The 112,213-nt window shown below is 52.9% G+C and carries 109 protein-coding genes and 9 pseudogenes (2 of these 118 cut by a window edge); 72 read left to right on the plus strand and 46 right to left on the minus strand.

The genetic code is table 11. The features are described from left to right. The 6 genes in view from HFK74_RS23195 to HFK74_RS23220 are tightly spaced (at most 59 nt apart) and all read left to right on the plus strand, a layout consistent with a single transcriptional unit that may run on beyond the window. Positions 1–961, plus strand: the final stretch of a protein-coding gene (locus HFK74_RS23195) for a phage tail tape measure protein (protein WP_180205511.1). Its footprint begins 2,708 nt before the window's first position; the window shows 961 of its 3,669 coding nt (coding positions 2,709–3,669); its start codon lies off the left edge, out of view; it ends in the stop codon at positions 959–961. Between the two features lie 9 nt (positions 962–970). Further along, positions 971–1,816 carry a phage tail protein gene (locus HFK74_RS23200; RefSeq protein WP_180205512.1) on the plus strand — a complete coding sequence of 282 codons (846 nt, stop codon included), beginning with the start codon at positions 971–973 and terminating at the stop codon, positions 1,814–1,816. Then, a complete protein-coding gene (locus HFK74_RS23205; RefSeq protein WP_180205513.1) occupies positions 1,791–1,997 on the plus strand; it encodes a tail protein X in 207 nt (68 codons plus the stop codon). The genes HFK74_RS23200 and HFK74_RS23205 overlap by 26 nt, the downstream gene beginning before the upstream one ends. 59 nt (positions 1,998–2,056) lie before the next feature. After that, positions 2,057–3,100, plus strand: coding sequence for a phage late control D family protein (locus tag HFK74_RS23210; protein WP_180205514.1), 1,044 nt, complete (start codon positions 2,057–2,059; stop codon positions 3,098–3,100). Between the two features lie 53 nt (positions 3,101–3,153). Beyond that, entirely contained in the window at positions 3,154–3,804 is a 651-nt protein-coding gene (locus tag HFK74_RS23215; protein WP_180205515.1) for a glycoside hydrolase family 19 protein, read from the plus strand. Further along, complete coding sequence (locus HFK74_RS23220; protein WP_180205516.1) at positions 3,795–4,328, plus strand: lysis system i-spanin subunit Rz; 534 nt, start codon at positions 3,795–3,797, stop codon at positions 4,326–4,328. Before HFK74_RS23215 ends, HFK74_RS23220 begins: the two co-directional genes overlap by 10 nt. A 1-nt stretch (position 4,329) precedes the next feature. Here HFK74_RS23220 and HFK74_RS23225 read toward each other — a convergent pair whose 3' ends face one another. Next, on the minus strand, positions 4,330–4,707 hold the full coding sequence (locus HFK74_RS23225; RefSeq protein ID WP_180205517.1) for a hypothetical protein: 378 nt from the start codon (positions 4,705–4,707) through the stop codon (positions 4,330–4,332). Between the two features lie 174 nt (positions 4,708–4,881). On the opposite strand from HFK74_RS23225, the gene HFK74_RS23230 reads away from it, so the two are divergent. Continuing rightward, the gene (locus HFK74_RS23230) at positions 4,882–5,832 is read left to right on the plus strand and encodes an HNH endonuclease (RefSeq protein ID WP_180205518.1); all 951 of its coding nucleotides are present in this window, start codon (positions 4,882–4,884) and stop codon (positions 5,830–5,832) included. 194 nt (positions 5,833–6,026) lie between these two features. Here HFK74_RS23230 and HFK74_RS23235 read toward each other — a convergent pair whose 3' ends face one another. Both HFK74_RS23235 and HFK74_RS23240 read right to left on the minus strand, forming a co-directional pair. Beyond that, positions 6,027–6,551 (minus strand): hypothetical protein, encoded by a 525-nt coding sequence (locus tag HFK74_RS23235; protein ID WP_180205519.1) that lies wholly within the window; start codon positions 6,549–6,551, stop codon positions 6,027–6,029. An 88-nt stretch (positions 6,552–6,639) separates the two neighbouring features. Then, a complete protein-coding gene (locus HFK74_RS23240; RefSeq protein ID WP_180205520.1) occupies positions 6,640–6,849 on the minus strand; it encodes a hypothetical protein in 210 nt (69 codons plus the stop codon). A 458-nt stretch (positions 6,850–7,307) separates the two neighbouring features. Here HFK74_RS23240 and HFK74_RS23245 point away from each other — a divergent pair, with 458 nt between their 5' ends. From HFK74_RS23245 to HFK74_RS23270, 6 genes and pseudogenes are all read left to right on the plus strand, one after another. Next, positions 7,308–7,733, plus strand: a complete 426-nt coding sequence (locus HFK74_RS23245; protein ID WP_180205521.1) for a LexA family transcriptional regulator — start codon at positions 7,308–7,310, stop codon at positions 7,731–7,733. Further along, a pseudogene (locus HFK74_RS23250) lies at positions 7,726–8,046 on the plus strand (DNA polymerase V subunit UmuC); the annotation flags it as partial. The gene HFK74_RS23245 and the pseudogene HFK74_RS23250, both read left to right, overlap by 8 nt. An 80-nt stretch (positions 8,047–8,126) precedes the next feature. Continuing rightward, positions 8,127–9,419: a site-specific integrase gene (locus HFK74_RS23255; RefSeq protein ID WP_180205523.1), complete on the plus strand. Its 1,293-nt coding sequence runs from the start codon at positions 8,127–8,129 to the stop codon at positions 9,417–9,419. 28 nt (positions 9,420–9,447) lie between these two features. Next, positions 9,448–11,145 carry a site-specific integrase gene (locus HFK74_RS23260; RefSeq protein WP_180205647.1) on the plus strand — a complete coding sequence of 566 codons (1,698 nt, stop codon included), beginning with the start codon at positions 9,448–9,450 and terminating at the stop codon, positions 11,143–11,145. Then, entirely contained in the window at positions 11,142–13,163 is a 2,022-nt protein-coding gene (locus HFK74_RS33220; RefSeq protein ID WP_257230397.1) for a hypothetical protein, read from the plus strand. Before HFK74_RS23260 ends, HFK74_RS33220 begins: the two co-directional genes overlap by 4 nt. Then, on the plus strand, positions 13,153–13,599 hold the full coding sequence (locus tag HFK74_RS23270) for a hypothetical protein (RefSeq protein ID WP_180205524.1): 447 nt from the start codon (positions 13,153–13,155) through the stop codon (positions 13,597–13,599). Before HFK74_RS33220 ends, HFK74_RS23270 begins: the two co-directional genes overlap by 11 nt. A 322-nt stretch (positions 13,600–13,921) precedes the next feature. On the opposite strand, the gene HFK74_RS23275 is transcribed toward HFK74_RS23270, so the two are convergent. Further along, positions 13,922–14,392, minus strand: a complete 471-nt coding sequence (locus HFK74_RS23275) for a resolvase (RefSeq protein WP_180205525.1) — start codon at positions 14,390–14,392, stop codon at positions 13,922–13,924. Positions 14,393–14,760: 368 nt separating this feature from the next. Between HFK74_RS23275 and HFK74_RS23280 the strand changes: the two genes are divergently transcribed. The 4 genes from HFK74_RS23280 to HFK74_RS23295 all read left to right on the plus strand — a co-directional run bounded on the left by HFK74_RS23280 (position 14,761) and on the right by HFK74_RS23295 (position 16,851). Then, on the plus strand, positions 14,761–15,228 hold the full coding sequence (locus HFK74_RS23280) for a hypothetical protein (protein ID WP_180205526.1): 468 nt from the start codon (positions 14,761–14,763) through the stop codon (positions 15,226–15,228). A gap of 17 nt (positions 15,229–15,245) precedes the next feature. Further along, complete coding sequence (locus HFK74_RS23285; protein ID WP_180205527.1) at positions 15,246–15,974, plus strand: metallophosphoesterase; 729 nt, start codon at positions 15,246–15,248, stop codon at positions 15,972–15,974. Positions 15,975–16,041: 67 nt separating this feature from the next. Continuing rightward, entirely contained in the window at positions 16,042–16,446 is a 405-nt protein-coding gene (locus HFK74_RS23290; RefSeq protein WP_180205528.1) for a hypothetical protein, read from the plus strand. A 48-nt stretch (positions 16,447–16,494) separates the two neighbouring features. Beyond that, entirely contained in the window at positions 16,495–16,851 is a 357-nt protein-coding gene (locus HFK74_RS23295) for a hypothetical protein (RefSeq protein ID WP_180205529.1), read from the plus strand. A gap of 362 nt (positions 16,852–17,213) precedes the next feature. Here HFK74_RS23295 and HFK74_RS23300 read toward each other — a convergent pair whose 3' ends face one another. After that, positions 17,214–17,513 carry a hypothetical protein gene (locus HFK74_RS23300; protein WP_180205530.1) on the minus strand — a complete coding sequence of 100 codons (300 nt, stop codon included), beginning with the start codon at positions 17,511–17,513 and terminating at the stop codon, positions 17,214–17,216. Between the two features lie 400 nt (positions 17,514–17,913). Between HFK74_RS23300 and HFK74_RS23305 the strand changes: the two genes are divergently transcribed. Continuing rightward, positions 17,914–18,279, plus strand: a complete 366-nt coding sequence (locus HFK74_RS23305) for a histone-like nucleoid-structuring protein, MvaT/MvaU family (protein ID WP_180205531.1) — start codon at positions 17,914–17,916, stop codon at positions 18,277–18,279. Between the two features lie 102 nt (positions 18,280–18,381). On the opposite strand, the gene HFK74_RS33225 is transcribed toward HFK74_RS23305, so the two are convergent. Both HFK74_RS33225 and HFK74_RS33450 read right to left on the minus strand, forming a co-directional pair. Then, the gene (locus HFK74_RS33225) at positions 18,382–19,224 is read right to left on the minus strand and encodes a methyl-accepting chemotaxis protein (RefSeq protein ID WP_306669919.1); all 843 of its coding nucleotides are present in this window, start codon (positions 19,222–19,224) and stop codon (positions 18,382–18,384) included. A 15-nt stretch (positions 19,225–19,239) separates the two neighbouring features. Further along, positions 19,240–20,520: pseudogene (locus tag HFK74_RS33450) on the minus strand (HAMP domain-containing protein); the annotation flags it as partial. A gap of 318 nt (positions 20,521–20,838) precedes the next feature. On the opposite strand from HFK74_RS33450, the gene HFK74_RS23315 reads away from it, so the two are divergent. After that, positions 20,839–21,852 carry an FAD-dependent oxidoreductase gene (locus HFK74_RS23315; protein ID WP_180205533.1) on the plus strand — a complete coding sequence of 338 codons (1,014 nt, stop codon included), beginning with the start codon at positions 20,839–20,841 and terminating at the stop codon, positions 21,850–21,852. A 150-nt stretch (positions 21,853–22,002) separates the two neighbouring features. Continuing rightward, the gene (locus HFK74_RS23320; RefSeq protein WP_180205534.1) at positions 22,003–22,812 is read left to right on the plus strand and encodes a citryl-CoA lyase; all 810 of its coding nucleotides are present in this window, start codon (positions 22,003–22,005) and stop codon (positions 22,810–22,812) included. A gap of 56 nt (positions 22,813–22,868) precedes the next feature. Here HFK74_RS23320 and HFK74_RS23325 read toward each other — a convergent pair whose 3' ends face one another. The 3 genes from HFK74_RS23325 to HFK74_RS23335 form a co-directional block, all read right to left on the minus strand. Continuing rightward, positions 22,869–23,474, minus strand: a complete 606-nt coding sequence (locus tag HFK74_RS23325; protein WP_150783452.1) for a TetR/AcrR family transcriptional regulator — start codon at positions 23,472–23,474, stop codon at positions 22,869–22,871. A gap of 19 nt (positions 23,475–23,493) precedes the next feature. After that, positions 23,494–23,907, minus strand: coding sequence for a thioesterase family protein (locus tag HFK74_RS23330; protein ID WP_180205535.1), 414 nt, complete (start codon positions 23,905–23,907; stop codon positions 23,494–23,496). Positions 23,908–24,079: 172 nt separating this feature from the next. Further along, positions 24,080–24,472, minus strand: a complete 393-nt coding sequence (locus tag HFK74_RS23335; protein WP_180205536.1) for a RidA family protein — start codon at positions 24,470–24,472, stop codon at positions 24,080–24,082. A 340-nt stretch (positions 24,473–24,812) separates the two neighbouring features. Here HFK74_RS23335 and HFK74_RS23340 point away from each other — a divergent pair, with 340 nt between their 5' ends. The 10 genes from HFK74_RS23340 (at position 24,813) to HFK74_RS23385 (ending at position 33,701) form a co-directional block, all read left to right on the plus strand. Further along, the gene (locus tag HFK74_RS23340) at positions 24,813–25,628 is read left to right on the plus strand and encodes a polysaccharide deacetylase (protein WP_180205537.1); all 816 of its coding nucleotides are present in this window, start codon (positions 24,813–24,815) and stop codon (positions 25,626–25,628) included. Positions 25,629–25,643: 15 nt separating this feature from the next. Beyond that, positions 25,644–26,132: a MaoC/PaaZ C-terminal domain-containing protein gene (locus tag HFK74_RS23345; protein ID WP_180205538.1), complete on the plus strand. Its 489-nt coding sequence runs from the start codon at positions 25,644–25,646 to the stop codon at positions 26,130–26,132. A gap of 82 nt (positions 26,133–26,214) precedes the next feature. Continuing rightward, complete coding sequence (locus tag HFK74_RS23350; RefSeq protein WP_257230398.1) at positions 26,215–27,672, plus strand: class I adenylate-forming enzyme family protein; 1,458 nt, start codon at positions 26,215–26,217, stop codon at positions 27,670–27,672. Continuing rightward, positions 27,665–28,555: a nitrilase-related carbon-nitrogen hydrolase gene (locus tag HFK74_RS23355; RefSeq protein ID WP_180205540.1), complete on the plus strand. Its 891-nt coding sequence runs from the start codon at positions 27,665–27,667 to the stop codon at positions 28,553–28,555. Before HFK74_RS23350 ends, HFK74_RS23355 begins: the two co-directional genes overlap by 8 nt. A gap of 104 nt (positions 28,556–28,659) precedes the next feature. Beyond that, positions 28,660–29,463: an amino acid ABC transporter ATP-binding protein gene (locus HFK74_RS23360; protein ID WP_180205541.1), complete on the plus strand. Its 804-nt coding sequence runs from the start codon at positions 28,660–28,662 to the stop codon at positions 29,461–29,463. 5 nt (positions 29,464–29,468) lie between these two features. Beyond that, positions 29,469–30,110, plus strand: a complete 642-nt coding sequence (locus tag HFK74_RS23365) for an amino acid ABC transporter permease (RefSeq protein ID WP_150783570.1) — start codon at positions 29,469–29,471, stop codon at positions 30,108–30,110. Continuing rightward, entirely contained in the window at positions 30,107–30,763 is a 657-nt protein-coding gene (locus HFK74_RS23370; protein WP_180205542.1) for an amino acid ABC transporter permease, read from the plus strand. The genes HFK74_RS23365 and HFK74_RS23370 overlap by 4 nt, the downstream gene beginning before the upstream one ends. A gap of 586 nt (positions 30,764–31,349) precedes the next feature. Further along, on the plus strand, positions 31,350–32,192 hold the full coding sequence (locus tag HFK74_RS23375) for an FAD-binding oxidoreductase (protein WP_180205543.1): 843 nt from the start codon (positions 31,350–31,352) through the stop codon (positions 32,190–32,192). 17 nt (positions 32,193–32,209) lie between these two features. Continuing rightward, positions 32,210–32,821, plus strand: a complete 612-nt coding sequence (locus HFK74_RS23380) for a TetR/AcrR family transcriptional regulator (protein ID WP_180205544.1) — start codon at positions 32,210–32,212, stop codon at positions 32,819–32,821. An 88-nt stretch (positions 32,822–32,909) separates the two neighbouring features. Then, on the plus strand, positions 32,910–33,701 hold the full coding sequence (locus HFK74_RS23385; RefSeq protein ID WP_180205545.1) for an SDR family NAD(P)-dependent oxidoreductase: 792 nt from the start codon (positions 32,910–32,912) through the stop codon (positions 33,699–33,701). Between the two features lie 168 nt (positions 33,702–33,869). On the opposite strand, the gene HFK74_RS23390 is transcribed toward HFK74_RS23385, so the two are convergent. Together HFK74_RS23390 and HFK74_RS23395 are read right to left on the minus strand one after the other, a co-directional pair. Next, entirely contained in the window at positions 33,870–35,858 is a 1,989-nt protein-coding gene (locus HFK74_RS23390) for an ABC-F family ATP-binding cassette domain-containing protein (RefSeq protein ID WP_257230399.1), read from the minus strand. Between the two features lie 320 nt (positions 35,859–36,178). Further along, positions 36,179–37,291, minus strand: a complete 1,113-nt coding sequence (locus HFK74_RS23395) for a nitronate monooxygenase family protein (RefSeq protein WP_150783438.1) — start codon at positions 37,289–37,291, stop codon at positions 36,179–36,181. Between the two features lie 298 nt (positions 37,292–37,589). On the opposite strand from HFK74_RS23395, the gene HFK74_RS23400 reads away from it, so the two are divergent. The 7 genes from HFK74_RS23400 to HFK74_RS23430 all read left to right on the plus strand — a co-directional run bounded on the left by HFK74_RS23400 (position 37,590) and on the right by HFK74_RS23430 (position 44,675). Then, the gene (locus tag HFK74_RS23400; protein WP_180205546.1) at positions 37,590–38,381 is read left to right on the plus strand and encodes an electron transfer flavoprotein subunit beta/FixA family protein; all 792 of its coding nucleotides are present in this window, start codon (positions 37,590–37,592) and stop codon (positions 38,379–38,381) included. Continuing rightward, positions 38,381–39,346 carry an electron transfer flavoprotein subunit alpha/FixB family protein gene (locus tag HFK74_RS23405; protein ID WP_180205547.1) on the plus strand — a complete coding sequence of 322 codons (966 nt, stop codon included), beginning with the start codon at positions 38,381–38,383 and terminating at the stop codon, positions 39,344–39,346. Before HFK74_RS23400 ends, HFK74_RS23405 begins: the two co-directional genes overlap by 1 nt. Before the next feature lie 10 nt (positions 39,347–39,356). Continuing rightward, entirely contained in the window at positions 39,357–40,859 is a 1,503-nt protein-coding gene (locus HFK74_RS23410; protein WP_180205548.1) for an FAD-dependent oxidoreductase, read from the plus strand. Positions 40,860–40,884: 25 nt separating this feature from the next. Further along, on the plus strand, positions 40,885–42,045 hold the full coding sequence (locus HFK74_RS23415) for an FAD-binding oxidoreductase (protein WP_150783434.1): 1,161 nt from the start codon (positions 40,885–40,887) through the stop codon (positions 42,043–42,045). 142 nt (positions 42,046–42,187) lie between these two features. Next, positions 42,188–42,934, plus strand: a complete 747-nt coding sequence (locus tag HFK74_RS23420) for an electron transfer flavoprotein subunit beta/FixA family protein (protein WP_150783433.1) — start codon at positions 42,188–42,190, stop codon at positions 42,932–42,934. A gap of 14 nt (positions 42,935–42,948) precedes the next feature. Next, the gene (locus tag HFK74_RS23425; RefSeq protein WP_180205549.1) at positions 42,949–43,878 is read left to right on the plus strand and encodes an electron transfer flavoprotein subunit alpha/FixB family protein; all 930 of its coding nucleotides are present in this window, start codon (positions 42,949–42,951) and stop codon (positions 43,876–43,878) included. A gap of 14 nt (positions 43,879–43,892) precedes the next feature. Next, positions 43,893–44,675, plus strand: coding sequence for an aspartate/glutamate racemase family protein (locus HFK74_RS23430; protein WP_150783431.1), 783 nt, complete (start codon positions 43,893–43,895; stop codon positions 44,673–44,675). 596 nt (positions 44,676–45,271) lie between these two features. On the opposite strand, the gene HFK74_RS23435 is transcribed toward HFK74_RS23430, so the two are convergent. Continuing rightward, positions 45,272–46,093, minus strand: a complete 822-nt coding sequence (locus HFK74_RS23435; protein WP_180205550.1) for an ABC transporter substrate-binding protein — start codon at positions 46,091–46,093, stop codon at positions 45,272–45,274. 647 nt (positions 46,094–46,740) lie between these two features. On the opposite strand from HFK74_RS23435, the gene HFK74_RS23440 reads away from it, so the two are divergent. After that, positions 46,741–47,523 carry a GntR family transcriptional regulator gene (locus HFK74_RS23440; RefSeq protein WP_180205551.1) on the plus strand — a complete coding sequence of 261 codons (783 nt, stop codon included), beginning with the start codon at positions 46,741–46,743 and terminating at the stop codon, positions 47,521–47,523. A 40-nt stretch (positions 47,524–47,563) separates the two neighbouring features. On the opposite strand, the gene HFK74_RS23445 is transcribed toward HFK74_RS23440, so the two are convergent. Continuing rightward, entirely contained in the window at positions 47,564–48,874 is a 1,311-nt protein-coding gene (locus HFK74_RS23445; RefSeq protein WP_180205552.1) for an MFS transporter, read from the minus strand. A 73-nt stretch (positions 48,875–48,947) separates the two neighbouring features. Next, entirely contained in the window at positions 48,948–49,943 is a 996-nt protein-coding gene (locus HFK74_RS23450; RefSeq protein ID WP_180205553.1) for an alcohol dehydrogenase catalytic domain-containing protein, read from the minus strand. Between the two features lie 253 nt (positions 49,944–50,196). On the opposite strand from HFK74_RS23450, the gene HFK74_RS23455 reads away from it, so the two are divergent. The 9 genes from HFK74_RS23455 to gpmI all read left to right on the plus strand — a co-directional run bounded on the left by HFK74_RS23455 (position 50,197) and on the right by gpmI (position 62,768). Continuing rightward, entirely contained in the window at positions 50,197–50,979 is a 783-nt protein-coding gene (locus HFK74_RS23455) for a class I fructose-bisphosphate aldolase (RefSeq protein WP_180205554.1), read from the plus strand. A 52-nt stretch (positions 50,980–51,031) separates the two neighbouring features. Then, positions 51,032–52,408, plus strand: a complete 1,377-nt coding sequence (locus HFK74_RS23460; protein WP_180205555.1) for an FGGY family carbohydrate kinase — start codon at positions 51,032–51,034, stop codon at positions 52,406–52,408. 88 nt (positions 52,409–52,496) lie between these two features. Further along, a complete protein-coding gene (dhaL, locus tag HFK74_RS23465) occupies positions 52,497–54,203 on the plus strand; it encodes a dihydroxyacetone kinase subunit DhaL (RefSeq protein WP_180205556.1) in 1,707 nt (568 codons plus the stop codon). A gap of 155 nt (positions 54,204–54,358) precedes the next feature. Next, entirely contained in the window at positions 54,359–55,807 is a 1,449-nt protein-coding gene (gene pyk / locus HFK74_RS23470) for a pyruvate kinase (RefSeq protein WP_180205557.1), read from the plus strand. A gap of 184 nt (positions 55,808–55,991) precedes the next feature. Continuing rightward, positions 55,992–57,296 carry a phosphopyruvate hydratase gene (gene eno, locus HFK74_RS23475; RefSeq protein WP_180205558.1) on the plus strand — a complete coding sequence of 435 codons (1,305 nt, stop codon included), beginning with the start codon at positions 55,992–55,994 and terminating at the stop codon, positions 57,294–57,296. 12 nt (positions 57,297–57,308) lie between these two features. Beyond that, complete coding sequence (gene tpiA / locus HFK74_RS23480; RefSeq protein ID WP_180205559.1) at positions 57,309–58,067, plus strand: triose-phosphate isomerase; 759 nt, start codon at positions 57,309–57,311, stop codon at positions 58,065–58,067. 80 nt (positions 58,068–58,147) lie between these two features. Next, positions 58,148–59,770 carry an NADP-dependent glyceraldehyde-3-phosphate dehydrogenase gene (locus HFK74_RS23485; protein ID WP_180205560.1) on the plus strand — a complete coding sequence of 541 codons (1,623 nt, stop codon included), beginning with the start codon at positions 58,148–58,150 and terminating at the stop codon, positions 59,768–59,770. A 107-nt stretch (positions 59,771–59,877) separates the two neighbouring features. Then, positions 59,878–61,143, plus strand: coding sequence for an MFS transporter (locus HFK74_RS23490; RefSeq protein WP_180205561.1), 1,266 nt, complete (start codon positions 59,878–59,880; stop codon positions 61,141–61,143). A gap of 92 nt (positions 61,144–61,235) precedes the next feature. After that, a complete protein-coding gene (gene gpmI / locus HFK74_RS23495; protein ID WP_180205562.1) occupies positions 61,236–62,768 on the plus strand; it encodes a 2,3-bisphosphoglycerate-independent phosphoglycerate mutase in 1,533 nt (510 codons plus the stop codon). A gap of 163 nt (positions 62,769–62,931) precedes the next feature. On the opposite strand, the pseudogene HFK74_RS33235 reads toward gpmI, so the two are convergent. Beyond that, a pseudogene (locus HFK74_RS33235) lies at positions 62,932–63,123 on the minus strand (hypothetical protein); the annotation flags it as partial. A gap of 747 nt (positions 63,124–63,870) precedes the next feature. Here HFK74_RS33235 and HFK74_RS23500 point away from each other — a divergent pair. Next, a complete protein-coding gene (locus HFK74_RS23500; protein ID WP_180205563.1) occupies positions 63,871–64,107 on the plus strand; it encodes a hypothetical protein in 237 nt (78 codons plus the stop codon). Positions 64,108–65,003: 896 nt separating this feature from the next. Here HFK74_RS23500 and HFK74_RS23505 read toward each other — a convergent pair. The 3 genes from HFK74_RS23505 to HFK74_RS23515 form a co-directional block, all read right to left on the minus strand. Continuing rightward, positions 65,004–65,807: a DUF2092 domain-containing protein gene (locus HFK74_RS23505; RefSeq protein WP_180205564.1), complete on the minus strand. Its 804-nt coding sequence runs from the start codon at positions 65,805–65,807 to the stop codon at positions 65,004–65,006. 1,712 nt (positions 65,808–67,519) lie between these two features. Continuing rightward, entirely contained in the window at positions 67,520–68,137 is a 618-nt protein-coding gene (locus HFK74_RS23510) for a 3'-5' exonuclease (protein ID WP_180205565.1), read from the minus strand. Positions 68,138–68,276: 139 nt separating this feature from the next. Further along, positions 68,277–68,588, minus strand: a complete 312-nt coding sequence (locus HFK74_RS23515) for a hypothetical protein (protein WP_180205566.1) — start codon at positions 68,586–68,588, stop codon at positions 68,277–68,279. Positions 68,589–68,765: 177 nt separating this feature from the next. Here HFK74_RS23515 and HFK74_RS33240 point away from each other — a divergent pair. Together HFK74_RS33240 and HFK74_RS23520 are read left to right on the plus strand one after the other, a co-directional pair. Continuing rightward, a pseudogene (locus tag HFK74_RS33240) lies at positions 68,766–68,999 on the plus strand (hypothetical protein); the annotation flags it as partial. 465 nt (positions 69,000–69,464) lie between these two features. After that, positions 69,465–69,695, plus strand: coding sequence for an AbrB/MazE/SpoVT family DNA-binding domain-containing protein (locus HFK74_RS23520; protein ID WP_180205567.1), 231 nt, complete (start codon positions 69,465–69,467; stop codon positions 69,693–69,695). A gap of 162 nt (positions 69,696–69,857) precedes the next feature. Here the strand turns inward: HFK74_RS23520 and HFK74_RS23525 are convergent, their stop codons facing one another. The 4 genes from HFK74_RS23525 to HFK74_RS23540 form a co-directional block, all read right to left on the minus strand. Next, positions 69,858–70,202 (minus strand): SH3 domain-containing protein, encoded by a 345-nt coding sequence (locus tag HFK74_RS23525; RefSeq protein ID WP_368738177.1) that lies wholly within the window; start codon positions 70,200–70,202, stop codon positions 69,858–69,860. A gap of 651 nt (positions 70,203–70,853) precedes the next feature. After that, a complete protein-coding gene (locus HFK74_RS23530) occupies positions 70,854–71,183 on the minus strand; it encodes an antibiotic biosynthesis monooxygenase (RefSeq protein WP_180205568.1) in 330 nt (109 codons plus the stop codon). Between the two features lie 236 nt (positions 71,184–71,419). Beyond that, positions 71,420–72,109, minus strand: a complete 690-nt coding sequence (locus HFK74_RS23535; protein ID WP_257230401.1) for a LysE family translocator — start codon at positions 72,107–72,109, stop codon at positions 71,420–71,422. Positions 72,110–72,156: 47 nt separating this feature from the next. Continuing rightward, positions 72,157–72,774 carry an XRE family transcriptional regulator gene (locus HFK74_RS23540; RefSeq protein ID WP_180205569.1) on the minus strand — a complete coding sequence of 206 codons (618 nt, stop codon included), beginning with the start codon at positions 72,772–72,774 and terminating at the stop codon, positions 72,157–72,159. 46 nt (positions 72,775–72,820) lie between these two features. Between HFK74_RS23540 and HFK74_RS23545 the strand changes: the two genes are divergently transcribed. The 3 genes from HFK74_RS23545 (at position 72,821) to HFK74_RS23555 (ending at position 75,624) form a co-directional block, all read left to right on the plus strand. After that, a complete protein-coding gene (locus HFK74_RS23545; RefSeq protein WP_180205570.1) occupies positions 72,821–73,516 on the plus strand; it encodes a B3/4 domain-containing protein in 696 nt (231 codons plus the stop codon). A 22-nt stretch (positions 73,517–73,538) separates the two neighbouring features. Then, on the plus strand, positions 73,539–74,432 hold the full coding sequence (locus tag HFK74_RS23550) for a dihydrodipicolinate synthase family protein (protein ID WP_180205571.1): 894 nt from the start codon (positions 73,539–73,541) through the stop codon (positions 74,430–74,432). Positions 74,433–74,634: 202 nt separating this feature from the next. Then, a complete protein-coding gene (locus HFK74_RS23555; protein ID WP_180205572.1) occupies positions 74,635–75,624 on the plus strand; it encodes a nitronate monooxygenase in 990 nt (329 codons plus the stop codon). Positions 75,625–76,518: 894 nt separating this feature from the next. Here HFK74_RS23555 and HFK74_RS23560 read toward each other — a convergent pair. Next, entirely contained in the window at positions 76,519–77,436 is a 918-nt protein-coding gene (locus tag HFK74_RS23560; RefSeq protein WP_180205573.1) for a LysR family transcriptional regulator, read from the minus strand. 84 nt (positions 77,437–77,520) lie between these two features. On the opposite strand from HFK74_RS23560, the gene HFK74_RS23565 reads away from it, so the two are divergent. After that, on the plus strand, positions 77,521–78,030 hold the full coding sequence (locus tag HFK74_RS23565) for an SRPBCC domain-containing protein (protein ID WP_180205574.1): 510 nt from the start codon (positions 77,521–77,523) through the stop codon (positions 78,028–78,030). Positions 78,031–78,094: 64 nt separating this feature from the next. Here the strand turns inward: HFK74_RS23565 and HFK74_RS23570 are convergent, their stop codons facing one another. The 3 genes and pseudogenes from HFK74_RS23570 to HFK74_RS33245 form a co-directional block, all read right to left on the minus strand. After that, positions 78,095–78,385 (minus strand): DUF1330 domain-containing protein, encoded by a 291-nt coding sequence (locus tag HFK74_RS23570; RefSeq protein ID WP_180205575.1) that lies wholly within the window; start codon positions 78,383–78,385, stop codon positions 78,095–78,097. After that, positions 78,382–79,041: an NAD(P)H-dependent oxidoreductase gene (locus tag HFK74_RS23575; protein ID WP_180205576.1), complete on the minus strand. Its 660-nt coding sequence runs from the start codon at positions 79,039–79,041 to the stop codon at positions 78,382–78,384. The genes HFK74_RS23570 and HFK74_RS23575 overlap by 4 nt, the downstream gene beginning before the upstream one ends. Positions 79,042–79,644: 603 nt before the next feature. Further along, positions 79,645–79,779: pseudogene (locus HFK74_RS33245) on the minus strand (arginine deiminase family protein); the annotation flags it as partial. Between the two features lie 193 nt (positions 79,780–79,972). Between HFK74_RS33245 and HFK74_RS23580 the strand changes: the two are divergent. Genes HFK74_RS23580 through HFK74_RS23590 form a run of 3 tightly spaced genes read left to right on the plus strand, consistent with a single transcriptional unit; the run spans position 79,973 to position 83,054 of the window. Further along, the gene (locus HFK74_RS23580; protein WP_180205577.1) at positions 79,973–80,794 is read left to right on the plus strand and encodes an ABC transporter substrate-binding protein; all 822 of its coding nucleotides are present in this window, start codon (positions 79,973–79,975) and stop codon (positions 80,792–80,794) included. After that, on the plus strand, positions 80,791–81,636 hold the full coding sequence (locus HFK74_RS23585) for an amino acid ABC transporter permease (RefSeq protein ID WP_180205578.1): 846 nt from the start codon (positions 80,791–80,793) through the stop codon (positions 81,634–81,636). Before HFK74_RS23580 ends, HFK74_RS23585 begins: the two co-directional genes overlap by 4 nt. Before the next feature lie 35 nt (positions 81,637–81,671). After that, a complete protein-coding gene (locus HFK74_RS23590) occupies positions 81,672–83,054 on the plus strand; it encodes an LLM class flavin-dependent oxidoreductase (protein ID WP_180205579.1) in 1,383 nt (460 codons plus the stop codon). 94 nt (positions 83,055–83,148) lie between these two features. Here HFK74_RS23590 and HFK74_RS23595 read toward each other — a convergent pair. The 3 genes and pseudogenes from HFK74_RS23595 to HFK74_RS23605 form a co-directional block, all read right to left on the minus strand. Further along, positions 83,149–83,964, minus strand: a pseudogene (locus HFK74_RS23595) (SDR family oxidoreductase). 559 nt (positions 83,965–84,523) lie between these two features. After that, positions 84,524–85,717, minus strand: a complete 1,194-nt coding sequence (locus tag HFK74_RS23600) for a sensor histidine kinase KdpD (RefSeq protein ID WP_257230402.1) — start codon at positions 85,715–85,717, stop codon at positions 84,524–84,526. A gap of 174 nt (positions 85,718–85,891) precedes the next feature. Further along, complete coding sequence (locus HFK74_RS23605; RefSeq protein WP_368738175.1) at positions 85,892–86,335, minus strand: hypothetical protein; 444 nt, start codon at positions 86,333–86,335, stop codon at positions 85,892–85,894. Between the two features lie 392 nt (positions 86,336–86,727). Here HFK74_RS23605 and HFK74_RS23610 point away from each other — a divergent pair, with 392 nt between their 5' ends. Further along, on the plus strand, positions 86,728–86,898 hold the full coding sequence (locus HFK74_RS23610) for a hypothetical protein (RefSeq protein ID WP_180205580.1): 171 nt from the start codon (positions 86,728–86,730) through the stop codon (positions 86,896–86,898). A gap of 533 nt (positions 86,899–87,431) precedes the next feature. Here HFK74_RS23610 and HFK74_RS33250 read toward each other — a convergent pair. The 3 genes from HFK74_RS33250 to HFK74_RS23620 all read right to left on the minus strand — a co-directional run bounded on the left by HFK74_RS33250 (position 87,432) and on the right by HFK74_RS23620 (position 88,438). Continuing rightward, a complete protein-coding gene (locus tag HFK74_RS33250) occupies positions 87,432–87,611 on the minus strand; it encodes a hypothetical protein (protein ID WP_257230403.1) in 180 nt (59 codons plus the stop codon). Next, positions 87,608–87,847, minus strand: coding sequence for a response regulator (locus HFK74_RS33255; RefSeq protein ID WP_257230404.1), 240 nt, complete (start codon positions 87,845–87,847; stop codon positions 87,608–87,610). The genes HFK74_RS33250 and HFK74_RS33255 overlap by 4 nt, the downstream gene beginning before the upstream one ends. 342 nt (positions 87,848–88,189) lie before the next feature. After that, positions 88,190–88,438, minus strand: a complete 249-nt coding sequence (locus HFK74_RS23620) for a hypothetical protein (protein WP_180205652.1) — start codon at positions 88,436–88,438, stop codon at positions 88,190–88,192. Positions 88,439–89,515: 1,077 nt separating this feature from the next. On the opposite strand from HFK74_RS23620, the pseudogene HFK74_RS33260 reads away from it, so the two are divergent. Next, a pseudogene (locus HFK74_RS33260) lies at positions 89,516–89,683 on the plus strand (histone-like nucleoid-structuring protein, MvaT/MvaU family); the annotation flags it as partial. Positions 89,684–89,746: 63 nt separating this feature from the next. Here the strand turns inward: HFK74_RS33260 and HFK74_RS23625 are convergent. Then, positions 89,747–90,625 (minus strand): LysR substrate-binding domain-containing protein, encoded by an 879-nt coding sequence (locus tag HFK74_RS23625; protein ID WP_180205581.1) that lies wholly within the window; start codon positions 90,623–90,625, stop codon positions 89,747–89,749. Between the two features lie 189 nt (positions 90,626–90,814). Between HFK74_RS23625 and HFK74_RS23630 the strand changes: the two genes are divergently transcribed. The 8 genes from HFK74_RS23630 (at position 90,815) to HFK74_RS23665 (ending at position 96,749) form a co-directional block, all read left to right on the plus strand. Then, entirely contained in the window at positions 90,815–91,240 is a 426-nt protein-coding gene (locus tag HFK74_RS23630; RefSeq protein ID WP_046054868.1) for a VOC family protein, read from the plus strand. A gap of 113 nt (positions 91,241–91,353) precedes the next feature. Then, positions 91,354–92,613, plus strand: a complete 1,260-nt coding sequence (locus HFK74_RS23635) for a cation:dicarboxylase symporter family transporter (RefSeq protein ID WP_180205582.1) — start codon at positions 91,354–91,356, stop codon at positions 92,611–92,613. Positions 92,614–92,723: 110 nt separating this feature from the next. After that, on the plus strand, positions 92,724–93,305 hold the full coding sequence (locus HFK74_RS23640) for a TetR/AcrR family transcriptional regulator (RefSeq protein WP_180205583.1): 582 nt from the start codon (positions 92,724–92,726) through the stop codon (positions 93,303–93,305). 57 nt (positions 93,306–93,362) lie between these two features. Continuing rightward, a complete protein-coding gene (locus HFK74_RS23645) occupies positions 93,363–94,469 on the plus strand; it encodes an alkene reductase (protein WP_180205584.1) in 1,107 nt (368 codons plus the stop codon). 79 nt (positions 94,470–94,548) lie between these two features. Continuing rightward, positions 94,549–95,292 carry an SDR family oxidoreductase gene (locus HFK74_RS23650; RefSeq protein ID WP_180205585.1) on the plus strand — a complete coding sequence of 248 codons (744 nt, stop codon included), beginning with the start codon at positions 94,549–94,551 and terminating at the stop codon, positions 95,290–95,292. 72 nt (positions 95,293–95,364) lie between these two features. Next, complete coding sequence (locus HFK74_RS23655) at positions 95,365–95,745, plus strand: nuclear transport factor 2 family protein (protein ID WP_180205653.1); 381 nt, start codon at positions 95,365–95,367, stop codon at positions 95,743–95,745. Positions 95,746–95,804: 59 nt separating this feature from the next. Next, positions 95,805–96,191 (plus strand): nuclear transport factor 2 family protein, encoded by a 387-nt coding sequence (locus tag HFK74_RS23660; protein ID WP_180205586.1) that lies wholly within the window; start codon positions 95,805–95,807, stop codon positions 96,189–96,191. 117 nt (positions 96,192–96,308) lie between these two features. Next, positions 96,309–96,749 carry an SRPBCC family protein gene (locus HFK74_RS23665; protein ID WP_180205587.1) on the plus strand — a complete coding sequence of 147 codons (441 nt, stop codon included), beginning with the start codon at positions 96,309–96,311 and terminating at the stop codon, positions 96,747–96,749. 166 nt (positions 96,750–96,915) lie between these two features. Here the strand turns inward: HFK74_RS23665 and ycaC are convergent, their stop codons facing one another. Beyond that, entirely contained in the window at positions 96,916–97,548 is a 633-nt protein-coding gene (ycaC, locus tag HFK74_RS23670; protein ID WP_180205588.1) for an isochorismate family cysteine hydrolase YcaC, read from the minus strand. A 241-nt stretch (positions 97,549–97,789) separates the two neighbouring features. Between ycaC and HFK74_RS23675 the strand changes: the two genes are divergently transcribed. Then, positions 97,790–98,902, plus strand: a complete 1,113-nt coding sequence (locus tag HFK74_RS23675) for an aromatic ring-hydroxylating dioxygenase subunit alpha (RefSeq protein WP_180205589.1) — start codon at positions 97,790–97,792, stop codon at positions 98,900–98,902. 51 nt (positions 98,903–98,953) lie between these two features. Here HFK74_RS23675 and HFK74_RS33265 read toward each other — a convergent pair whose 3' ends face one another. The 4 genes from HFK74_RS33265 to HFK74_RS23690 form a co-directional block, all read right to left on the minus strand. After that, positions 98,954–99,283 carry a hypothetical protein gene (locus HFK74_RS33265; protein WP_257230405.1) on the minus strand — a complete coding sequence of 110 codons (330 nt, stop codon included), beginning with the start codon at positions 99,281–99,283 and terminating at the stop codon, positions 98,954–98,956. 41 nt (positions 99,284–99,324) lie between these two features. Continuing rightward, positions 99,325–101,496 carry an ATP-binding protein gene (locus tag HFK74_RS23680; protein WP_180205590.1) on the minus strand — a complete coding sequence of 724 codons (2,172 nt, stop codon included), beginning with the start codon at positions 101,494–101,496 and terminating at the stop codon, positions 99,325–99,327. Between the two features lie 340 nt (positions 101,497–101,836). Beyond that, positions 101,837–102,454, minus strand: coding sequence for a 3'-5' exonuclease (locus HFK74_RS23685; protein ID WP_180205591.1), 618 nt, complete (start codon positions 102,452–102,454; stop codon positions 101,837–101,839). A gap of 139 nt (positions 102,455–102,593) precedes the next feature. Then, on the minus strand, positions 102,594–102,905 hold the full coding sequence (locus tag HFK74_RS23690) for a hypothetical protein (RefSeq protein ID WP_180205592.1): 312 nt from the start codon (positions 102,903–102,905) through the stop codon (positions 102,594–102,596). 177 nt (positions 102,906–103,082) lie between these two features. Here HFK74_RS23690 and HFK74_RS33270 point away from each other — a divergent pair. Then, positions 103,083–103,313 (plus strand): annotated as a pseudogene (locus HFK74_RS33270) (hypothetical protein); the annotation flags it as partial. Between the two features lie 53 nt (positions 103,314–103,366). Here the strand turns inward: HFK74_RS33270 and HFK74_RS23695 are convergent. Beyond that, positions 103,367–103,609 (minus strand): type II toxin-antitoxin system PrlF family antitoxin, encoded by a 243-nt coding sequence (locus HFK74_RS23695; RefSeq protein WP_180205593.1) that lies wholly within the window; start codon positions 103,607–103,609, stop codon positions 103,367–103,369. A gap of 180 nt (positions 103,610–103,789) precedes the next feature. On the opposite strand from HFK74_RS23695, the gene HFK74_RS23700 reads away from it, so the two are divergent. After that, entirely contained in the window at positions 103,790–104,020 is a 231-nt protein-coding gene (locus HFK74_RS23700; RefSeq protein ID WP_180205594.1) for an AbrB/MazE/SpoVT family DNA-binding domain-containing protein, read from the plus strand. 134 nt (positions 104,021–104,154) lie between these two features. Here the strand turns inward: HFK74_RS23700 and HFK74_RS23705 are convergent, their stop codons facing one another. From HFK74_RS23705 to HFK74_RS23715, 3 genes are all read right to left on the minus strand, one after another. Further along, positions 104,155–104,382 carry an AbrB/MazE/SpoVT family DNA-binding domain-containing protein gene (locus tag HFK74_RS23705; protein ID WP_218953795.1) on the minus strand — a complete coding sequence of 76 codons (228 nt, stop codon included), beginning with the start codon at positions 104,380–104,382 and terminating at the stop codon, positions 104,155–104,157. Positions 104,383–105,078: 696 nt separating this feature from the next. Continuing rightward, positions 105,079–105,795, minus strand: coding sequence for a hypothetical protein (locus HFK74_RS23710; RefSeq protein WP_180205596.1), 717 nt, complete (start codon positions 105,793–105,795; stop codon positions 105,079–105,081). Further along, positions 105,792–107,210, minus strand: a complete 1,419-nt coding sequence (locus HFK74_RS23715) for a DUF3696 domain-containing protein (RefSeq protein ID WP_180205597.1) — start codon at positions 107,208–107,210, stop codon at positions 105,792–105,794. Before HFK74_RS23715 ends, HFK74_RS23710 begins: the two co-directional genes overlap by 4 nt. A gap of 234 nt (positions 107,211–107,444) precedes the next feature. Here HFK74_RS23715 and HFK74_RS33275 point away from each other — a divergent pair. Next, positions 107,445–107,700: pseudogene (locus HFK74_RS33275) on the plus strand (hypothetical protein); the annotation flags it as partial. A gap of 250 nt (positions 107,701–107,950) precedes the next feature. Here the strand turns inward: HFK74_RS33275 and HFK74_RS33280 are convergent. Together HFK74_RS33280 and HFK74_RS23720 are read right to left on the minus strand one after the other, a co-directional pair. Then, complete coding sequence (locus tag HFK74_RS33280) at positions 107,951–108,289, minus strand: hypothetical protein (RefSeq protein ID WP_257230406.1); 339 nt, start codon at positions 108,287–108,289, stop codon at positions 107,951–107,953. A 77-nt stretch (positions 108,290–108,366) separates the two neighbouring features. Then, complete coding sequence (locus HFK74_RS23720) at positions 108,367–108,984, minus strand: 3'-5' exonuclease (RefSeq protein WP_180205598.1); 618 nt, start codon at positions 108,982–108,984, stop codon at positions 108,367–108,369. A gap of 413 nt (positions 108,985–109,397) precedes the next feature. Here HFK74_RS23720 and HFK74_RS23725 point away from each other — a divergent pair, with 413 nt between their 5' ends. After that, positions 109,398–110,381 (plus strand): DUF4113 domain-containing protein, encoded by a 984-nt coding sequence (locus HFK74_RS23725; protein ID WP_257230407.1) that lies wholly within the window; start codon positions 109,398–109,400, stop codon positions 110,379–110,381. Positions 110,382–110,431: 50 nt separating this feature from the next. Here the strand turns inward: HFK74_RS23725 and HFK74_RS23730 are convergent, their stop codons facing one another. After that, positions 110,432–112,213 carry the final stretch of a CheR family methyltransferase gene (locus HFK74_RS23730; RefSeq protein WP_180205599.1) on the minus strand. 2,367 nt of this gene lie beyond the right edge of the window, so only the last 1,782 of its 4,149 coding nucleotides appear in the window; its start codon lies beyond the right edge, outside the window; its stop codon occupies positions 110,432–110,434.

Raw genomic sequence — 112,213 nt, forward strand, 5'->3', positions numbered from 1 at the left:
GGTGCCTGCAGCTATCGACCGGGCACCGCTGCCGGTGGCCGCTCCGGTACCGGCCGCGCCGCCAGTTCCGGCCCTGGGCGATGCCGTGCGTGATTTGGCCAAGGCCACCGTGCCGGCGCCTGCAGGTGAAGTGGTCAAGTCGACCGTCCTGCCGGCACCGCGCGAGCCGCTGGCCAAGGCGCCGTTGGTGGTACCTGCAGCGATCGACCGGGCACCGTTGCCGGCGGCCACTCCGGTACCGGCCGCGCCGCCAGTTCCGGCCCTGGGCGATGCCGTGCGTGATTTGGCCAAGGCCACCGGGCCGGCGCCTGCAGGTGAAGTGGTCAAGTCGACCGTCCTGCCGGCACCGCGCGAGCCGCTGGCCAAGGCGCCGTTGGTGGTGCCTGCAGCGATCGACCGGGCACCGCTGGCGGTGGCCACTCCGGTACCGGCCGCGCCGCCAGTTCCGGCCCTGGGCGATGCCGTGCGTGATTTGGCCAGGGCCACTGCGCCGGCGCCTGCAGGTGAAGTGGTCAAGTCGAGCGTCCTGCCGGCACCGCGTGAGCCGCTGGCCAAGGCGCCGTTGGTGGTGCCTGCAGTGATCGACCCCCGGGCACTGTTGCCGGTGGTCGAGCGGGCGCCGCAGCGGCCAGAAGTGCGGGTGCCGCTGGCTAACCCGGTAGCCCCGGGCGGCCTGGGCGATGTGGTGCGTGATATGGCCAAGGCCGTGCCGCCGGCACCTCCATTGCCGGAGCTGGCCAAGCCGGTCAAAGCCGAGCCGGTGAAGGTGTCGGCGCCGAAGGTGGATCAGTCGTTTACCTTCGCGCCGAATATCCCGATCACCGTGCATGGCGATGTGAAGGACCCCGAGCAGTTGGTGCGCGAACTGGAGCCGCCGCTGCGACGGCTGTGGGAAGCGTTCCAGCGCGATGTCGCGGCGCGCATGTCCTCAACTCAACTGTTCGATCAACCACACATCTAAGGGGGAGCGATGGCCTATATGGAGCAGCTGCAATCGGCCCTTACGGGCCTGGTGGCGGCTGGGGAGGCTGGGCGTAAGGGTGCTGACGGCATGCTAGGACCGCTCAACGGCGCGATTGGCAGCATCACCGGCGCCGCTTCGGAGCTGGAAAACATCCCCTTTGTGCCGCCGGAGGTCGGCGCCAAGCTGGGGCGGATTGTGCGCAGTATCAGTGTCGCGCAGTCCCGCGTGGGGCAAGTGGCGTCGACCTATGGCCGAGGTGTGGCGGCCGCTGGCCAGGTGCAGGAACGGCTGGGTACGTTCAAGCAGATGGCGAGCAAGGTCACGTCAGAGGCCAGCCGGGTGGCGGGCATGGTCAGCCCTTCGCTGTCCAATATTCTGCCCACGGATAACCGGGCGGGCTCGGCAACGCCGGCTGTTGAGGCGGTCGCGCCTTATCCGCATCTGCTGATCATCCAGCCGCACCACCCCAACGCCCAGCCGTATTACTTCAACCTTGATACGGCAGCCTTCGACGAGCTGCGCCGGCAAACGTCGTTTCGTTGGGCTGGCCAGGAGCGGCTGCGCCGTAGCGTGGCGCAACAAGCCGTTGGCCTGGGGGAAGAAAAGATCACCCTCAAGGGCGCGATCTTTCCCGGGCACAAGGGCGGGATCAAGCAGTTAAGCACGCTGCGCAGCATCGGCCGCAACCTGCAGCCGCTGAATCTGGTCACGGGTTACGGCGAGGTCCTGGGCAACTGGTGTCTGGTCAATATCGAGGAAGAGCAGAGCCATTTGCTGGCTGGCGGCATTCCGCGCAAACAAGGCTTTTCACTGGAGTTTGTGAGCTATGGCAACGACCTGCAGAACGTCTGACGGGGATCTGCTGGACGTGATCTGTCAGCACCATTACGGGCACCTCAACGGCACCGTCGAGGCCGTGCTCGATGCCAACCCGGATCTGGCCCGGGAGGCGCAGCCCTACCGCGCCGGCCTGCTGATCCGTTTGCCGGAGCTGTCGGCCCCGGCGGTCGAGTTGCTGCAACTGTTCGGCTAATCGCGTTACGCGTAACGAAGCCCCGCCAAGTGCGGGGTTTCTTGTTTCTGGAGCAAGGCATGAAACCGACTTATCGAATCGTGGCGGATGGCACGGACATTACCGCGCTGATCAATGACCGCCTGTTGATGTTGCGCATATCGGACAAGCCCGGCATGGAGTCGGACGAGTTCGAATTGCGCATTGATGACCGCGACCAAGCCGTTGCGCTGCCCGCGCGCGGGGGGAGGGTTGAGGTCCTGCTGGGTTATGAAGGGCAATCACTCACACGCATGGGGGCTTATACGGTCGATGAGGTGCAGTTGTCCGGGCCGCCCGACACCCTGGTGATACGCGGCAAGGCCAGCGACATGCGCGGCAGCGGCAAGACCATTCGCAGCGGCAGCTGGGAGAACGTGCCGCTGTCGCAAATCGTCGCTGATATCGCCAAGCGCAATGGCTGGGAGGTGGTGTGTCCGGTCACCACCAAGGTCGAGCGGATAGATCAGCGCAACGAGTCGGATTTTAACTTTGTCACGCGCCTGGCCAGGCAGTACGACAGCACCGCGAAGGTCGCCGAGGGCAAGTTGTTGGTCATGCCTCGGCAGGCTGGGCAGAGCGTGACCGGCAAAACCCTGGGGGTGGTCACCGTCAGCAAAACGGATGTCACCCGCTATGAGTTCCGGCTGAGCGATCGCAGCACGCAAAAGGCGGTGAAGACCCAGCATCAGGACAAGCAAACCGGCGAACTGCAGGTGGTCGAGGTGGCCAACGCCGATTCGCCAGACAGCTTGCCCCCCGTCCACACCGACCGCCATATCTACCCCAACAAGACCGCCGCCCAGCAGGCGGCCAAGGCCCGGTTGGCGGCGTTCAATCGCAGCACGGCAGCGGTGCGCCTGGAAATGCCCGGCCGTACCGATCTGTTCGCCGAATGCTCGATCAGCGCTCAGGGCTTTAAGCCCGGGCTTGACGGCGAGTACCTGGTGGACGGCGTGGAACAGGTGTTCACGGCGGCCGGTTGGAGCACCACGGTGGAATGCAACGGCGGCAAGAAGGGCAAGGCGAAGGCCGCCGGCAAGAAGCAGAAAGAAGACAAGCCGCTCAGGGTCGAGCAGCTGTAACCCCATCCCCAGGTCGCGATCGAGCGGCCTTTTTTTTGTCTGGAGTTTCACCCATGCCAATCACCGAGGCGCAGTTGCTGCGCATCCTCCCCAATGCCCGCCCAGTCGCGGGCATTTTTGTGCCGGCCCTGAATCGCGCCATGGCGCGCTTCGACATCACCACCCCGGCGCGCCAGGCGGCTTTTCTGGCGCAGGTCGGGCACGAGTCGGGGCAGCTCCGATCGCTCAGCGAAAGCCTGTACTACAAGGACGCCGAGCGGGTCGCGCAGTTGTTCAAGTACGGCTTTGATCTGAACCATAACGGCCGCGTCGATCCGGCCGAGGTCGAGTTTGCCAAGGGCTATTTGCGCAACTCGGAAAAGCTGGCCAACCGGGTCTATGGCGGCCGTTACGGTAACGGTCCTGAGGCGACCGGCGACGGCTACAAGTACCGCGCGCGCGGCCTGATCGGTATTACCTTTCGCGACAACTACCGCTTGTGCGGCAAGGCTCTTGGCGTGCCCCTGGTCGAGCAACCCGAGCTGCTGGAGCAGCCCGAATATGCCGCGCTATCGGCGGCCTGGTTCTGGTGGGATCGCGGCTTAAACGACAAGGCCGACCTCGGGCTGTTCGATGGCATCAGCAGTGTGATCAACGGCGGCGGTAATGGCCGGGCAGAGCGTCGCGAGCTGTGGGCCACGGCCAAGGCGGTGCTATGCGTCTGATCGATCTGATACCGCCGGCGCTGCGCCCCTGGGCGGTGGCCCTGGTGCTGCTGGCGATCGCCGGCGCAGCCGCTGGCGGCGCCTGGGTGGCGCAAGACTGGCGTTATGGCAAGGATCTGGCCGAGCAGGCCGGCAAGGTCGATCAGGCGGCGCTCAAGCGCGCCGAGGATGCGCTGGTCAAGCTGGCGATCGAGCAGGACACGCGCGCCGCCCTGGAGCGCCGCCTGCAGACCAACGATGAAACCCACTACAAGGAACTGTCTGATGCAAAGAAAGCTCAGCAACTTCTGTTTGATCGCCTTGCCACTGCTGATGTGCGGTTGTCAGTCCTACTCGCCACCGCCCCCCTCGGCGGCGCTGGGGTGCCAGCCACTGCCAGCGCCGGCGGCGTGGTTCATGGAGCCGAAAGAGCCAAACTTGACCCCGCGCATGCTCAACGAATTATCGGTATCACCGATGCCGGTGATCGAGGGTTAATCGCGCTTGCGGCGTGCCAAGCTTATGTCAGAGCCGTAGCGCGCTGATCTACTCGGTGCGTGAGTACTTACTCAGGTCGTGATGTTCGCCTTTAGTCTGAGAGAACGTTTCACCGAGGTTCGATATTCGGCTTATTGACGGACTAATGAGTTTTGAACTGATATTGAAGAAGGGGTATTGACCATGAATATCGGGGTGGAGGAATGCAGCGACTTCTACGTCCGAGCTTGATACATACCTCCCGGCCCAGCGTTGAATTAAATGCTTCAAGTCAGCTGGTTTCTTTTGTTTTCCCTTTATTTTTGTTTGTGCATCAAGCCATTCGTAGGCAAAACGTATGCAGTCGCGGTGTTCGTGTAGCCGGCTCTCGCCCGGCGAATATGGTGTTGCTGCTTTTGCGGCATCAATTTGCTGATCAGTAAGCATTGTGGTGCTCTCCCTGCTTTGTGTGTAGTCAAAAGGCTATCATGCCACACCCCAATCGAGGTCGATATGACTCCGCTAACACGGTCGAAACTACATTGCCCTCTGCTGAGGTGCTAGCTCAAGCCTTCTTTAGGAGCTAGCATCACTCAAGAAACACTTTTTTTGGAGGGGCAGATGAGTGTTAAAGGAGGGCAGCTTGGTGATTTTCACCTTGTCCAGTCAGGGATCGCTGGCGCAGGTCATAAGCGCTATATCGGAGAGCGTTTCAGCTGCCGTTTTTGCGGTCGTAGCAGTGAAACTGTAACTTTTAAGAAGAAGGCTCATGCCATCCCTGAGTTTCTGGGCAACCACCAACTCATACTCAACTCGGAGTGTGACAGTTGTAATGAGCACTTTGGCAACACCATTGAACCGCATTTAGAGAAGTACACATTACCTTTCAGAGCACTGGCTGGAGTCACTAATAAGGCCAGGAAGACACCAAGGCACAGTGATAAAAAAATCGGCGCGCTTCAAATGGACCGCCACACAAATAATTTGACTGTTACCCTGAGTGATGACGACGTGGTCAAGTTTGGAGATAGGAATCTCATCTCATGGGGAATGGAGAGAAAACCGTTCGTGCCTTATTTGGCGCATAAGGCGCTTTGTAAAATAGCGTGCTCGGTTATCGACGAAAGCTTTCTTCAATTTTTTGAGCCTACGCTCGATTGGTTAAACCCTCTCAACACTCATGATATAGGTATCACTCCAACGTTAGTAGTCGAAACTCTCACACCAGGAGCGAAATATAACTCGTGCGTATACAGGCTTTATTTACGGAATACCAATACATTCCCGCACTGCCTATTCTGGATTGCTTTTGGGAGCTACGCCTTAATGACGGTAGTACCGACCCGGCTAGACTTAAAGGAGGGTATAGACCTCCTATCTGAGGTACCTTATGTCCCCGACAGTCGGTCGGAAGAGGAAATTGTAAAGTTCGGGCACCAAGTTCACGTTGAACATGATTTCTCCTCCAGGGAATTCATGAGTTTGCCGCATGAAGTTTACATGAAGTTCTCGTCAATAGAAGAAGCCACTCCGCTACACACGAACGTAAAGTCCAATATTGACATCACGTAAATGACGTTCGGTAGACCAAGGCTCAGGTCGTATTTTTCGTGCCGATTTTTGTACCACTGATCATGTAAAGCAGGATAAAACCGGGTGTTCCAAAATAAGGAAGTGCCCGGTTTAATTGACTCAGAGTGCTTTGCCTCGTCCCTTTAGAACCGGTGTAATTCTGTTTCAGCGAATCTTGCCTAAGCATGCCCAGGTCATAATAGAAACTCCATGTTGAGGTAGTCCAACTGGTCTCGCGTAGCTTCGATTTTGGCAACAATGAGTTCAAGTGACTCCGGGGTGAACTGGACGAGCTCGTGTTCCAAGCCCCGTTTGGTGACCTTGATCTTTACTTGGGTGTATCCATCCTCGTTGGTATACATCCAGTTGGCGTGAACAACCTTGTTTCGAAGCGTGCTGCACTCGCGCAAATCAGATAGTAGTTTGGGAAACCAGATGGGTTGCTCATCCCCAGTACGAAGGAATTCGGTAGTGAATCGCTCGAACAAATCGAGCTTGGTTGCGTACATCATGCTAGCGACAACCAACAGGCCTTTTTGATCTGTTCGATCAGAGATGAAGCGGCAAAGGATATCGTCGATATCCGCCTCAAGTGTATTAAACCAGAGGACGACCTCCCCGATGAGGGGCAGCAACTGTTGAACGTAGTCATAGGCGTTTTCAGTTTCGCCCAGGCTATCAATAATGAACTGGCCAACTGGTGCTGTCTTCGTTCTCACGGAATCTCGATCCTCTGGTTTCGCACAGGCGCATACACTAACCCGTCGAAGGTGCTTCTACGAGCAGGAAAAATTGGACCGATAGCCGTCACTCCGGGGCCATCATCACCGCGAGCGTCATCTTGATGAATTCCTCATTGCGATCGATTGCGACCAGGGCGCCGCGCACATTGTCCGCGACATCGGCAGCGCCGCGCTGCTCAACCCAAAGCGTGAGCTCCATGATGGCAGCCTCGAGGGCGAGCTGGTTTTCGCTGAGTTTTGATAGTAGGGAAGGGAGCAGGTCTGAATTTGGCATCGCGAATCCTCCTTGGAGTCTTCAGCGTAGCAGGGGAACTGTGGGCTGGGCTACGGTCGGCAGAACACCGGGGGCGGGGGGTAAATCAGTTCCTAAACTCAAGGGCGAGCCCGCATTCTACGCGGCCTGTAGAGCATCTGTTTCGCCTTAGTTTCGGAACTAAAAAAGGCTACAGGCCGCAGCCGGTATGCGTTTCACCATCGGATTGCAAATCCGCCTACGCCGGTTCGATTCCGACCTCGGCCTCCACTATTGAAAACCCCGCAGATTAACGTCTGCGGGGTTTTTTATTGCGTTCAGGAAAGTGAACGCTTCCGCAATTTTTGGAAGGTGTTCCGCAACCGCAACTTCGATTGCTGGTAACTCACCCATCTATCAGATTTTTCCTACAAAAAAATTGACCGCAAGGCCTTCTGGACGTTAACTGTATATTCGTACAGTGTTGGAAGTCGTGCGTCATGAGCTTTTCAATTTTAGGACCTATTGCCCAAGGCGGTCGCAAACTGCCGCTCTGCCTATTCCAGGTGCCGGCAGGTTTTCCATCGCCCGCAGCGGATCACATCGAGGCGCACATCTCGCTGGATGAAGTGCTGAACATCCGAGCACCGCACGTCTACCTGGTATCGATCACCGGGGAGAGCATGCAAGGGGCGGGAATTTTCGAGGGGGATCTGGCGGTAGTGGATCGCTCGCTTGAACCCGCCCATGGCCATATCGTCGTTGCCTTGCTGAATAACGATCCGGTCTGCAAGCGCCTGTGTATTCGGGGTAAGGACGTGATCCTGCTGTCGGAGAATCCCAAATACCCCCCGCGCTATGTTCTGGAAAGTGACGAGCTGTCGATCTGGGGTGTGATCACAGGCAGTGTGCGCAGCCATGTCTAAGCCAGCGCCGGTCTACGGTCTGATCGATTGCAACAGCTTCTATGCCAGTTGCGAGCGGGTATTTCGCCCGGACCTGGCCAAGGTCCCGATCGTCGTCCTCTCGAACAACGATGGTTGCGTCATCGCGCGTAGCTACGACGCCAAGCCTTTCGTGAAAATGGGCGAGCCGTATTTCCAGATTAAAAACAAGCTTCGACAGCAGGGCATCGTCGCCTTCTCCTCAAACTATGCCCTGTATGGCGATATGAGCGAGCGGGTGATGACGCTGATCGAGTCGATGGTGCCAGCGGTCGAGGTGTACAGCATCGATAAGAATAAGGTGCATACTATGGACGCCCAAGGCTAGATTATATGCCTATGGACATTGACGCTTATTTTTACCAGAGATCGCACATGGCTACCGTCGAACACATTCACTTCAATCCCCATGACCTTGCTGTCCGTGATCGCTTAATTACCTACTCGCTGAACAGTTCCCGTCCAATAGTCGAAGGTTTACCTCAAATATTCTGGGGAGACGGCTTGCCTTGGAGAGAGGCCAACCTTTGGGGAATGGAGCGCGTTACTAATGGCGAGGCGTTGCTGAAGACCGTCTCTAGCAATGTGAACGGGTTACTGAATTACGCGAATTTTTTGGAGAGCCATAAGCTTCAGTGGTTTGAGTTCCCGTCGCGAAAAGCCGACCGGTGCCTTGTCCTGTATAGGGGGGCGTTGATCAAGTCACGCGATGCCGGTCATATCAGACCTTCCACGGCCTCTGAGTACATGCGTAACTGCATTAAGTTTTATAGGTGGGTTAGAGATCGGGGTCTTCTGTCCTCTCTACTACCGCTGTGGCAAGACAAGCGAATCCTTGTCAAATATTTCGACCAGATTGGCTTCGAGCGAACCCTCAGCGTCAATACTACTGATCTGAGTATTCCTAATCGGAAACGTATTGGAGCTACCTTAGAGGGTGGGCTGCTTCCTGTGTCTGCATCTGATCGAGACGCCATTCTCGATTTCACAAAACGTAACGCTTCACCTGAACTTTATCTGATGCTAGCCCTTGGTTTTTTTACTGGTATGCGGCTCGGAACTATCTGCGGCTTAAAGATCAATACGCTGGAACGAGCGGTACCTGATCCGTCCGCTGATGGCCTGCTTAGGATATCGGTGGGGCCTGGGGCGTCCCCGCCCGTGCATACGAAGTTTGGCGTCACCGGGCAGGTGTGGATTCCTGAGGCGTTGTGCTCCGAAGTCTTGGAGTACGCGAAGAATCCTCGTCGACTGAGTCGCGAGATTTCTGCTGTCAGCGACAATCGAGACTTGGTTTTTTTAACTCGTTTCGGAAACGCCTTTGGACGGCGTAATAGCAATCAGTCTTCCGCGATAAATGTTGAGATGTCATCGCTTAGAAATGCAGGAGTCAAGGCGGGCGTTAAGGCGTTCCAAAAATTCCATTTCCACCAGTCTCGCTGCACCTTTGGGACAGAACTGGCCCGACTTGCGCTAGCAAACTGCGATGATGTAGCTGTAGTAATCGCGACTGTCAGCAATGCCTTGCTGCACGGCCCGAACTCGGAGGCCACTACCTTTAGGTACATCAAGTTCGTGCAGGCGGCTCCGGTTAAGCAGGCCATCGCTAATAGCTTCATGACTGCATTCACAGGGATAGGACAAGGCGAGGAGCCATTAAGTGAATGATCCGGCTTCTTTAGACCTAACGTTCCCAATGCTTGAGTACGGTAAGCAGCAAACACCTTGGGATTTGGCGCCGCTCCTGTATCGCGGGGGCGCAGCAACGAACGTGAAGGTGGTTCGCAATAAGATCGCGGCAGGTGCACTAGGCGGCCCTCTGAGTGAGCGTGTTGAGCTTGTGAAAGGGCTTCACAACTGTTTCACAGGCGACCTCGTTGGTGGTGGGAGCCGTTTTTCCGCGAATAACAAAATCGGTGCATTGCGGAAATTATTTGAATGGGCCGATCAATTTGAAGGGCCTCTGAATATCGAAACAGCCCCGCGAGTTTACTTGGCATGGACTGAGCACCTTCTACAGCTTCACCGCGTGGAGGGGCGCTTTAGCGCAGAGTCGTTGTACGACACCGCAAGTCTAACAGCGACCATGCTCGACCGAGTTCTAGATCGAAGCTCCACACTTCTTTATAGTACACGAATTCGCAAGCCCAGAGGCAAAGGAAGGACGAGTACTGGGAGTGCAGATAAGCAAAGCTTGGAAAGCAGTTTTTCATTCGGCCACTTTCTCACCGATGTGTGTAATTCCCTAGGCTACGACGCCACGATAGGGGAACTTCCCGTCAAAGTTGCATTGAGGAGCGGCGAACAGCTGGAGTTATGGTGCAGGTCGAGTGATCCCGAAAAAGAAAATCCGCTTAGCAAACTACCGCGAAAGCAGCATCAGATCGACGCCATTAATCAAAACCGTGAATTCCGAAATTCCGACATTTCAATCAGTACGCGGTACACGGTTGTGAACCTTCGAATCGAAGCCGAGTTACTGATGTTCATCGCGCAAACTGGCTTGAACCTATCGCAGGCGCATCTGATGCGGATGGATCAATACCACTACACGAGTCACCTTGATGGATATCAAGTCCGAGCCTATAAAAATCGCCGTCAGGGTGAGGTTCTATTTGAAATTTTTTCTAACTACAAGGACTGGTTTGAGCGCTACATCAAATGGCGAAATATGTGGTTCCCAGGCGATGCAGAAGGACTTCTATTTCCACTCATTCGCCCCGGTGGACGTCTTGTTTCGGCGGCGCCCCAGTTCACCGCCATTTGCCGGGAATGTGCTGGCATTAAGATGCAGGTCGTTCGGCCTCGCAAGCTGCGCGGCACCCGTATCAATTGGCTACTCCGTCAGTCGTTAGACCCGCACCAAGTAGCGGAAATCGCACAGCACACCACGGAAACTTTGATCCGCGTATACGCAGAACCTAATCCGCAAATTGCTATGGTTGAAATCACTCGATTTCATCAACAATCAGATTTTGTACTTCAATCGCCTGCTCCAGGATCGTGCGCCAATCCTCAGCCGAGCCCTGTCATAGGCGCTCCAACGAATGCCCCTGATCCCGATTGCATCAACGCCGCTGGCTGCCTTTTCTGCGACAACCACCGAGATATTGAAAGTCAAGATCACGTTTGGTCTCTCTGCAGTTTGCGCGTGCTAAAAAGCCTGGAGCTAGCAAGGTATCGCCCAGCTTCATCAGGCGTGGGAACTACAGAGCATCCGGCAATGTTAGCGATAGAGCGTTTAAGCGCAAAGCTGCGGTTCTTTCAAGAATGCAGTGAAGTAAGTCGACTTTGGGTTGAGGAGGCACTCGCTCGAATCGCCGAGGAGGATTATCACCCTGCATGGGACGGATTCATTCGCCTTGCAGAAGCCAAGGATGGATCCGCTCTATGAGTATTATTGAGACGTTAGGACTTTCCATAGATTCGCCATTCGCAATTCCTAGTGCACCAAACTACCGCCCTGAAAGCTGGCCCCCAGCCCCTGATTGGCCGGTTGTAATCGATGCAGAAGGAAAGGTGGTTAGTCGGTGGGGTGATTCAATATGGAGGCTTGACCCATGGGCTAAGAAATCGATGACGCTTAATTTTGGTGATGGCCCGGTTAAAAAAACAGCCGAGCCCATTAGCCCTACTAACGCAAATTTGCTTCGAATCATCATCGGCTGGTGGCTGTATGGGCCGTATGGGGCTCGCGGGTATAGATCTCTGAAGGCGCGATTTGACCAAATGCGGAGGCTGTTTGTTCTTTGCGAGGAGGAAGGGATAGTTGCCAGCGAACTAAACCGTTTTCCTCGCGTGTGTGAGCGAATTCCCAGCTTCCTTCTGTCGTCAAGACAGACTGAGTTTTTAACCCTTATGCATGAGCTTTACGAGTCTCGCAAAGCCATAGGTTTCACTCTGCTGGATTCGAGTTCATTGACTCGTCTGGCCGCTTTATTTCCTCCGCACCAAACAGCGCAAACGCCTTACATCCCACCGCGTATCTGGCGCTATCAGGTCAGCCGGCTGCGTGAGTGTCTCGATGATTTTCTCGCGCATCGAGAACAGGTTGAGGCGTGCTATAGGTTTTGCGTTGATGCGTACAACCATAACGACAGTTTCTCAGTTGATGGCTATAGCGGGAATTTTCCTCCTTTTTCGTGGAATCCCAATCAAAATATTGGTGCTAGAACGGGACATCAGTTCTACGGCGCATTTGCCGAAACTGCGAAGCGGTTCGGTATTTTTGACCTGCTGAAACGCTGGATAAATTCTGATAGCGAACTACGCGTGAATACGCTCACAAGCTATCTAAAGCTCGTAGGTCGTGCTGGGCTAGCCTACATCCTGAACTTCAGTCTGATGCGTGTCGAGGAAGCTTGGAGTCTCAGGGCAGGTTGTCTCCAAATAGAGCGCGATAAGAGTTTCGGCAATATTTTTCTGCTACGAGGCAAAACGACTAAAACCAAGTCTGATGGCGATGCCCTGTGGGTCACGTCTTCATCAGTTGAGGTCGCCATAAATGCGATGGAAGTGATCTCTTTGTTTCGTGCTGAAGCGACGACTCAAGATAAGAAGGACGACCTCGACGGACGTTTTTTTATTGAGTATTCTCTCGAGCCCTGGGTCTCAGGGCGGTTTAAAAGAAACACCTCGATAAGACCGGCCATAACTCCTTATGCGGACGTTCTGAATCAGTACGCCAAGCTATTTGACGTAGAGCAGCTGCGGATAACACCTCAAGATCTGAAATCGGCCCGCTTAGCTACTCCGACCTTACCCGATGAGTACAAGGTCGGAGCTATATGGCCACTTGCATGGCATCAGTTGCGTAGGACTGGGGCAGTAAACATGCAGGCTTCTGGGCTCGTAAGCGATGCTTCGCTTCAGTACCAGCTCAAGCATGCCACCCGAGCTATGTGCCTTTATTACGGACAAAATCACTCGCAGATCCGACTAGAGGAAAAGGCCCATACGCTATACGTCCGCACCATGTATGAGACGCTTGGTAGAGAGTTGCAGCAGCTTACGAGTGAGCGGTTTGCCAGCCCTCATGGAGATAAACGAAAGGCTGAGATCGTGCGGTTACTCTCGCCAGAGGATGCAAAAAAAATGATCAGTTTGGCAAAAAAAGGCACAGTTGCGTGCCGTCAAATCCTCCTTGGCGTCTGCACCAGTCGCGAACCGTGCCCTTATGGCGGAATCGACAATATCGCCCACTGTGGCGGTGGTGATTCAAAGGACGCTAAACCTTGTTCAGACGTGCTCTACGATCCTAGCCAATTGGAGGTCGTCGATGGTCTTGAACGAATCCTCAAAGAGCGGATGGCCACTGCTCAGGACGGAAGCCCGCTAATGGAATCCTTGAGGGCTCAACAACGAAGTGCGGAGAACTACCGTCGTGTTATTGGAGGGGAAAATGGACGCTGATCTCTCTGCACGTCGCAGCGCGGCTGATCTGTATCGCGCTGCTTTTGAGCGCCTAAAGATCAATAAGCCGGAGCGCCTCCCGAGAGGGACACCCGTAACTCAAAATAACGTGGCAAAGGAAGCCGGAAGCGATCCTTCTGCGTTAAAAAAGTCACGATTTCCGCTTCTCATTGTAGAGATCAAGACATATATCGAGCAGCACGCCGAAAGTCGGCCCCCGTCGCCGAACCAGGTAAATGTGCTAGCCCGCCAGAAACGTCGAGCCTTGCGAGACCGCATTAATCAGGTCGCCCAGCAACGTGATCAGCTTGCCAGCTTACTGGTCGAAGCTGACGCCAAGATCGTCGAACTGTACGACCGAATCGCCGAGCTTGAGGCGCAGCTGCCTACTTCAAATATAATCCCACTAGATCCGCGTGGGCCGAAAAAACTTTGAGAAGGAGGCTCGCAGGGAACTAGCTCCTTGGGTGCGCGAATGGCTTGTTAGGTAAAATCTGTCGCGTATTCACCCCACTTCTATCGACTGGGAGTGGGGTAAAGAGGGAGTGTTAGAGGAATGAGGCACTTTGGGACACGGCATGGCATGGCATGGATTGGAAATGGAGACGTACGGTCTGTACGTAAGGCTTTTAGTGACGGATAGAACTGGCACCTCCTCAGGGCCAGGTGTCCCTGGTCAGTGGGCTATAAGGCTTCAGATCTTCTGCTGCTCATAACTCGCCGCCGATCTAATGCTGCTGACCTCGCTTCAGTTGCTGTTAAATCTTTTGCCAGTACCGATATACCGTTGAACTCGCCAATCCAAGCCTCTGCGCCACCTCCGCCTGACTCAATCCTAAAGCCTTCAGTTCTCTCACAGCATCGGCATTCTTGGTATTGCCAGGCTTACCCGAAGGCCTCTTTTTCAGCTCTTTGCCCACAAACTGACTCCGGACAAGCTCCTCTCCACCTTCTTCTTTGAATGAGTCGAGTTCTGCACGTGCCCGCTCTAGAGTGGTGTCGGTAGGTTCATCCTTCTGAATGGCGACGCAAAGCGTCATAAGAGCAATAGGATCGAATTGGAGGGCCTCTGCTAGCTCGATCAATTTGGCAACCGTGATGTTGCTCTTTCCTTGCTCCAACTTACCGATGTTTGCTTTTGCACTTACGTCTGCCAAATCACCGTAGTCAAAGCCTCGGATTGTTCTGATTGCCCTGAGTGCTCCGGCGATCTCATTCTTAAGCGACATGGTCTGCCCCAAAAGCGAGGATAGAGCCATAACGCTTATCTTCCGATAAACCACGTTTGGTGGTATTATCGGAAATGCGCGGTGATGCCTTCTCAAAGCCAAGCCGCACAATCATAGGTTTCAGAGTCTTTTGGGTATGGGCATCAGGCAGTTTTAGCGACCTGAACACCAAACATATCACATGTATTGTCAGACGCTTTTTGATCGGATCTCAAAGAGATGCCGGTGACCAGCAGGGTGCGTCCAAGCATCACAGACGCCTCGACGCCTCGACGCCTCGATGGATCTATGGAAAGCCAGTATATGAAAGATCGTTAGTGGGACGACTTGAGGTTGATCACTGATCCGGACGGTAAGGAAAACGCGAAATGTTTATTACACATGAATCTTATAGGGAAGGGCGACCCGGCTTCCCGGGGCCAGGACGAACCGCATGGCGAATGATCGAACGGGAATCAATTGATCCTTGGTATCACGTCATCCTTCGGTTCACAGAGGGAGCCAGACAATTCACCAAGAGGTTTATGCCAACGGACGCCTCTTTATTGTCCAACCTACTGGAGCTGGAGGGCCCAACTTGCCTTGTTGAAGAGGTTCAGGTCATAACTTCACCGTGGGTCAATGGAGGCCTCTCAGAGCGTATGGAGAAGCTAATCAGCCTGGTCATCGGTTATGACCAGAAAGGCGAGTGCGTGTTGCTTCATAAGGTGGCGGGTGGCGCCGTTTATAGCAGTGTTCGAGATGGACTCGACGCCGGTTCACTCACAGGTATTCGGACGATCTACGAAGATACAAAAACTGCGCCTTCAGTAGTTCCGGAATTTGCTGAGCACTGACCAACGTGGCGGCTCCAATGAAGCTTCAAATCTATTCAGATCTGCACATTGAATTTGCTCGGTTCGATCCCACCCCAAGCGACGCAGACGTTGTGATTCTCGCCGGCGACATTCAGACAAAATCACGTGGAGTCTCATGGGCGAACGACACATTCAAGTGCCCTGTGATCTACGTGTGTGGCAATCACGAATTTTACGGTGGCCACATTGATCAGACGTTGCGGAAGATGAAGGAGGCAGCAGCGCCACATGTCCACGTCCTTGAAAACCAAGTCTTGATCCTCAATCAAACCAGGTTTTTGGTCACGACGGCGTGGACAGATTACTCGTCGACCGGAGACGTTGCTGCCGCGAAACGCGTTGCCTGGGAATGGATGAACGATTTCACCGTCATCAGAAAAGATGAGAATTACCGACGCCTTCGTCCCGATGACCTGATCGCTAAATCTAAAGCAGCTTATGCCTGGCTCATACAGGAACTAGACAAGCCATTTGATGGCAAAACGGTTGTAGTTACACACCATGCGCCGGCGTTGGATCACGTGGCTGATGATCTTCCTGCACACCTGAACGCAGCCTACGCCAACGATTGGCCGGAGCTTCTGGGCAAAGCGGATCTTTGGATTTACGGACATACCCACATTGCAGCGGATTTCTTAAAGCATGGATGCCGAGTCTTTTCAAATCCTCGCGGATATCCAAATCAACAGACTGGGTTCGATCCGGATTTTTTGATCGAGCTTTGATGCCAGCAACTGGTCATTTGGCAAAGCTCACGTGGTAGGTCACACCTAATGAGATGGAGAATTTTTGATGGTGACGTTGGAGGAAATCTCGCAGCTTTTTTACGGGGCTGGGGAAGAGGTTGCCGGCTGGGAAGGCTCACAAGAAGACCTGATCTCTTTGGCAGCAAAGTCATTCCCAGGCAAAGCATTCTGTGTGGTGAAACAGTGGATTTTAATCGACCTCACCGTGACGCCGGATGAAAAGGAAAAGCTTACGAACCTCGGGTTGCTTCCCATGACGCTTTTCGCTCACGAAGTCGTCCTAGACAGTAAACGCCGCTTCCAGCCACAAATGTGGGTGCGCAGCAATTTCGGAAGATCATTCACGGAAGGCTGCATGTTTGAAACCAAAAGTACCGTCTATCTGCTGCTCGGAGCTGGCCAGAGAAAAGAGGCAAGCGTGGCCACGGCTTTTTCGATGAAAGCGTGCTGAGCGGTGCTCGCCGTAAATACCTATTGAATCGTTTGGAGATATGGCCGGATGCCTGAGGCACTGGAAGTGGAGTTTCACAGCAAAGAGTTCACCGATTTTCAACTGGGTCGTCTCGTGCAGGCGAGCCTTAGGAAATACACAGTACCTGTCACGGCATTCATCAGCGATGCAGTGATCATGGAGGATAGGTGCCTGGGGGTGTCTTTCGATCACTCTGAGCAGGATGATGCCTACCACAGAGCCGATGGTTCGATTCTTCGCACAGGTAAAATTCGATCGGCTAGGAAAGAAGGGCGTTTTTGGCTACTCGAAACCCAAGATGGTAATTACGTCATCGCTAGCTTCAAGCGAGGCATTGGCAGAGCGAGTTTTCTGAAGCTTCTCGAATCCGCCGACCATTTCTAATTGATGGTGAGATGTCTAATTTTTCTTCTCGAGATAGGGCCAGGCACATGGCGGAACAGCGATGGTCAGTTGCTCGAGCAACAACCCACTTTGACGAGTTGTTCGACCAGGTGATCACGACTCAAAAACCGGTTTTCATCGAGGGGGAACGCAGGACTGCGGTGCTCATCTCAATGGTGGAATGGGAGTCGATTCAGGCCAAGCTCATTCCTCGAGCTCCGTCAGACCTCTGAAAAATCGCTTGCTAGGCCTCTTACGGTTTCAATCGGCAGCGCTCCGAGTTAGCCGTGCGGAGCGCTGCATATTGCCTCTATGCTGCGATGTACATTTTGCCGTCGGACGGATTCACAGCTCGCCTTGACTCAGTAACCGTACTCGTTCAGCAGCCTCTGCAAAAACTCACGACGCCGTTGGACGATGCTTAAGACAAGATAGTCCCGCTCGGTATCTCTCGTCGACAAATGTCCCGCGTCCACAAGACCATGAATGTAGCCTTCGGCTCGGCCTCTTGCTTCAAGCAACGCCTCTTTAGATGTGCTTTTGATGATGTCTTCAGCGATGAGCTGCCACCGCTTTTTCTGGTTGTGCCCAACAGGGTCGTCGGAAAATTTCGGTGCATTGATGAGGGTGTTGAAATCGGCATGTGCGTTAGGTGTGTTCAAAGCGAGCTCTCACAACAGATACGTCTGTGCCGGAGGCTATCATGCGCACACTTAATCGCCTGTTGCTGGCTGGCTTATCAGTTTCAATTTTCTGTAGGGGGGCACCACGACCACAAGGCTAGGCGCTTACGCGAAGAAGCGATCGCCCTAGCGCGACATGCACATCGGAATGCATTAGTGATTTAGCTCTCATTGCCTCGGCACGGCACGAGTTTTCGCTATCGACGGAGGCGATCGAGGAAGCGGCAAAACTGAATTATCCCAAATTATGGCTCAACCATAATTATTGCTGAGCCATAATTTTTGCCTTCTCCGTGTCAGTTCAGTTATCGCAAGCAGCGCCTGTAGCGATGATCGATTTGCAATATACTGTTAGGCAACTACCTAAAAGAGATCCGTCATGTCTAAGCTCGCTGAATTCCGCCAGCTCGAAAAACACCTTGCCGAGCAGCTCCAAGCTCTCGAAGCCCTGAAAGGCGACGCTGGCCTTAAGAAAGAAATCGAATTTGAAACCAAGCTGCGCGCTCTGCTTGCCGAGTACAGCTACAGCCTTCCGAACATGATCAACCTGCTTGATCCGAAGTCTGGTCGTCGCGCACCAGTAGCCGAGTCCAAAACCGGCACTCGTAAACCACGCCAGGTAAAAGTCTACAAGAATCCTCACACTGGCGAAGTCGTCGAAACCAAAGGCGGCAATCACCGGACTTTGAAAGAGTGGAAGGGCGAATACGGCTCTGACACGGTTGAGTCCTGGTTGGCCAAGTGAACTTGGTTTGAGTACAAAAGGGCCCTTTGAGGGCCCTTTTTTCTGTGTACTAACACCGTGTTCTATTGACCACTAAAACTGATCTATTGGTGAGAAAGGCCATCACGTTCTGAACTGGTTTGCCAGTTCGTGCTGTTTGTCTGCCAATAAGCTCAAGTGTTCGCTCAGGCTAGCAGAAGAACATGCTTTGTCATTGAGCTCCTGCGTAACCATTCGAACACTGGTGATGTTGCAGTTGATATCGTCAGCGACTGCACTTTGTTCTTCGGCAGCCGTCGCAATTTGGTGGGTCATATCCTGAATTTTTGAAACGGCCAGCCTGATCTCACTAAAGGATTGAACTGTCTCTTCCATCTGCCTGGAGCTGCTGCTGGCCCTCAACTGACTGTCTTGCATGGCTGTGGTTACCCTGATTGCCCCAACCTGCAACTGTTCAATCACAATTCGGATTTGCTCTACCGAATCTTGAGTTCTCATTGCCAAGGTTCGAACCTCATCCGCGACGACTGCAAACCCTCGACCACTTTCTCCCGCACGGGCAGCTTCAATCGCTGCATTGAGCGCTAGGAGATTGGTTTGCTGGGCAATCGCACGAATCACATCAAGAACATTACCGATCTGCTCGCTGCTAACTGATAGGGCACGGGCATCCTCCATAGACTTCGTCAGGCAAATTGTGAGATCCAGTAGGCCATGGTTTGTATTTTCTAACAGACTGTGCCCTGTTTGGGCGGCCTGCTCGGCGTGCTTAGCATCGACTGCAACCATAGCGGCACTGTTTGCTACTTCGTGGGCCGTAGCAGTCATTTCGGTCGACGCTGCAGCGACTTGGTCGATGTCCTTGAACTGTGCTTGCATCCCGTGGCTTGTTTCTTGGGCGATCCTGAACGATTGGTTCGCCGTGAGGCGCGTATCGTCGATACCCTTGCGGACAGCGTTGATCATCGGCTGAAGCTTATCGAGGAAGAGGTTAAACCAAAGTGCAACCTCCCCAAGCTCATCCTTTTTAGGGTAGTTTAGACGTTTGGTTAGATCGCCTTCGCCTGATGCAATGTCACGAAGCATTGTCGACACATTGCGGATTGGCGTCGTAATTCTGGATGCCGTGAACCACATAAGCAGAGCCCCAGCCAAACCAGAAAGCGCTGCAACGAGGATGCTTTTGACAAGAGACTTGAGCAGCAGGGCCCGGTGAATACCCTCCAGCTTGTCAATTTCGGCTTGAGCTATCGCCTTGGGAAGCTGAAGGATGATCCACCAAGGGGAGACGTTTTTCCCCATTGTGATCGGTGTAATCACTTTTACAAAATTCTCATCGTCTAAATAGAGCGATCGGTTTTCCCCGGTTTGGGCTGCCATTTGACGTATATCGGGTAGGCCTAAGGATTCATATGTTTGACCAAGCTTGGAGGACAAGGGCGTATACGCAGCAACAATCCCCGAGCTAGTTACAATGGCGATATCGCCTGCACCGCTATATAAACTCTGCTTCGCCTTCATCATGAAGTCTTGAAGATCTGTGATGGCGACGTCGACTCCAACTACCCCGGTAGGCTTATTGTTTTGGTTAACGGGTGTCGATAGGGTGGTCAACAGTACTTCTTGGCCGCCCAGTGTAGCGGTGAACGGAGGGGCGAGGCAGGCTGCGTTACTTTGCAACGAGCAGCGATAGAAGTAATTGAATGGGAGACCGCTTTCTCCCACGGTTTCGTCATGCAGCTTTCGTTCAGCAGTTGGAGCATTAACCACGGTACCTGTATTTCGATTCCAATAGCTGGCAAAGCGTCCCACATCGTTTGAACTATATTGAATCGAGCTGACGAATTCTTTGTCACTACCAAACTGGTTGGGCTCCATGATGGCCCAAACGCCTAGTAACGTATTGTCGTGCATGAAGGTCGATTTGACCGCTTCATCCGCTGTGTACCTTGAGACAATCCCAGATGTGCCATAGGTATCCGCCACCTTCTGAATACCAGAAAATTGGATCGATAACTGGTTTAGCGCGGCGTATTTTTCGCTAAAAAATTTCTCAACCTGGATCGCTTGAGCGGTCGCGGTGCTCTGTAGTTGTCCCTTGATAGCCCTTTCAATAGCTGCGCGGCTAGCTTCGCTCGTTAGCTCTCCTGCTGCTTCGTTCTGTTGGATGTTGATGTAGGTAATTGCCCCAATCAGAGCAACCATACAGACCAAGCTCAGTGCGGTGATTCTGGTGCGTATAGACATATTACCCAACATCATGAGCCCTCAAGCTGGTTAAAGAATTGTCGTTAGGGTGGAGGTGTGTCAGGTGGAGAAAAGCGGGCGAAAGTACCTGCTGGTCATAAAAAAAGACCATAGGGTATTAGTATTCCTCACAAACCGCAACGATTGCAAGAGGAAGCTGTGACCCTTAAGTGATGCGCGCATCGACAAGCAGGAATCGTCATGCGAATGCCCGAGCTTGACGGTTTGGTAGGCTTAACATACCTTCGGTACTGAAAAAAATACCTTGTGGTATGTTTCGCTTCAAGTTCCTGCTTGAGGCATTGATGGCTTTGAATGCGAAAGGGGCGGGTCATGAAAAATGGGCAGGGCGGGAAAAAGGTAGCGGTATTTAGCGATGGTATCGATGCATTGCTTTACGGTTATTACCTTCAACGCTTTGGAGTAAGTGCAGATGTTTTCTTCTCTGACTCAAGTGCCCCTAACATTGTGTCCAATCATCTGGTGTCGACTTGGCTTTGCCTTCAGCGCAAACCGATGGATAAGAAAATAGCGGTTCAAGGTATCGCCGAGTTGCGTGAAATTGCCATCGACCTCGGTGCGAAAGTACTTGCTTCAGACTCAGGCACGATCATTTTTGAACATCGGTCGGACTACGTCGAATCTTTAGAGCAATTCGCCCGAGCGTGCAGGGCGCAGGGTCTACTTGTTGAGGTTTCCAGAAATGCTGGAGGCATGGGATTACCTTACGGAACTTTGGCCGCAATAAGATTTATGCAGGATGTTTCGATCTATCCCAGAACATTGAACAATCGATTGATGGAGTCGTTCTTGGAGCGTGGAGGTTCGATTTACCGAGAGAGAAATTTCGACCAACTCCGTATCGTAGATGACCTGTATGAGATGGTGCTAGGTGGTGTTGCTCACTACTACGACACAGTGGTTGTAGGTGGTAATTATTCCCCAGGATCAAATCGGTTGGGTGAGTCCCCACGTGAATGCCCTGAATCCTCCATGGGGATTTTTGGTCGATACCTGTCTTTTGAGCGAGCAGCACAAATACAGCAAAAAATGGTTGAGAGGCCCTCCGCTCTGCCTAAGCGCTCTTTTTTCGAGCAACTGCTTAAGGCTGGCAAAGAGGCTCCCAATAAAACGCCCGAACTCCCATCGTGGGCAGGTATCCATCCTCTCTCCGGAGTCAAGAATGGTTACATCGTCAGTCAGAGCGGTGAGCTTGCCCACTGTATCGCTGCTGCGAGGGCTCTAGCCGAATATGTATCCTCGGTCGATGAACTCTCAACGCATGAGCATCCTGCATCCCGTCGAAACGTTTCTGCTGAGCCGCAATCGATCCCTTGGATTATCTAGTGCCGTAGCGAGCAGATCTTACCTTTGGCCGAAAACATACCATACGGTCAGTCAAAAAGACTGACTGGCTAGACAGTATGGTTTTGCTCGGATACCATCTTTCAATGTCAGGTCTTTCGCCTGGCGTTGATCGATAGGCAGGAATGAATAATGAACGAGACCCCGAAGTACTGGAGCAGCGCGGTAAGCGATGTCCAGGACAACACCGTGTACATCCGTGGTTATGATCTCGGAGACATGATTGGCAAGCTGAGTTTTGCTGATGCAACCTATCTTCTGATCCGGGGCATGCTTCCATCGGCGGGTCAGTCGAAAATGACTGAGGGCGTTTTGTGTTCCGTACTTGATTACTCGCTGCGTAAGCCAGGAACCGCTGCCGCACGCTTCTGTGTTTCCAGCAATCCTTCGATGGTGGCGGGATTGGCGACTGCAATATTGTCGGCAGGGGAATATTCACTAGCGCCTGATCAAACTGGACTCTTCCTAAACGCAACTATCAACGCTGCCAAGCAAGCTGATTCGCTTGATGTAGCCGCGAATAGCTTGGTTGAGGGAATGAGAGCGCGTAAGGAGCGGGTTCCTGGCTTGGGCCATCCTGCTTTCAAGTACACCGATCCTCGTGCTCAGCAGTTGAAGCAACTGGCCATCGAGACAGGAGTCTGGGGTGATATTTGTGAGTGGTATGAAGCCATACATAAAGCGTTTACGAGCCAAGCGGGCAAACCCGAAATCGTAATCAATGAGGTTGGGATGATGGGGGCTATTCTGGCGCAGATGGGCTTTACTCCAGCCGAGATGACCGGGCTTGCGGTGATATCTACCATGCCGGGCGTTGTAGCTCATATTTCGGAAGAACTGCAAAGCAAAGTCCGCATCCGTGTTATTCCTGATGAGCAGGTTGACTATGCTCGTGAACGTCGAAATTTCGTTGAAGATTTCGCTCAAGTGAAGTCGAACTGAAAAAAAAGCGCGATTCTTATCGCGCTTTATTCATATTGCTGTAAGTCACAAAGGGTTTATTGCAGATAACCCCCAGACATGAGGTCGCAGTAGTAGTCAGCAATCTGTTCGGGGGTATGCGAGCCTTGTTCATTGAACCAGGTATGCAGCCAGTTGCACATGCCCATGAAACCCGAAATGGCGATATGGGGCGGCACGTCCTTGAACGTTTTCTCCAGAATGCCTCGCTGATACACAACCTCGATCTTCGCATCATATTCGCGCTTGCGTTTGCGCATCAGAACTTGCTGATCAGGTTCAAGTTCGCTTTCGTCTCGGAAGTAGATGGCCGTCCAATCTTTTTGCTTCATAACATGCAGCGCATGGCTATGAAGAATACGACGAAGCGCTTCATCAGCAGGCAGATCTTGAGACTGAATCTCATCAATCGTAGCCTGATACTTTTCGTACATACGATTGAAAATTTGCCACAAAATCTCATTTTTATTTTTGAAGTAGTAATACACAACTGACTTGGTGTAGCCCAACCGAGCAGCAATATCAGTGATAGTGATCGCCCGGAACCCTTTCTCAGCGAACAGGGTGGCAGCGGACGACAAGATTTCATCTTGAACGTATGCTTGCTTTTTTTGTTTAAGTTGGTCTCGCATATCTACATTCATTGGGATACACCAAATAGTATTAAGCAGTTAGCGTCTCTATCAGTGATGATGCAGACGCACGAATAAGTTCAGGTATCTCGATAGCCTTTCGGGCTTCAAGATCAAAATATACAGACGTCATAGCAATTTCTGCGCAGAGCTGCTTCTTGTTATCAAATAAAGCGTGATGAGTAACCATTGAAGTGCGCCCAACTTTCTTGAGCGAACTCTCAACGTGAAAAACGGATCCTACGTGGAGCTCTGATCGGAAATCGATTTCATAGTGAACGTCGGCCCAGCCTTGTTTACGGCTCAATCGCCACTCAGCGTCGTAGCCAAGGTGATCAACCAGATGCCAAAAGGCTTGGTCAAATGACGCTATATAGTGCTGAACATTCATATGACCCATCGCATCGGTCTGTGCTGGGTATACGACACCTCGGTACGTGATCATTTGTGTTGTTCTTCCTTTAGGGTTCATCCCAGCCCTGGAATAGGTTGCCGATCAGGTAAGGCTAGGAAATTGTCTTTTTTTTATACCGCCAAGTCAAATTTCCCTTCGATTAAGTTTATTGAACGAGGCGGTCACTCCAAACCTGTGGGGGCTTGGGAGGAAGGCGTAAATATTAAGCGCGAGGCAGAACTGCCACGCCGTCGATTTCGATTCGAATGCGCTCGTCGTAGAGCCCGGCCACCTTCAGCAAGGTGTTGGCAGGCGGGCAGTCCATGTTCACAAAGCTGTTGCGCACCTTTTTGAACGACGCAAGGGTTTCGGGTGCGACATCGATTAGGTAGGTAGTCATTCGAGCTAAGGCCTCAAACCCCACTCCAGCAGCTTCAAGGGTGATGCGTAGATTCTCGAAGACGGCAGTGGCTTGAGCTTCGAAATCGCCATCAACAACTTCACCTTCACCGTCGACTGGGGCATGACCGGTGAGGAAAAGTAGCTCTCCATCCACAACCTTTGTGGACATCGAAACGCCCGGGTAGCCGGGCCCTGCATTAATTGCCTTGATCATAAGACACCTTCCTATTTGATGGGCTGAACGGTATGGCGAAAAAATTGACCCGCTGGTATAAATACTAAACCTTGCGGACGCAATCGCGCAAGGTGGCGCTGGAGCAGAAGCCAAAGGAAGCGTTGCATGCCAGTGGTGGGAGACCGTTTGAAGCTATTGACATGTCTTCCAATTCAATCATACTGACTGGGCGGTCTAATTTTTATTACGGCGGGTCTGTTTCTTGGGCTGATACTTCCAGAAGGCTGCAAAGCAGATGCGATGCGCCCTCCGGCAGCGATTAGATCGGGAGAAGAATGCTCGTATCGTCTGAGCAACTGGCTTTGATTGAGGAACACTGATGACCATCGCATGCCTTACCTTCGATTTCGACGGCGTTGCTATTTGGTTGAGCACGTTCAAGCAAGTTTCCCCGACGCCTCTGTCTCGCGGGGAGTTCGGCGCAAATGTTGGTATGCCGAGGCTTTTGGATGTGCTGGAGCGCTGCGAAGTGCCTGCCACGTTTTTCGTTCCAGCACACACGGCTTCCACTTACCCTGAAATTGTGAAACGTATCGTGGCTGCTGGGCATGAAGTGGCTTGCCACGGCTACGTTCACGAATCTCCTGTCGGATTGCCGCTGGAGGAAGAGCGTCGATTGTTGGCTCAGAGCATTGAAGTTCTTGAAAAGGTAACTGGGGTCAGGCCTGTCGGGTATCGCTCTCCAGCATGGGACTTAAGCGATAATACAATCGACCTTCTTGAAGAGTTCGGGCTTATTTATGACAGTAGTCTAATGTCGAATGATTTCGAAACTTTCTTCGCACGAAAGAAAGATGTTTTGTCTGAAGATATCTTCGAACATGGTGAGCAGAGCGATGTTTTAGAGTTTCCTGTCGCCTGGGAGTTGGATGATTATCCATACTTTCAGTTCTCACCTCGTCCGCTCAATACAGGTCTTCGCTTGGCAGAAGATGTCTATAAGTCTTGGTCTGCGGAATTTGACTATGCGCACCAAGTCAGCGGGGTATTCACCCTGACGTGTCACCCCGAGATAATTGGGCGAGGCCCTCGAATTGTAATGCTTGAAAAATTGATAAAGCACATGCAGCAACCTGGTGTTGAGTTTATGACCATGGGCGATGCCACGAAACATATCAAGAGCAAGTCTGTTTAATCTGGAGAAATAAGAATGAATAGTGCAGTCCAAGCCAATAGCCTGACCGGAATCGGCCAAAACGCTCTTTACTTCGATCAGTTGGAGGTTGGCCAAGAGTGGAACTCCCCGCGCCGAACAATCACCGAGGCTGACATCGTGATGTTCGCGGCTCTGACTGGCGACCACAACCCAGTGCACACTGATGAAGAGTTTGCTAAGAGTACTGTCTTTGGTGGTCGTATTTTGCATGGCCCAGCAGGCTTCGCGATTGCAACAGGTCTCGAGAGCCGTTTGGGGATCAAAGAAGGCACAGCCATTGCCTTCTTGGGTATGACATGGGATTTACGTGGCCCGATCAAAATCGGGGATACCATCCATGTATACCAAAAAGTAGGCTCCAAACGTGAGACTAAAAAGCCTGAAGTGGGTATCGTCAATTTCCTGGTTTCACTGGTCAACCAGCGTGGTGAATCAGTGCAGGAAGGTGAATGGAAAGTGATGATGCACTGCAAGCCTGTTTGAATTAAAGGCTCAACCAGCACTAACGTCTCTCTGAGGTTTTGTCATGATATTCAGTGGTATCCAGGCCCTCGCTGGCGCCAGTATGGAAAAGATTGCTCTCCGGTTTGAAAGGGAAATTCTCAGCTACGGGGCGTTAGTGCACGAGGTTGACCAAGTGGTGGCCCACTTGGTGAATGCAGGAGTGAGCGTTGATACTCCAGTGGGCGTCTACTGTGAAAACAGCAGCGCCACGATGATTCTGTATTATGCAGTAGCGAAAATTGGAGGGACATTTGTTCCTCTAAATGCTGTCCTGACGGCAGCAGAAGCCAGTTACATCATTGATCATGCACAGATAAAGCATCTATTTGTTGATCAGGTACTTGCCTCTGCGGCACGAGAGGCCGTGGGCGGGCGTGGCTGTCAGATTTTCGACACAGGCTCCTTCGTAAGGGGCGCACAAGGCGCCAAGCCTGCGAATACTTTCGAAGGTAGGAATGCGGATTTTCTGATTGTGTACACTTCTGGTTCCACAGGAGTGCCAAAAGCGGTTCGGTACACGCAAGATGCTGAGTTCGCTGGGAACCGCTCACTGATCGAGCTTTGGAGTATTACTCCAGAGGACAAGGTACTTGTGTCGCTGCCCCTAGGTTTCCTCTATGGGCTTTCGACTGCTGCTTCGATGGCTTTCCAGGCCGGTGCTGAAGTCATTTTGCTCAGGAAATTCCGTCCAGCAGATGTGCTTAATGCCATCGTTGAGCATAAGGTTACTGTGTTCCACGGTGTGCCAACCATGTTTTCTATGATGTTGGAATATGCCGAACAGAACGACTTGAAATTCGACCTCTCCTTTATGCGGCTTTTCATTTCCGCCGGTGCTCCCTTGTCGAGAGAATTGAAGGAGCGCTTTGAGCGCCGATTCAACAAGAAAATAGAAGACTACTACGCGTTGACGGAAGTTCGTCCGGTTTTTGGGCGCTACGCTTCGCGTGCTGTAGAACTTCCGCCAGGTGCAATTGGTCAAGCAGCACCAGGGGTCGAGGTCAAGCTAATGACAACTGACGGTCAGTTGGCCGCTGTCGAAGAAGTAGGTGAAGTGTGGGTTAAGGCCCCAGCCACTACTAGCGGGTATTACAAGGCCCCTGAGCTCACATCAACGTCTTTTGTTGATGGTTTCTTCCGAACAGGTGATCTCGGTTTCCGCGACGCTGAAGGGTTCTATTACCTCACGGGGCGTATTAAGGACATCATCATCAAGGGGGGGGCGAATATTGCGCCTGCTGAAGTGGAAGATGTCATCTGCGAGCATCCTTCTGTTCTGCTGGCATCCGTCATTGGAATACCGGATCCGAAATTCGGTGAGTTGCCGCTCGCCTATTTCGTGACAACGCCTGGAAAGGAAGTCACCGCCCAGGAGCTGCTCGCCCACTGCCGTTCCAAGCTTGCGGAATTCAAGGTGCCCGTTAATTTTACGCAGCTTTCCGAAATGCCATTGGGATCAACCTCAAAGATCGACAAGAAAGCGTTGCTGGAACTTTGGAGGCAGACCCAAAATGCTTGAGAAACTGAAAGTCTCAGTCGCCGTTTTTGAGATTCGGCGTTATCAGAAATTCCAAGACTTCTCCGCACACGTAAGAACTTTCGTCTCTGATGCAAAGTTGGCGGGGAGTCGGGTATTGCTTCTTCCAGAGTTTCTTCCAATGGGCTTGCTCTGGACAAATTCAAAGGCTGCCGAAGTCACCAATGAGACAGTTTCATCTTTTTATCGGGAGGTGTTGACACCGTTGTATCCTGAGTTCATCCAAACCTTAAGTTTCCTGGCTAAGGAGTACGACATCTATATAGTAGGTGCGACTTATTGGCATGAGGAAAATGGAGCGGGTTATAACAGTGCCTTCGTCTTTAAGCCGGATGGAACGTTCGAACGGCAGCACAAGGTGCATCTCACTCGCGGCGAGAAAGCGATTCAGACGTCGGCCTCACAAACGTTGAATGACGTATTTGAGATTGATGGCGTCAAATGTGGTCTTTTCGTCTGCTATGACGTGCAGTTCCCCGAACTGACTCGCCATTTTGTGTCTCATGGTGCCGAAGTCATCTTCGTGCCAGCCCTCACAGAAGAGCGTGGTGCTTGGCGGGAATGGTTCAGTGCACATGCCCGTGCCTTGGAAAATCAGGTCTATGTTTGCGTATCACCATTGGTCGGCGATCTCGGCATCCCTCAAGACTATCCCGTGCGTTGTATGGGCAAGGCATTCGTAGCTTGCCCAATTGATAACAGGATGAGCATTACTGACGGCACATTCGCCGAATCGGAATTAAATGAGCCTGGATTGCTGAATATAGAGCTGGATTTGGTCAAGCTTCGGCTCTCTCGTGAAAAGGGAGAGGTGCGCCATCTCCGTGATCGTCGGCCGGATTTTTATTCCACACTCGAAAATTGAGGAATAGAATTTTAAAGAATCGAACAGCGTTTTTAGGGCTGTACCAGCGGCCCTCTTTTTATTTGTAGCCCTGCCACAACTCCTATAATTGAAGGGTGTTATTTATGAACGCCGAAATCTCTATCGCATTACCAAAATCAACTTCATCTTCCGTAGATCGAGGCGGTGTATTGCGCCTTGAAGGTGTGAGTAAACGATTTGGTGATATCACAGTATTGAAATCCATCGATTTCGAACTTAAGGGTGGCGAGGTAGTAGCGCTAATTGGGCCGAGTGGTTCTGGAAAAAGCACACTTCTCCGCTGTATCAACCAGCTCGAGCCGCCAACAGCAGGCCGAATTACGATTGGCGACTTATCCATTGATGCCTCGGTCGGTGCAACGCGCGCTCAGTTAGCGGGAATCAATCGCAAACTGGGAATGGTATTTCAGTCGTTCAATCTCTTCCCCCACATGACCGTACTGGAGAACGTATCTCTTGCTCAGCGACGTGTACTGAGGCGTAGTCGTGAGGAAGCAGACGAGCGCTCGATGCAACTCCTGCAGCGAGTCGGTCTGGCCAACAAGGCGAGTATGTATCCGTCCCGCTGCTCCGGCGGACAGCAGCAGCGAATTGCTATCTCGCGTGCACTGGCGTTGGATCCAGAGATTATGTTGTTCGATGAACCGACGTCCGCCCTTGATCCTGAGGTTGGCCTAGAGGTTCTCGCGGTGATGCGTGAGCTGGCCAATGATGGAATGACAATGATGGTTGTAACGCATGAAATGCGCTTCGCCGAAAATGTCTCGAATCGGGTCATTGTGATGGCCGATGGTGAAATCATAGAGCAAGGTGAGAGCGCCCAGGTAATGAGGTCTCCACAGCATCCGCGAGTCCAGCAGTTTCTTTCGGCAGTGCGAGACCGCTAATGGACATGTTCACAGTAATCCAGAAATTGAGTGCAGGATTGCCCTGGACAATTGCGCTTACCGTGGTCTCCTTCGTTGTCGGTGCGTCACTGGCGATCCCGGTTTGTATGCTTCGATCCTCCCGCAACACTGCAATCTCTTATTTCGGTGCGACGTTGATTCTGATCGTTCGCTCTGTACCTCCCATTGTTTGGCTTTTTGCCGTGTTCTTTGCAATCGGCCAGCATGTTATTCGCTTGAGCCCGTTCGCTGCAGCAGTGATAGGACTCTCCCTTATCACCGCAGCCAACTTGGCGGAGATTTACAGGGGGGCTCTCAAGGCAGTTCCGAAGGGGCAGACAGAAGCTAGCAAAGTAATGGGGCTTTCGGTTTGGCAACGATATCGATATGTCCTGGCACCTCAGGTCATGCGTATTTCGCTACCGTCAGCCAGCTCTTACGCAATTGGACTGCTAAAAGACACCGCGATCGCCTCGGCAATCGGGGTAGCAGATGTGGCGCTGATCGCCAACCAGCTCACTCAACAAACCTACCAAGGCTTAGAAATCTACGCTTGGGCTGCTGTGGCCTACTTTGGCCTTAGCTTTTTTATGGCTTATGTGTCTCGGGTTGTGGACTTCCGTCTTCGAATGAGGATCGAGCGATGATCAGCACGTTTAATGACTGGGCCGAATGGTTCCCTCGACTCTGGAGTGGCTATCTGCTGAGTCTGGAGGTTGCATCACTGAGTCTACTCATCGGCATTCCCTTGGGTCTCTTATGGGCAATCGGTGGTCAGGCGAAGACAAAAGCAATCCGTTGGGCTTGCGTTGTCCTTGTCGAGCTGGGCAGAGGAGGGCCAGTGCTCATCCTGCTTCAGTTTCTCTACTTTGGATTACCTAATACTGGGTTGACACTTTCCTCTCTTAGCGCATCGATCGTTGCTTTAGCCTGGAGTACTGGGGCATATACAAGTGAGATAATCCGGGCGGGCCTCAATGCCGTGGCGGCGGGGCAGCGCGAGGCAGCTCAGACGCTTGGTCTGAACCGGTCGGACATCTTGCGTATAATTGTTATCCCACAGGGCTTACGGATTGCGTTGCCACCGCTGTTAGGTTTCGCACTCTTGATCCTTCAGGCAACTTCTCTGTGCTTCACTATTGCGCTTCCGGAGTTGATCAGTGCGGCCAATGACATTGGCTCGGAAACGTTCCAATACATGTCTATCTTGAGCCTTACGGGCTTAATGTACGCACTTGTATGCGTACCCGCGACATTCGCAGTGAACTACTTGGAAAGACACCTAGGCAGGCACGATTGAAAAAAGGAGCGCTGGGCGCTCCTTTTTACTGTGTGTCCACCAAGCCTTGCTCAGATGTGCCCCCCTTGGGATTTAATGTCAAGGCACTCGCCCAGTGCTCCGGGGCAACAATCGCGGTCATAACCCAGTCGATTGAAACCACTGAAGGGGTCAAGTTGTTTCCTGGTTCCCCGCTAAGGGTGTCGGCTGGAGTTAAGCGAGCGACTTCGGATTGCACGTGATGATTCAGTCAGATGTAGCTACTGGTTAGACCTGAAGTCGCCTGGTTGAGCTGCCACTTCCATTGTGCGAACTGCTCCGTGACATCCCATGGCAGTGTGGTGACCTGAGGCATTGCATACGCACGACTCAAATCTGGGTTCCTCCCGGTCTTGAAGTCCGGCATCGACCTATCCGATGTACTTCTGCTCGTCCATTTTGATCCTTGCGGTGATTAGTTTCGGTTGACAAAAGTCTTTAGCTCTCAGCATACTGACCGGGCGGTCTAAAAAAAAGTATTGGTGGTATTGTGCTTGTTTTCCGCTTCAATGGTTCATGAGCGACCTTCGGATTGCAGGTAGGGCGTAGCTGTCAGAGGTTCCAGATTATGAAAGAGATAAGTGGCGTGAATCACCGGTCGGGTCTGGAGGTCGTGATTGTCGGCGCGGGAATGATTGGCCTCTCAGCTGCTTATTTTCTGCAGCGCCTGGGCGCAACAGTAATGCTGGTTGAGAGAAACTTCGTCGGAGATTGCATTCCGAATCTTGAGCTGAAGCGCGTGTTGGCTTACTGCAAAGGAACGCAGGCAGGGGAGCTTACTGAACGGGGTTTAATGCTCGCGGAGGAGTTGGCCGGCGAATTGGGTTATGTAGGTAGTCTTCAAGATATTGAGGGTGAACCGTACATCGATGACGCTAAGAGTCCTGGTAGTAAACGGGCCATTTTACTTTCAGATTTCGCAAAGGATCTTGCCGTACATTGCCAGCAGGCGGGGGTTCGCGTGATCGAAGCTAATCCCGTTAGCTCGTTGCTCATGAAGCAGAACGTCGTGCATGGTGCCGTGACGGCAATTGGTTCCATTGTTGCAGACGAAGTGGTCATCTGTGCCGGATTACAAAGTGTGGGATTGATCGGAGCGATTGGTCTGTCGTTACAACTCAAAGCCGCCGAGAGCCAGTTAGGTGCAAGCTCTGTACGTCAAGGCATTCCAGGAGTATTCACTGGAAAGGTACCTCTGACACCGACTGGTGCGCCCTATATTGGGCGTCCGGTAGGTTTTGATGGGCTTTATTTGGCGATTGGTCATGATACGAACCCAGCTGCGGCGATCGCGGTAGGTGAGAAGATTGCCGAGGCCATCTACCGATCAGAGGATGTTTTTACACTCTCTCTTGGTCGGGTGGACTACTCAGCCAATCAATCGTCCGACCCTCTCAATAACGCTCTCTGACTCGTGCTGCGGCCCCTATGAATACGTCGTATGTTTCCGGCAAAGAAAAGAAATTAGCAGAAAGGGCCGAGATAATCCGTGCCACTGCTTTGAAGTTATTTGTAGCAGAGGGATTTGGTTCGGTGAGTTTGCGAAGAATCGCTGATATTAGCGGGATTCAGGTTGGATCCCTCTATAACCACATTGATGGTAAGCAGCAATTGTTGTTTGAACTAATTTTCGAAGCAGAGCAGAACTTGTTGTCCGCTTTGAGAGCAGCGGTCGAAAAAGCTGATGAGCCAGTCATGCAACTGGAAGCTTACGTTGAGCAATATTTTATTCATGCTTCGCTGAATAAAGAGCTCCATCTCCTCGCTGTTCGAGAGAAGAGGTGTTTGGATGAAGGTGATGCTACTAGGCTTAAATCGTTATTGCTCAAGCATGAACAGCTTATTCACGATGTATTAAGCCGAGGTGTGCAAGTCGGATTGTTCAAAGTTCCAAGCCTAGAGTTTTCGATAAAAGCAATCTGGAGTTTGCTGGATGGAATGCTCGGAAGTGTGGCGACCAATCCCATTGATGTATCGATTTGCGCCGATCAACTTAAGACCTGCGTGATTCGCCTCTTGGGTGGGGATGTGCTTCGGTAGTGCTCGTTTCGCATGATCTTGGTGGGGCGAGTGCTACCTCGATCGGGTGCAAATGATTAATGAAAATTTAATTTACGTGAGGTGAGTGATGTTTGATCTGAAAGGTAAAGTAGCTGTCGTCACCGGTGGAGAGACCGGTATTGGCTTGGCCATTTCTCGAAACCTCGCCACGGCTGGCGTAAAAACAGTTATCGGTGGCATCCAGCCTGAGGCCGGTGCTAAAGCGGTTGCAGAAATTGAAGCGCTGGGCGGTGAGGTCTTATTTGTACGTACAGACGTTCGTTCTCAGGCCCAAGTGGAAGCTCTGGTGCAAACAGCTGTCGATAAATTTGGGAAACTGGACATCATCGTTAACAACGCCGGCGTATTTGACGGTTTCGCTGATGTAATGGAGACTACCGAAGAGCTGTGGGATCAAATCACGGGTATTAATCTGAAAGGTACCTTCTTTGGCTGTCAAGCTGCACTGAAGCATATGATCCCTCGTGGAACAGGTCGAGTAATCAATACCTCTTCGATCGGTGGCTTGGTCGGCCGTGCTGATGGCGCTTCTTACACCGCCTCGAAGTTCGCTGTCGTCGGATTAACCCGGCAAATGGCAACATCCCACTCTGAGACCGGCATCACCTTCAATACGGTATGCCCAGGTGTGATCGCCACCGACATTCGCGGCAACTCTGCTTCGATTCTGCCGAAAGCAGCTCATCTTATGAATCGTGGTGTAGGTGCGGCAGATCCTGAGGCTTACAAGAAATCGATTCCGGCTCGTCGCAAAGGCACTTCTGATGAGGTCGCTGCTGCAGTGCTGTTCTTGGCCTCGGACGAGGCGAGCTATATCACTGGGCATTCCCTGGTGGTAGATGGTGGCTTCGTCGCCTGATTCTCCTTGCGTGCTCGCCAATTCGTTCAGCTGAGAACTCCGCTGGCTTGTTTTGGTGATTCGACCGGCTCCATATTGGAGCCGTTTTTTTTGCTTTGATTCCCGCCATCTCTCAATACTTACGGTTTGCAATATGGGCAACAGTAGTGTGGGCAGAGCAAATTGTCGCTACACCTTCAATTGTTCCGCTTCCTCCTGTAACTGTAGCCAGCAGTCTTCCAATGCTTCAATTTCGACTTCCAGTTGATTCAACTGACGTGCAATGTCCAGCAGTTCTGGATGCGCTGGTCTAATCGACAACTTATTTTCATGTCGGGCTTTTTCGATCTTGAGTTCTGAGACGCGCTGCTCATTTTCTAGTAGCTCGTGCTCAATGATTCTAAGACGATTACCTGATCGAGGTCTGATCACAGACGTCTTCCGATGCGATGCTAACTCAGTCGATGGAAGGGTATGTCCAGTGCTGGCATCGTTGACCGAGCGTTTTCCTTGGTCGAGTAGATAGCGTTGGTAGTCTTCAAGGTCTCCTTCGAAAGGCACGACTGCGCCGCTTCCCACGAGCCAAAATTCATCGCAGACTAAGCGAAGTAGTGCGCGATCATGACTTACAAGCATGACGCTTCCATCGAATTGGTTCAGAGCAATTGCAAGAGCTTCGCGGGTAGTCAGATCCAAGTGGTTGGTTGGCTCGTCGAGCAGTAACAGATTGGGGCGTTGCCATACGATCATGCACAAGACGAGACGAGCCTTTTCACCTCCGCTCAATGTGCTTACCTTCTGTGTGACCATGTCGCCATTGATGTTGAAGGTACCGAGAAAATTACGTAACTCTTGCTCTCGAGCAGAAAGCCCAAGCTTATCAGCCGACCTTGTCAAATTCAGCATATGTGTTAGGGGCGTCTCAGTCACATCTAGAACGTCCAGTTCTTGTTGTGCAAAATAACCTATGGATAAACCTTTGCCTTCGATGATGGTTCCCGCGAGCGGTTTCAGACTGCGAGCGATAGTTTTCACGAAAGTGGATTTACCTTGGCCATTTGCCCCCAGAATGCCTATACGCTGGCCTGCCAACACGGATTTACGAATGTCACTGAGGATGGTGTGCCTTTCAGTATCAAAGGTTTCTGTATAACCAAAGTCGACCTCATCCATCGTGAGCATCGGGTTTGGTAGATACAGGGGTTCTTTGAAGGCAAAAGTGAACTCGGCGTCGGCGATTACAGCGCTGATCTTTTCAATACGCTCCAAGGCTTTAATGCGGCTTTGTGCTTGTCTTGCTTTCGTTGCCTTATAGCGGAAGCGATCAATATATTTCTGCAGATGCGCCATCTTTTCGTTCTGCTTGGCGTGTGCTGCGTGTTGTTGCTCAAGAGACTCTGCGCGCAATTTTTCGAACGCGCTGTAATTGCCGTTGTAGCGATGAAGCTTGGTGTGCTCTAGATGGACGGTGACATTGGTTACTGCATCGAGGAACTCCCGATCGTGGCTGATCACAAGGAGAGTGCCCTCGAACTTGCGAAGCCAGCTTTCCAACCAAATCAATGCATCCAGGTCGAGATGATTAGTTGGCTCGTCTAGCAGTAGAAAATCGCTGGGGCACATCAGCGCGCGGGCCAATTGCAACCGCATTCGCCACCCTCCGGAAAAGCTGTTCACAGCGTTGTGCAACTCATAAGGCGTAAAACCGAGCCCTAGAATCAGTGCCTGCGCGCGCGCAGCAGCATCATGATCGCCAGCGTCCGCTAGGTCGCTATAGGCTTGCGCCATGGCCATACCGTCATTCTGTGCGGTTGCTTGAACCAGCTCACCCCTTGCTTTCATCAACCGGATGTCACCCTCAAGAACGAACTCAGTCGCGCTCCTATACGTCTCTGGCATACTTTGTTCGACTTGAGATATTTGCCACCGAGACGGCAGCTCAAACTCGCCGGCATCTTCGTGCAGTAGACCCGTCAGTAACCCAAAAAGACTAGACTTCCCGGCCCCATTACGTCCGATTAGAGACGCTTTCTCGCCACTGCTGATCAATAAATGGGCCTCCCGTAGGAGTATTTTCTTGCCTAGCCGTAGCTCGATATTTTTTAGAGAAATCATGTGTCCCGGGAGGGTGCGATTGTCCGCTAATTGATAGCGCAGAAAGGGGGGCTCGTAGGCCAAATTATTGTCTTCGAGCAGCTTTTTTCACTGCTGAGGGTTTGCTGACTATCAGACCAGCGAGATGCGACGGCACACCCGCTGGAGCACACTGCCGACAGCGACGTAGTCATCGTACTGCGTAATCTTCGGTGCGATACCCAAGGCTGACTCCAGGACTCCGAATCCTGGCGCATAATCTTCTGTCGAGTCGAATAGCCGCGAGGCCTGGGCTGTCGCAGTTTGATATATATGGCGTAAGGCTATTTGCAGGAATCTATCGCTGTGGGGGCGAAGGGGCTTAGGCGCCACCCCCGCAGCGATGTTCCAATGGCGAACGGTTGTTAGTCTTCCAACAGCTTGTTGAGGTTCTCCATGACTTCAACGTACTCACCAAGCATTTCTGCGAAGATTTGGCGAACAGTAGTTTCCTGCTGCATATCTCCAACGATCTGGCCGACGGCATAAGTCCAATAATCAAAGCGACGAACGCGCTCTGCCCGGCGCAGCGGTACACCACCCAGAATCGATTGAAGAGGGAAGGTGAGAGGCTTTACATCCTCCGCTTTATCCCACGCTTCGGTGTAGTTGCTGCGTAGGATGCGGCAGTTTTTGCCGGTGAGCGCTTTACTTACTACCGCGTCTTCAGACTTCGATTCGAACATCCGCTCTTTCATGTTTGGGGTGAGGTCGCTTTCCCTGGTTCCCAACCAAATTGAGCCGCACCATGCTCCTGCTGCACCCAAGGCCATCGCTGCAGCAAACTGACGACCTCGACCGATACCACCAGCTGCCAAAACTGGGATCGGAGCCATCGCGTCAACAAGTTGCGGCCACAGCACCATCGAGCCTACACGGCCAACGTGGCCACCGGCTTCAGCACCTTGGGCAATAAGCACATCAACGCCAGCCTCCTTCTGCTTTACGGCGTGATCTACGTTGCCTACCAGCGCACCAACCTTAAGGCCGTGCGCATGCACCAAATCAACAACGTGTTTTGGGGCTGCGCCCATTGCGCTAACGATGAACTTCACACCTGGATGACGCAGTGAGATTTGCAATGAGCGCTCACTGTCGCTTGGCGTCATTTTCATCTTGTCGGCATGTTCTTGAGCAAACGCTTTAGCGTCATCGTCCGGCAATTCAGGAATGCCAGCATCGTTCATCATGCGGTCGACGAATTGGCGATGACCCTCAGGCAATATCTTCGCTGGATCACGATCGTCTGTGAGCGGAGCGAATGTCCCTGGAAAGACGATATCCACGCCATAGGGTTTGCCGTCGATGCGCTCATCGATCCATTTCAAAGACACTTCAAGTTCTTCTGGAGTCATCCATGCGGCGCCCAGAATGCCCATACCGCCAGCCTTAGAGGCTTCAAGCACGACATCACGGCAATGGGAGAAAGCGAAGAGCGGGATGTCGATCCCGAACATTTCAGTGACTGCAGTACGCATAGGTTACAGACCTCTGGTGTTGCCGCTTTATAGCAGCGCTTCTATGTAAATCGGGGGTCGATGGGTGCTGGCGACCTTCCTGGAAAATATCTTAGACCCATGAGTCTTTTTTGTATACTGCTAAGTCAAAAGGTTGTACATTCGGTCTCAAGCCACCTTCGTCAGCCCCTTGCCAGAGGCTGTGCCTTTAAATGCCGGCCGCTAGAAAGCGTGCGAGCGGACAGAGGCAAAGTCACAGGTAGTTGGTCGGCGATCACTACTTCATCGTATGAAATGCTAGGCACCCTAGGAGCATCGCATGCACATCGTTGTAACCCTCAAGCAAGTATTTGATCCCAACACCCCACCTGTGCTGTTGCAGGTTGCACCGGATGAAAAGTCGATCGAGATGCGCTCGGGCATGAGTCCAGTCCTTAATGGATATGACGCAAATGCTGTTGAGGAAGCGTTGAAGATCAAAGAGTCCGTCGGAGGCACCGTAACTGTCGTTACTGTCGGAGATGATCAGGCAATTGCTCAATTGCGACGGGCAATCGCTATGGGGGCTGACGGCGGAATTCATATTTCGGGAGCGACTGGCTTGGGCTGCGATAGCTTCGTTATCGCTGACCAGCTTGCGAGAGCAATTCGAAAGATCGGAAATGTCGATCTTGTGCTCTCCGGGAAAGCGTCTTCCGATACTGACGCTGGTCAAACTCATCTTATCCTGGCGGAAAAACTAGGCTTCGCATCTATTTCTCCGGTCAAGGCAATCGTTCAGGTTGAGACGGATGCTCTTGTTGCTGATCGAATGGGGGAGGACGTTACTCAGCGTCTTAAGGCGCGTCTGCCATTGCTGATTGGTATTTCTAATGAAATCAACAAGCCTCGTACAGCTGGGCTTAAAGGAGTGATGATGGCCAAGAAGGTCGTTATCCCTACCTGGACAGAGGCGGATCTGGGTGAGCTTTCATCGGCTCCGGTTGTGAAGCTAAAGAGGCTCTATATCAAGCCCCCTGTGAAGGTAGATACCGTAATGATTTCCGAAGGGTCGGACGAAGCAAATGGTCGTGCCTTGGCTGATCGTCTGGTTCAAGAAGGGGTGATCTGATGTCTAGCATTGTCGTTTTTGGTGAAGTTCAGAATGGCTTGCTCAATCAAGCTAGCGCGGAGGCGGTGACAGCCGCGTTGAGTGTGCGTGAGTCGGGCACTGAAATCGTCGGTGCTTTGATCGGCAGCAGCATCCCTGTAGGTGTATTCAGTATCGCAGGGATCGATCGGCTGTTAATCGCGGATGACGCTCAAGTTACGGAATACACCTGCGAAGCGTTTGTGAGTGCCGCCGCGGAAATCGCGAAAAAAGCGGGTGCTGAGCTGATTATCATTCCACACACTTCGAATGCTTTGGAATGGGCGCCTCGTCTCGCAGCGCGTTTAAACGCCGCCTTGGTAACAAACTGCACTTCGCTTGAGCGTGAGGGTGGTGCGCTACTTGCGACGAAGCCCGTCGCTGGTGGGGCAGTGCAAGCTCAGTATGCAGTCAGTAGTGAACTCAAGGTCGTGACTCTGTTGGCAGGTGCGTTTGTCCCTGCAGAGAAAGCTGCAGCAGCTCCTGTTGAACAAGTCTCGCTTGGCATCATCAACAACCCTGTCGAGGTGCTTGAAACGATTTCCGAAGTAGCCGGCGATGGCCCGTCCTTGCGTAATGCGAAGGTGGTGGTCTCTGGTGGTATCGGAATCGGCAGCGCGGAAAATTGGAAGATCATTGAGGATTCGGCCAAGAGCCTCAATGCTGCTGTAGGTGCGACCCGTGCAGCGGTCGAGATGGGGTGGGTTCCCACCACCAAACAAGTTGGTTTTAGCGGCCTAAAGGTTGCAGCCGATCTCTACGTAGCAGCGGGTATCTCCGGGGCAATTCACCACTTGGCGGGCATCGGTCGAGTCAAGAATGTCGTGGCGATTAACAGCGATGGGGAAGCAAACATTTTCAGCGTTGCGAATTATGGCGTAGTGGGCGATGCGAAAGCTGTCCTGCCTGCTTTCGTTGCGCGAGTACAAGAGTTGCGTAGCAAGTAGGTGGATTGCGATGACTATTACAAAAGAACAGGTTGTCGTCGTCGGCGCAGGCGTAGCAGGTTGTACTGCTGCGCTTGAAGCAGTGCGCCGAGGACTGGCCGTGACGCTTATTGATGAACATCCCCAAAACACGGCAGCTATGAGTTTGGATGCACCTTACTTCTATGGTGCGCGCCTTGCTCCCGTTCTGTCGGACGAGGGCACCATCGCTGATCGTGTATTGGGTTCGAACGACTTGCTGATGGATTGTCTCGAAGCGGGCGTAGAGGTGCTGACCAATACTTGTGTATGGGGTCTATTTGTTCCAGGTGCCAATAATGAGCACTTGGAATGCAGCCAAGTTGGTCTTGCAGACGCTGAAAAGTCTTGGATGCTGGGTTTTGACTATCTGATCGTAGCTGCCGGTGCGCGGGATCTGGTGTTGTCATTCGACGGTTGGCATCTACCGGGTGTCCTTGGTGCCAAAGGAGCCACGACCTTAATTGGTAAATACCAAGCGCTTGGTGGTAATCAAGTGCTGATTCTCGGTTCGGGTAACCTGGCGCTGCAGCTCGCAATCCAGGCGATTGAAACAGGCATAAATGTAGTAGGAGTCATCGAGGCCGCCAATGAAGTACAGGGCGATTCAGTTCTCGCCGCATCTCTGAAAGATCAGGGGGTGGAGTTCTTCACCGGTTATTGCATCCAGAAGGTGACGGGCATGAACGAGGTGAGCGGTGCGATTCTTGTTGCAGCTGATAAGAGCCTTCCTCCAGTGCAAATCACCTGCGACACAATCTGCATGGCCTACGGTGTTGTCCCCAATATAGAGCTTGTGGCCTCTGCAGGTTGCGCGGTCGATTTTGACGCTAATCGGGGTGGCTGGGCGCCACAGCTGTCTGCGGATTTTGAGACTTCGCTTTGCAATGTGTTCGTGGCGGGTGATGCCGGCGGTGTTACGGAGGCTGCGCTGATCAATCCAGAAGTATCGATTTACCACGGTCAGCGAATTGCGGCCGCCATCGCTATGCGCGAGGGGCAGGAAACAGAGTGCTCAATCGAAGCTCCGGATGTCAGTTCTGACTCTCGGTCGAATTACCCCCCGCAGTATTGGTTGGATGCCCTTGTCAGTGCAGGTGGAATGGACGTCATGGCTTGCCAGTGTGAGGACGTGACACGACGGGAGCTCGTCGAAGTCAGAGCGCCCAAGTACCTGGCTTCAACAAATAGTAGTCCCTGCGAGGCAGCGAAGACCTTCGTTGCAGAGGGGCGCGCGAGTCAGGACATGCTCAAGAGGATGACACGAGTTGGTATGGGGCACTGCCAAGGTCGTCGCTGTCGTGAGCATTCGGCGATGCTGCTGGCAGGGGTCTCGGGCATCGAATTGAGTAAGGTTTCCCCAGGTAGCTATCGAGTTCCTGTACGTGCTTTACCATTGAACATCATTCGTGCGCACGATGAACCCAAAGAAATGCGTGACACCTGGCCGACGTGGCTGCACCCGGTGGAAGACACCATCCCTGGTGCTCATTGAGTAGCTCTGCAGGTAAGAGGTTTGTATGCAAAACGCAGATGTTGTGATTATTGGGGCGGGGATTACAGGCTTGGCATCCGCTTACTGGCTCGCCAAGGCTGGGGCGAAGGTTATTGTTCTCGACAAGGGACGTACCGCTGCCGAAGCGTCCTCACGTGCAACAGGATTTCTAAGCTTGCGGGGCGAACAGCCGATGGAGTCCGCTCTGGCTGCTGAGGCTGAGAAACTGTGGGACACCTTAGATGAAGAGCTTGGTTACCCGACCGAATGGAAGCAGCAAGGTCGTCTCTGGGTTGCTACTAACGCCCAGGAATGGGCGGATATGCAGGTTACCTACGAGCACTTCTGCACCACTGCGATTCCTTTCGAACTCATCGATGGAGATCAATGCCGTAAAATCGCTCCGTCACTCATGCCGGGGGTAGCGGGTGGGATTTACACTCATCGATCGGGGCATGGTAACCCGCAGCGGACGTCCCAAGCATTCGCTTGGGCGTTCCAGGATCGCGGAGGGGTCATCCTAGAAAACAGTCCAGCATTGGATATTCTTGTTGAGGGTGGGCGCGTCAAAGGGGTGCGCACTCCAGATGCGATTATATACGCGCCAGTTGTGGTGAATTGCGCTGGGCCGCAACTTGCTAAGATCGCTGCCATGGTAGGCGTTGATATTCCTATTGCTACAGTCCGTCTAGAGTCGATGGTTACGGCACCATTGCCACCGCTCTTTGACGTAGCAATGGTCGCCAATGGCTTGTCTCTTCGGCAGACCCGTCGTGGAAATATCCACTTCAACGGTGGCCCTCACGAGTGGATTGATGTCAGTCTCACTGAGGAGTCCGCTAAGCCAAACACACCAATAATCCGTAATATCGCAGGCCGCTTAGCTGAGTTGATGCCATCAATTGCTCATATACCATTACTTCGGTGTTGGGCAGGTATCGTAGATGTAACACCTGACCAAGTTTGCATCGTTGATAGGCTCTCAGATCCTGAAGGGTTGATCATCGCTTGCACTTCCGGACATGGATTCGGAATGGCAGTTAGTGTCGGTGTGGCAGTAAAAGATCTTGCCCTTGAAGGTAAAACGTCTATGCCTATCGATGCACTTAAGTTAGAGCGGTTCAAAAACCTTCCTTCCGACTGGAAGGAACTTAGGAAGTGGCAGCCAGGTAGCTATAACACATAGTATTTGGGTTGGTGAAGCAACTGGTTGATTGATTAATTTGTTCTAAATGGTCAGTGCCTATTTTCATCATGGGATGAATTAGGCATTGTGGAATGTTTCGCCTAATAACTACGCTTTAAAATGTAGGATAGGAGCAGCAGGCATGAAGATTGTCGTTCCAGTAAAACGGGTTGTGGATTATAACGTCAAGATCCGGGTTAAATCAGATGGCTCGGCTGTTGACCTTGATAACATCAAGATGTCGATGAATCCCTTTGACGAGATTTCGGTGGAGGAGGCTGTTCGATTGAAAGAAGCCGGTCTCGACGCTGAAATCATCGTGGTCTCGATCGGTACGGCCAAATGCGAGGAAACTCTTCGCACCGCGTTGGCGATGGGGGCCGATCGCGCAATCCTCGTTCAGTCAGAGGAAGTGGTTGAGCCTTTGGCAGTAGCCAAGATCCTCAAGGGTATTTGTGACATCGAGCAGCCCGGCCTGATTTTTGTAGGTAAGCAGGCAATCGACGATGACTGTAATCAAACCGGTCAAATGCTGGCGGCCCTCTTAGACGCCTCGCAAGCGACTTTCGCCTCCAAGGTAGAAGTTGAAGTCGATTGTGTTCTGGTCACGCGAGAAGTCGATGGTGGCTCTCAGACCGTACGCGTCACACTTCCGGCAGTGATCACGACTGACCTGCGTCTGAACGAACCGCGTTATGCATCGCTACCGAACATCATGAAGGCGAAGAAAAAGCCGCTGGAAAAAAAGACTCCAGCAGATTATGGCGTAGACGTAACGCCGCGTTTGAAGGTTGTGAAGGTACAAGAGCCGCCTGTTCGGAAGGCGGGTATCCGTGTTTCTTCAGTGGCTGAGCTGGTTGAAAAGCTCAAAGCCGCATCAGTCGTTTGAAGTCGGGAGTTATCATGACTGTTCTCGTTGTTGCTGATCACGCCGCTGGGGTCTTGGCTGATGATGTTGCTAAGGCCGTGGGCGCTGCTGCGAAATTCCAAATGGACATTCATGTCCTTATCGCTGGCTATGCTGTTGACTCAGTTGCATCCCAGGCTGCCAAGCTTGATGGTGTAACGAAGGTTCTGCTAGCTGATGATGTCTCGCTAGAGCACGGACTGTCGGAGTCCATCGCTAGCCTCGTCGTCAAACTCGCTCCTGAGTATGCCGTCATACTTGCTGCTGCTTCGGCAGCCGGAAAATCCGTGCTTCCACGCGTGGCGGCAAAGCTTGACGTGATGCAGGTTTCCGAAGTTATTGAGGTCATTTCACCTGATACTTTCGTGCGCCCGATCTATGCAGGCAACGCCCTCCAAATCGTGCAGTCTTCAGACTTCAAGAAAGTCCTTACCATTCGCGCTACGGCCTTCGAGGCTGCCGGCAAGATGGGAAGCTCTACGATAGAGGCCTTGAGTGTTACGGTTGAGGCTGCGCCTACGACTTTCGTGAGCAACGCTCTTGCTACCAGTGAACGTCCTGGATTGGCTTCGGCGAAGGTAGTTGTAGCGGGTGGTCGCGCTCTAGGCTCAGCAGAGAAATTCAGCGCGACACTCAGCCCGCTTGCCGACAAGCTTGGCGCGGCCATCGGTGCCTCCCGCGCAGCGGTAGACTCGGGGTTCGCACCGAACGATTGGCAGATTGGTCAAACCGGAAAAATTGTTGCTCCTGAGCTTTATTTCGCTTGCGGTATCTCGGGCGCTATTCAGCATCTCGCCGGTATGACGGGTTCCAAAATCATTGTTGCCATCAACAAAGACGAAGAAGCCCCGATCTTTCAGGTTGCTGATTTTGGTTTGGTGGGTGATGTCTTCGAGATTATTCCTGAACTGACCAACGCACTGTAAATTCGGAGACCGTCATGGGTGTAAAAATTAATTTCATAAACCCTTTCGGCACGGATGCTTACAACGGGCTGATCATGGAGACCATGGCTCCTTATCTGACAGGTGGGGCTGAGCTCGTCGTTAGTAATACCAAAAACTGCCCCGAAAATATCGACTACTATTACAACAAACATCTGATTGAAGAGGCTATTTTCGAGAGTTGTATCGACGCGGAAAAGGCTGGGTTCGACGCCGTCATTGTTGGCTGTTGCTATGATCCAGGCGTACGCGTTGCACGCGAATTGGTCGATATCCCTGTCATTGGCCCGCTAGAGGCAACGATGCAACTGGCCCCCTATTATGGCCATGAATACGTTTTGGTGACCGACCATCACAAAGCCGTTCCGTATCTGCGAGATATGGTTCGCCTTTACGGTGAAGATGCACACTGCCGTAAAGTCGACTGCATCGACTGGTGGGTGACTGACATGATTCAGGATACTGCTGGCGTAGCGCGAGATGCTGTGGCCGCAGCGACTAAAATCCGTCAAGAAGCTGAAGCCGACGTTTGCATTCTCGGCTGCACCATAATCTCGGCGTCGTACGAGAAGTCGATTATGGAAGGTGCTCCGCGTGATGTGTCCATCCTCAACCCGAATACAATGGCATTGAAACTCGCGCAATCCTTAGCTGAGCTCAAGCAACAAGGCGCATATGCCATCAGTCGCCGCGCGTATTACCAGAACCTCAAGGATCGAAACGCTGAAGAGTTTTCAAGTGTCCGTAAGCAGTTTGCGAATCGTAAACCGAACCTTTAAAGATGCATCATTTGTGCTGAATTAAGTTTTACCGCTTTAGTTAGGTTGTTTCTCAATTTGCCCGGTGCACTGCATCGGGTTTTTTTTGCGGCTAAATAAACTCAATCTGCGGAACGCTTTAGCATCAATGGTTGATGTAATGCGCGAATCCATCATTACGTACTTTGTCGAGTGACTCGGGTGTCTGTCGGGGAGGGCGCTAGGCATTGATATTCGAAATATTCCATTTCAGTCATCGATGTAATTACCCGTTTTCGACTCATGAAGACACGCAAATGCGTTCCTCCAATAAGGTGGTGAAAAAAAGATCATCGATGTCGAAATGCAAGTTTGAAACCTATCACTCTTAACAGAGATGTAAGTATTCTATGTTGGCTCTACTGAATATCGTTTGCTCGCACAAGAATTGTATGAATTGAGTCAAGTGGCAAGCCCACATCGGTATTTGAGGGCTGTATCGCTAAAAGGAAGGCTTACTCTTCGTGTGAAGGTGATATCTGACTAGGATGAGTTGAGTGGGCGCATGAAACTTAAAAGTGCGGGTGATTTAAATAAAAAAGGCAATCAAGTGATTGCCTTTTTTATTGTTTGATTGGTTATTCGATAGCTCTAGGTGCACCTACCTCGCTATCTTGTGCACTCAGACCATACGTCTCAAGCGTACTACCGATGGTGTTGTTGTTTTTTAGTTTTGCAATATTCTCATTCAAAGCTTGTTCGAGTTGGTCATTTCCTTTTGCCAAGGCGAAGGCGATCTGTGCAGCTTCAATCGAAGCTTGTACTCGTTTGTCTGGTTCCGCGTGGACGATTTTGAAGTTCTTCAGGCCTCCCTGCTGCTGCGCATAGACTCCCCCAGAGTAGCTGTCGAGACCGGCTTCGATTCGACCGGCCTCTAAGTCTTGGACAAGTGCTACAGGGCTCGGATACAGTTTAATTTTTGAACCAAATACTTTTTGAAGATCACTGACCCAGTTATAACCTTGGACGGTACCTACAGTTTTACCGGACTCGAGCAGCGAGTTCAGTGATGTCGTCCCTTCTTTGGTGAAGATGGCGAGGCTGTCTAGGTAGACAGGATTAGTCATATCCATCGATTTCAGTCGGCTGGCCGTACGGAACCAGTTCCCGACGGCAACGTCAGCTTGGCCAGAAACCACGTACTGCATCACGGCACGCGTATCGACGACAATAGGAGTAACAGTAAGACATTCCATCTCAGCAATTTTGGTGATCAGATCCCCATCTACGCCTTTAATTGCATTGTTATCAGGGATGAGGAATGGAGGGATCATCATCGTGGCGACTGTGAGTTTGCCCGGTGTGATTGTCTTGAATTGATGCGCAGGTGTACATGCGAAAGCGGATTGAGCAGAAACGGTGATTAGTGCTGCGAAAGCAAACGTAAGCTGACGGAACATGATGTTCGTCTCCTGGTTGGTCAAAGTAAAGACATGATCACTGAGCGCATGTGCGCGGTAGGTAGAACAGTGCCGCGACATATCAACCAGGCTTTATCCAGTGGCTGATATTGGACATTTCCAAGCATTTGAGAAGTGTTGCTTGTGGCGCTGGAAAGCAGGCATGACGGTCTTGGCAGTCAAGATTGGGAGCGATGTGTAGCCGCCATGGCTAGTGCGAATCTGCGTGGCTGACAGGCTTCTAATAACTATAACTTCGCTCATGAGTAGGGCACTCCTAAGGTGCGACATTTTTATCGCTTCGATCCCCGCCATGCTTGGAAGAGCGATGAATCGAACATCGCACTCTTGGAGCTCACTGTCAACTCGGTGGACAGTAAATTTGTCCGGTGGGTACGTAAATAGGGCTGAATGGTCGTTTTTGGGATGGTAAGGCGGTTTCGGCTGGTTGAGATCTCACCCTTTACATCTAAGAACGCTCAAAAGGAGGGCGCTTTACTTTGCTCAACGTGAGCTTGAGCGATGTCATTTCTAATATGAGGCCACCTCGATACTCTATCGCTGAGGCACCTAAGCTTTAGGTAGCGCGTATTCATTTCTGTATGTACTGTACGGCTAATAAATTTCACCATTGCACCGCCAAACACATGACTATCGAAAGCTCCCCCAATCTGATTGATCGTTTGTCCGCCACTCCGTATTACCAGCAGCTGTCCGACGTTCTCGAAAAGCGTATAGCTAATCGTGAGATCCAGGCCGGTGCTCGGTTACCGAGCGAAAACGATATCTGTATTGAATTTGGTCTTTCTCGCGCAACCGTTCGACAGGCGCTGCAGCTGCTTGAAACGCGCGGCTACGCCACGAGGGTCAATGGTCGAGGCGTGTACGCAACAGAACCTGAAAGCAGTCATGGCTGGATGATCCAAGGTGGCGAGGGCTTCCTCGAAAACGCTATGGGGCACCAAAATCGAGCTGTAGCCACTCGCGTTCTCAGCCACGAAAAATGCGTCCTTCCTTCGTTTGCCTGCGCCGCGCTGCACATTTCTCAGGAAAGTGAAGGGTATCGCCTTGAGCGTCTGCGGTATCTCGACGGCGTGCCGGCTTTATACAGCGTCAACTACAGTCCTCCATTCGTCGTTCCTATTTTAGAAGATGCCAGTGAAGTGCTCTCAGGTAGCGCCTCATTCAGTGATCTTTTGAAAAAGGCAGGGGTCTTACTGGGTGGCGCCAACAGGACGATTCGCGCCGTGTCTGTCGACGAGGTAATCGCGGGACATCTTGAAATCCCGGTTGGGGCGTCCGTGTTGCACATTCGTTCGGTGTCTTGGACAACCGACGGAAATCGCTTCGATATCTATGACACCTGGGTTCGAAGCGATGTCATTCCGCTGGAAATCAACGTAAGCACTGTTCAGCTAGGCGGACGCTGAGACCGCCTAGCTGTTGCGAATCAACAAAGGTACAAGGCAATTAGTGTGAAGCGGTCGCTGGCACGGCTGCGCAACCTGATTGTTCGGCTTTGGAAGGGAGCGTAAGCCACCGAACCGATACGCCGGCCAGCACGTAGAGACCTGCAAAGATGATTGTAACGCCGCCTGCACCCAGGGACTGCAGAAACACTGCGACAATCAAAGGGCCTACGAAAGTTGCAGCACCAGCTCCAAGATTCAGAACTGCAATTGCATTACCTTTTTGCTCGGGCGCGATCAGTGACATGAGGACTGATATCGGAGTAAAGCCCGCTAGAGCTACTCCGTAGAAGGCTGCGCACAATACGGCGACCCAATATTGGCCTGGTAGGTAGTGCGGAACGTAGTACAGGCAGAGTGTGCTGACAGCGCATCCCAAGCATCCAAACCAGCGAAGAGTGAAATGCCAGCCCAGCTTATCACTGAGTACGCCGAAGAATAGGTTAGCGAATATATTGGCTGCCCCCAGTGTGAAAACCAACTTTAGCCAGCCAGCTGTGCCGAAACCAAGTTCATCAGCAAATATGGTGGGCAAGAAAATCAGGAAGCCGAACTGCGGCGCAGTGTTCACAATTCTAATCAGACAACCCAGACCAATTTTTGGATTTGAGAATGCAATGGTAACGCTGGCAAGAATACTCTGAACTGCAGTAACACCTTCAGGAGCCAGCCGATCGCCTCCCGCTCTGCCCCGCAATCCTACCAGAGCCGCAACCCCGCCAAGGATCAGCAGTCCAAGTGATAACCAGAGCGTCGCATATTCACCGATCAATGGCTGTGTACCACTTGCAAGCAGTGAACCCAAAGTTGGGAGCCCGCCGGTGAATGCAAAATAGAACCAGCCTACTGCAGATCCTAGCCGCCGAGCTTCGCTCGCCGACAACACCCATACCAAGAACCCATAGGCAAAAAACGGATATCCGAATCCTCTCAATCCGTAGAATGCCATCATCAGCTCGAAATCCTGCGCTGGCACGGCCCATGCCAGAAAGAGCACTTCAAAGATTATCCAGATAGTAAGGCCGAGTAACATGACGCGGCGAGGGCCCCACACGTCAGACAGAGCCCCGGCCAACCAGGAACCTATGGTGACAGTCAGTCCGTAGAGAGTAATCGCGATGGCTGCCTCGTGCATCGAGCCGAGTTTCTGTGCCATGAACGGAGCGATAAAACCAGACTCCACTCCGTCGCCAATCATGAAAAGGAGCAGACCGATAAATCCCCATATCAAAGATGGGGGCAGCCCACTGCGTTCAATAATGCTTGGAACTGGAGCAACGTCGCTGGATCCGGAAACCTTAGAAACGGTCATTTTGTTATTCTCCGGGTGATCGAGGGCAGCGCGCTGGTAATCCAGCACGCTGATTATGTGACAATTCAGACGTTTAAACTTGAGGCAATATCTGCACTTTCCGAGCACCTTCGGAGCGAGCAGCTTCCAGAGCTGCTGCGAAGTCAGCCAGTGGGAAGGTATGACTCACCATTCGTTCGGCGAGGTTTGGCAGGTCGGCAATTTTCTTGATGGCGTCTGGATAGGAGGACTCAAGGGATTGCGAGCCTGTGAGGGTGAGCTCTCGGTCGAACAAATCGTAGGGATGCAAATGGATATGGTCTTCAGGACTGCAGACCCCCATTTGAAGCAGCGTTCCACGGTAAGCAAGGCGCTTGATTGCGTCCGAAACTGCGCTGATGTGTCCGCTGGCTTCGATCACAATGTCGATATCTCGATCGGTGGTTCGCTGACCTGGTGCGAATACGTTAGTCGCACCGAATTCCATCGCTGCATCGCGCCTCACCCGGCTCGGTTCAATGATGTCGATGGAAGTTGCTCCTTCCGCGCGGGCTACGGCAGTAGCTAGTAAGCCAATCGAGCCAGCACCATAAACCAGTACTCGCTTGTCTCGCATAGAAGGCGAGCGACGGAAGCCATGAAGCACGCATGCCAAGGGCTCGATCAAGGCACCACTGCCCATATCCAGGCCTTCAGGCAGCGAATAGACAACCTTCTCCGGCACGCTCACGAGCTCGGCACATGCCCCACTGGATGTGACGCCGATCGGAACCAGATGGTGACAAAGATTGACTGCGCCAAGTCGACACTGTTCGCAGTGACCACAGGCTACGTTAGGGTCAACACAAACCCGGTCGCCGATCTTGAATCGAGACACCCCTGATCCGATTGATATGACAGTACCGGCGAATTCATGGCCAGGAACTACAGGGAATTTTCCGGTTGGATAATCGCCATGGCAGAGGTGTAGGTCTGTTCCGCAGATGCCTACCGCTTCTGGTGCAATGATCACATCGAAGGGCCCTGCGACGGGCTCGGGCATCTCGGTGAGCTCAACCGAGCCACGACCATCAAGAACAATTGCGCGCATGTTCGTCTCCTTATTCTTATTAAGTATATGAGCTAGCCGTTTCAGGGTCAGCAAACGTAAGCCTGTGACCAAGCTATACCTGACTTTTTGTTCTGTCCAGTCTGTACGTACAGACCGTACTAAATTTTCGGTTTGCTCTTGACGAGTCAAAAAACTTCGGTCTACTATTTTTGTACGTACAGTCCGTACAGAGGCTGGAATCGAATAATTCGAGACTGGCAATTCATTTTCAAAACAAGAAGGAAACACTGAGATGTCGATGGAATATCGGATGCGCCGCGTACTGCCAAGCAATCGTGTGGCTATCATCATGCCGGTCGATCACGGCCTCATCTTTGACCGAATCCCGGCCTTGGAAACGCCGTCAGCGCCTTTCGCAGCCTGGGGCAATAACGATGTTACTGGCTTCATGATGACTCCAGGCCAAGTGAAGCAATCGGCTCGTTTCTTTGCCGAACATCCACACCTGACCCGTGTGTTGACCATCGATACCTACTACGACTACCGCGAAATGGACGGTAAGGGTTCTCATGGCTTGATCGCGACCATCGAAGATGCTGTCCGCATGGGCGTCGATGCTGTGAAAATGTTGTTCCCTTGGAACATGTCAAACTCCGAGCGGGTCGCGATGTGTGAGCGTGTCGGTAAAGTTGTAGCTGAGTGCGAAAAATGGGAAATTCCCCTGGTGCTTGAGCCGGTACTGATTGGCGCCCCGCGTACTGAAGAAGTCATTGTCGCTGAAGAAAAAGTCGCCCGAATTGCCTACGACTTGGGCGCTCACATCATCAAGATCGCTTTCCCAGGTGAAGAGCGCACAAAGCGTTTGGTCGACGAACTGAAAGTGCCGCTAGTAATCGCTGGTGGCCCACTGGCAGGTGACGTATCGGAAACGGTTGACGCTGTCGCTCAGACCATCCGCGCAGGTGCTCGCGGCGTTATCGTTGGGCGTAACATCTGGCAGCGTGAGCGCAGCATGGGTGAGCAGGTTCTGCGCGAAGTGGCGAGCCTCACTCGCCAGGTGACCTTCAACGACTGATCACCAAAACGCTACACCCATATCTTTCCAATAATAAAAAAGAGTGTCGAACGTGAGCGGAACGAATCTACGTGCTCCTGCTGTTTTGGGAGTTGACATTGGAAGCACTAATTCCAAGGTCGTGGTGGTGGACATGAGTGGTGGGGTGGTCTCCCGCTGCAGCCGCCCGACCCCCCGAGGCACGTCCGACCTCTCGGTTTCAGCAGAAGGATTGCTCGAAATCTTGGAGGAGATGGTTATCGAAGCCTGTGGTGCGCAGTATGGCATTCAAGCCATTGCCATCGCAGGCATCGGTGAAGATGGCGTGTTGGTCGATGCGAAGATGATGCCGCTGGTTCCGGCGTTGGCTTGGTTCGATCCACGGCGCAATGCCATCTTTGAAAAAATTGCACCTCTTCTTGCTCCTAACGTCGAAATGGGCGTTGCCACTGATCCTTCGCGGGCCTTGGCCGGTTGGGTTTGGGCAAAGGAGCAACCTAATACCGAGTCAGCGCAAACGTGGCTTGCGCTGACTGATTTTGCGGCAAGCCGATGGGCTGAAACACCCTTTATGAGCGACACCTTGGCGGCTAGGACGGGTGCCTGGGATGTCAACGCGGGTGCCTGGGATATCAGTCGCGTGAATCTGTGCCTCGGTTCAGCCTCGTACCTTCCCCCCGTACGGAAAACTGGCGACGTGATCGGAGAGCTTCGCTCTCGGCGTCTTGCTGAAGCAGGAGTTGTGTTACCTGGCGCGGTAGTTGTGGCCGGTGGTCATGATCATCCAATTGGTGGATGGGGTGTATCGCAGATGCATCGTGGTGCTGTGCTGGACTCAATGGGTACTGCCGAAGTCGTCGTTGCTCAGGCCTCTACTCCAGTTTCCGGCAACGCCGATCTGGATGTCGCCCAAGGAATTCGCGGCAATGTGCGGACGTTGCTGACTGTTCAGGAGCTCAACAGGAATGTTGACTGGGCTTCGCAAGATGCAGAGGTCAAGCGTGCGCTGCGAATGATCATTTCCGGAAGGCTCAAACCAGACAGCTACCTGAGCTCCGATTGCTTTATTCCGGGCGGCCCTGGAGGTTCCTGTCCCTCATTCAGCCTGGATTCACCTTCATGCGCTGTATCCAGAGCCTCTGCAGTTGCAGGGGCACTGTCCCGCGCTGGCAACAACGCAGTGAGGCGTGTAGCCCAATACATGCCAGCCGGTGCGGCAATTTACTGTGCAGGCGGCTGGGCACGCTCACCTGGATGGATCCGCCTCAAGCAGTTGCTGAGCGATAAAGAACTCCGAGTAATCGCTGAGCCCGAGGTCACTGCCGTAGGGGCCGCATTACTGGCTGCTGCAGCGATTGATTGCCAACTCGATGCTGGTGCGGCGCTTTCAGGTGATGAGAAGTTAAGTCACAGTTCCCGATCACCATTTAAAACGGCGCTGTCGCGCTAATTAACACTTACGCGAAGCAATCCAGCTACGCACGTTTCCAGAGACGTGTCTGGACGAGCGAGGCGTACAGGTGAATGAGACTATTGTCATGAAAAAAATAATAAACGATCCGAACGCAGTTGTTTCCGACATGCTGGAAGGCGTTGTACTTTCAGACGATCGATTAGTCTTACTGAGCGGAGAAGATGTCGTCATTCGCAAAGATTATCGAGAGCACGCCAACGAAGGTAAGGTCTGCATCATCTCCGGTGGTGGTGCGGGGCACGAGCCTGCGCACGGTGGATACGTTGGCCCCGGTATGCTGACTGCAGCAGTCGCCGGCCCTGTTTTCACTTCTCCCAGTGTCGACGCGATCCTCAATGCAATCCTCACTGTTGCGGGCCCGGCCGGTGTTTTGCTCATCGTGAAAAACTACACCGGTGATCGTCTCAATTTCGGCCTGGCAGCTGAAATCGCGCGCTCGTCGGGCGTGAAAGTAGACATGGTACTCGTGGGGGATGACGTAGCTCTGGATGGCGACGGTCGAGTGGGACGTCGTGGTATCGCTGGAACTGTATTCATTCATAAAATTGCGGGTGCAGCTGCGCAAGCCGGACTCTCACTGGAGGATGTTAAGGCAGAAGCTCAGAGTGCAGCTCAAGGTCTGTTTAGCATGGGCTTGGGGTTGAGTGCATGCACAGTGCCGGCAGCTGGTAAGCCAGGCTTTTCTCTCGAAGATGACCAGGTCGAATTCGGCCTCGGCATTCATGGTGAGAGTGGTGTGCGTCGCAGTAAGGTTGATTCTGCAGAAGTAATGATACGTTCGCTCGTCGCACGAATTGTCGAGCAAGGAAACCTGCAATCTGGACAACGTGTCGCGTTGATGGTCAACAACCTCGGCGGTACGTCTGCCCAAGAGCTCGACATCGCTGCGCGCCAAGCCTTGATTGAATGTTCTAATCACGGACTAACAGTCGAAAAGGCAATGGTAGGCACCTTCTTGACTGCCCTAGAAATGGCCGGTGTTTCGCTGACTCTCCTGCGCGTTAACGATGCCATTCTGCAACGCCTAGAGAGTTCTGCGAAAACCTCAGCCTGGAAAGGAATGACCAGCCCATCGCAAGAGGTGGCAAGAGTTGTGGGTGCAAGTGCCGAGAAAGTTCGTGCGGTCGATGGCACGGCTTGGTCACCGGACACTGCTCAAAACTTCAAGGAAGTTATCAAGGCCATTACTCACTCACTAAAGCAAAGTGAGCAGATCCTGACTGAGCTCGACTCTGTTGTGGGAGATGGCGACATTGGAATCAGCCTTGCCCGTGGTGCCCGCGCAATCGATGACTCCCTTGATCGTCTGACTTTGGATAAGCCAGCCGTTGCTCTCCAAGAAATATCCGCGATTCTTCGTCGCGTTCTCGGCGGCACATCTGGGCCGTTATACGCCATGTTTGTGCTACGGGCCGGGACGGCTTTGGCTGTTCGCGATGACGTATCGTCCGTTTCAGCATGGGCTGCGGCGTTGCAGGCAGGTTGTGACGGTATGAAAGCGTTGGGTGGTGCGACGGTTGGCGACCGCACTATGTTGGATGCCCTCCTGCCGGCTTCTGAATTTCTGGCAACTGCGAAGGGTTCTGCGGCAGTGGTGGCTGCTGGTGTCACCGAGGCCGCCGAAAAAGGGGCAGAGCTCACTCGCTCCATGCTGCCTATGAAAGGCCGATCGTCTTACATCGGCCAGAGAGCCTTGGGTCACGTCGACCCAGGCGCCTATGCCGTCACCGTTTGGACGAAGGCGATCGCAGGTGCACTGAAACACCTGTGATCTGAAGTAGGCCTTAAGTACCGTTTCAACTCGTGAGTTCTTTGGCCATCTGCTAGATGGCCAAAGAATCTAATGCTTTCGGAAAGTGAACCGCACTCGTTAGTGGAGAAGTCATCTCTACGGCTTTGTGCTGCGCAAAAATAGGAGCAACGGTGATGGCTCGAAGAACAAAAATAGTCGCAACGTTAGGCCCTGCCACTCAGTCGCTAGAGGCGATTGAGGGGCTCATTGAAGCAGGCGTAGATGTCGTTCGTCTGAACTTCTCACACGGCTCTGCTGAAGAACATATTGAGCGTGCAGCGTTCGTTCGAACGTTGTCGGCGAAGCATAGTCGCTTCGTCGCTATCCTGGCAGATCTGCAAGGCCCCAAGATTCGTATCGCTCGATTTGCGCAAGGGAAAGTTTTGCTCCAAAAAGGGCAGACATTCATTCTCGACGCAACACTTGAGCGCGATGCTGGTGACGATACAAAGGTCGGTATCGATTATAAAGCCTTGATCACTGATAGCCGGCCCTCCGACATTTTGCTGTTGGATGATGGTCGAGTCGAGTTGGAGGTGGTGGAGGCAGGTTCGACGACGCTGGTGTGCAAGGTGCTGGTTGGCGGCCCGCTGTCTAACAACAAAGGTATCAACCGCAAGGGCGGAGGTCTCTCCGCTGCAGCGTTGACCGATAAAGACCGTGAGGACATCAAGACTGCCGCGATGATGCAGGCGGACTACCTTGCAGTATCTTTCCCGCGTGATGCTGCAGACATGGTTCTGGCTCGGACACTCCTGCATCAGGCCGGTGGAGATGCCAACTTGATTGCCAAGATCGAGCGAGCCGAGACCGTCGAAGACACTGCAATTCTGGACGCCATCATTCAGGCGTCCGACGGTGTCATGGTCGCTCGTGGCGACCTCGGTGTTGAGATTGGTGATGCGGAATTAGTCGCGGTTCAAAAGCTCATCATTGAGCGAGCCAGAACACTCAATCGAGTGGTTATCACTGCCACCCAAATGATGGAAACGATGATCACACAGTCGCTGCCCACGCGTGCTGAAGTGTTCGACGTGGCTAACGCGGTTCTGGATGGTACCGACGCAGTCATGCTCTCCGCCGAGACCGCGACCGGCGCATATCCGGTAGAGACGATTGAGGCAATGCATCGAATCATCGTCGGTGCAGAGAAGCACCCTTTGGCGCATCGGTCTAAGCATCGGATGAACGAGGAGTTTGTTCGCATCGATGAGTCGGTCGCCATGTCCGCCATGTATGCCGCCAATCACCTGAAGGGTGTTAAAGCAATCATCTGCATGACAGAAACCGGTCATACACCACGTCTGATGTCCCGCATCCGGTCGCATCTCCCCATCTTCGCTTTTTCCCGAAATGCCCGGACTCAGAACCGGGTCGCTCTCTTCCGAGGTGTATTCACTGTTCCGTTCGACACATCGGCCATTCCGAACGATGAGGTGAATCGGACTGCTGTGGACGAGCTGGTCGCGCGGGGTGTGGTTACCGATGGCGACCACGTTCTGATCACGAAAGGCAATTACGTCAATGCCCAGGGCGGTACCAATACCCTAAGGGTCGTGCGTGTAGGCGACGAAATTCTTTGATTTAAGGAGGTGGTTATGTCGGATCTTCACTCCTCCGCGAAGGAGCTTCGTAAGCACAGTTGCATTGATCCTCGGGAGTGGCCTCGCGATTTCGATTTCAGGATTGAGTATTCGGAACAGCAGGAAATTGTACGGCCCTCCGAGCAAGTTTCATCCGAACTCAACCATCAGCGGATCATTAACGATGAGTAACAAACCAACTCAGATTCATCAGGTTTTCGCACGCGAAATCCTGGACTCCCGAGGTAACCCAACCATCGAAGCCGTGGTGACCCTCGCAGGCGGGGCAACTGGCGAGGCCAGTGTGCCTTCTGGTGCGTCCACAGGCACGAGAGAGGCTCTAGAGCTGCGCGATGGTGCAGCCCGCTATAAGGGCAAGGGTGTTCTGCGTGCTGTTGAAAATGTTAACGGCCCAATCCAGAAGTGCATTGTTGGTCTGGATGCACTCGATCAACGGGTAGTTGATCGGGCGATGATCGAGTTGGATGGCACTGATTCGAAATCTGCATTGGGTGCCAACGCCATCCTGGCTGTATCCCTGGCCACCGCCAAGGCAGCCGCTTCTGCACGGAGTCTTCCCCTTTACGAGCACCTTGCAGAGCTCTACGGCAACAAAGGCCGGTTCTCGATGCCTGTACCCATGATGAACATCCTCAATGGAGGTGAGCATGCGGACAACAACATCGACATTCAGGAGTTCATGATTCAGCCAGTCGGCGCTGAAAGCTTCCGGGAAGCACTGCGTGTTGGTGCGGAAATTTTTCAGACGCTGAAGCAAGTGTTGAATGAACGAGGACTGAGCACTGCAGTTGGCGACGAGGGAGGTTTTGCACCATCGTTGAGTTCCAACGAAGAGGCGTTGGTGGTGATCCGGGAAGCTGTAGTGCGGGCCGGATATCAGCTAGGGAAGGATGTCACGCTCGCCCTAGATTGTGCCGCTTCCGAATTCTATCGCGACGGCCAGTATGTTCTCGCCGGCGAAAAGCGCTCATTCAGCTCGGCTGAATTCGCAGATTATCTCGCGAATCTTGCTGATAAGTACCCGATTCTTTCGATCGAAGACGGGATGGATGAGAGTGACTGGGAAGGCTGGGCGACGTTGACTCGCAAGCTGGGCAAAAAAATACAGCTTGTTGGTGATGACCTGTTTGTTACCAACACACGGATTCTGAGAGAAGGGATTCAACTGGGAATCGCGAATTCCGTGCTCATCAAATTCAACCAAATCGGTAGCCTTAGCGAGACCTTCGATGCTATCCGCATGGCTCAGGATGCGGGCTACACCGCAGTGATTTCACATCGCTCAGGTGAGACCGAAGACACCACTATCGCCGACCTGGCAGTTGCTACATGCGCCGGGCAAATCAAAACGGGCTCGCTGTGCCGTTCTGATCGAGTCGGCAAGTACAACCGCCTGCTTCGCATCGAGGAAGCGTTGAAGGATTCGGCGCCGTACAACCCTCAATCGATTCTCTCCAAACAGGCCTGAGGTTCCGACGCTATGCAAACCAAACTTGTGATCGGCAACTGGAAGATGAATGGCCAGTTTCGGACGAACGCATCGCTGCTGGCCGACTTGATGCCCGCTTTATCGGCGTTGAGCAATGTCCGAGTCAGCATTTGCCCACCGTTCCCTTACATCGGCCAAGTCGCTTCTAGCTGCCAAGGCACTGCCATCAAGGCTGGAGCTCAAAATTTAAGCCATCACTCGGCCGGAGCTTTCACTGGAGAAGTTTCGGCAGCGATGCTGCATGACGTCGGATGTCGCTATGTGCTCGTTGGACATTCAGAGCGCCGGTCGCTCTATGGTGAGAGCGATGAACTGATTGCTTTGAAATTCGAAACGTCTCTCGCAGCAAACCTGATCCCGGTGTTGTGTGTAGGGGAAACCTTGGAGCAGCGCCAGGCAGGAGTCACTTTTGACATTGTGAAGGCTCAGCTTCAGGCGGTTATTGATCGCGTCGGAATTCGTGCCCTGGCCAAAGGTGTCATTGCTTATGAGCCCGTATGGGCGATTGGCACAGGTGAGACAGCATCATCAAGTCAGGCGCAGGAAGTACATCAGCAGATCCGTAGTTATCTGGCTGATCAAGACGCGTCGTGTGCCCAGCGCATCGACATTCTTTATGGCGGCAGCGTCAAGGCCGATAACGCAGGCGAACTGTTCAGGCAGCCGGATATTGATGGTGGGCTGATCGGAGGTGCTTCTTTGGACGCAACTTCATTCGTGGCGATTTGTGTGGCTGCGCAACAGGCGTAGACCACGTTTATCAATATCCATTTGTACTGATCCTTCACATGTTCGTGCGGGATCGTTCGAGCTTTATGAAAGGTATGCTTATGAGCAGTCAGCGTCTTGCCAACCTCTTCCCTCGTGCCGATCAGGTACCTGAGTCTTATCGCCTCGGTGCTCCCATTGAACAGCGAGAGTATCTCGTCGGCGGTCAACTACAAGCTTGGAACGGCCCGCTTATTTCGGTTCACAGTCCAGTGTTTCTGTCTGAGGCTGATGGCGATTCCCAGGTGCGTCTGGGCAGCTTTCCACAGATGGATGCTGAATCAGCTCTGGTGGCTTTGGATGCTGCGGTGACGGCTTACGATAACGGCCGAGGTGTGTGGCCTACGATGCGCGTCGCCGAGCGCATCCAGCACGTAGAGCTTTTCCTGTCTCGTATGCGCGAGCAGCGTACTGAAGTGGTCAAATTGCTGATGTGGGAAATTGGCAAAAACTTGAAGGACTCGGAAAAAGAGTTCGACCGCACCTGTGACTACATCGTTGACACCATCAACGCACTGAAACAGTTGGATCGGCGCTCCAGCAGATTTGAGCTGGAACAAGATACCCTCGGTCAAATTCGGCGCGTTCCATTGGGTGTGACACTCTGCATGGGGCCTTACAACTATCCGCTCAATGAGACGTTCACCACCCTGATCCCTGCTTTGATTATGGGGAACACCGTTGTTTTCAAACCCGCCAAATTTGGCGTATTGCTAATCCGTCCGCTGCTGGAGGCATTTCGAGACAGCTTCCCCGCCGGCGTGATCAATGTGATCTACGGCAGCGGTCGTGAGACTGTTAGCGCATTGATGGCTAGCGGCAAAGTTGATGTCTTTGCGTTCATTGGAACCAATAAAGGTGCTAGTGCGCTGAAGAAACTGCATCCTCGCCCGCACAGGCTGCGTGCGGTACTCGGCCTTGATGCAAAAAATCCAGGCATCGTCTTACCAGATGTGGATCTGGATAACGCAGTGAGTGAGGCAGTTACTGGCGCGCTGTCGTTCAATGGTCAGCGTTGTACGGCGCTGAAAATCCTGTTCGTTCATGAGGATGTGGTTGAAAGCTTCCTCGGGAAATTCAACGAAAAGCTTGCCGCTTTGAAGCCTGGCATGCCTTGGGAACCAGGTGTTTCTCTTACTCCACTGCCTGAGCCCGGCAAAACCGACTATCTGCAGGGCATGGTAGATGACGCCCGTCGCAAGGGAGCCGAGATCGTTAACGACGGCGGTGCAGAGCAGCGCCAATCATTCTTTTATCCTGCCGTACTCTATCCGGTCACACCGGATATGCGTGTCTTCCAAGAAGAGCAGTTCGGGCCAATCGTACCAGTCGTTCCTTTCCGAGACATCCAGGTTGTGATCGACTATGTCCTCAAGTCTGATTTCGGTCAGCAGTTGAGCATTTTTGGTACTGACTCCGCACAAGTCGGTCATCTGGTCGATGTCTTCGCCAACCAGGTCGGGCGGATCAACATCAACGCTCAGTGTCAGCGGGGGCCGGATTCATATCCGTTCAATGGCCGGAAAAATTCGGCTGAAGGCACGCTATCCGTAAACGATGCACTCCGCGTGTTCTCCATACGTACCTTGGTGGCGACGAAGTTCAATGAGTCCAACAAGAAGCTCATCAGCGATGTGATTCAAAACCGCGATTCGAGCTTTCTCACCACGGATTACATCTTCTAGAACTAACCGTTTCTGAGTTGGTAATCGGCATTTCAGCCCGGCTGGCGGCAAGCTATCAGTTTGCCGCTCTCCCGCGTCAATGCGACGGTCTTGAGAGGAAAATAATAATGAATGACATCTCGCAAGTGAAGATAACGTCTCCCTCATTTTTGGATCGAATTGGGCTTCCAGCTCATCTTTTTCCAGGCTTCTTGGGCCTATTGCTATTCATGATTGGCGACGGTGTTGAATCCAACTACCTATCGCCTTTCCTGGTTGATAATCAAGGATTCAGCGAAGGGTCGGCCGCCCTGACGATTAGCCTGTACGGAGTTTTCGCAACCATTGGTTCTTGGTTCGCAGGTACTCTCTCGGCTGTACTTGGGCCGAGAAAGGTCATGCTGATCGGGGCGGTTAATTGGGTCGTATTCGAGGCCATTTTCCTCGGCATCGGTGTGCATGCGGATGTGCATTGGGTTGCTGTCGCGAGCTACGCAATACGGGGCATTGGTTACCCATTTTTCGCCTACGCTTTTCTGGTGTGGATCAATCTTGCGACCCCGGCGCATCAAAGGGGTAGTTCGGTAGGATGGTTTTGGTTCGCCTTCGGTGCCGGACTCCCAACACTTGGTTCTCTGCTTGCCAGCTTCACAATTCCCATGATCGGTGAGATACCCACCTTTTGGCTCGGTACGGCGCTGATCATCATCGGTGCAAGCGTCGCATTATTGGGAATACGAGATCTTAGGCATGCCGGCCCCGTAGCACTGAAGGGCAGCGGCTTCGCGGGTTTCAAAAATGCTTTGACGATCGTCTGGCATCGGCCTCGTGTGACAGCAGGTGCGATTGTTAGGCTCGTGAACACGACGCCGAATTTTGCGCTGTTTGTCGTTGCTCCGTTTTTCTTCGTGCACAAGGTGGGATTTACCCAGAGTGAGTATCTTCAGATCGTGACGATCGTTTATACCGCCAACATCTTCGCTAACTTGGCGTTTGGTGTATTGGGCGATCAATTCGGATGGAAGCGTACAGTCACCTGGTTCGGATGTGTCATGTCAGGTATCGGCATTCTACTGCTCTACTATGTCCCCCTTTGGATTGGGCCGAACTTTCTCCTGACGGCGATCTGTTGGGCAGTCTTTGCCATTGGCCTCGCTGGATTTGTGCCGCTCACAGCCCTTGTGCCTGCCATGGTTCCGGCGGCTGAACGGGCGAATGCACTTGCGCTATACACGCTTGCGGCAGGTCTTGCTGCGTTCCTTGGCCCAGCACTCGTAGCGGTTGTAGGAGGGGCGGAACAAATGGAGCTCCTTATCTGGATTTTTGCTGCGATGTACCTTGGTGGAGCGTTGCTCTGTGCTTACCTCTCCAGCGCTGAAGATCCAGGGCGCTGATGAATACCTAATCAACTCAAGCGATCACCGGCATCTGCTAAGACTGCCGGTCGATTGCTCTTAAGATCGACCAACTTATCAGAGTGATTGAGATGACCACCTGTACATTGATCATCCTTGACGGAATTGGCGTACGCGCAGAAGCCGAAGCAAATGCCTATGCCGCTGCGCGCACGCCGACTTTGGACGGGCTTTTCCAAAACTACCCGCATAGCCTTATCGCTACCTCCGGACTTGCAGTCGGCTTGCCTGATGGGCAAATGGGGAACTCTGAAGTCGGCCATATGAATCTTGGAGCAGGCCGTATCGTTTATCAGAACCTAACCCGCATCAATAAGGCGATTGAGGACGGTACCTTCGCGACTAACCCTGCGTTATCAGCGTTGGTTGATCAAACCCAAAGAAGAGGCGGCGCAGTGCATCTCATGGGGCTGCTGTCGCCAGGTGGTGTTCACAGCCACATTGACCAGATTATTGCGGCTTGCCAAGTACTGGCAGACTCCGGAATCAAACAGCTCTATGTGCACGCATTTCTTGACGGACGTGATACCGCGCCGAAGTGTGCTATTGAGTCCATTTCCAAGCTCGAAGCCCAGTTGGAGCGGCAAGGGTGTGGCCGCATAGCCACAGTTATTGGTCGCTACTTTGCTCTTGATCGTGACAAGCGATGGAATCGTGTTCAGGCGGCCCATCAACTGATCTCACAGGGTGTGGGCGAGTTCACTGCAAAGTCAGCTCACGACGCGTTGAATGCTGCCTATGAGCGTGGCGAATCGGACGAATTCGTTCAGGCGACACGGATCGGCGCGGCGGAACCAATCACCGATAAAGATTCGATCGTGTTCATGAACTTCCGACCTGATCGGGCACGACAGCTCTGCGAAACGCTGATCTCCCCAACCTTCAATGTGTTTCCTCGGCAGCATGTGGTTTCAAAAGATCGACTGCTGACCTTGACGCGTTACTCCGACGAGCTTGACGGGCCATGCGCATTTCCTCCGGACAATATCGCTAATAGCCTAGGGGAGCACCTGGCGGATTTAGGCAAATCTCAGCTCCGAATAGCGGAAACTGAAAAGTACGCGCATGTTACGTTCTTCTTCAACGGTGGTCGGGAGGAGCCTTTCGAGAACGAGCGCAGGACGCTAGTTCAATCGCCGTTGGTAGACTCGTACGACTTGCAGCCGGAGATGAGCGCTTTCGAACTGACTGATAGTTTGGTAGCAGAAATCCTGAGCCAGAAGAATGATCTTATCGTGTGCAATTACGCGAACGGCGACATGGTGGGGCATACCGGTTCCTTCGAGGCCGCCATCAAGGCAGTTGAGGCGGTTGATACTTGTCTCGCCAGGGTGGTAGAAGCAACATTGAGTACGGGAGGCCACTGCTTAATCACAGCCGATCACGGTAATGTGGAGCAGATGCTCGACCCAGAATCTCAACAGGCACACACTGCGCATACGCTCAATCCAGTTCCGCTCATCTACATAACCTCTATCGCGTCGGACACGCGTTTGAACGACGGTCGCCTGTGTGACATCGCCCCAACTGTGCTGAGGATTATGGGGCTTCCCATACCAGAAGAGATGACGGGTGCGATTCTAATTCGGAATGAGTTCGGCTAGCTCAGATATAGAGCATCAGTTCTGGAGCGGCAGAAGACGGATTAGGCACTACGTGATGCACTCACTGCCAATTGCTTCGGATGCTCAGCATGGCGACCTTATGGGGGCTTAAGATCCTAGCTTTGCAACCCTTCTTCGCGTCAAGCTGACGGTTACTCCGGTGCATCGCAAGCGTCATATTGATGAACTCTTCGTTTTTGCTGATCGTTGCCAGCGCTCCGCGGACGTTGTCTCCAATCTCACGTGCGCCATACTGTTCGACCCACAACGTCAGCTCCATGATCGCGGCTTTGAGGGCGAGTTGGTTCTAATTGATCTTGAAGAGTAGGAAAGGGAGCAGGTCTTCGTTTGGCATTGTGATTCCTCCGTGGAAAAGAGAAGCGTAGCAGGAGGAGGTGTTAAAGACCGGGCAGCCTATGTCTGCACTATAGGTTTCACCAATCCCGAATAGTCATCCTTACTGGCGTGTCGAAGCGAGTGGATCAAAGACTCAGGGACGTACGACCTACGCCACTCTGACGAGGATGCTCGGCATTCTGGAGCGAACAAACAGCCTCTGCCTCGACCCTGGCCTAGAGGGTGACCGTTTTCACGACGGGCTCCATTAGCTTTCAAGATTTGCCAGCCAAGATTAGTGTGGTCAGGAGTGGTGGTAGATACGACCTGCCTATCCTGAAAGCGTCTACATTACGAACTTTCGTTCGATAATTCAGGTCGACAATTTCAAGCTTCCTCAGCGCCCGATGATTCCCGCGCGCGACGCTTCAACCCGCTCAAGGGCGGCGGTTAAAAAACAAGAAGGGGTGATAGCGATGAATTGTCTGATTTGTGTCGGCGTGGCGGAGCGCATTCTGTGTCATGGCCCGTGGGAGGAAAGGGATTGTCCGGATTGCGGGCGGTATCGGGTATCCGATGATCTCCTATTGGCGTTGATGGATCAGGGGCAGATTTTCGATATCAGTAAAACCAGAGACTGGCTGGACAGCCGACGAAAAGGAGGCAATATCCCTTTAATAGAAATGGATGAGGCGATACTCCTGCTATAGCGTATACACCATGTCACCATTGCTGGATCAAGATCTTCCATAACGAGGATTCCATCATGCGCAAATACATCTTGGAGTACTCGTTCAACGGCGAACCCCGCACCTACCTATTTGAATTTAAACAGCCTCAGTTATCCGAGTATGAGGCGGCCATGCACCTGCTGCAGCTGCATTTTGGAGATGGAGAGAACAGTCTGATCATGCCCAATGCGGACGCGACGCCGGAAGAGATCTTAAAGCAGGCTGAACTGGTAGGTTTGACGAAAATTAAGGTTATCGATCAAACCGACTAATCACATGTGAAGGTTAGCATCACACGCATTGGCAGAATAAATGGCTGATTTTCGCCGATGCCTGCCTATCAGAGAATCCTGCAATCGACCAAAGTGAGCACCTTCACCTTAATGCAAAATCACTTTTCAGATCCGTGCACACAAAAAAAGCCCGCGATGGGGGCGAGGGCTGGGAATCACAAAAGGAGCTACATCCACCGTACGCGGACGGATGTGAAAATAACGTGATAGATGGTGAAAGACTTCCGGGTTTGCAAGCTAGTAATTTGCCTGGTGCACGTCATTTTGGAAGTTAGCATTAGGAAGATCGCCAAGCGCTGGAAGGCTGGGTGCTGTTGCTGGCCAAGCTGGGGTATGTTCTACGCGTATTGCAGGAGGAGCGAGCTTGTCATGCAGGTAGGCGACCTGCTCTCCAACGAGATGCGCGGAGTAAGCGACGGCTGAGCCGATTACTGCAAGACCGAAGAGGACACCCACTTTTCTGCGAAACATGGCGGTTTCTCACATGAAACACCTGTCGATCATAGTGCATTTGCTCACCTGAGCTGTAGGTTACAGAACCCAGAAAGACAAGTCCGGTGACAGTGTGACAAAGCCTTACTCGGCCATCGTTTCATCACCTCAGCTTGAACGGAGCGTCCTGAATAGGGCGTTCCGTGCTGCAACAGTGGCAGTCCGCCCAAATGGCGCCGCACGAACAGACCTCTAATTATTCCGCCGGGCAGTACGTCGCGCTACACCGGCAACGCTGACGGGGGTGAGAGGACGTCCAACCACTGCTTCTGCTGGAGCAATCATGCTGTGTACACCGGGGATCGACAACGTCTCTCCCAGTTCAAGCGCGCCCATCAGAACGAGGCCCACTACAAGCAGGCCAGCAGATCTCATCAAGAGGTTCATTTGGTTTTTCCTCGCACAAAGTTGCTCGGTAAATCCTCGGCATTGGGCAGATCTTTAAGGTCGATTTTTTTGGCATTTGTCGCATTGTTAAAAGCAAAATCGTCGGGCGCAACAGCTTCACCGCTTTTCCAGTCGCTCAGCTGGATGCTGTACTGCGGGCTACCGGCAACCAGCTTTGAAGTGATGACATAGCGGCAAGGGTAGGGCTTGTCGCCTTGGGCGATCCAGATCTGCCAATCCACCTCTTTTTTCCTAAAGGCCAGGTGATCACATTCGACGCCTCCGATCACGCCACTGCCCAGATCCTTAATGTCATTCACGCCCGCCATCAGTTGTTCCTGAGGGTTTGACATGAACAGGTCAGCACCGGGCATCGGCCGGTTGTACTTGTCCCTCAGTACGTCGAGTAGATGATCGAGCGTCCCTGGTACTTCGATTTGCGTGTAAATATTTTTACCCTTCCCGATCAAGGTCAGCGTTTTGCCATCAAACAGCATTTCGATGTCTGCAAACCCGCTGGATCGGGCATAGCGGAGCTTGTCAGGGCGGTTCATCACCACCGAACCGGAGCCCGCCAAAGCCAATCGCTGCTGATCTTTGCTCACGACCTCAAGGATGGTGTCGTAGTTGAACGAAAGACTTTTCTGCGCTGACATATAGTCGGACATGTTCTTGAGCAAGGTCTTGGCATAGGCCTCATCGGCATTTGCCGCTAGCGGTAATCCAAACACGATGAGCAGCGCAAGCCCTGTTATGCGCGTTACAGAAGTGTTGGTTAGCTTCTTGGCGATCTTTTCCATGGCAGGTCACCGCTAGAGGAGTGCCGGGCTGGCAACGCGGATTTACAACGCTAGTCCCAACACCGGCTGTATGCCGTAATTTCGCTGACCATTCATCTGATCTCAGATACAGAGCATCCTGCGAAGGTTGCTCCGATGGATCGTGGCTCACAGCTTGGCCGATTGCTGTATGTCCGAAACGTTGAACTCCACTAAGCGGATACGAACCGTTCCTAAGCCCCGTGGTGGTCATCGGAAAAAGATGAGGATTGCTTGCGGTGATGGCGTATAGCCGCTAATAGTGACGGGGTTCTAAGAAAGGGTCTGAAGATGATTTCAAGATTTCTTGTTGTCCCAGCAATCCCGAAAGAAACGGGATCAGTGCGCATCGGAATGAGCTTCTGCAAGAATGCGCCCACAGGGTTCGACATCTATGACAACGAAGAGAAACAACGTCTAACCACTACCTATCAAGCCCGAGATGTAGCGGAGGAGGAGTGTCAGCGATTGAACCTGGCGCGCCTTAAAAAGCACTTTCCGAACGAGAGTCCATGACTGCGATCTAGGCATTCATCACTCTCAAAAAAGCGTGCGCCTGGTTTTCCGAAAGGAGTGGATCAAATGCTTAGGGATGTACGAGCTACACCAATCTGACGAGGATGCTCAGCGTTCAGGAGCGAGCAAACAGCCTCTGCCTCGACTCTGGCCTTGTACACACCGTGCTTGCTAGCAGAGCCTCCCTCGACTAGATCCAAAACCCGATACTGCTTGATGCCATCATCCATTCTGGTTGTTTCGATGACCCTGAATCGTGAATGCATGGTGCGTTCCCTGCTGAAAACTGGTGCTCTAGGAGTACCGGTATGACTCTATGATTTCAACAATTATGCAGGACTGAGCTGAGACAATTTATGACAGGGCGCAATGATTCTCTGCGTGAAGACAGAGACTTTGCGGGAGGCGGGAGGGGTAGGTTGTGTTCAAATAACTGTGTTCGAGTCATCGCATGCCCATAGCTAAGCTGCGGATGATCTAAATGAACAATGTCGCTTCTTCGAGCCAATGGGCCCGGCTCGCTGATCGAACACATTTATCCAAAGTCGTAGTGAAATATCAAAACGACACTGGTAATGTCCTGGCCACGTTCGCCAAGCCATTAAGGGATGGAGGCGAAAATAGAAGCCCTGGAGCCGCGAACCTCCGGGGCTTTGTTTTTTCTACTCAGCAATCACTTAGGCGATCCACATATTTCTACACAGCGGGCTGACGTGTCCGGCTCCGGAAGCGTGGTTTTGAGTCATCGCATGCTCAAAGCTAAGCTGTGGTGCGACGTAAGTGGATAGGTCGCTCCTTCGGGCCAATGGGCCCAGCTCACCGACTGGTTTTGCGGATTTGATGGAGGCCTGTATCCCGCGTCGTGCCTGAGATGTACGGAAGCTAACGTCGAAAAAGTTCCGATATTTTTGCGTATTTAAACCGGTTTAGGCCGAACCAATTCAGCCCTTCGTGGTTCTGTGATCGATACACTCGTTGAACAGCGTATCCGTGGGATGGTGGAACAGCCCGCTGATGAGCCAGGGCACCATTCACACGATCGGAGTCGTGCATTCCCTCGGGAGTCAGCCCTTCTCAACCGCTTAGGTAGTTACGATGCAGGGCACGTCAGCTATGTCGCTAAGCAGCACCTCGGCTGATTGTTAATGTCGCTCCTTCGGGCAGCGCCCGGCTTAAAGTCAGGCGAGCATCTCAATAACGATGGTCGCGACATTTCGAGCATCGTCAATGCCTCGGTGGTAGGTACCCTGCCAAACTAACCCCATCCACTCTACAGTTTGCTTGAGCCCTTTCGGCTGATTGTCGTACAGACCTTTGTGCCACTTCCTTGTGTTGAAGTGCTGTAGGCCTTCGAGCAGGGAACGGCACGCGGCAAAGCCAGCATCGCGCTCAAGCTGTCTTGCATCGTAGTCACCCCATGACGCCCAGGCGGCGTCTGGATATCGAGCAGTAAATGTTCGTAGCTCCTCGCCAACCTCTTCATAGGTACCCGCACCGTCCACGTCGGGTTGTTGTATGGACGTAAGCTTTTTGCAGAACTCGGTCAGGGTAGGATTGATCTGAGGCCTGACGAAGCGCTGGAATTCGTCGACGATTTCAAGTGACTCCAAATCAATCACCACAAGGCCAATCTCAATTGTTTCCATCTGCTCGGGGGCGACTGTGAGCGAACGTGGCGGCTCAGATTTCTCAATCTCATCGCAGGTTGCCTCAAGGTCTACGCAATACAGATAGCGGTATGGCGCGAGGAGGTTTTGGATGGCTTGAAGGTGATGAAACTTTGCCTGAATGCTCATGGCATGGAAGCCCTATCTTTGATCTGTCCAAGGTACATCGACGCGTCCACACAGCTACGTTCTGAAGGGATTGCTGAAGGGCGTGCTTCTTCGATCCCGGGGTAGAGGCTACAGACCACAACATCACAAGTGTTGGAGATCACCATTCACTCGATGCAGTCGCTGATGTCTTCAAGCCGGGATAATCATCAAGTGCAAGATTAGGCTCGTCTCCGCCCGTCTGTAGACCTTCTGGCTTACGAATTACTCCAGTTTCAGCATCGGCTCGCATCTGGTCGAGCTCTTTGTCGAAAGCCTTATCTTGGACTGTGCGTTTGCTAACGTAGGGCTTCCGCTCAGGGTCTCGCTGCGCCGCATAAGTTGTTAACGCGTCCGGATCGTCCAGTAGCTTTTGTTGAACCTGCGATTCGAGCATCGCACGAAGCGAGTCTTTGTCGGGACGGTTTAGCATTTTCATACTCCTTTCGGTCGCCCAGATCCTCCAGCAAATGGTCGGGCAAAATGGGGCAGTGGTTAGAACAGATTCGATCGATAGGTCATTGGGTGCCGACGACAGGGATGAGCACCTGCTCACTTTCCCCGTCAGAATAAACGACAATCAAGAAATTGCAGAGGGAGAGGAATACAGATGGAATTTACGCTCACCCTGAAGTACCAACTGACATCTGACGAGAGCGATCTGGACGCGCTTGTGGAACGCTTGGCGGAGGAAGGGTGTGATGATGCGTTGGTCGGAGTAGGGCAGCCTGGTCGTCTCGCACTCGAGTTTGTCCGTGAAGCGCCTTCTGCGCATGACGCAGTTGAGGGTGCAATAGCAGACGTAAGTCGAGCCCTACCTAACGCGCGGCTGATTGAGGCGGCTTTCGCTCCAGCCTGACTGCAGGCGCCATCCGTTTCGCCAGTGTCGAGTATTCATTCAGCATCCGCTGAGAGCGGAGAGTTAATGTCAACATCGATACCGCCGATCAAGGAATCGAGGCGAACTAGAAGAGTTGAATCAAGGGCGATCAGCTTCCCTGGGTTACTCAGTCGTCCTCTAACAGCGTCAGAAACTCGCAAGGCTCCCGATCATTTCTTGAGGCGTCTGCACTATCCGGCTCATTGCGAGAAAGGATCGTGGAAATTGATGAAATGGAATTTGAGTCGTTCATGGTACTGACATTATCCGCGCTTGAAGCGCTTGTCATGCGCCGAGTGTGGATTCCGAAAGAAGCTCCTTTGGTTGTCGCTCCTTCGGGCTTAAGCCCGGCTCGACCTCACGTCTTCACGTTATAGCCTACCGCACCGCTCGGCTATCATTTAAGTGCCCAATCGCGTAGGTATCCTCATGGCTACTGCCACTGTGAATTCTAAAGGCCAAATCACCATCCCTGTCCAGGTACGGGCTGCTCTAGGCCTGCAACCAGGAGATGAGGTCGAATTCGTCAATCTGGAAAATGGCAAGTTCGCCATGGTGGCAGCAACGTTTTCCGTTGAGCGATTGAAGGGCATGATTCGCAAGCCGAAGGTCATCGTGAGCATCGATGAGATGAACCCAGTTTTTGTGCTGAAGGAGTGAATGCTCGTTGCTAACGTTCCCAAGGAATAAGGCTTGCTAAGTTCGTCTCGCGCTTATTTCTATGCGGCGAGCGCTACTAATAGGTGGCGGCTTTGAGCGACGTTTCATTTCTTAGGAGCCGAGCGAGCGTTACAAATTAGGCTCGACCCATAGCTGATTATTTCAAACGCCGTACCGCTTGTTTCCTCCTGAAGTGATGCAGTACCTACCACCTCTCGGGCCGATGCACACGCTGCCAGAAGAGCAAGGGCAGGAGGAGCCATATTCAGTGGAAGGGCTACGGGCAGGTTGTGATGCAGGCCGCACTGGTTTCGGCTGAGCTGTAACGTAGCAGTTCGATCCGCTGCAAAGACTTTTGGAGGAAAGCCACTTAGATGGCTGGCCATCAATGCTTATGCGCACCCAATCGTTTCTTTTTTCAAAGACCTGAACCTTGTCACCACGCTGCAGCTTGGAAATGACTTTTCCGCCTGGTTGATCACGAATGTTGAGCTTCTCTGCGCTCACATACTGATCGATTGGCGGTGCAGGTGACGGTGGAGGTGAAGAAATAGCCGAAGTGGAAATTAACGTATTTGGTGTGGCCTGGGCGCTGGGCTGAGCCTGGGCAGGAGATGTGTCCTTTTTGCTCGTTGCCCACAGGACAGCAAGAAGAATCAAGAGGGGGACTAACCATGATTGAGATTTCTAGCGCATATCCATTGCTCTCATAAAAAACGAAGTGTCGGTCACCTTCGTGACGATCTTGGTCACGGCGACCCACCGAGAGCTTAGCCATGCATTCACTTTTTGCTTGAAATGCCAACCGGCGAATTCGGCATGGCTCGGCACTTAGATTGCGGTGAGTAAACTTTCCAGCCGCTCACGCTCCGAGGCTTCTAACATTTCGACCGGATCCGCACCATCGCGCTGCCAGAGCTCAAGTGTCCCGACTCGGCCATCAGGCGACCTGCAGTACTCGCAGTAATCCAGGGTGTCACAGTCGTTGAAGAGTGTGAGTAGTCATCCATGAATCTCCACGCTCATGAGCCCGTGGTAGATCTCCCCCTCCATGACTGGATCGAGCTCCGCATCATGATACGTTTACCTAGCGCGACGTCCGTCAACACCTGGAAGACCTCATGGGCGGGCAACCGTTGCGAAAGCTCGATGGAAGGGCTATGTAGCTGTTGCGATTGGCCATTTCTCGCCAAATTTGGAGTCACCATAGGTTTTGATGACCTCAGATATGATGACTTGATAACCGGCAAGCCAATTTTCCTGAGCAGCCTTTGCCTCAAGGTGACGGGGATGATCAACCAATATCTGAAGTGCTTCGAGAGAGCTCCAGTAGTACACATTGGAGAAGAGACCAGTCTGTGGATTCTCCCAAGCCTCTTCACCAAGGTAACCGGGGATCGACTTTGCGATTGCAGCAATTTCCTGATCGAGTCGGTGGAAGGCTTCATCAAACTGCTTTTTGGCAAAGATGAACGTTGAAGAGTACATGGGCTTTGCTCCTTTCGTGGCGTTTGGTTGCCGATGAGCCTCAAACCTATGCTAGATGAGTTTGCTAAGCATGCTGGTCAGATCGAATGCAAACGCCTAGTCAAGTGCAATTAAATCGAGCGGTTAGTACCGATGCAATCAGATGGTCAAGTGGAGTGCAATTTCGCACTCATAGCTGCGAGGACTTCAGCCAACCTTGCGACAAGCTGTTCGGCGGCGCGAGCTGTTCGGAAAATTCAGGGGTGGGCAAGCAGCAGCTTGAATCCAGCGGCTCCAAAGACTGTCGCGAGTGTACCCTCGATCCAGCGGCGAGCCTTCCGGTACCCACGTACCATGGGGGCGGTAGAGAAGACGATGGCGTAACCACAGAAGATCGTGATGCTGAGCATGGCGCACCCCGAAAGAATGACTGCAACTGTCATCGGGGATGCTTCGGGGCCGAGCCCGAGCGTCATTGTAGCCACCCACCCCAGCAATGCTTTTGGGTTTGTGAGATGCATTAGAAGGCCGCGTTGATAGAGCTTGAAGCCAGTTACGCTCGGGGCAACTGCCACCTGCTCCGCAAGTTGCTTGTCGGTAGTCAGTGCGGATCGACCAGCTTTAATGGCTAAGAAGAGGAGGTAGAGTCCTCCTGCCACTTTCAGGATGACGAGCGCTTGCGCATATTGCGTTAGCACTGCTGAGACGCCAGTGGCTGCCAATATCCCCCAGAAGAACGAGCCACTGATAACACCTGCCGCAAGTGACAACGCCGACCGCCGGCCTTGGTTCATGGCAACGCCCATGATCCGCATATTGCTGGGGCCAGGACTTGCGGCTCCGATGATATAGGCGGTGAAGACTATAAGTAGGTTGTGGATATCGATCACGCTCATTTTCCCTTTATGAATCTGCGCTAGGTTGCTAGCTTCCAGGAACCAGGCCATAGCTCAGGGCGTGACCGAGGGTACTGACCCAAGCATGTCACTGAGTACTAGAGTTCCCGTGTGGGTCGGTGAAGCTCCGTTACCGACATGGTGAACACCAGTTTGGATTTCCCATTGTTTGAATAGCTATGGGGTACATCTGTTTTGGCTACTGCTGCGCTGCCCTTGGTAATGATCAGTTCGGTTTCGCCTACCTCAAGATGAAGCGTCCCTGACTCCACATGAAACAGCTCGGTGGTGCCTTGTGGGTGTCCTGGGGAAGCGAATTTTTCACCGGGATACAGTTCCCACCGCCACAGCTCTAGCATGTTTGGGCCGCTAGTTCCTGCGAGGAGGCGCGCGGATCCCCCGGATGGCCCTGTCCAGAGCGTAGGAATGTCTTGGCTCTTGATCAGGTGAGCTGATGGAGTGTCGGCCACATTCACCACGTCCGCCACTGACAGTCCAAGCGCAGCCGCGATTTTGCACAAGATGGCGATGCTCGGATTGGCAGTGCACTTCTCTATTTCAACCACCATCCCTTTGCTCACGCCGGAACGGCGAGATAACTCGTCCAACGTGATTTTTTGCTTCTGCCGCTCTTGTTTGAGCCTGCGCGAAACCGCCTCACTGACCGTCTGGACGTCAGCACCTGGCTCGGTCGATATATTGACTTTATTGGTCATTGGTAGCTAGCATGATTTTCAATTTAAGGGCTTAGGGGATTCTCTGATGCTGTCTGTACTGCCGTCAATTAGCGAAGACGTAGCCAATTTGGCGCCCGGCTTCAGAGCGTTAAGCATTGTGGTTGAAGCTGCTCCAATAACCAATCGTGACGTCGCCTCGAAGGCCCTGGATCAGGCTTGTAAATCAGTCCAATCGGGCGATGTAAGCTGGGCAGAAGCGCACTTAACAGCATGGGCAGATGTCTTCCGTAAATTCGGCGCTAAGCCACAACGTACTCCGTGCTCTGCAGAGGCCCTGCGCAAGCGCGTATTGCGTGACGGTAGCCTAGCCAGCATTGATCCCGTGGTGGATCTCTACAACGCCATCAGTATCGAATATGCAATCCCTGTAGGAGGGGAGAATGCAGAGGCCTATGTGGGCTCTCCGCGTCTAGTGGCTGCTGACGGTACTGAAGTGTTCGACACCATGAAAGAAGGCGTGCCTGCACAGGAATTTGCCGACCCTGGCGAAATTGTTTGGCGGGATGATCAGGGCATCACTTGTCGTCGGTGGAATTGGCGTCAGGGTGTCCGTACTAGGCTCAATTCTGACGCAAAGCACATGTGGTTTATCCTGGAAAGCCTGCCGGCGATGCCATTAGAGGCCCTAACAGAAGCTGGAGATAAGCTGATTGAGGGCCTGGAGCTGATGATGCCCGGCGCCCGAATTGAGAGCACTCTGATCGAGGCTACGGCTTCTTAAATCCCGGACGGAGAGATGAATAATGTTCAACGGACTTAGCGCATTCCCTTTAACCCCGATGAATGAATCGGGGGTAGACGAGCAAGCCTTCACCCGTCTCGTGGAAAACCTCGTGGCCGCAGGGGTGTCTTCTATAGGCGCCCTAGGGTCGACAGGCAGCTATGCATACCTGTCCCGTATAGAGCGTCAGCGTGTTGCTCAACTCGCAGTTGAGACTGCCGGTGATATCCCTGTCATGGTGAGCATCGGAGCCTTGCGAACGCGCGACGTGCTACTGCTGGCAGAGGACGCGCAGAAGTCAGGTGTTAAAGCGTTGTTGCTTCCACCCGTTTCTTATCAAAAGCTGACGGACGACGACGTTTACTCGCTGTATGAAGCCGTGAGCTCAAACATCTCTGTCCCTTTGTGCGTGTACGACAATCCAGGTACGACTCACTTTGAGTTCAGCGACGAGCTTCATGGGCGAATCGCCCATCTACCGAATGTCCGTTCTATAAAGATTCCAGGTGTCCCTCGCGCTCCTGACGAGGCCAAGGCTCGCGTTGATCGTCTTCGAGCAGTCATTCCAGGTCACGTGACCATTGGCGTGAGTGGGGATGCATTCGCCGCGACTGGCCTGAACGCTGGATGTGAGGTCTGGTATTCCGTCATAGCTGGCCTTTTCCCTATCACTGCAAAAGCTATCACTGACGCTGCCCTTGCTGGGGATGCCGCGGAAGCGACTCGTCTTTCTCAGCGGCTCCAACCTCTATGGTCGTTATTCAGTGAATTTGGTGGCAGCTACAGGGTTATCGCGACGGCGGCTGAGCTCCGTCAGATCACCACCATGCCGAGCCTGCCCTTACCCCTGAGAACTATCAGTGGAGAAGGGCGGCAGAAAATTGCCAAGGTGATTGACGAACTTGAATTGACCTAAAAATCTTGACAGCTGGTTCAGAACGTATTTTTTTTCGGGTCAATCGATCTAATTGAAGTTTGTTGAATTGCTACTGAACAATTGTTCAGTTATAAGCTTGTGGTGTCTTCGGGTAAGTGCAGAGTGGTTCAGTGGCGGTCAGCTTCCTAGCCAGATTCTGGTTACTTACACCGCATTAGCTCTTAATGAACTGGAGAGACCGGTGCGAAGCCAGCTGTTCAAAACTCGTATCACCGAAATGCTTGGTATCCGTCACCCGATTCTATGCGGCGGCATGGGCCCGAGCGTGTCGGACGCGAAATACGTGGCAGCCGTCGTCAATGCTGGCGGTATGGGATTTATCGTCGCCGCCGGTTTCCCAGACCCGGATGCGTTTCGTGAACAACTTCGAAAATGCCGCGAGCTGACCTCAGGTAAGGGATTTGGGGTGAACCTCTACATATCAAGCCACGACAAGGCGTCCGAGCGTCTGCAGGAGCAAGTGAAAATCCTTGCCGAAGAGAATGTTCATTGTGTCGAAACATCGGGCGCGAGCCCCGAGAGCGTGCTTCCGATGTTGCGGGATGCAGGTATAAAAATCTTGCACAAGGTTCCCGCCGTTCGCTACGCGCGCTCAGCAGCGCGGCTTGGAGTCGATGCAGTGATTGTGGTCGGTAACGACTGTGGAGGCCATCCAGGGACTTACGGCATTAGCAGTATGGTGCAGGCGGCTCATGCCCCCGAAGAAGTTTCAATACCCATAGCTATAGGCGGCGGAATCGGTACTGGTCGCCAACTGGCAGCAACCTTGATGATGGGGGCAGATGCTGTGCTGATGGGTTCGCGAATGCTGGTAGCGGAAGAGTTGTGGATTCACCGGGAGTACAAGGATCTTCTGGTGCGGAACGATGGAACCGAAAGCGTTGTTGTGAAGACCGGGCTGCGGCAGCATCACCGAGTTTTGAACAACGAAAGTGCAAAGAATGTGGCAGCTTTGGATGCAGCAGGAGCAAACGACTTTGAGCACTACCGGCCCCATGTCATGGGGTCTCTCGCCACCCAAGCATATGTAACGGGTGATAGCAGCTTAGGTATGCTCGATTACGGCCCGTCAGTGGTATTTGCTAACTCAGTGCAACCGGTTGAGGCCATCCTCGATGAAATTCTTGACGATGCGCACCGGGCAATTCGACGCCTAGAAACGCTTTGCTAGGAAATCTCTACATCCCCTGAGGCCCGCTGACATGCCATCGGGCGGCACGCCGACTTAAAGTGGTTATCCAAAGGCCTAGTGAAATATCAAAACGACGCTGGTAATGTCCTGGCCACGTTCGTCAAACTATTAAGGGATGGAGGCGAAAATAGAAGCCCCGGAGTCGCGAACCTCTGGGGCTTTGTTTTTTCTAATTTGTGGCTTTTTCACGTTCGGTTTCCATTGCTACTGCACCGGCAGTGGTTTCGAGCTTCTACGTGCAGGCTCAGAGTGCGGCGAGCATACGTTCGAGCTGTTCATGCTCCCAAACACTCAATAGGTCGACAGGATTAGCTCCGTCGCGCTGCCAGAGTTCGAATGTCCCGACTCGGTCATCAGCCGACCGGCTTTCCTCGCAGTAGTCCAGGGTGTCACAGTCATTGAAGAGGGTGAGTCGCCAGCCCTCGATCTCAATGGGCATGAGGCCGTGGTAGATCTCATTCCAGGATGGAGCTTCGCATCATGATGCGTTTGCCAAGCGCGACGTCCGTCAGTACCTGGCAGACCTCGAGGGCGGTGAGAGGAGAGGTTGTGTTCAAATCATTCTGAGCTCGAGTCAGCGCATGCCCATCGCTAGGCTGCGGTATGAAGTGACGTCAAGGGGGAGGTCGATTCTTCGGGCCAATGGGCCCGGCTCATCAATTAGCTAAGCATTTCTTTCACCATGGAAGCCACATTTCTCGGATCGTCTATCCCACGGTGACAGGTACCTAGCCAAACCAGGCCCAACGACTCTACTGTTTGCTTAAGTGATTTAGGTCGATTGTCATATAAGCCTGCATGCCATTTCCTGGCATTAAAATGTGGCAAGCCTTCGAGCAGGGAAGGGCACACGTCTACGCCCAACGGACAGTGTTAGTCGCTATCAGTTGACCTTCCTGCAGTTTCGATTAGCAGCGATCGTAACCACTTCTGACCTGGGTCGTGGTGTGTCCGCTCATGCCAAGTCAAATTCTTGCTGAAGCCTGGAATGTCGACAGGTGGCTCGAGCGTTACGAGGCCGTTAGAGTGCGACGCCAAGCGACGTGGGACGACAGCGATCAGATCGCTCGCCGCCAGAATCTCGGGAAGTACAAGAAAGCTGGTCACCGAGACGATGACTCGCCGCGACCTGCCAATTCGAGCGAGTGCTTGGTCAGTTACTCCTTGGAAGGCCCCACCAGACGACGAAACGAGCACGTGATCAAGGGCGCAAAAGCGATCCAACGACAAGGCCTCACCGACAGCGTCGGGATGATCTGCACGCATCACACAAACATAACGTTCATCGAACAACTTCGACGTGTGAAGGCCCGCCGCAGTGCTTTCAGGCGTCACTAGCGCCCAGTCGACATCCCCCCGATCCAGCTGACTGAGCAGATGCTGATTGTCGACGGGCTGTACAGCAACCCGAATGTTTGGTGCCTGCACTCTCAACGCACTCAGGAAAGGCACTACGACGGCACGTAAGGCGTAGTCGGTAGAAGCGATTGTGAGCGTCATGCTGGCAGTTGCAGGTTCAAAGGCTTGGGGCTGCAAAATGTGCTCAATATCACTGAGCAGTTGTTTAACGGGCATTGCCAATTGCTGCGCTCTCAGAGTCGGCACGATGCCTCGTTGTGCTCGCACAAATAACGGGTCATCGAAGCTATCGCGCAAACGGGTGAGCATTCCGCTGACTGCCGGTTGGGTGAGAGCCAATCGCTCGGCTGCGCGGGTCACGCTGCGTTCGTCGAGCAGTGCATCGAGGGCTTTAAGAAGATTGAAGTCGAGGTGCCTGATATCAGGATTCATGATGATCTGAATAAAATATGACGATTGGTGTTATTTCAAGTTAGCACCGACTATTGCGTCAGTCCATAACACCGAGTCCTACAGATGAACGAGATCTTTTGGCCAGAAGGCTACGTCCCCGGTTTTACTGAAAACTTTGTATCCAACGAAACTATTGTTGCTGGCCTGAGCGCTGCTGATATCTGGCCATTGCTGAGCACCGCGCCTCAATGGCCGACGTACTATGCCAACTCGGCGAATGTACGCTTTTATGACGGCAAGGGGCCCGAACTGGAAGACGGTGTGCGTTTTTACTTTGAGACCTTCGGTTTTCCTGTTGAGGCGCAGTGCACTGAGTTCGTACCTCCGGCCAGTGGACAGCCAGGTCGTATTGCATGGCACGGTTGGGCAGGTGAGGCTGATACTCGACTCGACGTTCACCATGCCTGGCTGATTGAAGACTTGCCGAACGGGCGTGTGCGCATCCTCACTCAAGAAACCCAGAAGGGTAAGCCCGCTGAGGAGCTAGCCAAGGCCAAGCCAAATCCAATGATCAACGGTCACCAGGATTGGCTGGATGGGTTGGTCAGCGCTGCGCGCAAAGCAAGCAACTAGCGCGGACGCCTATAAGCATCTGCCTTGGTTGTTCAGCGTGAGCGCGCAGCGAGAGTACGGAGTGCTAGGCGAGGTCGCCTTCAATGATGATCATTTCGCGGCTGGAAGCGCGTAAGGCAAATAACTTCGCCTCCCCATAGGCAGCATCGTTGTAACAGGCTTTCGCTTGCTCGTAGCTGGGGAATTCGACAGCCAGCACGCGCTTGGTGGATTGCACCTCGACCAGCGCGCCGGACTCAAAAACTTTTATCTTGGCACCGTATTTCTCTCCGATAGGCGCCCACAGCCGGCCATATTCCTGCTGTGCATCCGAATCGATCACGTCAGAGCCGAAAATGATCCAGTAACCTTTCAAGATGATTCTCCATTTGCTGGTTTGCGTTTGTTGGTGGCGAACGTGGGCACTTCAAGCCGGGAAACCTGTCCAGCGAAGGTTGAAGCCGATACTTCGAAGGTCTGCAAAGAACGCGGGTTCCACTGTACGCCAGAGCGAGCGAGAACGCCTGGCTTGAGCTGCTGATGTTCGTCGTAGTCCTGGCGTGGGTGGAAGAACAGCGGCGGCAAGTCGTCGAGCAGAGACAATCGGTCAGCATACTCCTGCAGGTATTGCTCGCGTTGCTGCCGGGTGACCTGGGTGGGCATCCATGCGGCAAAAGGGGTCAGCACTGTGAAGCCTGTGTACGCCAGAATCCCGTTATGGATGGGCCAGAGGATGTGGTGCAGGTCGCCATCAATGCCGTTGGGTGAGTACAGGGTGCTCGCGGTACCCGTGGTCAGGCTCAACATGGCGCGTTTTCCCTTGAGGTGTCCGGTTTCGTATTTTCGTCCGGAGGAGTAAGCGAAACCTCGACTCAGCACGCGATCTACCCAACCCTTAAGCAGGGCGGGCATGGAAAACCACCACATCGGGAACTGGAAAATCACAAGGTCTGCCCAGGCGACTTTGGCCTGTTCAAGCACCACCTCAGTGCACACCGTTACTGTGGTCTGGGCGTGATTCTGCTCCATCATGCGGATACGCGATAGGGCGAGAGCCGCAGGTACACTTGGAAGGTAGGTTTTCCTAAAGTAACGCGATTTTCGACTAAAACGCTTTTTACGGAGTTACGTAGATCTCTGGGCAATGAATCCCAGATGTAATTATCTCCCCGATCTACAGCCTCCTCCCCGCACGTAGTCGTGCTATCGGGAGCTTCACGCCGACAATGTGCGCGGTTCACTGGTCGCAACAGACCCACCGGTGACGATAGCGACAGGCAAAACAGATCTAAAAAACTAATTCGTCTGGCTGCCGTTTGCTGAAATGAAAAAGCCCGCATGGGCGGGCTCAGGATCACAACAAACGTCGCTGATCCATCAGCTGCTTACGAGTCTAGATGAATTCCGCTAAGCCACAAGTCGGCCCATTAAGACCTTTGCGAAAGGCTGCAACTGGCCGTTCTCTGCCGATCATGCTTAGAAAGCGTGCTGGTCAAATCCTATGTAATCGAGGTCAGAACGAAAGCAAACGACTGGTCAGGTCGAACGCAAAGGGGTGGTCAAGTGAAATGCGATTTCGCAGGTATTCGAAGTTCTTCGGTAAAGATGTGCGGTAAGGCTGCCATGCTTACGGGCTCAAAGCCGGGCAGATGAATAATCGATCGGATCGCGAATGATGGGGCAAGTCATGCGATGGCCGCCGCAACGTCCACGAACGAGCTCGCCGGCACTGAATGTGATGACTTCTCCACCGGCTTATCGCAAAAGCGTACACGCCCGGCTTGTTTACTGCTTTGCAGCATGTTCCAGCCCCGTCCCGTTGAGAAAAGTAGTGAAGCTAGTGCTTGAGCCCAAAATTTCGATATAGCCTGAAGCTAGTGTCTTATTCCATAAAGAAAGTATATCTGCAAATTTTATTGCGTTTTAATCTAATCAGATATTTCAACTGATTGGAGCTTCGTACTTGAAAACTACGGCATTGCTGTCCTTAGGTTTGGCGTTAGCCGCCAGTTGCTCTGCGGCTTTTGCAGGGCCCATCTTAGATCGCGTGACGAAAAAGGGGGAGTTAACCGGCGTCTTGATGGAAAGTTATCCGCCGTTTTCTTTTCTCAATGAGCAGAACCAGCTGGATGGGTTTGACGTGGATGTCGCCAAGGCGGTTGCTCAGCGCCTTGGCGTCAAACTCAAACTGGAGACCCCGTCCTGGGATGTGATTGCTGCTGGCCGCTGGAGTGGACGTTATGACATCTGCGTCTGCTCGATGACCCCGAGTAAAGCCCGTGCCGAAGTGTTCGATTTTCCGGTCGAGTATTACCAGTCACCCGCAGTGATCGTGGTGAATGCCAAGGATAAAGACATCACTGCGGGCAAAGACTTGTCCGGCAAAAAAGTGGGTGTGATCAGCGCGTCGACTTACGAAGCCTATTTGAACAAAGACCTGGTGATCGAAGGCGCTGAGGACAAACCTTTGAGTTATCCATTCGATAATGTACAGGTCGCTCCCTATGACAATGAGACAGTGGCCTTCCAGGATCTGGCGCTGGGTACCGGCGTGCGTCTGGATGCCATGGTCACCAACCTCATCACAGCGCGCGAGCGTATTGCCCAGGATCCTCGCTTCAAGATTGCCGGCGATACGCTCTACGCCGAACCGAACGTCGTGGCGATCGAGAAGGGTGATCCGCAATGGAATGCCAAAGTCACCGAGGTCATCACCCAACTCAAGGCTGACGGTACCCTGAGCAAAATTTCGCAGAAGTGGATCGGTGCCGATATCAGCCAATGACAGCCCTCAATCCCCATCCGGCTAAAACCACTGTCGCACCCGAAGCCGAGTCGCGTCGCTTGAGCCAGCTCTTTGGCTTTCGCACTCGTGTGTATTTGATGTGGGCGGCCCTGTTCGGCTTGTGCGTCATATTTTTCATGAGTTTCGATCTGAAGCTTTCGATCATTCTGGAAAAATGGCCGAATCTGATCGGCCTGCATCTGGGGCCAAACGGTTTCCTGCAGGGTGCTGCACTGACGCTGTTTCTGTGCTTCTGCTCGATCTGGCTGTCACTGCTCCTGGGTTTCGTGACGGCACTGGCGCGCCTGTCCCGCAGTGCCGTGGCCTTCGGGATTGCGAGCTTTTACGCCTCTTTTTTTCGCGGTACGCCGCTGCTGATTCAAATTCTGCTGATCTACCTGGGTTTACCGCAGTTGGGCGTTGTTCCCGGTGCCATCAGCGCCGGCATCATTGCGCTCTCGCTCAATTATGGGGCCTATCTCAGCGAGATCTTTCGTGCCGGCATCCAGGCTGTAGCACCAGGGCAACGGGAGGCGGCGATGGCGTTGGGTCTCAGGCCGACGGCGACGTTTGTGCACGTTATCTTGCCGCAAGCGATGCGCACGATCATTCCGCCGACAACCAGTCAGTTCATTTCAATGCTCAAGGATTCATCGCTGATTTCGGTGATGGGCGTGTGGGAGGTCATGTTCCTGGCGCAGTCCTATGGGCGGTCTTCTTATCGCTACATCGAAATGCTCACCACCGCAGCCGTCATCTATTGGCTGCTGTCCATCGGACTTGAGTTGATCCAGCACCGACTCGAACGCCATTACGGCAAAGGTTTCAAGAATCAGCGGTGACTCGTCCCGCTCAATGACTTATTACAGGAATCACGATGTCCGATCCAAAACCTCTTTTGTTTGCACTCTATGAGCAGGCCAGTGTCGGTTGCGGTGGTGCGCCAAGCCTGTGGACGCACCCTGCTGATGAGCGACTGACCATCAATTCCTTGAGCTACTGGTCGAACCTGGCGCGTATTGCCGATCAGGCTCACCTCGACATGCTGTTTTTTGGTGATGTGCTGGGTTTCTACGATGTATTTGGCGGCAATGCCGATGCGGCCATGAAATGGGCAGTAGAAGCACCGGCGAACGATCCCTTGATGATCATCCCGGCTTTGGCTGCCGTGACGGAAAACCTGGCCTTTGGCGTCACCGTCACCACCAGCTACGAACATCCTTTTACCCATGCTCGGCGCTTCAGCACTCTGGATCATCTTACCAATGGACGGGTCGGCTGGAACATCGTCACGTCTTACCTCTCCAGTGCCGCCCGCAACTTCGGTCTGGAGCAGATGATGAAGCACGATGACCGCTATGAACGCGCCGAAGAATTTCTCGATGTGGTCTACAAACTCTGGGAAGGCAGTTGGGCCGACAACGCCGTGGTCGCGGACAGGGCGCGCCAAGTCTACGCTCGGGGTGATCGTGTGCGGCCGATCAACCACGTCGGTGAGCATTACCGGGTGGCCGGGCCGCACCTGACCTCTCCATCACCACAGCGCACGCCTTTGTTGATTCAGGCCGGATGGTCGGGGCGCGGACGTGAGTTTGCAGCCAAGCACGCCGAACTGATCTTTATTGCCAAGTCCAACCCCCAGGAAATTCGTCAGGGGCTGGAAGAAATCTGGGCCAAGGCCCAGGCACGCGGCCGCCAGCGTGATGATGTGAAATCCCTCACGGTACTGCGTATTGTAACGGCCAAGACCGAGATCGAAGCTCAGCGCAAATATGACGAACTGCAAAGCAACTATCACTTGCAGGCACAACTGGTCAGTTACGCGGGTGACACCGGGATCGATATCAGCCGCTACGCCGACAGTGATGCGCTATCTACCCACACTGAAGGCATGACCTCTTACGTCATGCGTCCCGATGGCAGTGGCAAACCATTAACCGCTGGCGACGTCAAACAACGGTTTGCCAACGTCACCCGAGGCAGCGATTTGATTCTAGTGGGCACCCCTCAACAGGTTGCGGAACGCATTGAGGAGCATGCACGAATCTCCGGCACCAGTGGCTACATGATTAATCCGCTGATCAGCCCTGGAAGCCTTGAGGACTTCGTCGAACTGGTCATCCCCGAACTGCAAAAACGTGGGCTGTACCGTACTCAACCGCAAAGCGGTACCTTCCGTTCGCGGTTACGGGCCGATGGTTCAAGTCTCTTGCCAGCGTCGGCCTATGGGGCCTCGTTCCGATTCGATCAGGCACTTTAGAGGGGATGGGGCGTTTCGCCCCATACGGCCTATTTGATCTTGTGCGGGTACGTCCAGCTGGAATTACCCCCCTTCTGACGGGATCACACACGCATTACTTATCGTCGCCATACCAGTATTGGGCCGTTACACCGCCGTCCATGAGAAAGTCACTGCCCGTGATGAACGTCCCTTCAGGCCCCATGAGCAGGGCAGCTACAGCACCCACTTCATCGGGCGTACCTCCGCGCTTGGTGGCACAGGACTCGATCATGCGTCGATACCCATCGCCGCGTGGGCCATTGAGTTCATCCCTTGCCAAGGGTGTGAAAATGATGCCCGGACTGATCGCGTTGACACGGGCGCCGCGTTTCCCCCAGCGGACGGCTTCGGCGGCCACGCGCAGCGAATTGCCACGTTTGGAAATCTGGTAGGTATTCAGCGGATCTGTCACTTACTGAAGCATTGGTAGAGCAAGGAGTTCTTCAACTGGGGTTAACGCCAAGGCCTTGTTCTGCTCATCTGGCAGTGCCGGTAATCGATGACCTGACTGCGAGGCAATGACGATTGCCGAACCGCCTTTTGCAATCACATTTCCGAACTGCTCCAGCACGAGAGCAGTGCCATACAGATCGACTAGAAGAATGGTGGTAGGTGCAGCTTGGGAGGGAGATACGCCTGCCGCGTGGATGACGCCGGTTATGTCCCCCATGCTTGTTGCCTTGGCTACGAGTGCTTGGACTGAGTCTCTGGACGAGATATCGACAACAGTCGAGGTGACCTCAAACCCTGCATCGCTCAAAACCTTGCCTGCTGCGTCGGCAGTTTCTTGCCGCAGATCTGCGAGCAACACATGCTTGCCCGAGCTGACACGCCGAGCTATGGCTTGCCCAATCGAACCTGCACCAATTACTACAATTAGATCTGTCATCGTTATTTTCCTAGAAGGACAAGACTTCACCCTAAGCTAAGGCACAGGTTGCTGGGTCATTACCCAGTTGTCCACTTCTGGCCGATTGGTGCCTGTCGCGTACGGATTCAATCGAGGCCCTCCGCAAACGAAGGGCCACAGTTAGTAGATACGACCTGTTCGTCCTGAAAGCGTCACCGCCGCGAACCTTTGTTCGATCATTCAGGTCGACACATTTCAAGCCTCATCAGCACTCGATGATTCTCATGCGCGGCGCCTCAACCGCTCACGAGCGGCGATTGAAACAAAGAATGGGTGACAGTGATGAATTGTCTTATCTGTGTCGGCGTGGCGGAGCGCATTCTGTGCCATGGCCCGTGGGAGGAAAGGGATTGTCCGGATTGCGGGCGCTATCGGGTATCCGATGAGTTACTGTTGAACCTGATGGATCAGGGCCAGATCTTCGATGTCAGCAAAACCAGGGATTGGCTGGATAGTCGTCGCAAAGAAGGCATTACACCTTCCATAGAGCTCCATGAGGCGTTGCTACTCCTGTAGCGTTCGCACTGACGGTTCTCATTCAGGCCCATTTGAATTGGGCAGGGAATCTCGCGACGAAACACGTCCCCGATTCGATTGTGGACACCACGTTCAAGGTACCGTTGTGCGCGGTGGTAATCTGGGAGGCGATGTACAGTCCCAGGCCCAAACCTTCACCACGTTGTCCCGCTTCTGATCGAGTGAAAGGTTCAAATAGCAAGGGCATCAATTGTGGCGGGATCGGTGTGCCCTGGTTCTTCACCGATATGACGATTTCGTTTTCTTCGGCATAGGCCTGCACGGTGATAGGCGTCGCGGGCGAGCCGTGGGTAACCGCGTTTCCCAGCAGATTGGAGAGCAGTTGGCTGATACGCAGTGAGTCGCAATAGACACCGGCAGGTATGTTCAGCGAGTGAACAAAGGTGGCTTCGGGGTTTGAGCTTTGCACCTCATCCAGGGTCAAGCGCAAGGTGTTGCCAAGATCATCGACAAGCTGGCGTTTAATGGGAATCCCGCCGCCCATTCGACCCCGGGCAAAATCCAATACATTTTCGATCAGCATGCCCATGCGCGTCGAGCTGCTACGAATCGCCGAAATCAGCTTGAGCGACCTTTTATCCGTGGTTTTGGTTTCCAGCAGGTCGGCGCTCATGCGGATAGCACTCAGTGGGGTGCGCAGGTCATGTCCCAGGACGGCGACGAACTGCTCGCGGAGCCTCGCGTGTTCATGGGCGGTCACCAGTGCCGCCTTAGTGATCTCAAGATTGTTTTGGGTATCAAGGCTCATCGCAATCAATTGGGCGAAGAGGGTGAGCGCCATTGGCAATGGCCGGCTCATCCACATGCGCAGGCACCGAGTCGATGGCACACAATGTCCCGAAAAAATCGCCATTGGCCTTGATGATGGGGATGGAGATGTAGCTCTCCAATCCATAGGTTTTGGGCGTGTGGTGCAAGGAAAAATCGGGTGCTCACTGGCGTGGCCGAAGATGACCGGCTTTCTGTGTTGGCGGATTTCATGGCAGATGGTTGACTCAAGCACCAGCTCGTCGCCGGGTTTCAAGCCGAAGTCAATCGAGTCATCAACGGCGCAGGCCACCCAGTTTCTTTCGGTGACTCTCGCGACAGCGGCGAATCGCATTCCGGTGAGGTGCTTGACCATGCTCAATATGACCGGCACAGCTTCGATACTGTGGATGGCATTAACATCTTGAGAGAAGTCTGAGCTGGTCATGGATCGTCGATTCTATTGAGAGCGTTCAGAGAGTATTCCTAATCCTGCAAGCTGACCATTAACCAGTTAACGGGCTACGATCCTCCTGTTCTCTCAGATTTCCGTAATTTGCATCGACCGATTGAATCCATAGCCCATGGCTGTATGACAGGATCAAGCTACTTACGGCTAACTTCACTCACACGCGGTTCTGACCGCCTTCTCGGCGCGTTGTATCTCCAGCTTGACATCAGTTGTGATCCGCTGCTCCTTGAGCTGTTGTACCAGGAAGGGCTGATCGCCTCGCGATTTTACTTCCGCATCTGTTGCGGCGACCTTTGCCTCGACATTTACGGAGTGCTCCATAATTACGGCTTCCGCCTCTTCCTTGGTTTTAGCGGTATCCAGCGCGTTGATGAGCTTGCCAACCTCGGTCGCTTCCGCTTCGGCGTAGCCTTCGACAGATAGACCGGTTGCCATGGCGCGTGCCTGGATTTCGACGGCCTTCAGATGCTCCTTCGCTACCTTGCACATGCCATCCTCTAGCCGATCCTTACTGGCTCCCGAAGAACTAAATCCGTATATCACTGCAGCCCCGAACGTCATGGCTATAGCAGTACCAATCATTTTGCCCTTCACGTTTAGAAATCCTCAAAAGGCAAGGAAGAGATGGGATCCAAGATTGGAAGGTTAGCCCAGGATGGGAAAGACTCTCAAGATTAATAAAAGCCAATGTGCTTTCGATGCAGCCACTCTGAAGCTCACCAGTAGAGTGGAGCAGTGTGGGTCACGCGGGGTCGCCGTCAACGTATTGGCGCTTTGACAATGATCAGGATGACCTTGGCGGTCATGATCACGCTCGAGTCCGCCTCCGTGGTCGTCACTTAGGCCGTGGTGGAAAAACTATACCCTTAAGCAGAAAAACTCCTCCGCGTTGTCCGGCTCATTTGTAAACAATTCGATCTATCCATGCTCCGATCCAGGGGCTGGTAAGGCCTACAATGAGATGTCTCCCACAAGGAGCTATGACCATGACCGAAGCGAATAACCTATATGCCAATTGGCCCGCACATCATCTGATGTTTGTGGCCCTGCGCGACGGAGGCGATGCCCCAGAACATCTGGCCCCGGCCGTTGCGGCTTTTTATGGTATCAGCGTCGGTGAATTAAAAACGCAACGCCGGCGCGCCGGTGAAGAGTAGGTCGCCCGCGACGGTGGCCTCGGTGAAATCAATCAACACGTGTACGCCTGGGCGAAAGGCTAAGGCCGGCATTACTGGATAGCGGGTCATTCGTTCAATCAGCCCCACCCTGGCGCCAGGTGTGGGGTCTTTTTCTCGAATACGAAACCAGTCGTACTTACTCTGAAATACCAGAGTCTGCAGTGCTGGTTTGACGCCGTGACGGCCACAGGCAACCACCGGCCAAAGCGCTAGCTCGCGAAGACCGCTAAACGAACAACACAAGGCTCGCGAGCGCGGCGGCAACGCACAACACGGAGATCATTAACAGCAGGCGTAGACGTCGTTCGTTCCGATGACTTGCTCGGTGTGAATGCAGCGTGTCGGCGAAGGTGGGCAAATTAGGAGACCAATAACACCACCAAGTGTTGTAGAGCCGTAGTGCTGTTCTAGCTGACCAGAACAATTACTCCGCTAACTACCGCAATCCAAAGCGCACACACGCGAACAGGAGGCCAATGAGGTCTTTCTCAGTCATAGAAACCTCCGGCTGCTCAGAGTGATTTCTTTTTGATGGGGTTACCTGGCTGCAAAAGGGCGGCGACCGAAATCACCAGGTCATCCAGTGACCAAGGCTTGTGCAGATAGATTGTATGGACGGGTAAGTCGTTGGGATCGATCAAATAACCGGGCGTGAGAATGGAGACGATCCAAGGGACACGACTCTGGATCATCTCAATAAACTCCATCCCTTGGATCTGCCCTGTAGCGCCTGATCCACGATCACAAGCGGGCAGTGGAAAGTGTTTTGCAAAAAGTACGTCAGCGCGTCGTCTGCAGCCTCAAAAGTAAGAGACTGGGCGCCAATCTCGGACAGGATGTCCGTCATCAGTGCTCGAAGGGTCGGATCATCCTCAATAATGATTATGGTACCTTCGATCGGCAGCATTCCTTCCCAGTTCACGTTCACGCGCCTTGTCCTTCAAGCTCCGGTTTTGCCTCATCGAAGAGACAGCATAGGCGACCCAGATGGCAATGAGCTAGACGTGTGGTCGACCTCTCCTAGATTGCGAAGCAGAGGAAGTAACGTCGGAGGGAAAATTAGGGATTTCCTGGCATCAGGTGCGGCGCAATTGATGGTGAGAGACTGTCCAGCGAGAAGAACCTTTCTTCAACCACAGGTCGCAGACGGGCGAGCGATTGCAACCAACACGTGGCTACCCGGGCCTTAAATATTACAGGTATTGATAGCTTTCGAGGGCAACACGGCCTGAGTAAGCTAGGGCTTAAAGCCCTAGCAGATAGCATGATGTCACTTTTTCTTTTTCGTCGATTTTTCTGCCGTTTCTGATTTCTTAGCCTTTTCTGGCTTGCTGTCAGCTTTTTTTGCAGATTTCTTGGGTGCGACATCTTTTTTCTTGTCTTTCTTTTCCGAAGACTTCGAAAGAGCCGATGCCGCAGCTGATTTCTTCGCCGGTGATGACTTTTTGTCTTTCAACTCCTTGCTGGCTTTCGAAGCGTCACCTTTGCTTTTCTTCTCGTCTTTAGCCACGTTGACCACCTCTTGGGGTATGCCGGTATTGGCATATTTGCCTGTGCAATTGTTCACAAGCTAATCATTAGGCGGGCGCGTCCAAAAGCGGTTCAAATTTTTTGATGCGTCGAGATACGCTTTGGATGATGCACTGATAGGTACTGAGCGCTGGGCACGTACCCCACAAGATAGTTTCTAGAACTGGATGACCTCCAGTTGAGGGGTTCCACATCACATCAGCTTTTAGCGAAGCTGCGAATCATTCTTAGGCCGTCTCTACTTGTCATCGGAAACAGAGGAAGATCACTTGCCGTGCTGGCAGATAGCCGCTAATAGTGATGAGCATCTAGGTGAGGGTTTGAAGATGATTTCGAGATTTGTTGTTGTCCCTGCAATTCCGAAAGAAACGGGATCAATGCGCATCGGAGCGAGCTTCTGCAAGAATGCGCCCATAGGTTTCAACATCTATGACAACGAAGAGAAATTACGTCTGACGAATACCTATTACGCCCGAGAAGCAGCGGAGGTGGAGTGCCAGCGATTGAACTTGGCGGGCCTTTAAAACGTACTTTACGAACGAGAATCCACGACTGCGCTCTAGGCTTTCGTCACTCTCAAAAAGGCGTGCGCCTGGCTTTCCGAAGGTAGTGGATCAAATGCTCAGGGACGCACGACTTACACCAGTCTGACGAGGATGTTCAGCATTCAGGAGCGAGCAAACAGCCTCTGCCTCTACCCTGGCCTTGAAAACACCGTGCTTGCTTGCAGAGCCTCCCTCGACGAGATCTACAACCCGAAATTTCTTGACGCCATCGTCCACTCTGGTTGTTTCGATGACCCTGAATCTTGAATGCATGGTGCGTTCCCTGCTGAAACTGGTGCTTTAGGAGTACCGGTATGACTCCATGATTTCAACCATTATGCAGAACTGAGCTGAGACAATTTATGACAGGGCGCAATGATTCTCTGCGTGAGGACAGAGACTTCGCGGGAGGTGGGAGGGTAGGTTGTTCAAATCCTTCTGTGTGCGAGTCATCGCAAACTCATAGCTGAGCTGTGGTAAGACGTGAATAGAGGGATCGCTCCGTCGGGCCAATGGGCCCGGCTGGTCGTGCTCCATCCATTGAGTCTAAATCCGATAGCCGCAAACCGCGCCAGGTAAAGGTCTACAATAACCCTCACACTGGCGAAGTCGTCGAGACCAAAGGCGGCAATCACCGGACGCTGAAAGAGTGGAAGGGCGAATACGGCTCTGACACGGTTGAGTCCTAGCTGACCAAGTGATTTTGGTTGGAGTACAAAGGGCCCTGCGGGGCCCATTTTGCAGTCCGTGTTTTATTCAGAGCCGGTCTTTACCTGGTCACTAATAAGTTGAGCCAGTATCTGCACAGGCTCGGTAAAACTTTGCCGAGCCCGATGGACGAGCCCAATATCACGGTGGAAGGTGAGCTGCCCGAGGTCGAGCGCTCGTACACCTGTTGGCCATTCCTGGTGGGGTGCTGTCTGCGGCACCAACGCCACACCAACGTCATTTTCGACTAGCTTGATGATCGCCTCCAACTCATCCAGTTCGCAAACCTCACGCAAGGTGAAATGCATCCGCCGCAGGAAGCGATCCACCTGCCTGCCCCCGAAGGATGATCGGTCATACCGAATGAACGGTTGGCTGGAAAGTAGTTCCGACCAATCTTCTCCCGGCACATCGTGTGGAACGATCAGACGGTAGGGCTCAAGCGCCAAGGTCGTCCAGCGCAAATCGCTTTGAAGCGAAAAGGGTGGGCGAATGATTACGGCCATGTCGATTTCGCCGGCATCCACTAGATTGACCAACTCCATCGATAACCCTGGGATTACACGGGTGCGGCACTGCGGGCATTGTTGGTGAAACTTGGCTAACGCGTCCGGTAGATAGGAGCGTTGCACGGAAGCGATAGCACCGATGTTCACCAGAACGCTCGCAGGAAGTCCGGCCGTGGTGGAGCCCAGATTATCGTAAAGCCGAAGCAGCTCTTGCGCTTGCAGGAGTATCTGGTGGCCCATCCTGTTGAGGTGAGCTGAGCGTCCCTTCCTGTCGAATATCTCAAAGCCGAGCTCGGCCTCCAGACGCTGGATCTGGGCGCTCACCGCTGCCTGGGTGAGGCCGATTTTATTCCCGGCAGCGGCAAAAGTACCTTCCCGTGCAACGGCGATGAGTGTCTTGAGTTCTTTGATCATTCATAAATACTAATTGTGTTTCTAAGAAATATATATTGATTTTTTTGTTTTGTTTGTCGCTCTACGATGCGCCCATCCCCCGGCAACTGCCTGACCCCACACGCCGATGTCGGTGGGACGAAAACCAACGGCTGGCCTTAATACGCTGCTCCGTCCTTCACCAACAAAAATACTGTCATTGGAGTTCTGATGAGCCTCTCGCCTTTCCACCTCGCAATCCCCGTTTACAACCTCGCTGGCGCACGCACCTTTTACGGTGAAGTGTTCGGCCTGGAAGAAGGTCGTTCCAGCAACCAGTGGGTCGACTTCAACTTTTATGGCCACCAGCTGGTTATTCATGAACACCCAAAAACTGCTTCCCAGGAGAGTGTCCACAGCAACCCGGTCGACGGCCACGACGTACCGGTTCCTCACTTCGGCATCATCCTTGGGTGGGAAGAATGGGAAGCGTTGGCTGAGCGTCTGAAGTCCTTCGGTACTGAGTTTGTGATCGAACCCTACATTCGCTTCAAGGGTCAGGTGGGCGAGCAAGCCACCATGTTCCTGTTTGACCCGTGCGGAAATGCCCTTGAATTCAAAGCCTTCAAGGATATGAGCCAGCTCTTCGCAAAATAAGAAGCGTGTTGGCACAACAGCGTTGTGCCATTTGATCTCAAGTGAGCTGGAAGCTCATGACTCTAGCAACTGCCAATTAACGCAGTCTTTTCATTCCAACAAGAAGGCTAGACATGAAACGTATTCCCTTGGTGTGGCAAATCATTGCCGGGCTGTTGCTTGGCGTGCTCGTCGGTTGGTATTTCAATACCCATCCGCAGTATCAATCGTGGGTTAGCGCGGAAATCCTGAAACCGCTTGGCGATATCTTCATCAAGATGATGAAGATGGTCGTTGTTCCAATCGTGTTTTGTTGCATGATCCTGGGCATCGCAGGAGGCGGAGATAACAAATCATTTGGTCGCATGGGCATAAAGTCGCTGGGGTATTTCTTTGCGATAACTGGCCTGGCCATCGTGATGGGATTGTGTTTCGCGAACATCTTCGAGCCTGGCACGGGCACTGATATTTCGGGCATTACGCATAGCTCTGCGTCCATCACAATGGAGCCTTCGAAGGGCGCTCTCGTGATTGTGCAGAACATCGTCCCGGACAACGTCTTTGTGGCGATGTCGGAAGCGAAGCTGCTGTCGGTGCTGTTCTTCGCTGTCCTATTCGGCATGGCCTTGAACTCGCTACCCAGAGAGAAAAGCGCGCCAGTGGTCGCGGTGGTTCAGGGTATTTCCGATGCGATGTTCAAAGTCGTCTCAATCGTCATGGCTTACGCGCCAATAGGCGTGTTCGGCATGATCGGCGCTACCGTCGCAACCTTCGGCTTCGCCTCGCTATTACCCTTGCTCAAGCTGATTGGCGTGGTCTACCTGGCCCTGATTGTCTTTGCATTGGTGGTACTAGGCGGTATTTGCTATCTGATCGGCGAGAACATTTTCAAGCTGATCAAGTATTTCCGGAATGAGCTGATTCTTGCGTTCTCGAGTGCCGCATCGGCAGCGGTAATGCCGCAGTTGATGAGCAAGCTGGAGAGCTATGGAGTCCCGCGCCGAATCGTCAGTTTTGTGGTGCCGGTTGGGTATGCGTTCAATCTGGATGGTGCATCGATTTTCCTAGGCGTTGCGGCGATTTTTGTCGCTCAGCTTTATGGCATTGACCTGTCGTTGTCTCAGCAGATCTTGCTGGTGGTCACGATGGTGCTGACCTCCAAAGGTGCTGCAGGGGTGCCTGGATTCGCCATCATTATCTTGTCTGCGACGTTGGCCTCTGCCGGTCTTCCATTAGAAGGGGTAGCGCTTATCGCAGGTATCTTCAGGATTATCGATAGCGGAACCACCACGTTGAACGTACTGGGTAATGCCATCGCACCCTTGGTAATCGCCAAGTGGGAGAGGGCGGCCCTTGAGCCTTCACGAGTCAATCAGGTAGTGCAAAAAGCATAGCAATCCGCAAGAAAGCGTCCGACAAGAAATGCTAACGGCTGAGTCGATTCATCAGTTGCAGTCAGGTGTTTCTAGACGACCGGTCTAGTTTTGTGTAGGCTGCCTTCCCTATGAAGAAACCTATCCAAGACATGCGACAGCACATCATCGATGTGGCCAAGTCGTTGATGACCAACAAGGGTTACACCGCCGTGGGGCTGTCGGAAGTGCTGACAACCGCAGGCGTACCCAAAGGGTCGTTCTATCACTACTTCCGCTCGAAAGAAGAATTCGGCCAGGCGCTGCTCGAAGAATATTTTAAGGAGTACATCGGGCGCGTCGATATCGTCATGGCTGCGGAAGGAACAGGAGCGGAGCGGTTGCTGGGCTATCTGCACTACTGGGCAAAGACGCAAGCGTTCGATCATCCCGAGGAGAAATGCTTGGTGGTGAAACTGGGCGCTGAAGTCTGCGACTTGTCAGAAGACATGCGCACGGTGCTGGAAGAAGGCACCGCGCTGATCATTCAGCGGATCATGCGTTGCGTCGAGCAGGGCATGACTGATGGTTCCATCTCGCAGACTCAGGACGCGGCGATATTAGCCGAATCGCTTTATCAGCTATGGCTCGGCGCCTCGCTGTTGGTCAAGGTCGGAAAGACCATGGCCCCGTTTGAAACCGCACTGATCACAAGTAAACGCCTGCTGGCCTAGGGGCGTTTTTTTTAACCAAATTACTAGACGACCGGTCTAATATTTGAGGTATTCGACATGATTGATAACAGTCATAACACCGACCTTTTTTCGCCCACGCAGATGGGCGCCTTGCAACTGGCCAACCGTATTGTCATGGCGCCAGTGACACGCAGCCGGATGGCGGAGGACGGCGTTCCGAATGAACTGCACGCCACTTACTACGCTCAACGTGCCGGCGCAGGCCTGATCATCGCCGAAGCCACGAACATTTCTGCCCAGGGTCGCGGCTATGCCATGACACCGGGTATTTGGTCGGAAGAACAGGTGGCAGGCTGGAAAAAAGTAACTGACGCGGTACACGCGGCAGGCGGCAAGATCGTCAGTCAGCTATGGCATGTAGGCCGCTTCTCCAGCGTCGAGTTACAGCCAAACGGCGAGGCACCGGTCGCGCCCTCGGCAATCAAGGCCGAAGGTACGACCTACACCAACAATGGCATGGTCGAAGTGTCCATGCCTCGGGCGCTTGAGACTTCAGAGATACCGGGGATCATCGAGCAGTACAGGCATGCGGCAGAAAATGCAAAGCGAGCCGGTTTTGATGGTGTGGAAGTCCATTCTGCCAACAGCTATCTGCTCGATCAGTTCCTGCGTGATTCCACTAACCAGCGCACTGACCAGTACGGCGGCTCCATCGAGAACCGGACGCGGCTGACGCTTGAAGTCACCGAAGCCGTGGTAGCGATCTGGGGCAGTGACCGGGTCGGCATCCGTCTTTCGCCGGTGACACCTGACGCAGGCAATACACCCCCTGACAGCAACGTCATGGCGACCTACGGTTACCTCATTCAGCAGCTGAACAGATTCAACCTGGCCTATCTGCACTTCGTCGAAGGCGCAACCGCCACTTCTCGCACCGTTCCGGAAGGGGTGGATCTGGACGCGCTGAGTGCGCAGTTCGAAGGGCCGTTCATTGGTAACAACAACTACGACCTGGATATGGCGCTGGAACGCCGGGCTCAAGGCCGGATTGATGCGGTAGCGTTTGGTCGTTTGTTCATTGCCAATCCAGACCTTGTAGAGCGTCTGCGTCGTGGTGCCGAACTGACCATCGCGCCACGTGAGAGTTATTACGGCGGGGGCGCCAAGGGCTACACCGATTGGCCAACGGCCAACTCCAACTAATTACAGGTTCCCCCTGCGTCGACTCGGCGCGAGGAGGCTCCGTCGCGAAAGCATTTCGCCGCACAAGAGGCACTTAAGTATGAATTATCTGCAGAACAAGGTCGCCATCGTCACTGGAGCATCTTCCGGCATCGGCGCCGCCACCACTCGTGCACTCGCCGCACAGGGTGTCCGCGTGGTAGCGGCAGCACACGATCAGCGTGGGCTGGAAGCGTTTGTTGCAGAACTGCGTGAGTCAGGTAGCGATGTGGTTGCCTTCACCGCAGACGTTACCAATGTGGATCAAACCAAAGCGCTGGCGAAGTTCGCACAAGACACCTACGGCGCCGTGGACATCTTGGTCAACAACGCCGGCCTGATGCTCTTTTCCAACTGGGTCGATCTGGCCGTGCAAGATTGGGAAAAGATGATCGATGTGAACATCAAGGGCTACCTCAACGCTATTGCTGCTGTATTGCCGTTCATGCTTGAACAGAAATCCGGGCAGATTCTCAACATGGACTCTGTTGCAGGTCATCAGGTCGGGCCGGCGGCGGGTGTTTACAGCGCAACCAAGTTTTTCGTCCAGGCCATGACCGAATCCATGCGCAAGGAGTTGGGCGTGCAGCATGGCATCCGCGTCAACACCGTCAGCCCCGGCGTGATCAATACCGGCTGGGCGGACAAAGTCAGCGATCCTGAAGGGCGCAAGGCTGCTCAGGAGCTGAACCGGATTGCCATTGCACCTGACGATATCGCCCGTGCTGTGATTTACGCGCTCAACCAACCGGAAAACGTCACCGTCAACGATCTGATCATCTCGCCGACACGCCAGGATTGGTGATCGTTGGTGGGCCATGCCCGCGCCCATCCAGAGCTGATGGGCAATCGGAAATTTTTCAATCAGGAGTCCATCGTGAGCAATCCAACTTACGTCCAGGAATACAACGCGATCGTCGACGTGCTTAGCCAATACAACGAAGGTGGGGCCAAGGCTGACAGCGCTTTGATGAAGCCCGCGTTCAACGAGCAGGCCACCATGTTTGGGGTCGACGGCGACAAGCTCGTCGGCGGCGAGATCCAGAATCTGTACGACGTCATCGACAACTCTTTCCGCCTATCTCCCGAAGCCAAAGCCGCGATCGTTCGCATCGACATCGTGGGCACTGCCGCCAGTGCTCGCGTCGATACCGACAACATTTCGGGATTTCGTTTCACCGACTTCTTCAACCTGCTGAAGGTAGAAGGCAAGTGGACGATCGTCAGCAAGATTTACCACACCCATCCGAGCGTTTAAGCACTCGAGCGCCTGTGGCGAGGTGTGTTGTACCTCGCCTCTAATGAACGGAGAGAACCATGTCCAAGAACATCAAGGCAGTACCGACTTCCGAGTACAACGCTGTCATCGCTACCGCCAATCAATACGTTGAAGGTCTGCGTGTGGGCAGTGCAGAAGGCGTTGCGCAAGCTTTCCACAAAGACGCCGTGATGTACGGTTTCACAAACTGTGAGCTGCTTGGCGGCCCGATCAAAAATCTGTTTGATTTCGTTCAGAAGAACGGCAGCGCCTCCGAAATTACAACTCGGCTCGACATACTGGCGATCACACCCACCACAGCCGTGGTGCGTGTCGATATGGAAAAGGATGCGATCGGTGCCGACTACAACGACTACCTGACCCTGATCAAAATCGACGGCGCCTGGAAGGTCATCGCCAAGGTTTATCACCAGTTCGAAGGTTGAGCGTTCACCGATCCCGGTTGAACAATGCCGGGATCGGAGCTCGTTCATCATCGACGCCGCTGGCAATACCCGAGGTTAGCCGTTTTTAAAAATAGATCATTTCAAGAGAGGTACCCGATGCCGATGGTTGAGTTTTCCGCTGTCCTGGACAGCGATGCAGGACACGCCTGGGGCGTATTGAAGAAATTTGGTGAGATTCATAAATGGCATCCCTCGATTGTCGAAAGCAGCATTGAGGACAACCAACCTGATGGATTGGTTGGCTGTATTCGCAAACTCACGTTGGCCGATGGCGCAGTTGTCAGGGAGCGCCTGTTATCGGTCGATGATCGCAATACAACACTGTCCTACCGCTTCGAGGAGGCCCCATTACCGCTGGACAACTATGTGGCCACCGTGAAATTGGTCTCTCTTACTGGACAGACCAAGACGTTCATCAATTGGTCTGCAAGCTTCGACCTGCAAGATCTGAATACCGCAGAACAGTACCAGGAGCTCATTCGAGGACTGATCGTGGATGGCCACAATAGTCTCCAGTTATTTCTTTCCCAGCACTGAGCACTCAAACGCGGCTCCGATAGCGTCGAGTCCTGGCTGACCAAGTGATTTGGTTTGAGTACAAGAAAGGGCCCTTCAGCCCTATTTGTTCCGCTAGATGTGCGAAAAGGTCTTCGTGAAGCTTTGCCAAAGCCCGCAAAAGCGGGCCTTGGGTTCCAAACCGGACTTACGATTGGCGTGCAGTCAGCGCCGAGTAGCTGTTCATCAAATTGCGATAGTTCGGAATGCGCTGGGACAAGAGGTTACCCAGGCCTTCGATGTCGTTGCGCCAGTCGCGCTGTAGCTCACAAGCAACCGAGAACCAGTTCATCATTTGCGCACCAGCCTGTGTCATGCGGTTCCAGGCTGCCTGTTGCACAGTCGTATTGAACGTGCCGGAAGAGTCGGTCACCACGAACACGTCAAAACCTTCTGCCAGTGCCGACAGGGTCGGGAACGCTACACACACGTCAGTGACGACACCGGCAATGATCAGTTGCTTACGACCGGTGGCCTTGATTGCCTTGACGAAATCTTCGTTATCCCAGGCATTGATCTGCCCTGGTCGAGCGATGTAGGGCGCGTCAGGAAACATCTCTTTCAGCTCTGGCACCAATGGGCCGTTCGGGCCTTGCTCGAAGCTGGTGGTGAGGATGGTCGGCAGTTCGAAGAACTTGGCAACGTCAGCCAGAGCCAACACATTATTCTTGAACTCGTTGGGCGTGAAATCCTGAACCAAAGAAATCAGACCGGTTTGGTGGTCGACTAACAGCACTACAGCGTCGTCTTTGTTCAAACGGTTGTAGGTAGCGTAGCTCATGATGAAGTCCTTTTGAGTTGGTGAGTGTTGTCGTTCAACATGGGCACAGATTAATGATCGATGAGGGGGAGAAAAAAGACGGTGGAAACGGTTTAACTGTCAACTACATTGTGACAATGAGAAGATTTTGGCTTTAGAGTTTGATTGGCATGGTCTAAAACGTGAGTGAACAACGTCGTGCAATACGCATCAAAGTCGGTGAGTCATCTCTATCCTAAAGTCATCCGAGTTCACCTTCGCCATGCTCATAAACCTGTGGTATGTCGTGCTTCCATCCTCGCAATTATCAGATGAGCTCGCGTCAGTTCGAATCCTTGGCCAACCGTTTGTAGCCTTCCGTGATAACAAAGGAAAAGCGCATCTTCTGTCAGATGTTTGCGTTCACCGTGGGGGCTCACTGTCTGTCGGCACCAAAGTAGGGGAGAGTGTGCAGTGCCCATACCACGGCTGGCGGTTTGGAGTGGATGGCGTGTGTACGCATATTCCGGCACAGCCGCAGCTGCGCATTCCAACGAAGGCTCGAATCGACGCATACCCCACGCTCGAACGCTACGGTTGGATCTGGGCATTTCTGGGTGACCTGCCGGAAACAGAAAGGCCACCGCTACCCATCTTCGACTGGATAGATGATGCGGCCGTGCGTGTGGTATCGGGCCATTTCGATTGGGACGCCAGTTGGGATCGCGTGATTGAAAATGGTCTCGATTTTGCGCACGCTCCGTTTGTTCACGGCTCTACATTTGGTGACCCGAATCACCCCCAAATTGATGCGTTCGAGGTGGAAGGTGATGTCTGGAGTGGGCGTGCGGAAATGATCATGCGGCGCCCGAAACGAACTGGTTTTTTTCGACGTAAATCCACGAGCGAACTTATAAGCGTGGCCACCGTTCCAGGCTTTCATTTGTGCGGGCCCTGCACGACGCTGGAGCTCGAATTACCAAATGGATGGAGAATCCACATTGTCGCGGCTCATGTTCCGGTCGACGCTATCCGCACACGCACCTGGTGGATGATGGGCCGAACATTTCTTCGATCCCGACTGTTTGACCGAAGGTTTGTTGCCAGCAATATTCGAATTTTCGAGCAGGATCATGAGGTGCTAAAAAACGTACGACCAGAGCGAGTGCCTGATTCATGGCAGCAAGAGGTTTCCCTGAAATCGGATGCGTTGCAGATTTTCTTCCGGCGGCGCGTGAAGGAACTGGAGCAGAACGGTTGGCGAATTGATGAGGATCGTCTTCAACGAGATTTTACGGGACGCAAGGCTTGCGTAGTGCCCAGCCCCGAGCGTCAAAAGGTGCGTAGCTGGGCTATCGAAACCATTCCAACTGTAGTTACTGAAAAGGAGGATTAGAGAGCCGATTCGACAGATCTCAGGAGTGATCGCTGCACCACTCTGAGGCCTCTAAACTTTGGACGCCTCGTCACACACCGTTCGGTACCATTGCGCGTAATGCGTATTGGAAACCTGGTGCCTATTCAAGTCAGGACTGCCGTCGTTCCACCACACCGGGCCTCGCTCTCCGAGTGCAACCTTTGCCGCTTGAACACGTGTTCTAGCCGCTTTCAACAGCTGAGAGCTGCCTGTGGCTTTGGCGGCTTTTACTTCTCGCCTCGCTGACATGAGTTCATCAACATAGCGTTGCCGTGTCGTTTCGTTCAGTGATGGGTCGGAGCACCTCCACAGCTTTCCTTTGACTACAAAGTATCGACCGTCAGGGGTGGTCAAGTTCATTTGGAAACCCATTTGAACAAGGCAGCAATCCAGCGCTGCCGTTAACTGCTATCTGAGGGAGTGTTAAGCAACGAATGCACTCGCAAAGTGAGTTCATTCAGACTGAAGGGCTTGGTGAGCAATCGGGTTGTCCTATCGACCGAGACTAGACGCGAACCACCTGCAAATCCGGTAATAAAAAGCACTTTGAGCAACGGGAATTTTTTCTTCAGTTCCGCAACCAAGCTGATCCCGTTCATCAATCCTGGTAGGCCAACATCGGTTAGCAGCAAATCTAGGTGTTCCAGCTTCTGGGCCTGATTGATGGCAGAAACACTATCCACTGCTTCAATGACGCGATAGCCAATCTCTGACAGGAGCTCCGACGCCATTTGCCGAATAGCCGCTTCATCGTCGACCAGCAATATAATTTCGTTCTGCCCCGAGGACTCAAACTGTTGAGCATCGTCCACCTCTACATTGGGATCTTCTGGCTGCGAATCATCTACCGGAAAATACAGCGTCACGGTGGTACCGACACCAAGGCTACTGTGGACTCTGACGTGACCACCGGATTGCTGAGCAAAGCCATAAATCATTGATAGGCCAAGCCCGGTACCTTCGCCTATCTTCTTGGTCGTGAAGAATGGATCGAAGATACGCGACAAAATTTCAGGACTGATCCCTGTGCCGGAATCCGTGGTAGAAATGCTCACATATGATCCAGTCGGCATCATTTTGTCGGATGAAGATGCTTCATCAATGACGCATCGAGCAACCTCAAGGTCGAGCCTACCTCCATTGGGCATCGCGTCCCGTGCATTGATCGCAAGATTAAGCAGCGCGTTTTCCAGTTGGTTGAGGTCGCACCTAATGCGGTCAGTCGTTTTGAATGAGCACGCGACTTTGATGCTAGGCCCAACTGAGCGCCGAATCATTTCTTCAAGTTCGGCTACTACTTTCCGAGGATCAAGGAGTTCAGGTTCGAGTGATTGCTGCCTGGAGAACGCAAGTAGCCGTTGCGTTAATGCCGCCGCTCGAGATGCCGAGGTCAAGGCCACTGAGTTGTATCGGAGCAAATCGTCGTAGCGACCCGCATCAATACGTCGTTGCATCAGTTCCAAGCTGCCGATGATACCCGCCAATAGATTGTTGAAGTCGTGGGCAATACCTCCGGTCAGTTGGCCGACCGCTTCCATTTTCTGGCTTTGCCTTAACTTGGATTCAGTCACAGCGCGCTCTCGCTGCTCCTCTTCCAATTGTTGGGTGCGTTCTTTGATGCGTACTTCGAGTAAGTCGTTCCAGTCACGCAACGCGCTCTCCAGTTGCACCCTGTCTTCTATGTCCTCGATGGTGCCGTACCATTGTTCACATTTTCCGGTGATGTCGAGGCTGCACAGGGCACGGACTCTAAACCAGCGGTAATCGCCAGTGTGCTTTCGTAATCGGACTTGTAGGTCGAAAGGCCGTAATGTGCCGAGAGACCGATTCCAAAGAGCGGCGATTGACACTTGATCCGCCTCAGACGCGGCGTTGGCCCATTGATGTTCCATTGTCTGCTTGAGCGACAGGCCTGTGTATTCGTACCAGCGCGAATCGATCGAAATGAGGTTTCCGCCCTTGTCGGCAGTCCAAGGCCATAGTGGATTGAGCTCGGCTGCAATGCGGTAATGCCTTTCGCTTTCACGCAGCCGCTTTTCTGTCGAGCGCATAGCGTCCAAGGTTTTGAAGCGCTTTAACGCCGCCCCAAGCAGATTGCTATATCCCCGGAGGAAGTCGATATCGCTATCCGTAAACTGACGCGGACGTCTACTGTCCACCTCAAATATTCCGAATGGACGTTCTCCCGTGGCGCCGTGAACTAGAACGTTGACGAATGCTTTTACCCCGTTGTTCCTTTGAAAGTCGTGATAGCAGAATCGTGTTTCTGTTGAAACATCCGTCGAAATGACGGGCGCATTGGTGTTTAGTGAGAAGATTTCCGGACTTCCATCGCATGCTTGCACACGAACCTTCCCAACCACATCTGGTGTCCAGCCGACTCCGTTTCTCACGAGAAACGTAATGCCGTCATCTTCGAGTAGCATGAATTTGGCCAGATTGGTTTCGAGTGCCTCACCGACTAATCGACACGCCTCGTCTAGGATTTGCTCAAGGTCATCTGATGCCAAGGCGAGCTCGCCAAATTTGGCAAGCACCTTACGTTGGCGCAGTAATGTATCCTCGATTTTCATAGAATCACCACTGGATGTTTCAATATCCGAGGCTTGGGTTTCAGCTAGGTTCAATTGGCGTTAGCGAGCTCGGTTTTCGATCAAGCGCACTCGAGAAATCAGACTTCATTCGCGCCGGGTCGTCTGGATGTCAAATGAACAAAATTGACTCCGGCAAGATCGTCTTGGCGGAGCGCCCAAGCTCAAAGGCGAGCGTCCGTCAGCACGTGGTAGGCCTCGCGGGCGGTAAGAGGAGAGTTCAAATCATTCTGTGTGCGAGTCATCGCTTGCCCATAGCTAAGCTGTGGTTTGACGTAACTGGAGGATCGCTTCTTCGGGCCAATGGCCCCGGCTCACCTAATCAGCCAAGCATCTCCTTGATGATGGATGCAACGTTCCTGGCATCGTCGATTCCTCGGTGATAGCTACCCCGCCAAACCAGGCCCAACGACTCTACTGTTTGCTTAAGTGATTTAGGGCGATCGTCATATAAACCTGCATGCCATTTCCTGGCATTGAAATGTGGCAAACCTTCGAGCAGGGAAGGGCATCCAGCAAAGGCAGCATCGCGTTCGAGCTGCCTGGCATCGTAGTCACCCCATGAGGCCCAAGCCGCGTTTAGATAACTCTCAGCAAACATTCGTAGCTCGTCGCCAACCTCTTGATAGGTTCGGGCACTATCCACGTCGGTTTGTTGAATGGATGTGAGCTTTTTGCAGAAGTCGGTCAGGGTGGGGTGGATCTGAGGTCGGACGAAACGCTGGAATTCGCCGACAATCTCAAGTGACTCCAAATCAATCACCACCAGGCCAATCTCAATCGTTTCCATCTGATCGGGGACGACCACGAGCGACCTTGGAGATTCGTTTACTCCAACGTCATCACAGGTTGCCTCAAGGTCTACGCAATACAGATAGCGGTATGGCGCGAGCAAGTTTTGGATGGCTCGAAGGTGATGAAGCTTTGCTTGAATGCTCATGACATGGATGTCCTAGCTTTGATCTGTCCAAGGTACATCGACACGTCCACACAGCTATGTTCTGAAGGAATTGCCGAAGGGTGTGCTTCTTCTATTCCGGTTTAGAGGCTACAGACCACATCATCACAAGCGTTGGAGATCACCATTCATTCGGTGCAGTGGCTGTCGCCTTCAAGCCGGGATAATCATCAAGTGCAAGATTAGGCTCGCCTTTCCCTGTCTGCAGACGCTCTGGGGTACGTATTACTCCGGCCTCAGCATCGGCTCGCATCTGATCTAGCTCTTTATCGAAAGCCTTATCTTGGACTGTGCGTTTGCTAACGTAGGGCTTCCGCTCGGGGTCTCGCTGCGCTGCATAAGTCGTTAGCGCGTCTGGATCGTCCAGTAGCCTTTGTTGAACCTGCGATTCGAGCATTGCACGAAGCGAGTCTTTGTCGGGACGGTTTAGCATTTTCATACTCCTTTCGGTCGCCCAGATCCTCCAGCAAATGGTCGGGCAAAATGGGGCAGTGGTAAGTACAGAATCGATCAATAGGTCATTGGGTGCAGACGACACGGATGAGCGCCTGCTCACTTTTCCCGTCAGAATAAACCACAATCAAGAAATTGCTGAGGGAGAGGAATACCGATGGAATGTACGTTCACCCTGAAGTACCAACTGACGTCTGACGAGGGCGATCTGGACGCGCTTGTGGATCGTTTGGCAGAAGAAGGCTGCGATGATGCATTGGTCGGAGTCGGACAGCCAGGTCGCCTGGCGTTGGAGTTTGTCCGTGAAGCACCCTCTGCACATCACGCAATTAAGGGTGCCATAGTAGATGTAAGTCGAGCCCTACCTAAGGCACGGTTGATCGAGGTGGTTTTCGCTCCAGCCTAACTGCAGGTGCCGTCCATTGCGCCAGTGCCGAGCATTCATTCATCATCCGCTGAGAGCGGAGAGTTAATGTCGACATCGATATCGCCGATCAAAGAATTGAGGCGAGCTAGTAGCGTTGAATCGAGGGCGATCAGCTTCCCGGGGTTATTCAGGACGTCGTCCTCTAACAGCGTCAGAAACTCGCAAGGCTCCCGATCATTTCCTGAGGCGTCTGTACCATCCGGCTCATTGCGAGAAAGGATCGTGGAAATGGATGAAATGGAATTTGAGTCGTTCATGGTGCATGACATTATCCGCGACTGCAGCGCTTGTCATGCGCCGAGTGTGGATTTCGAAAGAAGCTTCTTTGTGTGTCGCTCATTCGGGCTTAAGCCCGGCTCAACCCCACGTCTTCACGTTATGTGGCCTACCCCACCGCTCGACTATCATGTAAGTGCTTAATCGCGTAGGTATCCATCATGGCTACTGCCACAGTGAACGCTAAAAGCCAAATCACCATCCCTGCCCAGGTACGGACTACTCTTGGCCTGCGACCAGGGGATGAAATCGAATTCGTCGATCTCGAGAATGGTCAGTTCGCCATCGTGGCTGTGAGTTACTCCGTTAAGCGATTGAAGGGCATGATTCGCAAGCCGAAGGTCATCGTGAGCATTGATGACATGAACGCAGTTTTTGCGCTGAAGGAGTAAATGCCCGTCAATAGCGTTTCAGAAGGAGAAAGGCTTGGTGATATTTGTCTCGCGCTTCATTCCTCGCCGGCTTCTGAGACGGGTTGTTGCTATCGCGTTTTCGGGCCTAAGGCCCGGCTCGTCGAATGACTGCTTTATTTCGCCTCTGCGTTGCCAGGCTGTCCGCTACTCCAGGCTTCAGTGAGCTCGTCTATTCGATCCGTGATTTGAGGCGTTTTTGAAAGGACAAGGCAGCGCGCATTGCCGACAAACTCCTCGATCAGATACACAGCGTCGCCGACATCCAGTTCGAGCTCCTGCAGCGCCTCATCAGGAATACAAATCGCACCGTCACCATCCCATTCTTCGATGATGATTTTCATAGGTGGCTTTCTCACGTGTGGTCTCCATTGCTTTGAGTCGGCAATGGTAACGTGCTTTTGCGTACGGGCTCAGAGCGCGGCAAGCAAACGTTCGAGCTGTTCGCACTCCCATGCACTCAACAGATCGACAGGATCAGCTCCGTCGCGTTGCCAGAGTTCAAGTGTCCCGACTCGGCCATCAGGTGACCTGCAGTATTCGCAGTAATCCAAGTCACATTCATTGAGGAGGTTGAGTCGCCAGCCACTCAATCTCAACGAGCATGAGGCCGTGGTAGATCTCATTCCACGATTGGATGGATCTTCGACTCACGGTTCGTTTGCCGGGCGCGACGACTGTCAGCGCCTGACATTCCTCGCGGGCGGTGAGAGGGGAGGTTGTATTCAAATAGTTATACGCTCGAGTCGTCTCTATCCCGTAGCTAAGCTGAAGTATGAGTTGATTAAACTTTGTTGAACGCTAGCTTGTACTCTAGTACTGAGCTAGCTTCAATATGTTCACCGATGCACGTAGCAAATGCTATCGATATTAAATTTTTTTTGACATTGTCGTGATTTCTTGAGTTTTTCTCGTTTTTGAATTAATAACACTATATTTTTTTAGTTCATAGTATTCGGCTACATGATATATCGTGATTTGGCATTCTGAGTTATTGAATTTAGGTGGATGCCCAAAGCAATCAATGCCACTACTGAAAGTCATATGGAGTCTATCACCAAGGTGGACATGGCGATCATGTTTGTCGCTTTGCTCTTTGAAGTTTGGGGTGTAGGTTTTAGTTTTTTTATTATTTTTTTTAATTCTATGCTTGTTTGCTCTTCTGTTATGCCTGAGTTAAATTCGCTAATGATTATAAGCTCGCCATCTTTCGACATGCATTTGGCGATTTTAGTGATGAGTTCGATGGCGGCTCTATTGATGTAGCGATCATAGATAACCACTCTGACCTCTCCCTTAAAAAAACAAGAGATTATCGATGGGTGCTTTTTTGTTCTGTTAGCGGTTTCGATTATGTCTATTATATTGGCGCTCTTGTGTGTCTTTTTGAGCTTTTTGTAGGTGCTCGCCTCTGATACATCGATGCCATAAGTATTTCCCGTTGCTTGAAGATTTGCAGTATTCGTTGCCGATACTAAATTATTTCCGTTTATATATGCGGACTTTAAAAAATCACAGAGAGGAATAGCTAGATATTTTTTATAGGCATCTTCTTGTATAAAAAAATAGTTGTCAGGGCTTGACATTATTTTTTTGATGATTTCTCTGTAGAAGCCGCTTCCATCTTCATCCGCTTCTCGAGCATATTCGTTGTAAATGCATTCGGACATAGAAAGAACTGATGAATCTATTGCTATTTTTAGATCATCGCTCGCAAATGCAAACCCTACAGCTTTAGTCTCTAATGTAAGCCTCATGAGTTTGCCTTAAGGTTTTTGTTTAAAAACATTTTACGAGAAATATCAAGTGATTCATCAAAAAATCCTTTTGGCCATCCACCTTCAATTTCGCCCCATTTATTGAGTTCTAGAATCTTATATTGGCTTAAGTCAGCGTCGCAGTTTAAGAAGTAGTAGATTGAAACATCATCCTTGGAGAGCTTCAGTTCCCCGCCTATGTTGCTTTCGGAAATTGCGAGTTGCATTCCTTTTAGAATATGTTCGCTATGAGTTTCAAGAATTAGGTATAAGCCATGAACAATAGCATCCACTAGAAAGCGGGAGAGTTCAACTTGGGCTTTTGGATGGAGGTGTAGTTCCGGTTGCTCAACAATTAGGGTTTGCCCCGGTTCCATTACTGCAGCTTGAGCAATGATCGGAATTACTTGGGAGTAACCAAATCCAATGTCTTGGATAGAGTCTGCTCGCCCATCCTTTAGAACGCTTATTTCAATATTTGATCCATTCTTTTTTGTTTTTACCGAGCATCCCTTGAATACCAATGAGAACCATCGTGAAAAGCGACCCCATGAATCCTCTGATTTGTTTTTTGATTTTTCAGAGGCTTGCTGCATATAGTACAAAATCGCAGGTGTTTGCTCACCGTTTGTTCCTACTGACATTTCGTGAAGCTTTTTCTTGTATCCTCGAGATGGACTGATACGCAATGGGCCCAGATAAAAAATCTTCTCGAAAGCTATTGATATTTTTTCAAATTGATATTTGAAATCAGTTAAGCTTATCCAGCTAGGAGATATGCTATTACCGGATTCCTTGGTTAGAGAAAAATTCTTAGCTCCGGTTACCGTTACTGAGGCCGACTTCGAAAACGCTAGTCTAACGTCCCCATCACCGAGAAACCTTCTTTTATTCAGGCAGTCATTAAGTGCGTCAAGGTAGTCGACAGAGCAATCAAACATGAAGCTTGAGCGATTGATGTTTCTACGTAACGTGTAGTTGTAGTCTTTTTGATGAGTAGTGTCGCGGCCAAGAGGGGTTGGTTTAGATTTGATACTATAAAGCCTTGCACACTCTACGGATTTGTCTTGATCATATATAAGATCTAAATCGAGTCTTTCATAGTGAACAGCTTCGAATGGTCTTTTTTTTCGGCCTTTTTCAGATAGTGTGAATCCAATGCCAAACTTTAGTGCGCTATTATGGTTGTGGATAAAGTCTGCATAATCGCCTAGATCAGTAATATCTCCTTGAGCTGCCCAGGAGTCATACACATTTTTTTGATTGAAGGTTTGTTTTGCGCCCGCTATTGCCTTGAGAAATGATGATTTTCCTGAGCTATTTTCTCCGTAAAGTAGAGTTACTTTTTTTGATAAATCAAAATTTTCCTGTTTGAATTTTTTATAGTTCGATAGCCTCAGTCCCGCTAGTCTCACATTCTACCCCAAAGTCAAAAAGTCAAAGGCAATTATAGTAGCGTGAATAGACGCTTGTGGCAATTGGCCACAGTTAGGTGCCTATGGCTCACGTGAAACTCTAAAAGTGACATACAGATTCCTGAAGTGAGACTGCCCGAACGCCACAAAGAATCAAAAATTGCTTGCTTGATATTATTTAGCGTATGGGCTTGGCTGCGTTCCTTTGCCGCTGAGTGGTTAAGCGGTAATACGATGCTGTCCTGTGTGTCTTTGAGTAGGGAAGGGCTGAAGTACCAACTGACGTCTGACGAGAGCGATATGGACGCGCCTGTGGAACGCTTGGCGGAAGAAGGCTGTGTGATGCGTTGGTCGGTGTCGGACAGCCAGGTCGCTTAGCGTTGGAGTTTGTCCGTGAAGCACCATCTGCACATTACGCAATTGAGGGCGCCATAGAAGACGTGCGCCGTGCCGTACTAACGCACATTTGATCGAGGCAGCTCTTGCGCCATGACTGAATGCAGGCGTCCACCAGTCAACTCAAATACGTAGCTACAGGAGCCGAGTGTTGGGAGCGTGTGTTGAACTTGCCTAATGATTTTTGACACCTCGATCGGGCCAAAAGAGCGAAGAGGCAGGCGTGTGATTAAGGAGGATTGCACGTTCGAAGGGCGTCGTTATTGCGGCCCCTTGAGGCCCGGCTCGACTGCCCGCAGCACTGCCCAATTCGGGTATTAGGTGCTTAATCACGTAGGTATCCCTCAGAGCGCAGCGAGTAAACGTTCGAGCTGCTCACGCTCCCGGGCACTCAATAGGTCGACAGGATCAGGCCCGTCGCGTTGCCAGAGTTCAAGTGTCCCGACTCGGCCATCAGGCGACCTGCAGTACTCGCAGTAATCCAAGGTGTCACAGTCGTTGAAGAGTGTGAGTAGCCATCCATCAATCTCCACGCTCATAAGCCCGTGATAGATCTCCCCCCATGACTGGATCGAGCTCCGCTTCATGATACGTTTTCCTAGCGCGACGTCCGTCAACAGCTGGCAGACCTCATGGGCGGGGAGAGAGGAGGTTGCGTTCAAATCCTTCTGTGTGCGAGTCATCGCTTGCCCATAGCTAAGCTGTGATTAGACGTAACTGGGGGATCGCTCATTCGGGCCATTGGGCCCGGCTAACCTAATCAGCCGAGCATTTCCTTGATGATGGATGCTACGTTCCTGGCATCGTCGATTCCTCGGTGATAGATACCTTGCCAAACCAAACCTAACGACTCTACCGTTTGCTTAAGTGATTTAGGTCGATCGTCATGTAAGCCGGCATGCCATTTCCTGGCATTGAAATGTGGCAAGCCTTCGAGTAGGGAAGGGCACCCAGCTAATCCAGCATCCCGCTCAAGCTGTCTTGCATCATAGTCACCCCATGAGGCCCAGGCAGCGTCTGGATACCGCGCAGCAAATGTTCGCAGATCCTCGCCTACCTCTTGATAAGTTCGTGCGCCGTCCACGTCCGCTTGTTGGATGGATGTAAGCCTTTTGCAGAAATCGGTCAGGGTCGGGTTGATCAGAGGTCGAACAAAGCGCTGGAACTCATCAACGATTTCAAGCGATTCCAAATCGATTACTACCAGGCCAATCTCAATCGTTTCCATCTGATCGGAGACGACTACAAACTTTCTTGCTGGCTCCGATTCTTCCGCCTCATCACAGGTTGCCTCAAGATCTACGCAATAGAGGTAGCGGTATGGCGCGAGGAGTTTTTGGATAGCTTGGAGATGATGAAGTTTTGCTTCAATGCTCATGGCAAGGGTTGTCTGGATTAGGTTGAATCAGGTTACACCGAGTCGAGCAGTCACTTTGGCAAGCCTAAATGGGTGTCAGGTTCCATCAGACACGACATAATATCGCTTTGGCTGCCATGAGCGTCATGACGAGCCTCTGCCTAGTCTCATCTCTGTGATGCCCTCTGCTGCGATTTGCTCGTTGAGCTAGTCTATATCTCCGGAGAATTCGAGACACCTCTTGGAGGGTGCTACTCCGGTCGGACGCAAAAGCGTGGCCTCTGAGCAAGGCCAATGCAATTACGTACTAAGGCAGCCAGAAAAAGCTCTATGGACGGAACGCCGAAAATCGCAGTGATATATTGATATTTCCATGGACGCATGGCTTCAACCCGGAATGACCGGATAGACAGGCTTAGATTCATGTCCATGGGTTGACACCTTTCCTTTACATCGATGAAGCGTTTGCCGACCTGACCGGTATCGAAGGGCTGGACGTATTCGGTCGTCGGATTCGCAGCCAGGTGCTGCGGTGCACGGGTATCCCGGTAGGCGTTGGCATCGCCCCCACCAAGACCCTGGCCAAGCTGGCCAACCACACGGCGAAAAGGTTGCAGGCGCAGACTGGCGGCGTGGTGAATATCTGCGACCCGGTAAAACGCGATTGGGTCCTGCGCAATACCGACGTGGGTGAAGTGTGGGGGGTGGGCGGGCGCATGAAAATGCATTTGAACGCGCTGGGCATCAAGTCAGCCATGGAACTGGCCAAGGCGGATGCCTGGTCGCTGCGCAAACACTTCAGCGTGGTGGTCGAGAAGACCGCCCGGGAACTGGCGGGCACGCCGTGCCTGGAACTGGATGAGCCGGACCCGCCGAAGCAGGAGATCTGCTGCAGCCGAATGTTCGGCAAGCGGCTGAAGGAGCTTGCACCGATCAAGGAGGCCGTTGCCACCTACATGATGCGCGCCTCGGAAAAGCTCAGGGCGCAGAATTCCCTGTGCAAGAAGATCAGGGTCAGTATCCGGACCGGCATGTTCAATCCTGAGGAAGCCAAATACGCGAACGGTGTGGTGGTGGACCTGCCGTATCCAACAGACGACGTGCGCCTGCTGACCAGGACGGCTGTCGACGCGCTTGAGCGAGTATTCCGCCCCGGATTCGCCTACAGCAAAGCTGAGGTCATGCTGTTGAACCTGTGCCAGCCCGGCGAGTATACGGATGATCTGTTCGCCGCCTCGCAACCGGCTGAAGCAAGTCGCATCATGGCGGTGCTGGATCAGATCAACGGAAGGTGGGGAAGGGGGACGCTTCGGGCCGCCAGCGTGCCGACCCATCCGGATTGGGGCATGCGCCGGGAAATGATGAGCCAGAGCTACACCACGAAGCTCGACCAGCTTTGGAAGGTCGCCTGTGTTTGATCAGGCCATGTGAGCTTGCCGGCGCAAGCTCACCGTATCAGCCACGCACCTCAATAGGGTCTCGAATTGCACGCCTCATCAATGATGTCGATGAAATCATCATGGGACACCGGCTTGCTCACGTGGTAATTGAAGCCCGATTGCCTGGCCTTTTTCTCGTCGTTGCTGGTGGTATAGCCCGTCAGGGCAATGGCGGGTGTGTGCTTGAGGTGCGCGATCTGGCGAATGGCGTGGATCAGTTCGTGGCCATTCATGAGCGGCATGCCGATGTCCGAGATGATCACGTCGTAGCTGCTGTCCCTGGCCGCTTGCAGGGCCTCGAGCGGGTCGCTGAAGGCTTCGACGTGGGCATCCTCCATTTCCAACAGCAGTTGCAGGACTTCCATCACGTCACTGGAGTCCTCCACCAGCAGCACTTTCTGGCCGACCAGGCGCCCCGATTCGCCCGTGCCTTGCGGCTGGTCGTTGGCGTGCTGTGGCGTCTGGCACAGTGGCAACAGCACGGTAAATCGGCATCCGCGACCCAGGCCTTCGGAATGAACATTCACCGAGCCGCCATGGGCTTCGACCAATTGGCGCACCAATGACAGGCCGATGCCCAGGCCTTCGCGCTGATGGCTGGCATGCTGGTTGTCCGCCTGGCTGAACAGGTCGAACACTTTGTGCAGGTTGTCCTGTTCAAGCCCGGCGCCGCTGTCGATGACATCCAGGCGTGCCATGCTGTCAACCTGGCTGGCGATCAGTTCGACTCGACCGTTTGCCGGAGTGAACTTCAACGCGTTGTTCACCAGGTTCCAGATGATCTGTTCCAGGCGTGTGCTGTCGGCATCCACCACCAGCGGCGGCTCGGGGGGTTGAGGCACCTCCAACGTGATGACGCACGGATGCTGGTCGTTGACGACCACGGTGTGAATGTCCTGGAGAATCCGTCCCAGGTCCACTGCCAGTTTTTTCAGCTTGAGTTTGCCGGTGCGCACCCGGGCGACGTCCAGCAGGTCGTCGATGATCCGCGCCTGGCTGCCTACGGCATCGCAGATGGTGTTCACGGCTTTCATGGCCGGCTCGGCGGATTTGGTCATCGGCAGGCGGCGCAGCAGTTCGGCATTGAGCTGGATAAGATTGAGCGGGTGCTTGAGCTCGTGGGACATCACGGCAAAGAACTCGTCCTTGAGGTGACTGCTGGTCCGGGTTTCGGCCAGTTGCTGGCTTTGTTCGTCATGCATGCGCTTGTGACCGGTGAGGTCGCGGGCAATCTTCACGTAGCCCTGCAGGCTTTCCCCCTTGAGCAGGGCGACTTCGCCGCTGCAATAGAAGCGGCTGCCGTCCTTGCGCAGGTGCCAGCGTTCGTCTTCGCCTCGCCCATGTTCGCGTGCCGCTGTAAGTTCTGCCTCCGGCACGCCCTCGGCGCGGTCCTCGGGGGTGAAGATCAGGTCATAGCAGGCGCCCAGGACTTCGCCCTTGGCGTAACCGAAAATCAGCTGCGCACCGGTGTTCCAGTCGGTAATCATGCCGTGGTCGTCGAGAATGATGATCGCGAAGTCGTGGGTGCTTTCCGCGACCAGGCGCATGCGTTCCTCACCCAGGCGCAGCTCGTCTTCGGCAGCGCGTCGCTTGGTGATGTCAATGAAGGTCAGCACCGTGCCGTCGATGTGGTCCTCGCTGGAACGGTAGGGCAGCAGGCGGGCGATGTACCAGCGCTGGTCGTTGCTGCTGACCTCGCGCTCGATCATGTTCAGGGAATCGAAGACGGTCGCCGCGTCCTCGGCCATCTGCGGGTAATCCAGGCGGTGGGTGATGTCCATCAACGAACGCCCGGTGTCGACCGGCAGCAT

The organism is Pseudomonas sp. SbOxS1, from assembly GCF_013416725.1.
Lineage (GTDB): Bacteria > Pseudomonadota > Gammaproteobacteria > Pseudomonadales > Pseudomonadaceae > Aquipseudomonas.

What these genes read in the sequence shown, in the direction of transcription:
- HFK74_RS23245 (WP_180205521.1), top strand. Translation starts at nt 7,308, where the DNA reads ATGAGCTTTTCAATTTTAGGACCTATTGCCCAAGGCGGTCGCAAACTG.
- HFK74_RS23515 (WP_180205566.1), bottom strand. Translation starts at nt 68,588, where the DNA reads ATGCTAAACCGTCCCGACAAAGACTCGCTTCGTGCGATGCTCGAATCG.
- HFK74_RS23285 (WP_180205527.1), top strand. Translation starts at nt 15,246, where the DNA reads ATGAAGCTTCAAATCTATTCAGATCTGCACATTGAATTTGCTCGGTTC.
- HFK74_RS23405 (WP_180205547.1), top strand. Translation starts at nt 38,381, where the DNA reads ATGTCTAGCATTGTCGTTTTTGGTGAAGTTCAGAATGGCTTGCTCAAT.
- HFK74_RS23450 (WP_180205553.1), bottom strand. Translation starts at nt 49,943, where the DNA reads ATGCGCGCAATTGTTCTTGATGGTCGTGGCTCGGTTGAGCTCACCGAG.
- HFK74_RS23510 (WP_180205565.1), bottom strand. Translation starts at nt 68,137, where the DNA reads ATGAGCATTCAGGCAAAGTTTCATCACCTTCAAGCCATCCAAAACCTC.
- HFK74_RS23665 (WP_180205587.1), top strand. Translation starts at nt 96,309, where the DNA reads ATGCCGATGGTTGAGTTTTCCGCTGTCCTGGACAGCGATGCAGGACAC.
- HFK74_RS23705 (WP_218953795.1), bottom strand. Translation starts at nt 104,382, where the DNA reads ATGAAAATCATCATCGAAGAATGGGATGGTGACGGTGCGATTTGTATT.
- HFK74_RS23210 (WP_180205514.1), top strand. Translation starts at nt 2,057, where the DNA reads ATGAAACCGACTTATCGAATCGTGGCGGATGGCACGGACATTACCGCG.
- HFK74_RS23520 (WP_180205567.1), top strand. Translation starts at nt 69,465, where the DNA reads ATGGCTACTGCCACTGTGAATTCTAAAGGCCAAATCACCATCCCTGTC.
- HFK74_RS23410 (WP_180205548.1), top strand. Translation starts at nt 39,357, where the DNA reads ATGACTATTACAAAAGAACAGGTTGTCGTCGTCGGCGCAGGCGTAGCA.
- HFK74_RS23375 (WP_180205543.1), top strand. Translation starts at nt 31,350, where the DNA reads ATGAAAGAGATAAGTGGCGTGAATCACCGGTCGGGTCTGGAGGTCGTG.
- HFK74_RS23545 (WP_180205570.1), top strand. Translation starts at nt 72,821, where the DNA reads ATGCTGTCTGTACTGCCGTCAATTAGCGAAGACGTAGCCAATTTGGCG.
- HFK74_RS23200 (WP_180205512.1), top strand. Translation starts at nt 971, where the DNA reads ATGGCCTATATGGAGCAGCTGCAATCGGCCCTTACGGGCCTGGTGGCG.
- HFK74_RS23600 (WP_257230402.1), bottom strand. Translation starts at nt 85,717, where the DNA reads ATGACCAGCTCAGACTTCTCTCAAGATGTTAATGCCATCCACAGTATC.
- HFK74_RS23675 (WP_180205589.1), top strand. Translation starts at nt 97,790, where the DNA reads ATGCTCATAAACCTGTGGTATGTCGTGCTTCCATCCTCGCAATTATCA.
- HFK74_RS23650 (WP_180205585.1), top strand. Translation starts at nt 94,549, where the DNA reads ATGAATTATCTGCAGAACAAGGTCGCCATCGTCACTGGAGCATCTTCC.
- HFK74_RS23700 (WP_180205594.1), top strand. Translation starts at nt 103,790, where the DNA reads ATGGCTACTGCCACAGTGAACGCTAAAAGCCAAATCACCATCCCTGCC.
- HFK74_RS23340 (WP_180205537.1), top strand. Translation starts at nt 24,813, where the DNA reads ATGACCATCGCATGCCTTACCTTCGATTTCGACGGCGTTGCTATTTGG.
- HFK74_RS33280 (WP_257230406.1), bottom strand. Translation starts at nt 108,289, where the DNA reads ATGACTCGCACACAGAAGGATTTGAACGCAACCTCCTCTCTCCCCGCC.
- HFK74_RS23425 (WP_180205549.1), top strand. Translation starts at nt 42,949, where the DNA reads ATGACTGTTCTCGTTGTTGCTGATCACGCCGCTGGGGTCTTGGCTGAT.
- HFK74_RS23280 (WP_180205526.1), top strand. Translation starts at nt 14,761, where the DNA reads ATGTTTATTACACATGAATCTTATAGGGAAGGGCGACCCGGCTTCCCG.
- HFK74_RS23550 (WP_180205571.1), top strand. Translation starts at nt 73,539, where the DNA reads ATGTTCAACGGACTTAGCGCATTCCCTTTAACCCCGATGAATGAATCG.
- HFK74_RS23365 (WP_150783570.1), top strand. Translation starts at nt 29,469, where the DNA reads ATGTTCACAGTAATCCAGAAATTGAGTGCAGGATTGCCCTGGACAATT.
- HFK74_RS23260 (WP_180205647.1), top strand. Translation starts at nt 9,448, where the DNA reads ATGCTTGAGTACGGTAAGCAGCAAACACCTTGGGATTTGGCGCCGCTC.
- HFK74_RS23565 (WP_180205574.1), top strand. Translation starts at nt 77,521, where the DNA reads ATGAACGAGATCTTTTGGCCAGAAGGCTACGTCCCCGGTTTTACTGAA.
- HFK74_RS33250 (WP_257230403.1), bottom strand. Translation starts at nt 87,611, where the DNA reads ATGATCCAGAGTCGTGTCCCTTGGATCGTCTCCATTCTCACGCCCGGT.
- HFK74_RS23420 (WP_150783433.1), top strand. Translation starts at nt 42,188, where the DNA reads ATGAAGATTGTCGTTCCAGTAAAACGGGTTGTGGATTATAACGTCAAG.
- HFK74_RS23575 (WP_180205576.1), bottom strand. Translation starts at nt 79,041, where the DNA reads ATGATGGAGCAGAATCACGCCCAGACCACAGTAACGGTGTGCACTGAG.
- HFK74_RS23490 (WP_180205561.1), top strand. Translation starts at nt 59,878, where the DNA reads ATGAATGACATCTCGCAAGTGAAGATAACGTCTCCCTCATTTTTGGAT.
- HFK74_RS23530 (WP_180205568.1), bottom strand. Translation starts at nt 71,183, where the DNA reads ATGTACTCTTCAACGTTCATCTTTGCCAAAAAGCAGTTTGATGAAGCC.
- HFK74_RS23345 (WP_180205538.1), top strand. Translation starts at nt 25,644, where the DNA reads ATGAATAGTGCAGTCCAAGCCAATAGCCTGACCGGAATCGGCCAAAAC.
- HFK74_RS23325 (WP_150783452.1), bottom strand. Translation starts at nt 23,474, where the DNA reads ATGAATGTAGATATGCGAGACCAACTTAAACAAAAAAAGCAAGCATAC.
- HFK74_RS23305 (WP_180205531.1), top strand. Translation starts at nt 17,914, where the DNA reads ATGTCTAAGCTCGCTGAATTCCGCCAGCTCGAAAAACACCTTGCCGAG.
- HFK74_RS23695 (WP_180205593.1), bottom strand. Translation starts at nt 103,609, where the DNA reads ATGAACGACTCAAATTCCATTTCATCCATTTCCACGATCCTTTCTCGC.
- HFK74_RS23360 (WP_180205541.1), top strand. Translation starts at nt 28,660, where the DNA reads ATGAACGCCGAAATCTCTATCGCATTACCAAAATCAACTTCATCTTCC.
- HFK74_RS23430 (WP_150783431.1), top strand. Translation starts at nt 43,893, where the DNA reads ATGGGTGTAAAAATTAATTTCATAAACCCTTTCGGCACGGATGCTTAC.
- HFK74_RS23335 (WP_180205536.1), bottom strand. Translation starts at nt 24,472, where the DNA reads ATGATCAAGGCAATTAATGCAGGGCCCGGCTACCCGGGCGTTTCGATG.
- HFK74_RS23445 (WP_180205552.1), bottom strand. Translation starts at nt 48,874, where the DNA reads ATGACCGTTTCTAAGGTTTCCGGATCCAGCGACGTTGCTCCAGTTCCA.
- HFK74_RS23275 (WP_180205525.1), bottom strand. Translation starts at nt 14,392, where the DNA reads ATGTCGCTTAAGAATGAGATCGCCGGAGCACTCAGGGCAATCAGAACA.
- HFK74_RS33220 (WP_257230397.1), top strand. Translation starts at nt 11,142, where the DNA reads ATGAGTATTATTGAGACGTTAGGACTTTCCATAGATTCGCCATTCGCA.
- HFK74_RS23385 (WP_180205545.1), top strand. Translation starts at nt 32,910, where the DNA reads ATGTTTGATCTGAAAGGTAAAGTAGCTGTCGTCACCGGTGGAGAGACC.
- HFK74_RS23440 (WP_180205551.1), top strand. Translation starts at nt 46,741, where the DNA reads ATGACTATCGAAAGCTCCCCCAATCTGATTGATCGTTTGTCCGCCACT.
- HFK74_RS23290 (WP_180205528.1), top strand. Translation starts at nt 16,042, where the DNA reads ATGGTGACGTTGGAGGAAATCTCGCAGCTTTTTTACGGGGCTGGGGAA.
- HFK74_RS23485 (WP_180205560.1), top strand. Translation starts at nt 58,148, where the DNA reads ATGAGCAGTCAGCGTCTTGCCAACCTCTTCCCTCGTGCCGATCAGGTA.
- HFK74_RS23240 (WP_180205520.1), bottom strand. Translation starts at nt 6,849, where the DNA reads ATGCCAAATTCAGACCTGCTCCCTTCCCTACTATCAAAACTCAGCGAA.
- HFK74_RS23215 (WP_180205515.1), top strand. Translation starts at nt 3,154, where the DNA reads ATGCCAATCACCGAGGCGCAGTTGCTGCGCATCCTCCCCAATGCCCGC.
- tpiA (WP_180205559.1), top strand. Translation starts at nt 57,309, where the DNA reads ATGCAAACCAAACTTGTGATCGGCAACTGGAAGATGAATGGCCAGTTT.
- HFK74_RS23645 (WP_180205584.1), top strand. Translation starts at nt 93,363, where the DNA reads ATGATTGATAACAGTCATAACACCGACCTTTTTTCGCCCACGCAGATG.
- HFK74_RS23395 (WP_150783438.1), bottom strand. Translation starts at nt 37,291, where the DNA reads ATGCGTACTGCAGTCACTGAAATGTTCGGGATCGACATCCCGCTCTTC.
- HFK74_RS23630 (WP_046054868.1), top strand. Translation starts at nt 90,815, where the DNA reads ATGAGCCTCTCGCCTTTCCACCTCGCAATCCCCGTTTACAACCTCGCT.
- HFK74_RS23560 (WP_180205573.1), bottom strand. Translation starts at nt 77,436, where the DNA reads ATGAATCCTGATATCAGGCACCTCGACTTCAATCTTCTTAAAGCCCTC.
- HFK74_RS23205 (WP_180205513.1), top strand. Translation starts at nt 1,791, where the DNA reads ATGGCAACGACCTGCAGAACGTCTGACGGGGATCTGCTGGACGTGATC.
- HFK74_RS23220 (WP_180205516.1), top strand. Translation starts at nt 3,795, where the DNA reads ATGCGTCTGATCGATCTGATACCGCCGGCGCTGCGCCCCTGGGCGGTG.
- HFK74_RS23640 (WP_180205583.1), top strand. Translation starts at nt 92,724, where the DNA reads ATGAAGAAACCTATCCAAGACATGCGACAGCACATCATCGATGTGGCC.
- HFK74_RS23350 (WP_257230398.1), top strand. Translation starts at nt 26,215, where the DNA reads ATGGAAAAGATTGCTCTCCGGTTTGAAAGGGAAATTCTCAGCTACGGG.
- HFK74_RS23255 (WP_180205523.1), top strand. Translation starts at nt 8,127, where the DNA reads ATGGCTACCGTCGAACACATTCACTTCAATCCCCATGACCTTGCTGTC.
- HFK74_RS23610 (WP_180205580.1), top strand. Translation starts at nt 86,728, where the DNA reads ATGACCGAAGCGAATAACCTATATGCCAATTGGCCCGCACATCATCTG.
- HFK74_RS33225 (WP_306669919.1), bottom strand. Translation starts at nt 19,224, where the DNA reads ATGATCAACGCTGTCCGCAAGGGTATCGACGATACGCGCCTCACGGCG.
- HFK74_RS23370 (WP_180205542.1), top strand. Translation starts at nt 30,107, where the DNA reads ATGATCAGCACGTTTAATGACTGGGCCGAATGGTTCCCTCGACTCTGG.
- HFK74_RS23355 (WP_180205540.1), top strand. Translation starts at nt 27,665, where the DNA reads ATGCTTGAGAAACTGAAAGTCTCAGTCGCCGTTTTTGAGATTCGGCGT.
- HFK74_RS23635 (WP_180205582.1), top strand. Translation starts at nt 91,354, where the DNA reads ATGAAACGTATTCCCTTGGTGTGGCAAATCATTGCCGGGCTGTTGCTT.
- HFK74_RS23500 (WP_180205563.1), top strand. Translation starts at nt 63,871, where the DNA reads ATGCGCAAATACATCTTGGAGTACTCGTTCAACGGCGAACCCCGCACC.
- HFK74_RS23505 (WP_180205564.1), bottom strand. Translation starts at nt 65,807, where the DNA reads ATGGAAAAGATCGCCAAGAAGCTAACCAACACTTCTGTAACGCGCATA.
- HFK74_RS23685 (WP_180205591.1), bottom strand. Translation starts at nt 102,454, where the DNA reads ATGAGCATTCAAGCAAAGCTTCATCACCTTCGAGCCATCCAAAACTTG.
- HFK74_RS23230 (WP_180205518.1), top strand. Translation starts at nt 4,882, where the DNA reads ATGAGTGTTAAAGGAGGGCAGCTTGGTGATTTTCACCTTGTCCAGTCA.
- HFK74_RS23680 (WP_180205590.1), bottom strand. Translation starts at nt 101,496, where the DNA reads ATGAAAATCGAGGATACATTACTGCGCCAACGTAAGGTGCTTGCCAAA.
- HFK74_RS23535 (WP_257230401.1), bottom strand. Translation starts at nt 72,109, where the DNA reads ATGGCCTGGTTCCTGGAAGCTAGCAACCTAGCGCAGATTCATAAAGGG.
- dhaL (WP_180205556.1), top strand. Translation starts at nt 52,497, where the DNA reads ATGAAAAAAATAATAAACGATCCGAACGCAGTTGTTTCCGACATGCTG.
- HFK74_RS23330 (WP_180205535.1), bottom strand. Translation starts at nt 23,907, where the DNA reads ATGATCACGTACCGAGGTGTCGTATACCCAGCACAGACCGATGCGATG.
- HFK74_RS23710 (WP_180205596.1), bottom strand. Translation starts at nt 105,795, where the DNA reads ATGAGGCTTACATTAGAGACTAAAGCTGTAGGGTTTGCATTTGCGAGC.
- HFK74_RS23690 (WP_180205592.1), bottom strand. Translation starts at nt 102,905, where the DNA reads ATGCTAAACCGTCCCGACAAAGACTCGCTTCGTGCAATGCTCGAATCG.
- HFK74_RS33265 (WP_257230405.1), bottom strand. Translation starts at nt 99,283, where the DNA reads ATGAACTTGACCACCCCTGACGGTCGATACTTTGTAGTCAAAGGAAAG.
- HFK74_RS23585 (WP_180205578.1), top strand. Translation starts at nt 80,791, where the DNA reads ATGACAGCCCTCAATCCCCATCCGGCTAAAACCACTGTCGCACCCGAA.
- HFK74_RS23295 (WP_180205529.1), top strand. Translation starts at nt 16,495, where the DNA reads ATGCCTGAGGCACTGGAAGTGGAGTTTCACAGCAAAGAGTTCACCGAT.
- HFK74_RS23400 (WP_180205546.1), top strand. Translation starts at nt 37,590, where the DNA reads ATGCACATCGTTGTAACCCTCAAGCAAGTATTTGATCCCAACACCCCA.
- HFK74_RS23380 (WP_180205544.1), top strand. Translation starts at nt 32,210, where the DNA reads ATGAATACGTCGTATGTTTCCGGCAAAGAAAAGAAATTAGCAGAAAGG.
- HFK74_RS23270 (WP_180205524.1), top strand. Translation starts at nt 13,153, where the DNA reads ATGGACGCTGATCTCTCTGCACGTCGCAGCGCGGCTGATCTGTATCGC.
- eno (WP_180205558.1), top strand. Translation starts at nt 55,992, where the DNA reads ATGAGTAACAAACCAACTCAGATTCATCAGGTTTTCGCACGCGAAATC.
- ycaC (WP_180205588.1), bottom strand. Translation starts at nt 97,548, where the DNA reads ATGAGCTACGCTACCTACAACCGTTTGAACAAAGACGACGCTGTAGTG.
- HFK74_RS23720 (WP_180205598.1), bottom strand. Translation starts at nt 108,984, where the DNA reads ATGAGCATTGAAGCAAAACTTCATCATCTCCAAGCTATCCAAAAACTC.
- HFK74_RS23435 (WP_180205550.1), bottom strand. Translation starts at nt 46,093, where the DNA reads ATGTTCCGTCAGCTTACGTTTGCTTTCGCAGCACTAATCACCGTTTCT.
- HFK74_RS23315 (WP_180205533.1), top strand. Translation starts at nt 20,839, where the DNA reads ATGAAAAATGGGCAGGGCGGGAAAAAGGTAGCGGTATTTAGCGATGGT.
- HFK74_RS23540 (WP_180205569.1), bottom strand. Translation starts at nt 72,774, where the DNA reads ATGACCAATAAAGTCAATATATCGACCGAGCCAGGTGCTGACGTCCAG.
- HFK74_RS23415 (WP_150783434.1), top strand. Translation starts at nt 40,885, where the DNA reads ATGCAAAACGCAGATGTTGTGATTATTGGGGCGGGGATTACAGGCTTG.
- HFK74_RS23225 (WP_180205517.1), bottom strand. Translation starts at nt 4,707, where the DNA reads ATGCTTACTGATCAGCAAATTGATGCCGCAAAAGCAGCAACACCATAT.
- pyk (WP_180205557.1), top strand. Translation starts at nt 54,359, where the DNA reads ATGGCTCGAAGAACAAAAATAGTCGCAACGTTAGGCCCTGCCACTCAG.
- HFK74_RS23590 (WP_180205579.1), top strand. Translation starts at nt 81,672, where the DNA reads ATGTCCGATCCAAAACCTCTTTTGTTTGCACTCTATGAGCAGGCCAGT.
- HFK74_RS23625 (WP_180205581.1), bottom strand. Translation starts at nt 90,625, where the DNA reads ATGATCAAAGAACTCAAGACACTCATCGCCGTTGCACGGGAAGGTACT.
- HFK74_RS23455 (WP_180205554.1), top strand. Translation starts at nt 50,197, where the DNA reads ATGTCGATGGAATATCGGATGCGCCGCGTACTGCCAAGCAATCGTGTG.
- HFK74_RS23660 (WP_180205586.1), top strand. Translation starts at nt 95,805, where the DNA reads ATGTCCAAGAACATCAAGGCAGTACCGACTTCCGAGTACAACGCTGTC.
- HFK74_RS23320 (WP_180205534.1), top strand. Translation starts at nt 22,003, where the DNA reads ATGAACGAGACCCCGAAGTACTGGAGCAGCGCGGTAAGCGATGTCCAG.
- gpmI (WP_180205562.1), top strand. Translation starts at nt 61,236, where the DNA reads ATGACCACCTGTACATTGATCATCCTTGACGGAATTGGCGTACGCGCA.